This is a genomic window from Spirosoma humi (assembly GCF_054776575.1).
This window is the reverse complement of record NZ_BAAHBR010000008.1, coordinates 230,687-346,029: the sequence shown is the minus strand read 5'-3', so window position 1 is coordinate 346,029 and position 115,343 is coordinate 230,687. Positions and strand designations below refer to the sequence as shown.

108 protein-coding genes, 1 tRNA gene and 1 pseudogene (2 of these 110 running past the window's edge) are annotated in these 115,343 nt (G+C 48.8%); 55 read left to right on the top strand and 55 right to left on the bottom strand.

The window, feature by feature from the left end; translation table 11 throughout:
- From ACYU8Y_RS10025 to ACYU8Y_RS10015, 3 genes are all read right to left on the bottom strand, one after another.
- Window positions 1–761: the beginning of a S9 family peptidase gene (locus ACYU8Y_RS10025; protein ID WP_460936716.1), read on the bottom strand. 1,447 nt of this gene lie to the left of the window's left edge; the window shows 761 of its 2,208 coding nt (coding positions 1–761); its start codon is at window positions 759–761; its stop codon lies off the left edge, out of view.
- A 10-nt stretch (window positions 762–771) separates the two neighbouring features.
- A complete protein-coding gene (locus ACYU8Y_RS10020; RefSeq protein WP_460936714.1) occupies window positions 772–1,296 on the bottom strand; it encodes a DinB family protein in 525 nt (174 codons plus the stop codon).
- 95 nt (window positions 1,297–1,391) lie between these two features.
- Complete coding sequence (locus ACYU8Y_RS10015; RefSeq protein ID WP_460936712.1) at window positions 1,392–3,548, bottom strand: S46 family peptidase; 2,157 nt, start codon at window positions 3,546–3,548, stop codon at window positions 1,392–1,394.
- 181 nt (window positions 3,549–3,729) lie between these two features.
- Between ACYU8Y_RS10015 and ACYU8Y_RS10010 the strand changes: the two genes are divergently transcribed.
- Both ACYU8Y_RS10010 and ACYU8Y_RS10005 read left to right on the top strand, forming a co-directional pair.
- Entirely contained in the window at window positions 3,730–3,921 is a 192-nt protein-coding gene (locus tag ACYU8Y_RS10010) for a hypothetical protein (RefSeq protein WP_460936710.1), read from the top strand.
- Between the two features lie 144 nt (window positions 3,922–4,065).
- Window positions 4,066–4,899, top strand: coding sequence for a hypothetical protein (locus ACYU8Y_RS10005; protein ID WP_460936708.1), 834 nt, complete (start codon window positions 4,066–4,068; stop codon window positions 4,897–4,899).
- 35 nt (window positions 4,900–4,934) lie between these two features.
- Here the strand turns inward: ACYU8Y_RS10005 and ACYU8Y_RS10000 are convergent, their stop codons facing one another.
- A complete protein-coding gene (locus ACYU8Y_RS10000) occupies window positions 4,935–6,275 on the bottom strand; it encodes an NAD(P)/FAD-dependent oxidoreductase (protein ID WP_460936706.1) in 1,341 nt (446 codons plus the stop codon).
- 221 nt (window positions 6,276–6,496) lie between these two features.
- Here ACYU8Y_RS10000 and ACYU8Y_RS09995 point away from each other — a divergent pair, with 221 nt between their 5' ends.
- Together ACYU8Y_RS09995 and ACYU8Y_RS09990 are read left to right on the top strand one after the other, a co-directional pair.
- Window positions 6,497–8,914, top strand: coding sequence for a TonB-dependent receptor (locus ACYU8Y_RS09995; RefSeq protein WP_460936704.1), 2,418 nt, complete (start codon window positions 6,497–6,499; stop codon window positions 8,912–8,914).
- Window positions 8,914–9,870: a DUF4249 domain-containing protein gene (locus ACYU8Y_RS09990; protein ID WP_460936702.1), complete on the top strand. Its 957-nt coding sequence runs from the start codon at window positions 8,914–8,916 to the stop codon at window positions 9,868–9,870. Before ACYU8Y_RS09995 ends, ACYU8Y_RS09990 begins: the two co-directional genes overlap by 1 nt.
- A gap of 69 nt (window positions 9,871–9,939) precedes the next feature.
- Here ACYU8Y_RS09990 and ACYU8Y_RS09985 read toward each other — a convergent pair whose 3' ends face one another.
- Window positions 9,940–11,043, bottom strand: a complete 1,104-nt coding sequence (locus tag ACYU8Y_RS09985) for a chorismate mutase (RefSeq protein WP_460936700.1) — start codon at window positions 11,041–11,043, stop codon at window positions 9,940–9,942.
- A gap of 273 nt (window positions 11,044–11,316) precedes the next feature.
- Between ACYU8Y_RS09985 and ACYU8Y_RS09980 the strand changes: the two genes are divergently transcribed.
- Together ACYU8Y_RS09980 and ACYU8Y_RS09975 are read left to right on the top strand one after the other, a co-directional pair.
- Entirely contained in the window at window positions 11,317–12,534 is a 1,218-nt protein-coding gene (locus tag ACYU8Y_RS09980; protein WP_460939014.1) for a proline dehydrogenase family protein, read from the top strand.
- 62 nt (window positions 12,535–12,596) lie between these two features.
- Entirely contained in the window at window positions 12,597–13,370 is a 774-nt protein-coding gene (locus ACYU8Y_RS09975) for a lipoprotein signal peptidase (protein ID WP_460936698.1), read from the top strand.
- A gap of 149 nt (window positions 13,371–13,519) precedes the next feature.
- Here ACYU8Y_RS09975 and ACYU8Y_RS09970 read toward each other — a convergent pair whose 3' ends face one another.
- On the bottom strand, window positions 13,520–14,404 hold the full coding sequence (locus ACYU8Y_RS09970; protein ID WP_460936696.1) for an OmpA family protein: 885 nt from the start codon (window positions 14,402–14,404) through the stop codon (window positions 13,520–13,522).
- 255 nt (window positions 14,405–14,659) lie between these two features.
- Here ACYU8Y_RS09970 and ACYU8Y_RS09965 point away from each other — a divergent pair, with 255 nt between their 5' ends.
- From ACYU8Y_RS09965 to ACYU8Y_RS09955, 3 genes are all read left to right on the top strand, one after another.
- A complete protein-coding gene (locus ACYU8Y_RS09965) occupies window positions 14,660–15,781 on the top strand; it encodes a lactonase family protein (protein ID WP_460936694.1) in 1,122 nt (373 codons plus the stop codon).
- A gap of 74 nt (window positions 15,782–15,855) precedes the next feature.
- Window positions 15,856–16,452 (top strand): 3-keto-disaccharide hydrolase, encoded by a 597-nt coding sequence (locus ACYU8Y_RS09960; protein ID WP_460936692.1) that lies wholly within the window; start codon window positions 15,856–15,858, stop codon window positions 16,450–16,452.
- 132 nt (window positions 16,453–16,584) lie between these two features.
- On the top strand, window positions 16,585–19,875 hold the full coding sequence (locus ACYU8Y_RS09955) for a S41 family peptidase (RefSeq protein WP_460936690.1): 3,291 nt from the start codon (window positions 16,585–16,587) through the stop codon (window positions 19,873–19,875).
- 92 nt (window positions 19,876–19,967) lie between these two features.
- On the opposite strand, the gene ACYU8Y_RS09950 is transcribed toward ACYU8Y_RS09955, so the two are convergent.
- Window positions 19,968–20,471 (bottom strand): DUF6265 family protein, encoded by a 504-nt coding sequence (locus ACYU8Y_RS09950; protein ID WP_460936688.1) that lies wholly within the window; start codon window positions 20,469–20,471, stop codon window positions 19,968–19,970.
- 168 nt (window positions 20,472–20,639) lie between these two features.
- Here ACYU8Y_RS09950 and ACYU8Y_RS09945 point away from each other — a divergent pair, with 168 nt between their 5' ends.
- The 3 genes from ACYU8Y_RS09945 (at window position 20,640) to ACYU8Y_RS09935 (ending at window position 23,161) form a co-directional block, all read left to right on the top strand.
- Window positions 20,640–21,545, top strand: coding sequence for a DnaJ C-terminal domain-containing protein (locus ACYU8Y_RS09945; protein WP_460936686.1), 906 nt, complete (start codon window positions 20,640–20,642; stop codon window positions 21,543–21,545).
- Window positions 21,546–21,609: 64 nt separating this feature from the next.
- On the top strand, window positions 21,610–21,903 hold the full coding sequence (locus ACYU8Y_RS09940) for a chaperone modulator CbpM (protein ID WP_460936684.1): 294 nt from the start codon (window positions 21,610–21,612) through the stop codon (window positions 21,901–21,903).
- Window positions 21,904–22,039: 136 nt separating this feature from the next.
- Window positions 22,040–23,161, top strand: a complete 1,122-nt coding sequence (locus ACYU8Y_RS09935) for a DmpA family aminopeptidase (protein ID WP_460936682.1) — start codon at window positions 22,040–22,042, stop codon at window positions 23,159–23,161.
- A 10-nt stretch (window positions 23,162–23,171) separates the two neighbouring features.
- On the opposite strand, the gene ACYU8Y_RS09930 is transcribed toward ACYU8Y_RS09935, so the two are convergent.
- The 3 genes from ACYU8Y_RS09930 to ACYU8Y_RS09920 all read right to left on the bottom strand — a co-directional run bounded on the left by ACYU8Y_RS09930 (window position 23,172) and on the right by ACYU8Y_RS09920 (window position 26,656).
- Window positions 23,172–23,738: a hypothetical protein gene (locus ACYU8Y_RS09930; RefSeq protein ID WP_460936680.1), complete on the bottom strand. Its 567-nt coding sequence runs from the start codon at window positions 23,736–23,738 to the stop codon at window positions 23,172–23,174.
- A 100-nt stretch (window positions 23,739–23,838) separates the two neighbouring features.
- Window positions 23,839–25,905 (bottom strand): OPT family oligopeptide transporter, encoded by a 2,067-nt coding sequence (locus ACYU8Y_RS09925; RefSeq protein ID WP_460936678.1) that lies wholly within the window; start codon window positions 25,903–25,905, stop codon window positions 23,839–23,841.
- 82 nt (window positions 25,906–25,987) lie between these two features.
- Window positions 25,988–26,656, bottom strand: coding sequence for an AlbA family DNA-binding domain-containing protein (locus ACYU8Y_RS09920; protein WP_460939012.1), 669 nt, complete (start codon window positions 26,654–26,656; stop codon window positions 25,988–25,990).
- A gap of 218 nt (window positions 26,657–26,874) precedes the next feature.
- Between ACYU8Y_RS09920 and ACYU8Y_RS09915 the strand changes: the two genes are divergently transcribed.
- Complete coding sequence (locus ACYU8Y_RS09915) at window positions 26,875–27,363, top strand: sterol desaturase family protein (RefSeq protein ID WP_460936676.1); 489 nt, start codon at window positions 26,875–26,877, stop codon at window positions 27,361–27,363.
- A gap of 101 nt (window positions 27,364–27,464) precedes the next feature.
- Here ACYU8Y_RS09915 and ACYU8Y_RS09910 read toward each other — a convergent pair whose 3' ends face one another.
- Window positions 27,465–27,686 carry a DUF2795 domain-containing protein gene (locus ACYU8Y_RS09910; RefSeq protein ID WP_009284883.1) on the bottom strand — a complete coding sequence of 74 codons (222 nt, stop codon included), beginning with the start codon at window positions 27,684–27,686 and terminating at the stop codon, window positions 27,465–27,467.
- Between the two features lie 317 nt (window positions 27,687–28,003).
- On the opposite strand from ACYU8Y_RS09910, the gene ACYU8Y_RS09905 reads away from it, so the two are divergent.
- Window positions 28,004–28,732 (top strand): copper homeostasis protein CutC, encoded by a 729-nt coding sequence (locus ACYU8Y_RS09905; RefSeq protein WP_460936674.1) that lies wholly within the window; start codon window positions 28,004–28,006, stop codon window positions 28,730–28,732.
- Window positions 28,733–28,746: 14 nt separating this feature from the next.
- On the opposite strand, the gene purU is transcribed toward ACYU8Y_RS09905, so the two are convergent.
- Window positions 28,747–29,667: a formyltetrahydrofolate deformylase gene (gene purU, locus ACYU8Y_RS09900; protein ID WP_460936672.1), complete on the bottom strand. Its 921-nt coding sequence runs from the start codon at window positions 29,665–29,667 to the stop codon at window positions 28,747–28,749.
- Between the two features lie 80 nt (window positions 29,668–29,747).
- Here purU and ACYU8Y_RS09895 point away from each other — a divergent pair, with 80 nt between their 5' ends.
- From ACYU8Y_RS09895 to mog, 3 genes are all read left to right on the top strand, one after another.
- Window positions 29,748–30,761: an isoaspartyl peptidase/L-asparaginase family protein gene (locus tag ACYU8Y_RS09895; RefSeq protein ID WP_460936670.1), complete on the top strand. Its 1,014-nt coding sequence runs from the start codon at window positions 29,748–29,750 to the stop codon at window positions 30,759–30,761.
- 95 nt (window positions 30,762–30,856) lie between these two features.
- A complete protein-coding gene (locus tag ACYU8Y_RS09890; protein ID WP_460936668.1) occupies window positions 30,857–32,677 on the top strand; it encodes a glycosyltransferase in 1,821 nt (606 codons plus the stop codon).
- Between the two features lie 66 nt (window positions 32,678–32,743).
- A complete protein-coding gene (gene mog, locus ACYU8Y_RS09885; protein ID WP_460936666.1) occupies window positions 32,744–33,268 on the top strand; it encodes a molybdopterin adenylyltransferase in 525 nt (174 codons plus the stop codon).
- 13 nt (window positions 33,269–33,281) lie between these two features.
- Here the strand turns inward: mog and ACYU8Y_RS09880 are convergent, their stop codons facing one another.
- Window positions 33,282–34,493, bottom strand: coding sequence for an anhydro-N-acetylmuramic acid kinase (locus ACYU8Y_RS09880; protein ID WP_460936664.1), 1,212 nt, complete (start codon window positions 34,491–34,493; stop codon window positions 33,282–33,284).
- An 88-nt stretch (window positions 34,494–34,581) separates the two neighbouring features.
- On the opposite strand from ACYU8Y_RS09880, the gene ACYU8Y_RS09875 reads away from it, so the two are divergent.
- The 3 genes from ACYU8Y_RS09875 (at window position 34,582) to ACYU8Y_RS09865 (ending at window position 37,848) form a co-directional block, all read left to right on the top strand.
- On the top strand, window positions 34,582–35,478 hold the full coding sequence (locus ACYU8Y_RS09875; protein ID WP_460936662.1) for a fructosamine kinase family protein: 897 nt from the start codon (window positions 34,582–34,584) through the stop codon (window positions 35,476–35,478).
- A gap of 71 nt (window positions 35,479–35,549) precedes the next feature.
- Window positions 35,550–36,965 (top strand): DEAD/DEAH box helicase, encoded by a 1,416-nt coding sequence (locus tag ACYU8Y_RS09870; RefSeq protein ID WP_460936660.1) that lies wholly within the window; start codon window positions 35,550–35,552, stop codon window positions 36,963–36,965.
- A gap of 73 nt (window positions 36,966–37,038) precedes the next feature.
- Window positions 37,039–37,848 carry a tetratricopeptide repeat protein gene (locus ACYU8Y_RS09865; protein ID WP_460936658.1) on the top strand — a complete coding sequence of 270 codons (810 nt, stop codon included), beginning with the start codon at window positions 37,039–37,041 and terminating at the stop codon, window positions 37,846–37,848.
- 132 nt (window positions 37,849–37,980) lie between these two features.
- Here the strand turns inward: ACYU8Y_RS09865 and ACYU8Y_RS09860 are convergent, their stop codons facing one another.
- A complete protein-coding gene (locus ACYU8Y_RS09860) occupies window positions 37,981–38,994 on the bottom strand; it encodes a toxin-antitoxin system YwqK family antitoxin (protein ID WP_460936656.1) in 1,014 nt (337 codons plus the stop codon).
- A gap of 118 nt (window positions 38,995–39,112) precedes the next feature.
- Between ACYU8Y_RS09860 and fcl the strand changes: the two genes are divergently transcribed.
- Window positions 39,113–40,054, top strand: a complete 942-nt coding sequence (gene fcl / locus ACYU8Y_RS09855) for a GDP-L-fucose synthase (protein WP_460936654.1) — start codon at window positions 39,113–39,115, stop codon at window positions 40,052–40,054.
- 35 nt (window positions 40,055–40,089) lie between these two features.
- Here fcl and ACYU8Y_RS09850 read toward each other — a convergent pair whose 3' ends face one another.
- Window positions 40,090–40,722 (bottom strand): acetyltransferase, encoded by a 633-nt coding sequence (locus ACYU8Y_RS09850; protein WP_460936651.1) that lies wholly within the window; start codon window positions 40,720–40,722, stop codon window positions 40,090–40,092.
- 113 nt (window positions 40,723–40,835) lie between these two features.
- On the opposite strand from ACYU8Y_RS09850, the gene ACYU8Y_RS09845 reads away from it, so the two are divergent.
- A complete protein-coding gene (locus tag ACYU8Y_RS09845) occupies window positions 40,836–41,663 on the top strand; it encodes a UDP-2,3-diacylglucosamine diphosphatase (RefSeq protein WP_460936649.1) in 828 nt (275 codons plus the stop codon).
- 12 nt (window positions 41,664–41,675) lie between these two features.
- Window positions 41,676–42,842, top strand: coding sequence for a glycosyltransferase family protein (locus ACYU8Y_RS09840; protein WP_460936647.1), 1,167 nt, complete (start codon window positions 41,676–41,678; stop codon window positions 42,840–42,842).
- Here ACYU8Y_RS09840 and ACYU8Y_RS09835 read toward each other — a convergent pair.
- The 27 genes from ACYU8Y_RS09835 to ACYU8Y_RS09705 form a co-directional block, all read right to left on the bottom strand.
- Window positions 42,837–43,661, bottom strand: a complete 825-nt coding sequence (locus tag ACYU8Y_RS09835) for an NAD(P)H-binding protein (protein WP_460936645.1) — start codon at window positions 43,659–43,661, stop codon at window positions 42,837–42,839. The two genes, ACYU8Y_RS09840 and ACYU8Y_RS09835, sit on opposite strands and share 6 nt — an antisense overlap.
- A 3-nt stretch (window positions 43,662–43,664) precedes the next feature.
- On the bottom strand, window positions 43,665–44,684 hold the full coding sequence (locus ACYU8Y_RS09830; RefSeq protein WP_460936643.1) for an outer membrane beta-barrel protein: 1,020 nt from the start codon (window positions 44,682–44,684) through the stop codon (window positions 43,665–43,667).
- Window positions 44,681–45,613: a hypothetical protein gene (locus ACYU8Y_RS09825; protein WP_460936641.1), complete on the bottom strand. Its 933-nt coding sequence runs from the start codon at window positions 45,611–45,613 to the stop codon at window positions 44,681–44,683. Before ACYU8Y_RS09825 ends, ACYU8Y_RS09830 begins: the two co-directional genes overlap by 4 nt.
- Window positions 45,582–46,181 (bottom strand): RNA polymerase sigma factor, encoded by a 600-nt coding sequence (locus ACYU8Y_RS09820; protein WP_460936639.1) that lies wholly within the window; start codon window positions 46,179–46,181, stop codon window positions 45,582–45,584. Before ACYU8Y_RS09820 ends, ACYU8Y_RS09825 begins: the two co-directional genes overlap by 32 nt.
- 110 nt (window positions 46,182–46,291) lie before the next feature.
- A complete protein-coding gene (locus ACYU8Y_RS09815) occupies window positions 46,292–46,561 on the bottom strand; it encodes a DUF983 domain-containing protein (protein ID WP_460939010.1) in 270 nt (89 codons plus the stop codon).
- Window positions 46,562–46,908: 347 nt separating this feature from the next.
- Window positions 46,909–47,451 (bottom strand): DUF420 domain-containing protein, encoded by a 543-nt coding sequence (locus ACYU8Y_RS09810; protein ID WP_460936637.1) that lies wholly within the window; start codon window positions 47,449–47,451, stop codon window positions 46,909–46,911.
- A gap of 10 nt (window positions 47,452–47,461) precedes the next feature.
- On the bottom strand, window positions 47,462–48,172 hold the full coding sequence (locus tag ACYU8Y_RS09805; protein WP_460936635.1) for an SCO family protein: 711 nt from the start codon (window positions 48,170–48,172) through the stop codon (window positions 47,462–47,464).
- Between the two features lie 3 nt (window positions 48,173–48,175).
- Entirely contained in the window at window positions 48,176–48,499 is a 324-nt protein-coding gene (locus ACYU8Y_RS09800) for a cytochrome C oxidase subunit IV family protein (protein WP_460936633.1), read from the bottom strand.
- A 12-nt stretch (window positions 48,500–48,511) separates the two neighbouring features.
- A complete protein-coding gene (locus ACYU8Y_RS09795; RefSeq protein ID WP_460936631.1) occupies window positions 48,512–49,309 on the bottom strand; it encodes a cytochrome c oxidase subunit 3 in 798 nt (265 codons plus the stop codon).
- A 16-nt stretch (window positions 49,310–49,325) separates the two neighbouring features.
- Window positions 49,326–49,916: a cytochrome c oxidase subunit 3 gene (locus tag ACYU8Y_RS09790; RefSeq protein WP_460936629.1), complete on the bottom strand. Its 591-nt coding sequence runs from the start codon at window positions 49,914–49,916 to the stop codon at window positions 49,326–49,328.
- A gap of 9 nt (window positions 49,917–49,925) precedes the next feature.
- Complete coding sequence (gene cyoE / locus ACYU8Y_RS09785) at window positions 49,926–50,804, bottom strand: heme o synthase (protein ID WP_460936627.1); 879 nt, start codon at window positions 50,802–50,804, stop codon at window positions 49,926–49,928.
- 1 nt (window position 50,805) lies between these two features.
- Window positions 50,806–51,819: a COX15/CtaA family protein gene (locus tag ACYU8Y_RS09780; protein ID WP_460936625.1), complete on the bottom strand. Its 1,014-nt coding sequence runs from the start codon at window positions 51,817–51,819 to the stop codon at window positions 50,806–50,808.
- The gene (locus tag ACYU8Y_RS09775; RefSeq protein WP_460936623.1) at window positions 51,794–53,677 is read right to left on the bottom strand and encodes a cytochrome c oxidase subunit I; all 1,884 of its coding nucleotides are present in this window, start codon (window positions 53,675–53,677) and stop codon (window positions 51,794–51,796) included. The genes ACYU8Y_RS09780 and ACYU8Y_RS09775 overlap by 26 nt, the downstream gene beginning before the upstream one ends.
- Before the next feature lie 27 nt (window positions 53,678–53,704).
- Complete coding sequence (locus ACYU8Y_RS09770) at window positions 53,705–54,826, bottom strand: cytochrome c oxidase subunit II (RefSeq protein WP_460936621.1); 1,122 nt, start codon at window positions 54,824–54,826, stop codon at window positions 53,705–53,707.
- 18 nt (window positions 54,827–54,844) lie between these two features.
- Entirely contained in the window at window positions 54,845–56,155 is a 1,311-nt protein-coding gene (locus tag ACYU8Y_RS09765) for a quinol:cytochrome C oxidoreductase (RefSeq protein WP_460936619.1), read from the bottom strand.
- A 78-nt stretch (window positions 56,156–56,233) separates the two neighbouring features.
- Window positions 56,234–56,845, bottom strand: a complete 612-nt coding sequence (locus tag ACYU8Y_RS09760; RefSeq protein ID WP_460936617.1) for a c-type cytochrome — start codon at window positions 56,843–56,845, stop codon at window positions 56,234–56,236.
- Window positions 56,846–56,859: 14 nt separating this feature from the next.
- On the bottom strand, window positions 56,860–57,393 hold the full coding sequence (locus tag ACYU8Y_RS09755) for a DUF3341 domain-containing protein (RefSeq protein ID WP_460936615.1): 534 nt from the start codon (window positions 57,391–57,393) through the stop codon (window positions 56,860–56,862).
- A gap of 89 nt (window positions 57,394–57,482) precedes the next feature.
- Window positions 57,483–58,913: an NrfD/PsrC family molybdoenzyme membrane anchor subunit gene (nrfD, locus tag ACYU8Y_RS09750; protein WP_460936613.1), complete on the bottom strand. Its 1,431-nt coding sequence runs from the start codon at window positions 58,911–58,913 to the stop codon at window positions 57,483–57,485.
- A 104-nt stretch (window positions 58,914–59,017) separates the two neighbouring features.
- The gene (locus ACYU8Y_RS09745) at window positions 59,018–62,131 is read right to left on the bottom strand and encodes a TAT-variant-translocated molybdopterin oxidoreductase (RefSeq protein WP_460936611.1); all 3,114 of its coding nucleotides are present in this window, start codon (window positions 62,129–62,131) and stop codon (window positions 59,018–59,020) included.
- Between the two features lie 94 nt (window positions 62,132–62,225).
- Window positions 62,226–63,557: a c-type cytochrome gene (locus ACYU8Y_RS09740; protein WP_460936609.1), complete on the bottom strand. Its 1,332-nt coding sequence runs from the start codon at window positions 63,555–63,557 to the stop codon at window positions 62,226–62,228.
- Window positions 63,558–63,787: 230 nt separating this feature from the next.
- Window positions 63,788–63,858 (bottom strand) — tRNA-Cys (locus ACYU8Y_RS09735).
- Window positions 63,859–64,003: 145 nt separating this feature from the next.
- Window positions 64,004–65,791 (bottom strand): 30S ribosomal protein S1, encoded by a 1,788-nt coding sequence (gene rpsA, locus ACYU8Y_RS09730; RefSeq protein WP_460936607.1) that lies wholly within the window; start codon window positions 65,789–65,791, stop codon window positions 64,004–64,006.
- 257 nt (window positions 65,792–66,048) lie between these two features.
- A complete protein-coding gene (locus ACYU8Y_RS09725) occupies window positions 66,049–66,564 on the bottom strand; it encodes an HNH endonuclease (RefSeq protein WP_460936605.1) in 516 nt (171 codons plus the stop codon).
- Between the two features lie 176 nt (window positions 66,565–66,740).
- Window positions 66,741–67,202: an SsrA-binding protein SmpB gene (gene smpB / locus ACYU8Y_RS09720; protein ID WP_046577996.1), complete on the bottom strand. Its 462-nt coding sequence runs from the start codon at window positions 67,200–67,202 to the stop codon at window positions 66,741–66,743.
- 247 nt (window positions 67,203–67,449) lie between these two features.
- Window positions 67,450–68,046 (bottom strand): OmpH/Skp family outer membrane protein, encoded by a 597-nt coding sequence (locus ACYU8Y_RS09715; protein ID WP_460936603.1) that lies wholly within the window; start codon window positions 68,044–68,046, stop codon window positions 67,450–67,452.
- A gap of 57 nt (window positions 68,047–68,103) precedes the next feature.
- Window positions 68,104–68,481 (bottom strand): hypothetical protein, encoded by a 378-nt coding sequence (locus ACYU8Y_RS09710; protein ID WP_460936601.1) that lies wholly within the window; start codon window positions 68,479–68,481, stop codon window positions 68,104–68,106.
- A gap of 91 nt (window positions 68,482–68,572) precedes the next feature.
- Window positions 68,573–70,999, bottom strand: a complete 2,427-nt coding sequence (locus tag ACYU8Y_RS09705) for a penicillin acylase family protein (RefSeq protein ID WP_460936599.1) — start codon at window positions 70,997–70,999, stop codon at window positions 68,573–68,575.
- A gap of 166 nt (window positions 71,000–71,165) precedes the next feature.
- Between ACYU8Y_RS09705 and ACYU8Y_RS09700 the strand changes: the two genes are divergently transcribed.
- From ACYU8Y_RS09700 to ACYU8Y_RS09670, 7 genes are all read left to right on the top strand, one after another.
- Complete coding sequence (locus ACYU8Y_RS09700) at window positions 71,166–71,750, top strand: RNA polymerase sigma factor (RefSeq protein WP_460936597.1); 585 nt, start codon at window positions 71,166–71,168, stop codon at window positions 71,748–71,750.
- Window positions 71,751–71,829: 79 nt separating this feature from the next.
- Window positions 71,830–72,825, top strand: a complete 996-nt coding sequence (locus ACYU8Y_RS09695; RefSeq protein WP_460936595.1) for a FecR family protein — start codon at window positions 71,830–71,832, stop codon at window positions 72,823–72,825.
- A gap of 17 nt (window positions 72,826–72,842) precedes the next feature.
- The gene (locus ACYU8Y_RS09690) at window positions 72,843–76,316 is read left to right on the top strand and encodes a SusC/RagA family TonB-linked outer membrane protein (RefSeq protein WP_460936593.1); all 3,474 of its coding nucleotides are present in this window, start codon (window positions 72,843–72,845) and stop codon (window positions 76,314–76,316) included.
- A 25-nt stretch (window positions 76,317–76,341) separates the two neighbouring features.
- Entirely contained in the window at window positions 76,342–77,877 is a 1,536-nt protein-coding gene (locus ACYU8Y_RS09685; protein WP_460936591.1) for a RagB/SusD family nutrient uptake outer membrane protein, read from the top strand.
- Window positions 77,878–77,970: 93 nt separating this feature from the next.
- Window positions 77,971–81,567: a VCBS repeat-containing protein gene (locus tag ACYU8Y_RS09680; protein ID WP_460936589.1), complete on the top strand. Its 3,597-nt coding sequence runs from the start codon at window positions 77,971–77,973 to the stop codon at window positions 81,565–81,567.
- Between the two features lie 48 nt (window positions 81,568–81,615).
- Window positions 81,616–82,521, top strand: a complete 906-nt coding sequence (locus ACYU8Y_RS09675) for a glycerophosphodiester phosphodiesterase family protein (protein WP_460936587.1) — start codon at window positions 81,616–81,618, stop codon at window positions 82,519–82,521.
- Window positions 82,522–82,592: 71 nt separating this feature from the next.
- Complete coding sequence (locus tag ACYU8Y_RS09670) at window positions 82,593–84,119, top strand: GH3 auxin-responsive promoter family protein (RefSeq protein WP_460936585.1); 1,527 nt, start codon at window positions 82,593–82,595, stop codon at window positions 84,117–84,119.
- Window positions 84,120–84,145: 26 nt separating this feature from the next.
- Here ACYU8Y_RS09670 and ACYU8Y_RS09665 read toward each other — a convergent pair whose 3' ends face one another.
- Together ACYU8Y_RS09665 and ACYU8Y_RS09660 are read right to left on the bottom strand one after the other, a co-directional pair.
- Window positions 84,146–84,619 (bottom strand): flavin reductase family protein, encoded by a 474-nt coding sequence (locus ACYU8Y_RS09665; RefSeq protein WP_460936583.1) that lies wholly within the window; start codon window positions 84,617–84,619, stop codon window positions 84,146–84,148.
- A gap of 55 nt (window positions 84,620–84,674) precedes the next feature.
- On the bottom strand, window positions 84,675–85,856 hold the full coding sequence (locus ACYU8Y_RS09660) for a hypothetical protein (protein ID WP_460936581.1): 1,182 nt from the start codon (window positions 85,854–85,856) through the stop codon (window positions 84,675–84,677).
- 292 nt (window positions 85,857–86,148) lie between these two features.
- Between ACYU8Y_RS09660 and ACYU8Y_RS09655 the strand changes: the two genes are divergently transcribed.
- Window positions 86,149–87,441 (top strand): 4-hydroxy-3-methylbut-2-enyl diphosphate reductase, encoded by a 1,293-nt coding sequence (locus tag ACYU8Y_RS09655; RefSeq protein ID WP_460936579.1) that lies wholly within the window; start codon window positions 86,149–86,151, stop codon window positions 87,439–87,441.
- On the opposite strand, the gene ACYU8Y_RS09650 is transcribed toward ACYU8Y_RS09655, so the two are convergent.
- A complete protein-coding gene (locus tag ACYU8Y_RS09650; RefSeq protein ID WP_460936577.1) occupies window positions 87,428–89,125 on the bottom strand; it encodes a glycoside hydrolase family 10 protein in 1,698 nt (565 codons plus the stop codon). The genes ACYU8Y_RS09655 and ACYU8Y_RS09650 overlap by 14 nt on opposite strands.
- Before the next feature lie 52 nt (window positions 89,126–89,177).
- Window positions 89,178–89,339 (bottom strand): DUF2256 domain-containing protein, encoded by a 162-nt coding sequence (locus ACYU8Y_RS09645; RefSeq protein WP_460936575.1) that lies wholly within the window; start codon window positions 89,337–89,339, stop codon window positions 89,178–89,180.
- Window positions 89,340–89,605: 266 nt separating this feature from the next.
- Between ACYU8Y_RS09645 and ACYU8Y_RS09640 the strand changes: the two genes are divergently transcribed.
- Both ACYU8Y_RS09640 and ACYU8Y_RS09635 read left to right on the top strand, forming a co-directional pair.
- Window positions 89,606–89,899: a TIGR03643 family protein gene (locus tag ACYU8Y_RS09640; RefSeq protein ID WP_460936573.1), complete on the top strand. Its 294-nt coding sequence runs from the start codon at window positions 89,606–89,608 to the stop codon at window positions 89,897–89,899.
- A 174-nt stretch (window positions 89,900–90,073) separates the two neighbouring features.
- Window positions 90,074–90,544, top strand: a complete 471-nt coding sequence (locus ACYU8Y_RS09635) for an Lrp/AsnC family transcriptional regulator (protein ID WP_046578019.1) — start codon at window positions 90,074–90,076, stop codon at window positions 90,542–90,544.
- A gap of 62 nt (window positions 90,545–90,606) precedes the next feature.
- Here the strand turns inward: ACYU8Y_RS09635 and ACYU8Y_RS09630 are convergent, their stop codons facing one another.
- A complete protein-coding gene (locus tag ACYU8Y_RS09630) occupies window positions 90,607–91,824 on the bottom strand; it encodes a tetratricopeptide repeat protein (protein WP_460936571.1) in 1,218 nt (405 codons plus the stop codon).
- 129 nt (window positions 91,825–91,953) lie between these two features.
- Here ACYU8Y_RS09630 and hpt point away from each other — a divergent pair, with 129 nt between their 5' ends.
- Window positions 91,954–92,508: a hypoxanthine phosphoribosyltransferase gene (gene hpt, locus ACYU8Y_RS09625; RefSeq protein WP_460936569.1), complete on the top strand. Its 555-nt coding sequence runs from the start codon at window positions 91,954–91,956 to the stop codon at window positions 92,506–92,508.
- A gap of 68 nt (window positions 92,509–92,576) precedes the next feature.
- Here hpt and ACYU8Y_RS09620 read toward each other — a convergent pair whose 3' ends face one another.
- Window positions 92,577–93,797 (bottom strand): NADH-quinone oxidoreductase subunit D, encoded by a 1,221-nt coding sequence (locus ACYU8Y_RS09620; protein ID WP_460936567.1) that lies wholly within the window; start codon window positions 93,795–93,797, stop codon window positions 92,577–92,579.
- A 229-nt stretch (window positions 93,798–94,026) separates the two neighbouring features.
- On the opposite strand from ACYU8Y_RS09620, the gene rpmG reads away from it, so the two are divergent.
- From rpmG to ACYU8Y_RS09545, 15 genes and pseudogenes are all read left to right on the top strand, one after another.
- Window positions 94,027–94,212 (top strand): 50S ribosomal protein L33, encoded by a 186-nt coding sequence (gene rpmG / locus ACYU8Y_RS09615; protein ID WP_012929817.1) that lies wholly within the window; start codon window positions 94,027–94,029, stop codon window positions 94,210–94,212.
- Between the two features lie 96 nt (window positions 94,213–94,308).
- A complete protein-coding gene (locus ACYU8Y_RS09610; RefSeq protein WP_080238052.1) occupies window positions 94,309–94,464 on the top strand; it encodes a DUF4295 domain-containing protein in 156 nt (51 codons plus the stop codon).
- A gap of 176 nt (window positions 94,465–94,640) precedes the next feature.
- Complete coding sequence (gene ftsY, locus ACYU8Y_RS09605; RefSeq protein ID WP_460936565.1) at window positions 94,641–95,597, top strand: signal recognition particle-docking protein FtsY; 957 nt, start codon at window positions 94,641–94,643, stop codon at window positions 95,595–95,597.
- Between the two features lie 9 nt (window positions 95,598–95,606).
- Window positions 95,607–95,942, top strand: coding sequence for a nucleotidyltransferase domain-containing protein (locus ACYU8Y_RS09600; RefSeq protein WP_460936563.1), 336 nt, complete (start codon window positions 95,607–95,609; stop codon window positions 95,940–95,942).
- Window positions 95,943–96,056: 114 nt separating this feature from the next.
- Complete coding sequence (locus tag ACYU8Y_RS09595; protein WP_460939008.1) at window positions 96,057–96,296, top strand: HEPN domain-containing protein; 240 nt, start codon at window positions 96,057–96,059, stop codon at window positions 96,294–96,296.
- A complete protein-coding gene (locus ACYU8Y_RS09590; RefSeq protein WP_460936561.1) occupies window positions 96,289–96,771 on the top strand; it encodes a hypothetical protein in 483 nt (160 codons plus the stop codon). The genes ACYU8Y_RS09595 and ACYU8Y_RS09590 overlap by 8 nt, the downstream gene beginning before the upstream one ends.
- Window positions 96,772–96,836: 65 nt before the next feature.
- Window positions 96,837–98,144, top strand: a complete 1,308-nt coding sequence (gene rimO / locus ACYU8Y_RS09585) for a 30S ribosomal protein S12 methylthiotransferase RimO (RefSeq protein ID WP_460936559.1) — start codon at window positions 96,837–96,839, stop codon at window positions 98,142–98,144.
- Window positions 98,145–98,154: 10 nt separating this feature from the next.
- Window positions 98,155–98,451: a nucleotidyltransferase family protein gene (locus ACYU8Y_RS09580; protein WP_460936557.1), complete on the top strand. Its 297-nt coding sequence runs from the start codon at window positions 98,155–98,157 to the stop codon at window positions 98,449–98,451.
- 30 nt (window positions 98,452–98,481) lie between these two features.
- Window positions 98,482–98,774 (top strand): annotated as a pseudogene (locus ACYU8Y_RS09575) (HepT-like ribonuclease domain-containing protein).
- 172 nt (window positions 98,775–98,946) lie between these two features.
- Window positions 98,947–100,494 carry a bacillithiol biosynthesis cysteine-adding enzyme BshC gene (bshC, locus tag ACYU8Y_RS09570; RefSeq protein ID WP_460936555.1) on the top strand — a complete coding sequence of 516 codons (1,548 nt, stop codon included), beginning with the start codon at window positions 98,947–98,949 and terminating at the stop codon, window positions 100,492–100,494.
- A gap of 29 nt (window positions 100,495–100,523) precedes the next feature.
- On the top strand, window positions 100,524–101,117 hold the full coding sequence (locus ACYU8Y_RS09565; protein ID WP_460936553.1) for a 5-formyltetrahydrofolate cyclo-ligase: 594 nt from the start codon (window positions 100,524–100,526) through the stop codon (window positions 101,115–101,117).
- An 80-nt stretch (window positions 101,118–101,197) separates the two neighbouring features.
- Window positions 101,198–101,881 carry a hypothetical protein gene (locus ACYU8Y_RS09560; RefSeq protein ID WP_460936551.1) on the top strand — a complete coding sequence of 228 codons (684 nt, stop codon included), beginning with the start codon at window positions 101,198–101,200 and terminating at the stop codon, window positions 101,879–101,881.
- Between the two features lie 167 nt (window positions 101,882–102,048).
- Window positions 102,049–103,062, top strand: coding sequence for an aspartate-semialdehyde dehydrogenase (locus ACYU8Y_RS09555; protein ID WP_460936549.1), 1,014 nt, complete (start codon window positions 102,049–102,051; stop codon window positions 103,060–103,062).
- A 112-nt stretch (window positions 103,063–103,174) separates the two neighbouring features.
- Window positions 103,175–103,942 carry an ABC transporter ATP-binding protein gene (locus ACYU8Y_RS09550; RefSeq protein ID WP_460936547.1) on the top strand — a complete coding sequence of 256 codons (768 nt, stop codon included), beginning with the start codon at window positions 103,175–103,177 and terminating at the stop codon, window positions 103,940–103,942.
- Window positions 103,943–103,947: 5 nt separating this feature from the next.
- Window positions 103,948–105,618 (top strand): hypothetical protein, encoded by a 1,671-nt coding sequence (locus ACYU8Y_RS09545; protein WP_460936545.1) that lies wholly within the window; start codon window positions 103,948–103,950, stop codon window positions 105,616–105,618.
- Between the two features lie 17 nt (window positions 105,619–105,635).
- Here ACYU8Y_RS09545 and ACYU8Y_RS09540 read toward each other — a convergent pair whose 3' ends face one another.
- Complete coding sequence (locus ACYU8Y_RS09540) at window positions 105,636–106,067, bottom strand: RrF2 family transcriptional regulator (RefSeq protein ID WP_460936543.1); 432 nt, start codon at window positions 106,065–106,067, stop codon at window positions 105,636–105,638.
- Between the two features lie 386 nt (window positions 106,068–106,453).
- Between ACYU8Y_RS09540 and ACYU8Y_RS09535 the strand changes: the two genes are divergently transcribed.
- Together ACYU8Y_RS09535 and ACYU8Y_RS09530 are read left to right on the top strand one after the other, a co-directional pair.
- Complete coding sequence (locus ACYU8Y_RS09535; protein WP_460936541.1) at window positions 106,454–107,098, top strand: hypothetical protein; 645 nt, start codon at window positions 106,454–106,456, stop codon at window positions 107,096–107,098.
- A 113-nt stretch (window positions 107,099–107,211) separates the two neighbouring features.
- A complete protein-coding gene (locus ACYU8Y_RS09530) occupies window positions 107,212–107,751 on the top strand; it encodes a hypothetical protein (RefSeq protein ID WP_460936540.1) in 540 nt (179 codons plus the stop codon).
- Between the two features lie 47 nt (window positions 107,752–107,798).
- On the opposite strand, the gene ACYU8Y_RS09525 is transcribed toward ACYU8Y_RS09530, so the two are convergent.
- On the bottom strand, window positions 107,799–108,677 hold the full coding sequence (locus tag ACYU8Y_RS09525; protein ID WP_460936538.1) for an MBL fold metallo-hydrolase: 879 nt from the start codon (window positions 108,675–108,677) through the stop codon (window positions 107,799–107,801).
- Window positions 108,678–108,887: 210 nt separating this feature from the next.
- On the opposite strand from ACYU8Y_RS09525, the gene ACYU8Y_RS09520 reads away from it, so the two are divergent.
- The 3 genes from ACYU8Y_RS09520 (at window position 108,888) to ACYU8Y_RS09510 (ending at window position 111,405) form a co-directional block, all read left to right on the top strand.
- Window positions 108,888–109,475, top strand: coding sequence for a Crp/Fnr family transcriptional regulator (locus ACYU8Y_RS09520; RefSeq protein WP_460936536.1), 588 nt, complete (start codon window positions 108,888–108,890; stop codon window positions 109,473–109,475).
- A gap of 130 nt (window positions 109,476–109,605) precedes the next feature.
- On the top strand, window positions 109,606–110,577 hold the full coding sequence (locus tag ACYU8Y_RS09515; RefSeq protein ID WP_460936534.1) for an aldo/keto reductase: 972 nt from the start codon (window positions 109,606–109,608) through the stop codon (window positions 110,575–110,577).
- Window positions 110,578–111,405 carry a helix-turn-helix domain-containing protein gene (locus tag ACYU8Y_RS09510; protein WP_460936532.1) on the top strand — a complete coding sequence of 276 codons (828 nt, stop codon included), beginning with the start codon at window positions 110,578–110,580 and terminating at the stop codon, window positions 111,403–111,405.
- A 38-nt stretch (window positions 111,406–111,443) separates the two neighbouring features.
- On the opposite strand, the gene ACYU8Y_RS09505 is transcribed toward ACYU8Y_RS09510, so the two are convergent.
- The 5 genes from ACYU8Y_RS09505 to ACYU8Y_RS09485 form a co-directional block, all read right to left on the bottom strand.
- Window positions 111,444–111,797 carry a nuclear transport factor 2 family protein gene (locus tag ACYU8Y_RS09505; RefSeq protein ID WP_460936530.1) on the bottom strand — a complete coding sequence of 118 codons (354 nt, stop codon included), beginning with the start codon at window positions 111,795–111,797 and terminating at the stop codon, window positions 111,444–111,446.
- Between the two features lie 154 nt (window positions 111,798–111,951).
- Window positions 111,952–112,944 carry an alpha/beta hydrolase gene (locus tag ACYU8Y_RS09500; protein ID WP_460936528.1) on the bottom strand — a complete coding sequence of 331 codons (993 nt, stop codon included), beginning with the start codon at window positions 112,942–112,944 and terminating at the stop codon, window positions 111,952–111,954.
- 161 nt (window positions 112,945–113,105) lie between these two features.
- Entirely contained in the window at window positions 113,106–113,387 is a 282-nt protein-coding gene (locus ACYU8Y_RS09495) for a GNAT family N-acetyltransferase (RefSeq protein WP_460936527.1), read from the bottom strand.
- A gap of 63 nt (window positions 113,388–113,450) precedes the next feature.
- Window positions 113,451–114,062 (bottom strand): NADPH-dependent F420 reductase, encoded by a 612-nt coding sequence (locus ACYU8Y_RS09490; RefSeq protein ID WP_460936525.1) that lies wholly within the window; start codon window positions 114,060–114,062, stop codon window positions 113,451–113,453.
- 18 nt (window positions 114,063–114,080) lie between these two features.
- Window positions 114,081–114,944 carry a pirin family protein gene (locus ACYU8Y_RS09485; RefSeq protein WP_460936523.1) on the bottom strand — a complete coding sequence of 288 codons (864 nt, stop codon included), beginning with the start codon at window positions 114,942–114,944 and terminating at the stop codon, window positions 114,081–114,083.
- A 230-nt stretch (window positions 114,945–115,174) separates the two neighbouring features.
- On the opposite strand from ACYU8Y_RS09485, the gene ACYU8Y_RS09480 reads away from it, so the two are divergent.
- On the top strand, window positions 115,175–115,343 hold the 5' end (the start) of the coding sequence (locus ACYU8Y_RS09480; RefSeq protein WP_460936521.1) for a sensor histidine kinase. The gene runs 878 nt beyond the window's last position; 169 of the gene's 1,047 nt are visible here — the first part of the coding sequence; it begins with the start codon at window positions 115,175–115,177; the stop codon falls past the right edge of the window.

The window sequence follows — 115,343 nt, the reverse complement described above, 5'->3', positions numbered from 1 at the left end:
CGTGTGAGGGGTTTGGGTATTGCGCCTTCCTTAACATCCACCAGGTATAAATGAGTGAAATTGAGGTCGGGTTCCGTCGTCGATTCCCCTTGAAAATTCAGTCGATTGATGACTTTCGCTTTTTTGTCTTCGACATCTTTTTCCAGATAAGCCCGGATTTCGGCCAGGGACCCGTCGGGATTAGGCTTTATTTTTTTGTCGCTTTTGATAAAATTATTGGTTGAGAAACCCGGCTTTTCGAGCGACCAGAGGGGCGTACTTTTACCAGGATTCACCAGAGAGTCCGTTAGCATTTGAGCCATTGTCAGGCCCGCCGTAAACGCAATCCGTTTGCCATCAGGCGACCAAAGTGGCGAGGAAGCGCCATACGTACCATTCGTTAACTGCCAGGCTTCGCCCCCATCCAGCGACATAACGAAAATTTGGCCTTTTCCCTTTACCGACCGCACAAAAGCGATTCGCTGTCCATCAGGCGACCAAACGGCCTGCCGGGCTGACTCGGTGCCGCGGGTTAATGCTTTGCCGTCGCCGGGTTTCAGGCCGGTCAGATAAATATGCGTTTTGTACTCGTACTCCTCTTTCTGATCGGGATTAGGCTCTATGGTAGCGAGCGCATACACGGCTCGCTGCCCATCGGGCGCTAGTTCGATACCTCCTACCTGTTTGACACGAGTCAAATCGGTAGCCGTAACTTTGGTTTTTGTTTGGGCACAAACGGTCTGTGCCGTCAGGGCAATCAGTACTAGACATATTGCTTTCATAATGTGTTGATTAAGCTAGAAGCGGGAGATAGCGTTCGTTGATAACATTGACATGGTGAGTGGCATGGCCAACCAGCACAAAGCCAAGGGCCAGCACCGAAATTTTTTGATCCGAACAGGTACCGGTCCGTAGCATCATTTCCTCATCGAAGCTGGTGAACAGAGCAATATTTGACTTTCTGACGGCCGCATACTCATCGTACAGATCGGGAATGGTTCGCCGGGAACCCATCGCCAGTTCACCGAATTTTTCCTGGTCAAAACCAGGTAGTGGCGTTTGGTCATTACGGGACAGCCGCATCGCCCGGTAGCTCATAATGCGTTCGGTGTCAATGATGTGCTGCAAAATATCCTTCACCGTCCATTTGCCGGGAGCATACCGTAGATCACCAAGTTTTTCGAGCGTTTCGGCAGGAATAAGGCTCTCAAATGACGCTCCTTGCGTGAGGGCATCAAGCAACAGCCAGTCATTACCGGCCAGGTTGATATACCGGTCGAAGAATTTCGGCATCACCGGAATGTCAGATTTAGTCATAGTCAGGTTGTATATGGTCAGAAAACAAACTCCCCGAAAGTACTGAACTTTCGGGGAGTTTGCGCGGCTTGTAAAACTGAACCTTTCAGAATTGACTACTTTTTTGTCGTTTTAGGCTTAACGACTGGTGCACTACCAGTTGTGCCTGTGAGCTCACTAACCAGCCGATCCGCTTTGTAGATATAGCGCATGGCAGCAACGATGCCACCCGTATGGACCGAAATAGTCCGATTGGCATCGGGAACGAAGATGAACTCGCCCGGCAAGCTTTCCATGTTGCCATCGAAAGCAAGGCCAACGGCTTCCAGGTTTTTATTGATCATCGGGCTGCCCGAGTTGCCGCCAATGATGTCATTCGTGGAAATGAAGCACATCGGCTGTTTCAATAATTCCATCGGCGGGTTTTTCCAGCGGGTGGGTAAATTCCAGGGGGCCTTGTCGGCAAAAGAATAATTGCGGTCGTACAAACCGGCAAAGGTGGTCAGTATCGGCGCCTTTGTGCCATTGTAATTATACGATTGCACCACGCCATCGTTGATGCGCAGGGAGAAGGTGGCATCCGGCGGCACTGCCGTGCCATACACGTCATACAACATACGCCCCAACTGACCACGCAGCACTTCCTGCTTCTGCGTAATCTGGCGAGCCTGTCGGCCAGCGGCTACATACCGGGGGAAGCCAATTCGCGCCAGGGCCAGCATGGGGTCTTTTGAAACAGCCGCGGCTCCTGGCCGCGTGGCTAACTCACTCACAAAAGCGGGATCGGTCAGTTTGGTATGTTTTACCAGGTAAGCCGCCGTCTCTTTTGGTGTTCGCAGCTTGCCGTCAGCCCCGGTGAGTGCAGCCTTCACATACGGATCATCGTTACCCAGAGCCGTTTGTGCTTCGGCCAGATGAGCGGCCAGATAGGCTTCTTCCAACGCCCGGTTTTTAACAACTGGAGGTTCCATGAGGGAGCGCGCGCGTTCGGCATCCTGCGGACGAGTCGCCAGCAATTCACTGTATTGGCTCACCACGTTGGCAAACGTTAATAACTCGCCCATCGTTCGCTCGCTGGGGGCGAGGTAGTTGACATCTTTAAAAATAGAGCGCAGTTGAGCCGTATTGGTGGCAATATCATCCCAGGTTCTGAGTTGATCAGCCGGTAAGTTTTTGGCTTTGGCAGCCGCCTTGAACTGCTCCTCAAAAACTGCCTTACGAGCCATCAGGCCTGCATCGCGTAACCCATCGAGCTGCCCGCCATAGGCTTTCAGGCTATTTTCGTAACTAAAAATCTCATTCAGAACGCTGTCGCTTTTTGCCGTTTCATTGTACGCCTGCAAGGCCGCAGAGCGATTCCGAAGCAGTTGAATGGTAGCGGGTATTTGCAAATCCCGATCAAACTCAAGTTCGGCAACGGTCTTCAATCGTTCGGTATGGCCCGGGTTACCAATGACGAAAATGGGCTCTCCATCATGAACTCCGTTTGTGTTAAACTTAAAGAAGTGCGTCGTTTTAAGTGGCTTTCCGGCGTCATACACCCGAAAAAACGAACAGTCCAGCGCATAGCGTGGATAAGTAAAGTTATCATAATCGCCACCGAAAAAGCCAAGCTGTAGCTCAGGCATGAACACCAGCCGAACGTCGGTATACCGCTTAAACCCATAAAGCGCATAGCGACCTCCGTTGTAAAACGTGATGGTTTGTAATTCCAGGCCTTTCCAGCCCTCTTTGGCACCGTATTCCTGTTTTACAGCCGAAAAGGCCTGTTCGCGAGCCTGTAGTTGAGCCTGCTCGGAGGTAGCGCTGCTCATGGCATCCTGTATGCGCTTAGTGATGTCCTCGATCTTCACCAGCTGATCCACAAATAAGCCATCGACTTTCCGTTCTTCAGCCAGTGTTTTGGCAAAAAAACCGGTAGCGTTCAGGTCCTCACCTTGGCGGGTTACGCCCGTTCCCGACTCGCGGGCGCAGTGGTGATTGGTCATAACCAGACCATTGCCCGATACGAACGAAGCCGAACAGTAATCGGCAAACCGAAGCGAGGCTAGCCGGGCTTCATCAAACCATTTCTCATCGGCCGTGAACTTATAGGTTTTCTGAAAAAAGGCCGATGGTGGATTATCAAAGGTCCACATCTTGCCCAAGTCAAGTGGTCCGCCTTTACTGGAATCGACTCCGATCGTGGGCGTATTTTGGGCTAAAGCTGAGCCAGTCAATAAGGCAAATACCAGAATGGGTAGCTGAGCAAAACGAAATTTCATAAGCTGCATTGGTTGAATCAGTACTACGTGCTAGAACGTGAATTTACCCCAAACGTTTTGGTTATTCCGGCAATGATTTAGAGACATACGCTGATACTGAAACTTTAATGAACACTTAATCGACCAATTTTAAGCAATCAGGGGCCTGGTTTATCTAACGTATGAAGTTCAAAAAACGAATGCTAACCTTATGAAAACGATAAAATCGCTTGGCTTTTTAGCGGCTCTGTTGCTGATCATTTCGGTGACCAGTTGTGGCCCCACTTATTATACGAACCGGAATACACCCCATTACGGCCACCGTCACTACGGCCCGCCACCACGACCCTATTATGGGAACAGGGGCTATGGCTACGGTAATTATGGCCGTCCGGGCTGGTAAACTAGACCAAAAATCAGGAAAGCGCTTACTTAAACGTAGTAAGCGCTTTTTTTTTGATTACTTATTCCTGGAACTCGCAGGCTTATTTTACACTTCTCTCCCTTGAGGGTACATCCCTCAATGCCACCATTCAACACATACAGTATGAAACAGACACGTTTACTGGTGCCTTTACTCTTCTATGGCCTGCTAAAATCGGTCTCTACGTTTGCACAGCAACCAGCGCCCAACCAGATGGTAAAGCTGGGCAAACATCCGGGTAGCCTTTATTTCACCTGGGGATACAACCGCGACTGGTACACGAAGAGTACGATTCACTTCCGTAATACAACGACCGACAACTACGATTTCACGTTCATTAAGGCCAAAGCGCACGACCGTCCGGACTTACACGATTTCTATAAACTCAATAACCTGACGGTTCCCCAGTACAACATGAATATCGGTTATTTCTTCAACGATAAACATGATCTGGGTATCGAGCTAAGCTGGGATCACCTCAAGTACATCGTTACTGACGATCAGGTTATCCACGTGCAGGGCCAGATCAGAGGACATCAGATTGACAAGGATACCTTGGTGACGCCGGACTTTGTCCATCTGCAACATACCAATGGGAATAACTATTTGATGATCAACCTGGTGAAGCGACAAAAACTATGGCATTCAAAGTATATTGCCTTGAGCGGAATCGGTAAAGTAGGCGCAGGACCTCTTGTCTCGTACACAATCTCTACCGTACTGGGCAACAACGACGAAGGCTATTTCCACTATCACGGCGTGGTAACCGCGCTTAGTGCAGGTCTCCGGCTCGACTTATTCAAGTATTTCTTTTTGCAGACCAACCTTCAGGGGGCCTGGGTCGACTACACAAACACCAAGCTTGGCGCTGACCACCAGGGTCTGGCAACACATCACTTCTACTCGCTCCAGTACATATACGCCTTTGGCTTTAACTATCCGTTAAGCAAATTATAAAGTAGCGGATCGAATAGCTTTTGGCTGTTCGATCCTCAGCTCATCTCATTCTGCGCTACGATTTCCTGACCGACTTTGTCGTCTTTACGGACGAAGGGTCGTATAATGATCCGTGTACCCCGCTCGTATGTAAATAACCGGTATACCCAGTTACTGAAGACGACGAGTTTACTGCGGAAGCCGACCAGATACCAGATGTGAACAAACAGCCAGGCGATCCAGGCAATGAATCCACCCAGGTGAATATTGCCGGGTAAATCGGCGACGGCCCGGCTACGGCCTACAATGGCCAACGAACCTTTGTCGAAGTATTTGAACGGTTCGGTTGGTTCGTTTTTAAGTAAACGGCGCAGGTTTTTGGCTAAATGCTCACCCTGCTGAATGGCGGGTTGGGCAACACCAGGATGGCCTTTGGGGTAATCTTCCAGTTTCATGAAGGCAATATCACCAATGGCAAATACATTGCTTAGCCCCTGCACCCGGTTGATCGGATCGACCAGAATCCGGCCGCGTTCGGTCGATTCGGCCGGAATGCCGTCGATCATGGCACCCGTTACACCAGCCCCCCAAACGAGCGTCTGGGTTTTGATTTGTTCGCCCCCTTTAAAGGTAACGGTCTCTCCATCATAGGATTCGACCAATGTATTCAGTTTTATAATAACGCCCAGATCTTCGAGATACCGTTTTGCCTTCTGGCCGGCCTCATCCGACATGGGTGGCAGGACTTTACCCAGCCCTTCAACGATGTAAATACGCATCTGACTAAAATCCAGACCCGGATAATCGTTGGGCAACACGTGTTTTCGCATTTCGGCCAGAGAGCCCGCCATTTCTACCCCCGTCGGGCCAGCGCCGGCAATCACAAACGTGAGCAAGCTTTCCCGCTCGGCAGGATCGGTTGTGACACTGGCCTGCTCAAAACATTGCAGAAACTGGCTCCTGACGTTAAGTGCCTCCGGAATCGTTTTCAGCGGAAACGAATATTTCTTGATCTGCTCATTTCCGAAAAAGTTGGACTTTGTGCCGCTGGCGATAACCAGGTAGTCGTAGTGCAACTCACCGATCAGCGTCGTTACCGTTTTCGCGGTAGGGTCAATCTTATTAACCCGCACCATTCGGTAGTGGAAATCCTCGAACCCGTCGAACATTTTACGAAAGGGCTCAGCAATGGCATCGGGCTCCAGACCGGCTGTAGCAACCTGGTACAGTAATGGCCAGAAACCATTGTAATTCTGCTTATCGAACAGCACCACTTGCACACCGGTGTTGCGCAGACTTTTGGCTAGATTCATTCCGCCAAATCCACCACCAATAATGACAACGCGGGGCTTGGTCGTAGCAGGTATATTGAGCGAGAGCTTATCGAATTGAAGCATACGGGTAAGGCGTTTGACACACCATTTTTTTCCGACTATAGTACCTTACAATCAGTGGTTTTGTTTCGATTAGCACCTGGAAATTAAGCAATGGACGACCAACCCCATCGTTTCGTTATAGGATTTCTTTCTTAAGCGATGTTAATTGCTCAATTAACCCTGTTAAAGCGGGCTATTCTTATGGTTCGTTCGTCCTTTTGTCGTCACTGTCCCTCTCGTTTATGCTCAATTGTTTACCCAGTTTTTTACTGGTTCTCCTGTCGATCAGTCTGTTAAAAGCCCAAACACCCACCGCTCGCTTCACGATCAGCGGCTATGTGCACGAGACGAGTAGCCAGGAAGCACTTATCGGGGTGAATGTGTACCTGCCCGGCACCACGATTGGTACCACCACCAATACGTACGGATTTTACTCGCTGACCATCCCGGCGCAGGACAGTCTGCAACTGGCTTATTCCTTTGTGGGCTACGACATCGTGAGCCGAACCGTTAGCTTACGGACCAACCAGACGCTTAATATATCGCTGACGCCCGGCCGGGCTCTAACGGAAGTTGACGTGAAAGCCGGACGCCTGACCAATAAAGTCAGCGAGAGCGCCCAGATGAGTTCGATTGATGTACCTGTAAGTCAGATCAAAAAGATACCCGCTTTTCTGGGCGAGAAAGATGTGATGAAAGTATTGCAACTGATGCCGGGGGTACAGAAAGGATCGGAAGGGCAAACGGGTATTTATGTCCGGGGGGGCGGCCCCGACCAGAACTTAATCATTCTGGATGATGCCGTTGTCTACAATGCCAACCACCTGTTCGGTTTCTTTTCGGTTTTCAACGGCGATGCTATTAAGAGTGTCGAGTTGATAAAAGGCGGTTTCCCGGCGCGGTATGGGGGTCGTCTTTCGTCGGTTATCGACCTGAACATGAAAGAAGGGAACCGTGAGAAGCTGCATGGTGAAGGCGGAATTGGCCTGATTGCTTCCCGGCTACTGCTCGAAGGACCGCTGACCAAGAATAAAAAAGCGTCTTTTCTGGTGTCGGGCCGACGGACGTATCTGGATATTATAGCCGCTCCGTTAATCCGGCAACAGTCGGGCGGAACACTAACGGCGGGCTATTATTTTTACGACCTCAACGCCAAAGCAAACTATGACTTCGGGCCAAAAAACAAACTGTATTTAAGTACTTATTTTGGCCGCGACCGGTTTTACGCGAACGACAACTCCGAAAGCACCGACACCGGATTGAGCTGGGGGAACGCCACGGGTACGCTGCGCTGGAACCACCTGTTCAGTCAAAAGTTGTTTTCAAATTTATCGCTGATTTTCAGCGACTATAAATTTCAGATCTCATCGGTCGAAAAGAGTACGCAGGGCACAGATACCTATTCCCTTTTCTATAATTCGGGTATCCGGGATTTTTCGCTAAAATACGACGTCGATTATTACCCTACGCCCCAGCACTCAGTACGCATGGGCCTTCAGAGCACCTACCATCGCTTTACGCCCAGCGCTGTCGTCCTGCAAAATGCGGGGATTAACCAATCGATCAACAATGTCGATAACATCGACGTGCTGGAGTCGGGCATCTATATTGAGGATACCTGGCGTCCATCCAGCCAATTGCGCCTAAATGGAGGACTGCGGCTAAGTTATTTCCAGGTGCAAAAAGCACAATACGTTCGGCCGGAACCGCGCTTATCGGCCGCTTTTACCATCCGGCCAGACTTGTCCATTAAGGCTTCCTATGCGTTAATGAACCAGTACGTTCATCTGCTTTCCAATACGGGCATTGGCCTGCCCACCGATTTGTGGGTGCCCACGACCGATGTTGTCAAGCCACAACAGTCGCAGCAGGTAGCAGTCGGCATTGCCAAAGATTTTTCGACCGGGGGCGCGTTCGCCAAGGGTATTACGCTCACAGTAGAAGGCTATTACAAGGCAATGAACAACATCATCAATTATAAGGAAGGAGCCAGTTTTCTGCTGATCAATGACCCTACGTCGGCCAATAGCGTTCGCTGGGAAGACAATGTTACGGCGGGCCGGGGCTGGTCGTACGGCACCGAAATACTATTACAGAAAAAAGTTGGTCGATTCTCTGGCTGGGCTGGTTATACGCTCTCCTGGACGCAATGGCAATTTGCCGAACTCAACGACGGACGCCCTTATTACCCACGCTACGACCGTCGGCACGATATTTCACTAGTTGGTATTTATGAACTCAATAAGCATATCACCTTGTCGGCAACCTGGGTATATGGTACGGGCAATGCCTTGACTGTGCCGGTAGGCCGTTTTGGTACGTACCGGGCCAGCAACGCATTGGTGTATGGCGGTAATCCGGGCATTAACCAGACGTATTTTCAGAACGTGCGCACATCAGACGATTATGGTATGCAGAAGAATAGCTTCCGGGCTGAGCCTTACCATCGTTTCGACGTAGGTATTCAGTTTCACAAACAGAAAAAGCACCACGAACGAACCTGGGAGGTTAGTTTTTACAATCTCTATAACCGCCGAAATCCGTTTTTCTACCGACTCGAATCGGTGGCTGCCACATCGACAGTGCCCGCCCGAACGGCCCTGTTTCGTTATTCCGTTTTTCCGATTGTTCCGGCAATCAGTTATACTATCAAATTCTAATGCACTTAGTTAATCGAGTCTATTTTGCTATCATTTGCCTGGCCTGCTGCCTGATTATGGCGGGGCTATTGGGTGGTTGCAGCAGCCTGCGAAATGAAGTTGATCCCAGCCAGTTAGGCCTGGCATCGCCGAAACTAGTTGTCAGTGGCTTCTTATCCCCCCAGGATACAGTTCTGGCTATCAAACTGACCCGTTCAAGTACGGTGGTGGGCGATAGCCTCGATCTGTTACAAACAGGAAACGACATTACCGATGCCACGGTGACGCTGTCTGATGGCAACAAGTCCGTCCAGTTACAGTACACCCGTACGCACCCTACCGATTCGACAGCGCAGTCCTACTACCGCGCCAGTGCCCGCTTGTTGCCCATCGTTACTGGCCAGACATATACCCTTTCGGTGCTGACGGCCAATGGTCAGCGAGCCACGAGCCGTTGTACCATACCGGCCCCGGTTAAACCAACGGCAATCACGTTCGATTCACTAACGCAAACCCAGGGGCGTTCGCTTTCTCGCCGGTATTTTGTCAAGACGTTTTGGCCGGACCCCGCCGGTCAGGCTAATTACTACCAAGTAGCCGGTTATTTTCGCTACCAAAGTCAGCTAGATCAACTGGGCAACTTTCCCTTAACCATTGACGATGATAATCGAGGCTTTTTCTCCGACGAGGGTTTGGACGGCACGACCATAGTTTCGGGCCGTTCTTTTCTGACATCAACCACATTCATGCCGAACGAATCGACCAATTTTTACGGCCAGTATAAAAAAGCGTTGGTAACCGTCAACCTGATGAGTGTTGAGCAGACCTACTACCGATTCCAGACTGCCGTAATCCGGCAGCGACGTGTGCGCAATAATCCCTTTGCCGAACCCGTACTGATTCCGACTAACATCGAAGGGGGGCTGGGTTGCTTCGCCGGTTACAATAACTCGATTACCACGTTTAATCTGAAATAGAACAGCCCCGACTTCCAGAAGAAATCGGGGCTGTTCTGTCAAGGCCAACCTATAGTCAGCTACCGTTTTTTATACATCCTGCGTTGCGCTGTGAATAATTTCGGTCTGTTTCCGAATTGATTCCATGTGGATGATCTTGTAGATTTCTTCCACTAGTTCAGGATACAGGTTCAATTTTTTACCCAGCTCGGTACGCGTTTTCAGAATCTCTTTCCAGCGATCTGGCTGGAACAGCGTTACGTTATTGTCGCGCTTGTATTCAGCAAGACGCTCCACGAGCGCCATCCGTGCGCCCAGCATTTCAACAATCTGCCGATCGACGTTATCAATATTGCGACGCGACTGTTCAACAAAACTCTGGAACTCCAGATTTTGCGATTCTACCTGCCGAATCTGCAGATGATCGAGCATGTCACCGAAAGCGGCCGGTGTCAACTGCTGAGCCGCATCGCTCCAGGCTTTATCTGGATCGATGTGCGATTCAACAATCAGACCATCGTAATTGAGGTCCATGGCCATTTGAGCCAATTCGTTCAGGTAAGCCCGTTTCCCCGCCATGTGGCTAGGATCGCCAATGAGTGGCAATTGAGGGAAGATCGACTTCAGCTCAATGGCCATCTGCCACATTGGTACGTTGCGATACTTGCTGGCTTCGCCCGTGGCAAAGCCCCGGTGAATAGCCCCCAGTTTGCTGATCCCGGCTCCGGCAAGACGCTCGAATGCACCAACCCACAGGGCCAGATCGGGATTGACCGGATTTTTCACCAGTACAGGTACATCTACTCCACGCAGGGCATCGGCAATTTCCTGTACATTGAATGGGTTAACTGTCGTACGGGCCCCTACCCACAAAATATCAACACCATATTTCAGCGCGAGTTCGATATGCTCGGGTGTAGCGACTTCAACCGCAAACGGCAGACCCGTTTCGGCTTTAGCGCGTTGAATCCAGGGTAAAGCGGCTTCGCCCATACCCTCGAAACTACCCGGCCGGGTGCGGGGTTTCCATACGCCCGCACGGATGACGTGAACCGCGTTCAGTTCTTTCAACTGGCGAGCGGTCTCAACTAATTGATCTTCGGTCTCTGCGCTGCAGGGGCCTGCAATGATCAGAGGTTTGCCGTTGGTATCAATCCAGGATCCAAGCGGCTCTACGGCTAATTCTACTTTCATACTAAACGCTTAATCTAAGAGTAACAGGGCTACTCTATGGGGAACTTTCAATTTAATTTTGTGGTATATTTGTATGGGAATTGGCTGTTTTTCAAGCCGGTTCCTTCATTTGTCTATAACCGTTTTTAGTTTGTCGAACCAAGCCGTGTTGGCATTTTAACCGATTGACCGAAATTTCGTTATATATTTCGGTCGTGTTAAGCGACACGCACTTAAGCTATGCTAGTAGCACCGCCCAAACGGAGCACTGATATGTCAAACCGAAGTAATTTAATGCCGGAGACTGTCCAGGGCCTTACAGACTTAAAGCCGAACACACGCCCCTTATCATTTGAGGACACTTCGATTGCTTTTTCGTCCCAGTCGGATTTCAAACTCCGAAAGACCTACTGGTTATTTGCGTTGATGAATAAGGGATGGCTGGTAAATTTAGGGACTTTTTTTATAAAGATCGCCCTTCGTTTACGTCTCCCCATCAAATTCCTCATTAAAAACACTATTTTCGAACAATTTTGTGGGGGAGAGAGTATCCAGGATTCTGAAAAAACAATTCAGACCCTGCACAAGGTTCACGTGGGAACGATCCTTGACTATTCCGTTGAGGGTGAGGAAACTGAAAAAAGTTTCGACGAGACAACGCTCGAAATTCTTCGCACCATCGAGCGCGCCAGCGAATCCAACGACATTCCATTTTCTGTATTCAAAGTAACCGGTATTGCCTCTACCGAGCTGCTGGAAGCCATTCAAATTGGCGATTCACTGAAGAAAGACCAAAAAGCTGAATTTGACCGCGTTATGAAGCGCGTAGACACAATCTGTCAGCGAGCTCATGAACGCAATGTGCGTGTGTTTATCGACGCTGAGGAAAGCTGGATCCAGGACACGATTGACACGTTGGCCTACGAGATGATGGACCGCTATAACCACGAGCGCCCCATCGTATACAATACGTACCAGATGTACCGTTGGGAAACAATGGCACACCTTCGTCGGGATACGGCCGAGGCAAAGGCAAAGGGTTACTACCTGGGCGTCAAGCTGGTACGGGGTGCCTATCTGGAGAAAGAGCGTCTGCGGGCACATGAGGAGGAATATCAGGATCCTATTCAGGCCACTAAAGAGGATACCGATATTGCGTTCAATGAAGCCATTGACTTCTGCCTCCAGAACCGCGAAACCATTTCCATATGCCTGGGTACGCACAATGAAGAAAGCTGTCAGTACTGTGTCCAGCACATGAGCCAGATGGGTATCGAGCCTGCAGACAGGCATATTTATTTTGCGCAGTTGCTGGGCATGAGTGACAATATCTCGTATAATCTGGCCAATGCCGGTTATAACGTTGCCAAATACGTGCCTTACGGACCGGTTGAAGCGGTTATGCCTTATTTGTTCCGTCGGGCCGACGAGAATAAGTCAATTGCCGGCCAAAGCAGCCGGGAGTTTACGTTAGTAAGTAATGAATTGAAGCGCCGTAAGGGCTGTAAGTAACCGAGTATACATAGACAGCAAGGCCCCGATTAAGTGATCGGTACCTTGCTGTATTTTTTATTATGATTCAGAAAAGCCCCTATAAGTTTTTCCTGCTGACATTCCTGCTGATTGCACTCGATCAGGGCGTTAAGCTGGCAGTACATTATTACATGGCTCCCGGCTTTGCGGGTCAGATTAAAGTGGCGGGCGACTGGCTCAAGCTCCACTACGTCTTGAATCCAGGAATGGCATTTGGCATGCAACTGGGCCATGAATATGGCAAACTTCTGCTCAGTATTTTCCGCCTGTTTGCGATGGTCGGCATTGGCTATTACCTGGTCAATCTGGCCCATCGGGGAGCACCGAATGGCTTGTTATGGGCCATGGCCATGATTTTGGCCGGAGCTGTTGGCAACGTTATTGACAGCACGTTTTATGGCGTTTTTCTGAACAATGCTCCTTATGGATCGCCCACACCCTGGTTTCACGGTCAGGTGATCGACATGATCTTTGTGGATGTCTGGGAGGGTTTTATTCCCGAATGGGTGCCGGTCTGGGGTGGACAGTACTACTCGACGCCTATTTTCAACGTGGCTGACTCCTGTATTTTCGTGGGTGTCTGCATCATTTTGTTTTTCCAGCGACGTTTCTTTGGCGAGCCACCTTTTGAGGATAGCCTTTTACCGATTACAGGCCCCGACGCCACCGAAGCCTCTGTACTGCCTGCTTCCGAACTAGTCGACGAAGAACCAGCGCCAAAACCAGCCGATGCCAACAGCGAATCACTAACTGACGATAGCCAGCAGCCAACGCCGGAGTCGGTCTGGCCTGAAGAGCCGAAACGCTCCGAATAACGGAAAGCTCAACTCCAGCAGCAATGGCTAACTATAGTTCTCTGTCTTCTGAATAACGGTTGAACTCTCTATACTGAAAAAGCCCGTACCGGAATCCGGTACGGGCTTTTTCAGTATAGAGAGTTCCCGAATTGGCCGGAAAAACTTTATTATTTACTTCCGCCTGCCTGACCGCTCGACAATAGATTGAAGAACTGATCCAGTTTAGGTGTGATGATAATTTCCGTACGACGGTTCTGCTGACGTCCCATCGCTGTGCTGTTATCATCTTTAGGCGCGAACTCCGACCGGCCACCAGCTGTCAGGCGCTCAGGGGCCACAGCAAATTTAGATTGCAGCGTCCGAACAACGGACGTAGCCCGTAGAGCACTCAAATCCCAGTTATCTTTGATAGCAGCCGTTGAAATGGGAACAGCATCCGTATGCCCTTCAACCAGGATGTCCAGATCTTTGTGATCGTTGACTACCTTAGCTACTTTGCCTAACACGACTTCAGCTTTTGGCGTAATGTCGTAGCTACCCGATTTGAACAGCAATTTGTCAGATATCGAGACGTAAACGACACCTTTTTTCACTTCAACCTGAACGTCCTGATCGTTGATATCGTCCAGCGACCGTTTCAGACTCATTACCAGGGCCAGGTTCAGTGAATCTTTTCGCTGGATGGTCGAGTTCAGATTGTTGGTGTACTTCGTTTGCTCATTGAGGGTTTCGAGCGATTTTTTGATGCTCTCAGCTCCTGACTTACTCACGATAGACAAATCCGACATCCGATCCAGGAGGTTCGTGTTTGTCTTTTTGAGGTAATCGACTTGCGCTTGCAAATCGTTCACTTGTTTGTCTCTACCCTGCAGATCGGTGTCTTTAGCCGATAATTGTGTCCGCAGAGTAGCGGTACGTTGATCACAGTCGTTCAGAGACGCAACGGCTTTATCGCGGGCATCCTGCAACGCTTTAATTTCGGCCATGCGTTTCTTACTATTACAGGAAGCTAACATTGCTACGGCCGCAAAAAGAATCAATACTCGTTTCATAGTACTGGAGGAGTTAACGAAAAGTTAGGTTTGAATGATAAATGCTGAGAATGAACGGCACTAATCGTTATGCAAAAGTAACGCATTCCGGCCAATCGTCTTTACATCATTTTAATCTAAAACTATTCTGACTATATATTTTTCTTATCTACTACCCAATTTTTTAAAAACTGTTTATTGTCTGTTCATGTCGTACGCATCGAATCGGTAGTTTAGCGTTACTCTATCCTTATTATTCGAACTCACTTATGTAGCATGAACAAATTAGTAGTAGGCATTCTGGCTGGAATGAGTCTGGCAGCACAGGCCCAATCGGGTAAAGAAATTATGTATGTCGGGACCTATTCGCTTCGGGGCAGCGAAGGTATTTACGTATTTGAATTTGATCGCAAAACGGGTTCTATGCAACCTGTGCAATCCGTTTCAAATGCCAAGAGCCCTTCTTTTCTTGCTATTCACCCATCAGGCAAATATTTATACTCCGTAAACGAAGGAGCCGACAAACTGGGTGGAGTCAGTTCGTACGCGATCGATAAAGCAACCGGCAAGCTGACATTTGTCAACGGCCAGTCTTCGCTTGGTTCCGGGCCTTGTCATATCAGGGTCGATAAGACAGGTAAAACGGTTTTTGTTTCCAATTATGGTGGTGGTAGTCTGGCCGTACTGCCGGTCAATGCCGATGGGAGTCTGGCAGCACCTACCGACAGTGTTCAGGATGTGGGTACCGGCCCCAACGCACAACGCCAGGACAAGGCTCACGTTCACTCGGCAACGCTTGCGCCCGACAATCGCTTTTTGTACGTAGCGAATCTGACAACCGATAAGCTCAACATCTTCGATATAGATACCAAAGCCAGTACGGTAAAGCCAGCCGCGACACCATACGTAGCGGTAAAGCCCGGCTCCGGCCCGCGTCATTTCACCTTTCACCCGAACGGCAAGTATGCTTACCTGGTGGAGGAGCTGACCTCAACGGTAGCGGTCTTCTCCAGAAATGCAAAAACCGGTGCCTTGACCCTGATCGACGATAACGTGAAGACGCTTCCTGACGGCTTCAGTGGCCAGAACACAAGCGCAGACATTCACATTGATCCGTCGGGCAAATTTCTTTATTTCTCGAATCGGGGCGCAAATACACTCGCCATTTTTGCCATTGGTCCCGATGGGCGGCTGACGAAAGTGGGGGATCAATCAACGGAAGGAAAAACGCCCCGTAACTTCCTGATCGATCCAAAAGGTGATTTCGTTTTCGTGGCGAATCAGGACACAGACAATATAACGATCTTCAAACGAGACCAAAAAACGGGCAAACTGACATATACCGGCCAATCGGTGAAGGTTCCAGCTCCGGTATGTGTGCTCATGGCGGGCAACTAGGATTTTTGCCGTAACGAATAACGCACTAATTTGCCTGTTGTATCACTTACGATCAACTCAAAACCCAATACTCAATGAAATACTGCATTGCATTTTGCTTCATCGTGGCGGCCTTTGCCTTCACGGCACCAACCAAAACAATTAAGCTGTTCAACGGAAAAGACCTCACTGGCTGGAAAATCTACGGCACCGAAAAATGGTATGTCGACAATGGCGAACTCGTTTGCGAAAGCGGCCCGGACAAAAAATACGGCTATCTGGCCACGGAGAAGCATTACAAAAACTTCGATCTGACGCTGGAATTCAAACAGGAAGCCAACGGAAATAGTGGCGTATTTTTCCGTTCTACCATCGAAGGCACCAAAGTTAGTGGCTGGCAGGTAGAGGTTGCCCCTCCTAACCACGATACGGGCGGCATTTACGAATCCTACGGTCGGAACTGGCTTGTTCAGATTCCCGACGAGAAAGAAAACATCCTGAAACCCACCGAATGGAATAAGCTCCGCATTCGGGTGGAGGGCGATCATGTTCAAACTTTCCTGAATGGCACGCAGATGGTCGATTTCACAGATGAAAAAATCGGCAAAGGTGAAGGCTCCGTAGCACTACAGATTCACGACGGTGGCGGCATCAAAGTCCGCTGGAAAAATTTCAAACTACAGGAATTGTAGTACTTACGGAGCGTGTCCCTCCGGTGCAGACTGGAGGGACACGCTCTTTTTTAATGCGCCATCCCCTGGCGACAATAAGCTGACTTTTGTACGCCGTTATTCACACCCGCTTCATCAACAAGTAATCCATCAATGAACACATCTACAAAAGGAAAAATCATTCATTTTCTGCTACTGGCTGCCCTTGTTTCTCCAGCAGGAGGACAATCGCAGCCAGTATTGCCCACGCCTAGATTTGCCTTTGCGGAGCCAAGCCTTTCTCCCGACGGCGCAGAAGTTGCGTTTGTCTCGGGCGGTGATATCTGGACAGTGCCCACCGCTGGCGGAGAAGCCCGACTACTGGTTTCCCACCCCGATAACGAATCGCGGCCACTTTATTCGCCCGATGGCAAGTATCTGGCATTTGTCTCGTCTCGTACAGGCAACGGCGATATCTATCTGCTAACCCTGGAAACCGGAGCCATAAAACGGCTTACCTACGATGATGGAGCCGAGATGCTCAATGCCTGGTCGCGGGATGGGAAGATGGTTTATTTTCAATCAACCAGCCGGGATATTGCCGGCATGAACGACATCTACCGCGTCTCAGTAGCGGGTGGTACGCCAATGGCCATTACCGCCGACCGGTATGCCAACGAATTTTATGGCGCTCCCTCGCCAGATGGTAAAACACTGGCCTTTTCGGCCCGGGGAATTGCCTCCAACCAATGGTGGCGGAAAGGCCACAGCCACCTCGACGAAACCGAACTTTGGCTATACCATACCGATGCAAAAAAAGCCGGTTCGGCTTACGAACGCGTTACCGAAGGTGGCGCGAAAGAGCTTTGGCCGATGTGGAGTCAGGATGGCAAATCGCTCTTTTACGTTTCGGACCGTACGCAGGGGCAAAACCTTTGGGCACACCCGTTGGGAGGAAAACCCAGCATGCTCACGACATTTACGAATGGCCGGGTTCTGTGGCCATCCATCGGGTACGATGGCAAAACCATTGTGTTTGAGCGCAACTTTCAGCTCTGGAAATACGACATTGCCAGCCGCCAGGCCGCACCGATCGCCGTTCGGCTTCGGGGCGTAGCCGCCAGCCCGGCTGTTGAACGGCTGAAACTAACAAATCAATTCCGGGAGCTTAGCCTGTCGCCAGATGGCAAAAAAGTAGCTTTTATCGCTCATGGCGAAGTGTTTGCCGCTTCAACCAAAGAGGGGGGCGATGCAACCCGAATCAGTCATAGTGCAGCTAATGAATCACAACCCGTCTGGACACCCAACAGCCGCAGTCTGGTGTACACGTCAACGCGTGACGGTGCGTCACACCTCTACCGGTATGACTTTGCCACCCGCGACGAGACGCGCCTGACAGACGGTTCGCTGGACGACGGTTCGCCGGTATTCTCGCCCGATGGCAAGTCACTCGCCTACGTTCGGAATGGGCAGGAACTGCGTGTTTTGGACCTAGCAAACAAGAAAGATCGCTTGCTGAAGAGAGCCTATCTCGGCCGACCGCCTTTTGGTTCAAATGGCTCGGTTGTCTGGTCACCGGATGGAAAGTGGATTGCGTTTGCCGCGTACGGCGCAAAAACCTTCCGAAATATTTCTATCATTCCAGCGGCTGGTGGCGAAAGTAAACCCGTTAGTTTTCTGGCCAATACCTTTGGTGGTAATGTAAGCTGGAGCCCCGATGGAAAATACATCCTGTTCGGGACGACCCAGCGTACCGAAACCGCTCAGATTGCCCGTATTGACCTGGTACCTCGTTCGCCTAAATTCCGCGAAGATCAATTTCGGGATTTGTTCAACGAAGAAGTACCCAAAACGCTAAAGCCAGTGCCGACATCGCCCGCTATTGCAAAAACGGCTACTCGCGACACCAGTTCAGTCGCCCTTGGCGACACGGCCAAACTAGGCCGGGCTGGCGCGACAAAGATTGTCTTCGAGGATATTCGGCAACGGTTGAGCCTATTGCCGGTAGGCGTCGACGTTGATGCTCATTCGATCAGCAAGGATGGAAAAACATTGCTGCTAATTGCCACCGTGGCGGGTCAGCAAAATTTATATACGTACTCACTCGATGAGCTGGGCCGCGATCAAAGCGTAGCCCGGCAATTAACCGCTACGGCAGGCAGTAAAAACGGAGCGCAGTTCTCGCCCGACGGCAAAGAAATCGTTTACCTGGAGCAGGGCAGAATCCAATCCATTACGCTGGACAAGCGCGAGCCTAAACCGCTTGCCGTAACGGCTGAAATGGACGTCGATTTCGGTGAGGAAAAAGTACAGGTTTTTCGGCAAGCATGGGACATTCAGAACAAAGGGTTTTATGATTCCACCTTTCACGGGGTCGACTGGAAGGCGATCCGGGCGGAGTATGAACCGCTGGCGACTGGTTCCCGAACACCCGACGAATTACGTCGGCTGATTAGCCTGATGCTGGGGGAGCTGAATGCATCGCACTCGGGCATCTCTGGCCCAGCCGGTTCGGTTCAGACAACCACCGGCCGACTTGGGTTACGGTTTGACCGGGCCGAGTATGAAAACACCGGCAAGCTGAAAATTACCGAAGTCATCGCCCTGAGTCCGGCCGCCCTATCAGGAACGATCAAACCGGGCGACTACTTACTGGGCGTCGACGATACGAAAATTACCGCCACGACCAATCTCGATCAGTTGCTGGAAAACCAGATTAACCGTCGCCTTTCGCTCCTGATTGCCTCATCGCCCAGCGCCCCACCGCAGGAAGTAACGGTTCGCCCGGTTAATCTGACGACCGAAAAGGGATTGCTGTATAAACAATGGGTACAACAACAACGCCAGTACGTGGAGAAAGTCAGCGGTGGCCGGCTTGGTTACGTGCACATGTACGATATGTCGGCCGAATCACTGGCGCAGTTGAGCCTCGATCTGGATGCCGATAATCACGCCCGAGAGGGTGTCGTAGTCGATGTTCGTAACAACAATGGAGGATTCGTCAACGCCTATGCACTGGATGTGTTTACGCGCAAAGGTTACTTGACCATGACTTCGCGCGGCCTCCCGGCAGCTCCGGCACGGACTCAGTTGGGCCAGCGGGCGCTGGAAACGCCGACGATTTTGGTAACAAACCAACACTCGCTTTCCGATGCGGAAGACTTCACGGAGGGTTATCGAACGCTGAAACTAGGCAAGGTAGTGGGCGAACCGACGGCAGGCTGGATTATTTTTACCTCAGCCGCCCAACTCATCGATGGCTCAAACCTGCGGCTACCTTTCTCGAAGATTACGGATAATACAGGCAAAAACATGGAGTTGGCTCCCCGCCCGGTCGACATTGCCGTATCGCGTCCCATTGGCGAAAGTTTTACGGATAAAAATATACAGCTAGACACCGCCGTAGCCGAACTGATAAAGGAACTGAATGAGGATAAATCCTCAAAGTTGAGCACGGGAAAATAGGGATTTTACCCCCGCTAACGTAATGGGCCCGGCCTTTCTTTGATTCGAGAGGTTGGGCCCATTACGTTAGAACTCATTGCCCGGGCTATGCCTTATTTCACCCGATCAAACACAAATAAATCAGCAAATGCCCAATTTCCATCCTTCTGCTGACCGCGCTGAATGGCTAGTTGATCCTTCCCCCGTTTCTCATAGATGATCCGAATCGATCCATCCTCTTTCTCGAACAGCGCCTTTTCCTTACCGGCTTCGATAAACTTGTAGCGATCCGATTTATCTTTCTCCTCCTGCCCGATTAGCCCAGGTTTGAAATGTTTGACCAGCACGACGGGTCCTTGTTCGGTCTGCTCAAAAATCAGCATTTCGTACATGCTAACTTTGTTATCTTTCATCATCCGCATGAAACCCGTCAAATTATCACCGACGGGGGCTATCCAGGCCGCTTCGATGGGACCGCCATTGAAGGTTCCCCGCCAGCGGCCCTCCATAAAACTAACGTCGGCCAGGCTACCGGCTTTAGCTGTTGTTTGGGCCTGAACTGTTGGAACGGCTAAAAAGCAAAAGAGAAATAGAACGGGCAGGAAGTAGTTTTTCATTGACTTTATCTGGTTGGTTTTATTGGATAAAAACGATAACTCAACTTATATCTACCTACCCATCCCGGAATCATTTCCTGCTTAAAAAAACAACCTTCCCCTTCAGTTCTGTGTTTATAGGGGTAATTAGTAGCGATCATTCACCTGTAGATACCCGCCTTACAGAACATGGACTTTATCGATTATTATAGCGTTCTGGGCATACCGAAAACGGCCTCGGACGAAGATATAAAGAAAGCCTACCGCAAACTGGCTCGGAAACACCACCCCGATCTGAACCCGAATGATGCGGAGGCCAATAAAAAATTTCAGCAGATCAATGAAGCGAATGAGGTACTGAGCGATCCCGAAAAACGCAAAAAATACGATCAGTACGGTAAAGACTGGCAACATGCCGATCAGTTCGAGCAGCAACGGCAGCAACAGCGTTCACGTCCGCAATACGCTCAGGGCGATACGGGCGAGTACGACTTCTCCGACGGCTTCGGCGGGGCAGATTTCTCGGACTTTTTTGCCTCTATGTTTGGTCAGGATGCAGGACCGCGTGGTAGTCGCCAGCAGGCTAAATTTCGCGGACAGGATTATCAGGCAGAGCTACATCTGAACCTGAAAGATGCTTACACGACACACAAACAAACGCTAACGATCGATGGTAAGAACATTCGGATCACCGTACCGGCAGGCATTGAAAATGGTCAGAAGATAAAGCTGACAGGTTATGGCGCTCCGGGCGTGAACGGCGGCCCCGCTGGCGACTTATACATCACGTTCGTTATCGCCGACGATAGTCGCTACAAGCGCAAGGGCAACGATTTGTACGTCGATGAAGAGATTGACCTGTACACCGCGCTACTGGGTGGCGAAAAAATTATTGAAACGCTGGACGGCAAAGTGAAGCTGACCGTTCCGCCCGAAACCCAGAATGGCCGAAAAGTAAGGCTAAAAGGCAAAGGATTTCCCGTTTACAAACAGGAGGGTTCGTTTGGTGATCTGTATATGCAATGGCAGGTAAAACTTCCTACCGGTCTCACCGACGAGCAAAAAGATCTCTTCCGACAACTAGCCAGTATGTAAAAACCGTTTTTGGCGATACGGCTTTTGTCGAAATCGTGTCCTAAAAATCAAAATTTCTTTTCCTATGCAGCCCGATCACCTTATTCCCGTCCGTGAATTCTGCGTACACAATCAGGTCGAAATCACGTTTATTCAATTTTTGGCGCAGCAGGGCCTTGTTGAAACCGTAGCCATTGAACAGGCCGTCTACATTCAGTCCGAGCAGCTTCCGCGCCTGGAAAAATTCGTTCGGCTTCACCAGGAGCTGGCCATTCACCCCGATGATCTTGATATTGTGAATGATTTACTGGATCGGATGGCTGACCTTCAGCATGAGGTCGCACGACTACAGAACCGACTACTCTTTTACGAACAATAAGGCATACGTTCAGCCAGGTCAGAATGGATGGACGCAGAGCAGTAGCCTTCGAAAAGGCATTCTTCATACGGGAGCGATGGGCAAATAATGGATGGCCGTGTATATTAGCCTGATCAAGCGCTAAAATTCCCTTTCGATGCCGTTCCGTTACTGCTTATTCACCACTATTCTGCTCACTATTGCTCAGTCGGTAATGGCCCAGACACCCAAACGCCCCCGCGAGTATGGCATCCGGTTTGGAGTGCTACCGACAGGTCCACTGAATGCGATCACCGATGTGCCGGGAGTTCTCGTCGGGCAGGTAACGCTGAAGCAGGACCAAGCTATTCGCACGGGTGTTACAGCCATTCTTCCTCATAGCGGCAACCAGTTCCAGCAGAAAAACCCGGCCGCCATTTACATCGGAAATGGATTTGGTAAACTGATGGGCTACAGCCAGATTGACGAATTGGGTACGCTCGAAACGCCGATCATTTTGACCAATACACTCAGCGTGCCCACCGCTGCAGATGCATTAATTGACTACACACTAGCTCAGAAAGGTAATGAACAGGTTCGGTCGGTGAACGCGGTGGTGGGCGAGACCAACGATGGCTATTTAAACGACATCCGTGGGCGGCATGTGACGAAACAGCATGTACTCGATGCCCTGAAGCAGGCAAAAACAGGTGCTGTTGCCGAAGGAAACGTTGGCGCCGGAACGGGCACGGTTTGCTTCGGCTTTAAAGGTGGCATCGGCACGTCGTCGCGCAAATTACCGGCATCGCTGGGTGGCTATACGGTCGGAGCGCTGGTACAAACGAACTTTGGCGGGGTTTTACAGATTGCCGGTGTACCAATTGGCGTGGCCTTGGGCCGATATGACTTTAAAAAAAATCTGGATGGCTCGTGCATGATGGTTATCCTGACCGATGCTCCCCTAGACGCCCGTAATCTCAAGCGGCTGGCTAAACGGGCGTTTATGGGCCTCGCCCAAACGGGTGGTATTGCCTCGAACGGCAGCGGAGATTATGTCATTGCCGTATCGACTGCCTACCAAATTCAGCACGAATCAGCCAGTTCGTTCGATGAGCAGAAAGTTCTGCGGAATGATAGCGTTTCACCACTATTTATGGCTGCCATTGACGCAACCGAAGAGGCCATTATCAACTCCTTGTTTGCCGCCCAAACACTCACCGGCGATCAGGGCCACCAGGTCGAGCAGCTGCCAGTCGACAAGGTTGTGGAATTGATCAAGAAAGCAGGCCAACTGCATTAATCGATTTCTGCTAGCTACGCTTCAGGGTCGCCTGGCCATTTCGTATGGCTAGTTTTACTAACCCGTACACAACCAATCCCACGACAATTGTGGCTACTGTCCATTTCAGATTGGTCAGCAGCGAGCAAAATGCAGTAACAACCGGCGACGTCTTTGGGTAAATTTTGAGCAGATAGACGATGCAACTGTTCTCCAGCAGATCAAAAATTAACAGGCTAATGGGCAGTACATTGACCAGCCGGAAAGAGGTGTACGTCCGATGCCTGAATAGCAACGTCAATAAGACACAGAGTAAAAAAGTATAGACAAAGGCATAGGCAACGTCGATAGTCAATTCGCCCTGGGCATAAATTGCCCGGCCCTTGTCTCCATACGCGCCAATCATTTTGCTAATCCTGGCCGGGTTATATCCAACCAGCAAATCGACGGGGCCAATAGGCTGGCCCGCCTGTGCGTTGATGGTAGCATCTAAATTTTTCAAGAAATAGGCCGGGAAAGGGATGTAAAAAACAACAGCCAGCCACAATACTCTCCAGGACGAAATACGATAAAAGAAAGTAGATACAGCAGTCAGCATGGCGTTAAGGCTAGACGTGGGAGCACACGACCTATCAATAAACCACTAATTCTTTAATGCTTACTACCAACTCACCTTTAGTTTACTGAGCGGTGGTTGTCTATCCCTCCTGCCTGCCTTCTGCTACTCGCCATAGTATAAGGGCAAGGCCTGCAAAGGCCAGTGCACCCAGCAACATATAGCCACCCTCGCCCAAAGCTCCGCTCAGAAACGGCTCCAGTGTAAGCTGCTGTAGCCCGTTGTAAATTGATTCGTTAACCGACAACAACGCCACGGCAACGCCCGCCAGGGCTCCTCCCGCAACCAGCCCTGTTGCAAACAGATTTCCTTTTCCTAAATCAGCATCCTCTTCGACAGTCCCTTTTTGTTTGGCGTTCCAGTCAACGATGGCTTTCACCAGTCCACCCGCAAAAATGGGCAATGTGGTCGACAGGGGTAAGTACAGCCCTACCGCAAAGGCCAGCGCACTGACACCACACAGCTCGAAAACGAAGGCAATGAACACGCCGACCAGCACGAATTGCCAATCGAGGTTGAACGACAACAGTCCTTTAATAAGCGTAGCCATCAGCGTTCCCTGTGGTGCTGGAAACTTGTCGGAGCCAATGGCGTGGGTAATTCCCTGCGCCAGCAGATCAGGCGTGGGTGTGTCCAGAATTTTCACCGTTGCCCCAACAACCAGTGATGAGACAATGACGCCAATAAACAAAGCCATTTGCTGGTACTTGGGCGTAGCACCAACGATGTAACCCGTTTTAAGATCCTGTGAGGTAGCCCCGGCATTGGCAGCCGCCACACAAATCATGCTCCCTACCACCAGCACAGCCGGTTCGAAGGCTTTCCCTGTTAGCCCAAAACCGATAAAAATGAGGGCTGTACCCATAATGGTAGCAATGGTCATCCCCGACACCGGGGATGAACTCGAGCCAATCAGTCCAACTATGCGGCTGGCAACGGTTACGAAAAAGAACCCAAAAACAATGACGAGTACGGCAATCAGTAATTTAGTCAGCACCGAATCCCCCGGAATCTGGGGCAATACGACCATCAATATGGCTAGCACAATACTCCCGATAATGACAATGCGAACGTTCAAATCCTGCTCTGTGCGGGCAATGGCGCTCTTACCGCTCAAGGCTTCCTCGGTTTCCATGGCATTAATAGACGCCCGGCTGAAACTTTGCCGAAACGACGAGATAATGGTTGGAATCGTTTTGATAAGGGTCATAAATCCACCAGCCGTAACCGCTCCGGCACCAATTTGCCGGATATAGGCCCGATAAACGGCGGCAGCCGTATCCGTAAACGTGTGCGTTGCGGGATTCCAGCCGCCCGGTCCACCCGCCGTTTGAAGGTCGGCCAAATAACCGAGTTTCTGTAGCTGTAGCGCAATGGTGTCGCCCGGCACAACAGAGGCTAGCAACGGAATGAGGCCAAGCCACGCCAGAATACCGCCACCAACCAGCACGGCCGAGATACGGAAACCAATAATATAGCCCACACCCAAGTATTCCGGCGTTATCTCACCCGACACCTGCGCTGATGGAAAGTAACGATTAGCCTGCTTCGTTGCCCAAACCGGCACCTCGGCAATGATGTGCATCACCTTTTGCAAAAAAGCGTATAGTAAGGCTGTTCCTAAACCCAGGTAAGCTGTTTTCGCAAAGTCGCCCCCTTTCTCGCCCGCAATCAGGACCGATGCACAGGCCGTTCCTTCAGGATAGGGCAATGTTCCGTGTTCCTGCACAATCAGCGACCGCCGGAGCGGAATCATCATCAGCGTACCGATCAGCCCACCCAGAATGGCCAGCGTAAGAATTGTCCAGTAATTGAAGAAGTCAGCACCGGTACCATTTGTTAGAAACAGGAAGCCAGGCATGGTAAAAACAACCCCCGAGGCAATGCTCTCCCCTGCCGATCCGGTGGTTTGGATGATGTTGTTTTCGAGAATAGTCGTATTGAGGAACCGGCGGCCCAGCGAGATAGCGAGTACGGCTATTGGAATGGAGGCCGATACGGAAAGGCCCGCTTTTAAGGAAAGGTAGACGGTGGCAGCCCCGAACAAAACGCCAAATACAGAACCGGTTATAATCGCTTTAAGGGTAAACTCGGCGGGTGATTCCGTGACGGGCACAAACGGTTTATGGGCAGGCGTTGGTAAGGACATTATCTTAAGGTTTATTGAGCTTCATTCCTGAACCCAACAAAGTAAGACATTCTCCAAACATACCGAACGACACTCGCTAACTTTATTGAAGCACCCGCGTCGTGTATTTATCCATTACATCGCTAGGATGAATGTCAAGTACGTGAGCCAGCACCAGCAAAACCAGCGTTCGGGATGCGATGCGACGTGAGATACCAGCAATGGACGCAAACAGATCCACCGTTATGCTATTGTGTTCACCAAGGTGCTGCATCAGCTTGCGCTCTTTTTCGCCGTAATGGAAGCGAATGTCGCGCTCAGCCTGTTCGCCCTTCAGGATCTCGCGCACTTCGCGGCTGGCCTGAACAGACTTGTCGCCCACACGCACGTAGGCTTTCTTGTTGTCGGGTTCGGCCGGATCAGGAATGATGTAATGTGGACGGGTCGGACTGCGTGGCACACGAATGACCAGCACTTCACGCTCGTCGTAAAGCTGCACCCGTTCGATGGTGTAGGAAATGCGCGGAAAACAGAATTTGTTGATGGCCCGGACGAGCAGGTATTCGTCCTCATCGGCGTATTTCAATCCCGGAATTTTCTTGTCGTCTCCGACACCGATGAGCATGACCCCTCCGTTTGTATTAGCGAAGGCGACCACGCCCCGAATAATTTTTTCGGGATGATTTGTTTTCAGCTTGAACTCTAAATTGCTACCCTCTCCCCGTTTGACCAGGTTCTTGAGTGCTTGATAGTCCATAACCGATGGGTTCATCTGGTTGACAACTGACTCCCGATAAAGATACGGCTTTTCCACAAACTTGCAATTATTTGGCTCGTATCTCTACTTTGCCATGAAATCCGGGTTTACTGGTGTCAACTTTTTGATGCCACAAACCGTTAGCCAAGTAGATAATCTGACAAATAAGACAGAACTGGCGAACGCTAAAACCGCTGTCAATTTCTTATCTGTACTACTAAAGAAACACAAAAATGCTGGTAAATGTTGCTTTGGTTCTAGGGACTTTCCTGTTTATGGAAGGAGTGGCGTGGTTTACGCACAAGTACATTATGCACGGTTTTTTATGGAGCTGGCACCGCGATCACCACAATCATCATAACGGTTTTTTTGAGATAAACGATCTGTTCGCCGTCGTTTTTAGCCTGACCGCCATTGGTATGTTTTTGGCGGGAGTTGCCGTACCGGAATTAGGATTTTTGACGTGGATTGGTGCCGGTGTGACTCTATATGGGCTATTCTATTTTATTTTCCACGATATTATTGTTCACCGACGCGTGAAAGTAAAACTTGACACAAGCGGTCGCTACATGCAGCGCATTATGCGGGCGCATTACATTCACCACAAAGTGCACACGCGGGAAGGAGCCGAAGCATTTGGTTTCCTGTATGCACCCAAAAAATATGACCGACCCGTGAAAACAGTTAAGCCAGATACCCCGTCCAGATCAACACAGGCTTAATTGCATTGATCTGGGTATTTATAGCTATACTGGCGCAAACGCAACAAAGAAGGCGTATCCGTTTTAGGGAATACGCCTTTTTTATGATGATGCCCGAACGACTAATACTCGTCTTCGTTGAAGAAAAAATCATCCTTGGTTGGATAATCCGGCCAGATCTCTTCAATGCTCTCGTAAGGCTGGCCATCATCTTCGAGTTCCTGAAGGTTCTCAACAACTTCAAGTGGAGCTCCGGAGCGAATCGAGTAATCAATTAGTTCGTCTTTCGTGGCAGGCCAGGGGGCATCTTCCAGATAGGATGCCAGTTCGAGTGTCCAGTACATAGTGTGTTCGATATTTGAATGACTATTTTTCCAATGGGTGCAAAAGTAAAAAAACCGTTAATATCCAAGCCGTTTTTAGCCAAAATGTTCGCACTTGGTCTTTTAAATGGATTTAGGCCATTAACGTGAAAAATAGACTATTGTTTTTCTCCTATAAAAGAAAGGCACTAATTCGCATTTCGAATACGGCTAAAAATTGAAATCAATGTACTTTTCTCTGTATATCAATTTCGTTACCTGCTCATCCATAAGTTCCAATATACTCACTACGAGACTATTTCCCAAATTTTCCTTCCACCTTTAGTTTACGTTGTTTCATGCAGATTGAAGTATGTTCCTTTTCGCTTAATTCATGTCTTGTGGCCCAGCGAGCCGGGGCTAATCGAATCGAACTGTGCGGTGGCCTGGCAGAGGGTGGCACTACACCCAGCGCAGGCCTTATTCAATTGGTACGGCAACAGGTAACCATTCCTTTCTATGTAATGATTCGGCCACGGGGAGGAGATTTCCTCTATTCGGAAACCGAATTAGCCGTTATGAAGGCCGATATACAACTGGCGAAAGCGCTGGGCGCTGATGGACTGGTAATTGGGCTGCTGAACCCCGATGGGACGGTTGACGAAGAACGAACCAAACAACTTGTTGAGTTGGCGTCCCCCCTTCCGGTTACGTTTCACCGGGCATTTGATATGACCCGCGATCCGCTCGAAGCCCTCGAAGCCGTTATTCGGACAGGTGCCGTCCGGATCCTTACATCAGGTCAGCAGCAAACTGCCGAAAACGGCCTATCTACGCTTCAAAAACTCGCTCAGGCAGCTGCGGGCCGGATCGAGATCATGGCGGGGGCGGGCGTAAATGCCCGGAATGCTCAATTACTCATCGACGCCGGCGTCGACGCCCTGCATTTAAGTGGCAGCCAGCAAGAAGAGAGTGGCATGATTTTTCGACAGCCGTCGGTCTCCATGGCATCATCGATACCCGGCGAGTACGAAAACGTTGAAGCCAGCGAAGATAAAATCCGGGGCGTAATCCAGTTTTCCCACTGAAGCCCCGGTTCGCGTTACAGAACGATAGCCCGGTTGCCTGATATAAATACGCGGTCGTTGAATACTAATTTCAGGGCTTGCGACAACACGATTTTTTCGACGTCTTTCCCCTCTGTCGCCATATCGGCCGCGGTGTGGCGATGGTCCACTTCTTTTACGTTCTGAGCAATGATCGGTCCTTCATCCAAGTCATTATTGACAAAGTGAGCCGTTGCACCAATGATTTTAACACCCCTCTCGTAAGCCTGTCGATAAGGGTTAGCCCCTATAAAAGCCGGTAAAAACGAATGATGTATGTTGATAATCCGGTTGGGAAAACGATTGACAAAGCCAGCAGTCAGTACACGCATATACTTAGCCAGCACAACGTATTCGGGTTCGTAAATAGTCAGGGTCCGCAGAATTGCGTCCTCGTGTTCCTCCCGCGTTTTATCTTCGTGCGAAATGTAATGGAACGGGATTCCGAACTTACTAACCAGCGGTTGCAGGCTGTTGTAGTTGCTCACAACGGCCAGAATAGTAGCATCCAGTTCATCGAAGGCATACCGAATCAGTAGTTCGCCCAGGCAGTGATGTTCCTTGGTTACCATGACGACAATATTCTTTTTACGCTTGGGATTCAGGCGAAACGTAATACCCGACTGACCAGGATTTCCTTCCGCCTGATCGCCATGACCAGGCACCGTGGTCTGTAACTCATTTAGCAACGCTGCACTGTCAAACGTATTGGCAGCACCCTCTACCGGGCGCGACCCGGCCAATCCAGGCTGGGCCTCGAACTCTGTCCGCATGAAAAACCGTCCTGACGGGCTCACATATTCATCGTTGTGGATGATATTCAGACCATGCCGGAATAATACGCCCGTCACGTGATAAATCAGGCCCTTGCTATCGGGGCCATCCATGAGCAATATGTGTTTATCGGAAACTCCCATCCTTCGTTTTGAATAAATCGTTTAAAAGTAGTAAATGCCAGCCGTTTATTCCTTTAATTTGAGCCGTAAGCCCTATATCAATGGTAAATCGACGCCGTTTTCTGACTCTTAGTTCACTGGCCGGACTTGTTCCTTCGCTGTCATTCAGCCACTCAAAATTAATGCACATAGGCTCATTCAAAGGTCTTTCGGCAACTGATTCTCCTGATCCTGAAACCACTACAGCCGGGCCATCCCCGCTGGTTATCTCAACCTGGAAACAACCCAAAGCCAATGCAGCCGCCCAGGCCGTACTTGATCGGGGCGGGAGCGCTCTGGATGCTGTTGAAGCTGGTGTTCGTATACCCGAAGCCGACCCTGAGGATATGAGCGTCGGGTATGGGGGCCGTCCCGACCGCGATGGTCATGTTACGCTCGACGCCTGTATTATGGATGAAAAAGGAAATGCAGGCTCTGTGACTTTTCTGGAACATATCATGCATCCCATTTCGGTGGCACGTGCCGTCATGGAGAAAACGCCCCACGTGATGCTCTCGGGCGAAGGGGCGCTTAGCTTTGCACTTTCCCAGGGATTTAAGAAAGAGAACTTGCTCACGAAAAAAGCCGAGAAAGAATGGCGTGAATGGCTGAAAACAGCCAAATATAAGCCCATTGCCAACATTGAGCGGCACGATACGATCGGCATGTTGGCCATCGACAGCAAAGGCAATATTTCCGGAGCCTGCACCACCAGCGGACTGGCCTATAAAATGCGCGGCCGCGTGGGCGATTCGCCCATTATCGGCGCAGGTCTGTTCGTCGACAATGAAATTGGCGGGGCCTGTGCTACCGGACTTGGTGAATTAGTGATGCGTACCTGCGGCTCATTTTTAGTTGTGGAATTGATGCGACAGGGACGAACCCCGCAGCAGGCCTGCGAAGAAGCGGCTTTACGTATCGTTAACAAGCAAGAGTTTAAAGATATACAGGTTGGTTTTCTGGCTGTTAACAAGAAAGGTGAACACGGTGCCTTCAGCATTCAGCCAGGATTTAACTTCACTTTATCTCAGGATAAACAGACGCAGGTGACAGACGCCAAGTCGTATTTAAAATAAACAAATTTATCTCGCATTGTTTATATTGTTTACTTGCACGAAAAACAGCCAGGAAGTCGTCGTAATTAACCATTGCGCCAAAACAACTAATCAATTTGGAAGCGGTATTCTCAACATCGAAGCGGAAATTACTACTCGAGATCGCCTGGGAGGTGTGTAATCAGGTAGGCGGGATTTATACGGTTATCCGGTCGAAAGTGCCGGCAATGGTTGAAAAATGGGATGATAATTACGTCGCCTTAGGGCCTTATTTTCCGCAGCGGGCAGCCGCTGAATTTGAGCCCATCACGGATTCTGACGAAACCGAAATCGGCCAGACGGTTCGTAAGATGCGCCAGTTGGGGTACCGTGTCGAGTATGGATACTGGCTCGTTACCGGCCGTCCGCGGGTTGTGTTGTTCGATATCAGCAGCATTACACCTGATCAACTGAATCAGATAAAAACCAATCTCTGGCTTAATTACCAACTCTCCACGCTTAACGTTGAAGACCTCGTCAATCAGACGATTGCCTTTGGTGAGATGGTGCGCCTGTTTATTACGCTGCTGGCCGAAGATCACGCCCGGCGTGTCGATTTCGTGGCGCATTTCCACGAATGGATGGCGAGCACGGGTTTGCCCGATCTGCGTCGTGACAATGTAAAAGTGGCCACCGTTTTCACCACCCACGCCACCATGCTTGGGCGTTATCTGGCGCAGAACGAACCCGGCTTTTATGGTAAATTACCGTTCTTTGACTGGAAGCGGGAAGCCCAGCATTATGGTATTGATTGCCAGGCTACTATTGAGCGACTATCCGCATTACAAGCGCACGTTTTCACAACAGTGAGTGATGTTACGGCCCGTGAATGTGAGGTTTTTCTGGGCCGAAATCCTGATCTTGTTTTGCCCAACGGCCTCAACGTAACGCGTTTTGCGGCTGTTCACGAGTTTCAGAATCTGCACGTTCGCTACAAGCAGAAGATTCATGAATTTGTGATGGGCCATTTCTTCCAGAGTTATTCATTCGATCTGGAAAAAACGCTTTACTTCTTTACATCCGGTCGTTTCGAATTTACGAACAAGGGCTATGACCTTACGCTCGAGGCCCTGGCACGCCTGAACTATCGGATGCGCGAGGCAGGCATGGACATGACGGTCGTTATGTTCATGGTTACGAAACAGCCCTATACATCCATCAACCCCGAGGTGCTGCACTCACGGGCATTACTTGATGAAATCCAGGAGACCTGTGAGAGCATCGAGAAACAGGTAGGCGAACGCTTATTTCAGGCGGCCGCTTCTGATCCGCAGGGCACGGCGCTACCGGACCTGAATAATTTTGTCGATGAATATTGGCGACTCCGGCTTCGTCGTACGGTGCAAAGCTGGAAAACCAAGCACCTACCACCCTTCGTAACACATAATCTGGTGCAGGAGGATGACATGACGCGGTTTATTCAGAGAGCGAATCTGGTCAATAATGAATTCGACCGCGTAAAAATCGTTTATCACCCTGATTTCATTGCTTCGACGAACCCGCTCTTTGGTTTAGATTATAGCCAGTTTGTGCGCGGGTGCCATCTGGGCGTATTCCCAAGCTATTACGAGCCCTGGGGATATACACCTCTCGAGTGCGTGGTCCGGGGCATTCCAACCGTAACCAGCGATCAGTCAGGCTTCGGCGATTTTATCATGCAGATTATGCGTGACTACGAGAACCGGGGAATCTACGTAATCAATCGCCGGACACAATCGTTTGAAGAAGCGGCTGATCAATTGGCCGATGTCCTCTATCGCTTTGTCAGAATGGCCCAGCGTGACCGGATTCAGCAACGCAACCGCGTTGAGAGCATTGCCGATGTTTTCGACTGGAGCAGCCTCCGTTCTTACTACGATACCGCGCATGATTTAGCCCTAAAACGGCGGAAACCATAGCTCAACATACGACGACATCGTATACCTGAACGTCTGGCTGTGTGCTGCCTAATCGCTTACGCTTTTATGACAAGAATTGGTATTATAAACGTTTCGGACCGGGCTAGTGCGGGTATATATGAAGACATTCCAGGGAAAGCCGTAGTTGGCTTTCTGACTGATTGGCTTAGTTGCGAATGGGAACCGGTATACCGCATCATTCCCGATGAGCAGGACCAACTGGAGGCCACAATGATTGAACTGGCCGACACCGAAGGCTGCTGTCTGGTCGTCACAACGGGGGGTACCGGCCCCGCCCTACGTGACGTCACTCCAGAAGCGACCGAGGCCGTTTGCCAGAAAATGATGCCCGGTTTTGGCGAATTGATGCGACAGGAAAGTCTTAAATACGTACCCACAGCCATTTTATCACGGCAGACGGCGGGTGTCCGTAATCAGACGCTCATCCTTAATTTACCGGGCAAGCCGAAAGCGATTGGCCAGTGCTTATCGGTCGTCTTTCCGGCCATTCCATACTGCATTGATCTTATCGGTGGCCCATTTCTGACCACACACGAAGATAAAATGGTTGTTTTCAGACCTAAAGGTTAGCTTTTCGGTGGCTTTACGTCGGAAAGCTAACCTTTCCCATGGAAACAGTTGGAACACCCTGTCTGTCGCCAAAAGAAGTCTTTCCGCCAGCCAGACTCTCGTTAGCGAGGACTGCAAACAAGACCGCTTCTTTCGCATCGCCATTGATACCTAAGCTACTTGTCGTATCGAACTGGCAATCAGGAAGCGCTTCATAAAGCCTTTGCGTAAGTTGTGGGTTGTGCGCTCCTCCTCCGCTCATATAAATCCGAAAAAGGGCCTCCTTTTCTTCAATGGAATCGGGTAAAATGCGCTTTATGGCCTGCGTGATGGTATCGGCGCTAAACTGCACGAGCGTGGCCATCAGATTGGCAGCAGACAAATCAAGTGTCCGGCTGCGTAGTTGAGCCTCTTCAACGTAAGCTATGTTGAAAACTTCGGGTCCGGTGGTTTTTGGAAAAGGAGCGTCAAAAAAAGGGTTCTCTTTTAAGGCCAATAATAAATCAGCACTCACTTGTCCCTGAGCCGCTAATGCACCGTCCTCATCGTAGGGTTTGTTCAGAAATTTTCGGGCATAGGCATCCAGTAATGTATTGCCTGGTCCGGTATCCGTGGTAAAGACACGGCTGGCCTCTTCATCGGCAGGTAAATACGTAAAATTGGCAATCCCACCCATGTTGAGCAGAATTCGATTTTCGCCCCGTTTGGAAAACATAAAATAATCGCCGTACACAGCGAGCGGGGCCCCTTCTCCCCCGTGAGCGACGTGTTTTTGCCGAAAATCACTGAACGTCAGAATACCCGTTACCGCAGCAATATGATCGCCATCGCCAATCTGGAGGGTAGCGTTCGGGAACTTATCGCGCCGGTGCTGACTTTTGGGGGCGTGATAGACGGTTTGTCCATGACTGGCCACAAGGTCCACTTCAGCGGGGGCTATGCCCCAGTTATGCAGGCAATCGAGAATAAGCTGACCATGAAGCCGGCCAATGTATGGGTTCAACAAACAAAGCTGTTCAAAGTCAATGGTCCGTCGGGCAAAAATGGTACGAATTTCGGCTTTGAATTCCTCATCGAAGGGAATCGTCGCAAACCGTTCGAGGGTAACCGATGTGGCGGGTCCACTGCCCGAAATACGGCATAAGGCCACATCAAGACCATCGAGTGAGGTGCCCGACATGAGCCCAAGGATTCGGCGATCCGGCTTCTGAGCTATATCGTAGAGGTGCTGAATTTGTGGATTCATAGACAATCAGGAAAATAGAACGCGGCTGCGAGAGACGGCCACTTGGCCAGTAGCCTTTAAAACAGAACAGCCGACACGCAAATAACGCATGGATTTTTGGGGCGACGAGCAATTTTCTTTTTTCGAAAGCATTCTGTTTTCAGCCCTGGGCCAATCGGTCGAGGTGATTGAAATGCAGTTTATCTCCGGTGGCAACATTAACACATCGGCTCAGGTGTTTTCGTCGGAAGGTGTCTTCTTCGTAAAATGGAATCAACTAGAGCCAGCTACCGATGGGCAACCTGATTTGTTCGCGGCTGAAGCCCGGGGCCTGGATCTGCTTCGACAGACCGATGCATTGCATATACCGAACGTCATTGGTCATGGCCGACAATTGGAAAAGTCTTACTTGATTCTCGATTATATTGACCCCGGAACACCCGATAAAGCGTATTGGGAAACCCTGGGGCATTCGCTGGCCGTTTTACATTCACACACACAAACAACATTCGGATTAAATTTTGCCAATTACATTGGCACGCTCCCACAGATCAATACGCTAACGGCAAACGGCTACGATTTCTTTTTTGAACACCGGCTGCTTCCGCAGGCGGGTCTGGCGTTATATAAAGGGCTGCTAACCAAAACAACGTACGACGCTTTATTACGGCTCCGCGAACGTTTACCGGACTTGCTACCCAATGAGCGGCCCGCCCTGCTTCACGGCGACCTGTGGTCGGGCAATGTGCTCGTTACGGAAGATGGGCAACCAGCGCTCATCGACCCGGCAGTTTATTATGGTTTTCGCGAAGCAGAACTTGCCTTCACCAAATTATTTGCCGGTTTCGACGACCGTTTTTACGACGCGTATCACGAAACATTCCCCCTTCAGGATGGCTTCGGTGAGCGCATAGCCATCTATAACTTGTATCCACTGCTGGTTCATGTGAATCTGTTTGGCTCGGGCTACGTTAGTGGCGTAGAACGGGTACTAAAACAGTTCTAACAGTCAGGCTAATCGGGAGATTATCCACGCATTATTCAAACGGTCTACGCAGGAAACTAGGCCAGACATTTATGGAAATTACTTCGTTCGAACAGTTCGAGCTGAACCGGCAGTTGCTAAACGCCGTTGCTGAACTTGGTTATTCAGAACCGACCCCCATTCAACAGCAAACCATTCCGCTGAGTCTGGGAAACCACGACGTACTGGGCATTGCCCAAACCGGAACGGGCAAAACAGCGGCTTACCTGCTTCCGATTCTGATGAAGGTGAAATACGCACAGGGGCAGAACCCGCGTGCGCTGATCCTGGCTCCTACCCGCGAACTGGTCATGCAAATTAACCAGGCGATCAGCGAATTGGGCAAATACACGGACCTCCGCCATGTAGCTCTTTATGGCGGTCTTGGTCCGAAAACTCAGATAGAAGCCCTTCGCAAAGGAATCGATCTGATTGTAGCCACCCCCGGCCGGTTCATGGACTTATACCGCACCGGCGAAATTGTGACGAAGGAGATTCGCACAATGGTTCTCGATGAAGCCGATAAAATGATGGATATGGGCTTTATGCCCCAAATCCGGTCAATTCTGGAAGTCATTCCCCGGAAACGCCAGAACTTACTTTTCTCCGCTACGTTTGGCGGGCGGGTCGAACGGTTATCGGCCGAATTTCTGGAAGCGCCCATCAAAATTGAGGTTTCTCCGCAGGCATCAACTGCCGACATGGTGAATCAGGTGATTTACGAAGCACCCAACTTCCGCACCAAAATTAACATGCTGGATCACCTGATCACGAAGGAAGCTTTCCAGCGCGTGATCATCTTCGCCCGAACGAAAGGCACGGCGGAGAATATCTATAAATTTCTGTCACGCAAGGTATTAAACCCGGACAAAGTGCGCGTGATTCACGCCAACAAAGGGCAAAATACGCGCATCAATGCCATGGAAGCCTTCAAAGAGGGCAATATTCAAGTGCTGGTAGCAACCGATGTGGCTGCCCGCGGGATTGATGTAGCCGAAGTAAGCCATGTGATCAATTTCGATCTGCCTCTCATCTACGAGGATTACGTTCACCGGATCGGCCGGACGGGCCGAGCCAACCGCTCAGGTGAAGCCATCACGTTTCTGACCAAAGCGGAAGAGTATCATGTGCAGAAGATTGAACGGATCATTCGCATGACAATTCCCCGCGAACCGCTGCCAGCTGACGTAGCGGTAACGGAAACGCCATTCGACGAGGAACAGGCGATGCTGCGGGAGATCGACGAACAACGTCGGAAAGAAGATCCGACCTTCCTGGGTGCTTTCCACGAAAAAAAGACGGTAAACACACCTGCTGACAAGGCTCGTCTGAAAGCAAAAGCCAAACGGATGGGTGTTGCGCCGGCAGCCCTATCGGGCACGGGTTCGCGTTCGGGTGGATTCAAAGGTAAATCGGCTAACAAATCAGGTGGTGCGAAGAAGTCGGGGCCGCGCGGGGGACGCCGGTAATCGATTGAAAATGTACTAACTTGAATGCTCATTTCGTTCTATCGAGACAACACTCCCCGGTATAGTATTTTCTATGAATGTTCGGATGACTCTGATACAATGGGCTTTTGTTGCGCTACCTATTTTGACGGTAGCACAGCCAAAGCAGTTTGTTATATCAGCCCGTTCGGGCGATTCAGCACGGCAGACTCGACCTGCTCAACGCCCCGTTGAACCGATCACTCAGCAGCTCGCCGAGTCCGTGTCAACAGATGTAGCTGAATCGACTGGTAGTTCGTTAAATAGCCTGCCTCTCTTTGGTGAACGGCCAAAAACGGCGGACCAGATTGATGCTGAAATCCATTTCCTGAACGACTGCGACCGTAATTTTTCCAGCCGTCCCGAAGCCAGTGATTTTTTTGCGGCCCGTGGCTGGGATTATGTTGCCGATGGGCAACTGGATACGGCTGCTTACCGATTCAATTTATCGTGGTTGCTCAACGACCGAAACGCCGACGCATTTTGGGGGTTGGGTGTCGTTTACTACCAGAAAAATCAGTTGCCTACGGCGATCCGAATGCTGAAAAAAGGCATAACCATCGCCGATAGCAATGTAGCTTTGATGACCGATCTGGCTACCGTGGAGATAAAGCAATACCAGGCCAAGCCTGAATCGGAGCTACTCACGGAGGCAGAAGGCTATTTACAACGAGCGATCGCGCTAAGCCCCAATAGTGCTCCATCGTATCAGAAATTATCAGTTGTGTATTTTCTGAAGGCCGATTATGCAAAGGCGTGGGAATATTTTCACCAGACGCACAGCCTGGATATGTCCGTACTCGACCTGGGTTATTTGAACGAGTTATTGGCTAAACAGCCTGATCCCAAGAAGATATTTAAATAAAAAAGTCGTCGCAACTGTATGGCGACGACTTTTTTATTTAAAGTTGATTTGGCTTGTAACAGGGATTCTCCGACGCGTCATGCCGAACTTGTTAGGTCCTTCCTAGATGTCCGTCGAGGTAGCTCCATCCCCCTAGTTCTCCGTTTCTTCGTCCTGAACGACTTTTTCCTTCGCTCGTTCAAAGGTTAGTTTACCCTTTTCGTCCCATTCGCTGATGACATAAGGTTCAAACTCGGTGTCCCATTGGCTGCTGGCATACTGGGTGAGTTTCCGTCGCATACGCCGACCGTTTGGATTAACAGGATAATATTCTGTCCATCGACCCACTTTGATACCATTATCGTATTTCCCTTCTTCAGCCAATAACCCATTCTCGTAAAAGGCCATGTAGGTACCTTTCACTTTTCCGTATTCCACTGGAATAATTTCCTTGATTTTGTGATGGGTTGAGTCATAGAATACCAAGCGAGACTCGGCGGGTACGCCCTGGTGCCAGCGCACCTTGTCCGTAAGCATGAACTTGCTGTCGTATTTCTCCCAGCGACCATCTTTCATCCCCGCATAATAGTAGCCTTCTTCAACAAGATCGCCGTTCTGGTAGCGCTTATAAGGGCCATGCAGCAATAAACCTGTGCCTTCATCACGTACAATGGAACTGGTTACCCGAGCTGATTTTTGGTAATAGCGGTAAACATCTCGAATATGAGCGTGCGGCTTGGCAGCATCCTTGTCACGCAGCACATAAAATTCCTCCACAACAGTTCGGTCGCCACTGCCAAACTTAGTGTAGGCTTTGATCATCGACAGCCCTTCGTATTCCGTTTTGGATAATTTGTTCTTGCTTTTTCGATCCGCTTTTAGCTTCTTTAGCTGTTTTACTTTCAGGCCTAAATCCGGCATGATGCCAGCGAGGTAAGCATCTTTCTGATCTTTCAGAGACGACATCGTTGGCAAACCAAGGGTGGTGAGCGACGACGGCACCGAGGAAAAACCCGATAAAGGCGACGGAGCCGCCCCCGATGGAGCAATCACCGGCTTCGACGCCGTTGTGAGCGAAGCCGGTGCCGTTTGTGCCTGAGCGGCAACCGTTAGGAGACCACTCGATAATAAGATGGGGATCAGTCGTTTCAAGTTAGGTGCAAACATGGCATAGACAAACGATTGGTGCCTTAAGTTTGTTAGTTTTGCAACGCTGTAAAAAGCTTTATTATTTTATCCACGGTACAGACTACCTTCCAGTCAGTCTATTTACTACTCTAATCTTGTGGAAAAACACGCTCGCATTTACGTTGCCGGACATCGAGGTATGGTTGGCTCAGCCCTTGTCCGTAAACTCCAGGCCGAAGGCTTTTCTAATATTATCACCCGTACATCGTCGGAACTTGATTTACGCAATCAGGCTGCCGTTGCTGACTTTTTTGAGCAGGAACGTCCCGACTATGTATTTCTGGCTGCGGCCAAAGTTGGGGGTATTCTAGCGAACAACATCTATCGTGCCGAATTCCTGTACGATAACCTGCTGATTGAGGCCAACATCATTCATAGTGCTTATCAGACGGCGGTAAAGAAGCTACTGTTTCTGGGGTCGTCGTGTATCTATCCAAAGTTAGCTCCTCAGCCGCTCAAAGAAGAGTATTTGCTGAGCGGTTTTCTGGAAGAAACAAACGAACCATACGCCATCGCCAAGATTACCGGCATCAAACTTTGCGAAGCATACCGGAGTCAATATGGTTGCAATTTCATTTCGGCCATGCCAACGAATCTGTATGGTCCTAATGACAACTATGATTTACAGGGTTCGCACGTACTCCCGGCCCTGATTCGCAAATTCCACGAAGCTAAAATCAATGGCCAGCCTACGGTCGAAGTCTGGGGAACAGGCTCACCCAAACGCGAATTTCTTCATGCCGACGATCTGGCTGCGGCCTGTTTCTTCCTGATGGAGAATTACGACGATGCGCTGTTCGTCAACATTGGTACGGGTGAAGACGTTACGATCCGGGAAGTAGCCGAATTGATTAAAGAGACGGTTGGCTTTACGGGCGAATTACGGTGGAATACCGATAAGCCTGACGGCACTCCCCGAAAACTGATGGATGTGTCCAGGCTACATACTATGGGCTGGAAACATACCACCGAGCTGAAAGACGGCCTCCAACGCACGTATCAGGATTTCCTGGCAAACGAAGTAGTGTACGTTGAGTAATATATAACACACTGTAGAGACGAATACTTGCGTCTCTACAGTTTTTTTGCTGGGTTACCAAATACGGTTGCACCAGCCTCTACGTTCTCAACCACAACCGAACCGGCCCCTATCCGGGCGTTTTTCCCTACGGTAATGCCCGCTATAAGCGTGGCGCCAGTACCAATAAAGGCTCCTTCTTCGATAATTACACCACTGTTGATCGTGCAACCCGTGCCAACGTGGACAAAATCTCCGACTTTGGCTTTTGTTTCAATAACGGTACCTGCCTGAATAATGCAGTGCTGCCCCAGTTCGGCGAATGGGTTCACGACTACGTGGGCCGCGATCAGATTGCCATGGCCAATAACAGCCAGCGCTGATAGGGTTGCGGTATCATGGATTGCATTCACAGGCTGCACCTTACGCCGTTCGTTAAGCATTTTAACGAGCCGCTTGCGAACACGGCTGTCGGCAATCGCTACGAAAGCTTCACACTTTTGCCCAATAAGCTTCAAGTAGCCATCATCATCCGTCTCTCCCAGCACCGACACGTCACTGAACTCCTTCCCGTGCAAGTCTTTATTATCATCCAGCAGACCGTACACAACGACATTATTCCGTTGAAATAGGTCCAGAGCTGTCAGCCCAAGGCTACCTGCCCCTAAAATAAGCACCGGATTCTCCATCTATCTATAATTTGTTAAGTCAATGTTAATTACTTGTCTTATAGCCAATTAATCTTGGCAATTTGGTAACAATGTGGTAAATCCTATTTAACGTCTGGCGTTTAGTTTCGTTCATGAAATTAAGTACCCAGTTTCGCACGATTGTTTTATCAGATATTCATCTGGGCACAACCGGATCGAAGGCTAAAGAAGCTACTGAGTTTCTGCGAAATTACTCCTGCCAGAAACTTATCCTCAACGGCGACATCATTGACGGGTGGCAGTTGAAGCAGTATGGGACCTGGAAAAAGAAACACACTGCTTTTTTTAAAACGGTTTTAAAGCAAATCGTTCATTACGATACCAAAGTTATCTATCTGCGGGGTAATCACGACGATTTTCTGGATCAGATCATGCCTCTCAAAGTGGGCAAGAATTTTTCTATTCAGAAAGACTACATCCTGGCTTCGGGCACAAAAACGTTTTACGTCACTCACGGTGATGTGTTTGACTCCATTACTTCCCATATGAAATGGCTGGCCTACCTGGGCGATATAGGCTACACGTTTCTGCTTTGGGTTAATAAGTTTTACAACCAGTACCGTACCTGGCGTGGATTGCCTTATTACTCGCTCTCTCAGCTGGTCAAGTCCCGCATTAAGCAGGCCGTCAGTTACATCTCCGACTACGAGCAGAAACTAACCGAGTTAGCCCGCGCCCGTAATTGCGATGGCGTCATTTGTGGCCATATTCACCAGGCTGCTATCCACGAATACGATGGTATCATCTACATGAATTCCGGCGACTGGGTTGAGTCACTCAGTGCGCTGGTCGAGGACCATGACGGCGACTGGAGTCTACTCTATTATTCTTCCGACTCCGACGATGAAGAAGCGACAAAGGCTGTAAAAGACCTGACTAAACAAGCCGGGAGCGCCAGTTTACCGATTCAGACAACCTAATTCCTTCTTGTCATGCGTATTTTATTCTTAATTCAGGGAGAAGGGCGTGGTCATTTGACCCAAGCGCTATCACTCGCGCAGATGGTACAGATGGCGGGCTATGAAGTGATTGGCGCTATCGTTGGCGTGACGGCAGAGCGAACGGTCCCAACATTTTTCAGTAATCAGTTTAAGGCGCCAATTTTACCTGTTTTTAGTCCGGGTTTGGTTTATAACGCTGGCACGAATGCCCTGGAACCAGGCAAAACAACCATACAGGCCATTCGCAGCATGCGCCCCTTCTGGCGCAGTTTAAAGCAGGTACGTGACCACATTAACGGCCAAAAACCCGATGTAGTCGTCAACTTTTACGAGATGTTGGGTGGCATGACTTATGCCCTTATGCGGCCGTCTGTCCCAATGATTTGTATTGCTCATCAATACATGGCTTTCCATCCAGACTTTCAGCGCCCAAAAGGCCAGTGGTTCTATCGACAGGCCTTCAAGTTTAACACGCTGCTAACCTGCTTCGGGGCACAGGAATTACTTGCTCTATCGTTCGATAAACAAGCGAACGAACCCCGAAAACGACTTCGCGTTGTGCCTCCTTTACTACGCCGGGAGGTAACTGAACTAAAGCCCAAAGCAGCTGGCACGGATGCGAACGCGGATTTCCTATTGGCTTATGTCACGCAGCCCGGCCTAAAAATAGAATTGGAAAAAGCACACCTGCAACGGCCCGACGTTCAGATGCATGCCTTTCATTCAGACGCAACCGGCCCCGATCAACGCATCGACGATACATTGACCTACCACGCTATCGATGGAAAACGGTTTCTGGACTTTATGGCTCGCTGCAAGGCAATGGTGACCACAGCCGGATTTGAATCGGTTTGTGAAGCGTTGTACCTGGGAAAACCAGCCTTGATGATTCCCCAACCCAATCACTACGAACAGTCCTGCAACGCTATCGATAGCCAGCGGGCGGGCGCTGGCATTGCCTCAGACCGGTTTGACCTGAATCAGCTCCTGGCCTATATCCCTCAGCATGACCCACGGGTCAGCGAACGATTCCGGACTTGGCATGCCCAGGGTTACTTCTTATTCCTGGGCGCTTTGAACCGGGCTGTACGGTCGTCCGGCAAGCCGTCGTCGGGTGGTTTTCTATCAACGCGTGTCCGGCATTTGCTCCGGTCATAGCCGGTATAGAAACTGTAGTGGATCAGGATACTGAAATTGGTAGTTCGTTGCCTGCACCAATTTTTCCACAGAAATAGTCTTATACGAAACTGGCTTTTCGGGTGTAACAAAATTTGGCAATTGGTAACCGAAGTCAGCGCAGCTTTTGCGATAAATAGCCTCACGAGTTGGATGTTCAGGCGCAACCGCATTGTATATACCCGTCAGGCTCAAGTTAATTACTGCAGCCAGTAACTCTACGGCATCATCCCGATGGAGGTAATTAACGGGGACAGCGCCACTGTCAACGGTTCGTCCAGCTACGTATTTTCCTGGAATACGGTCGTATCCCATCAGGCCACCGCAGCGCAATATAGTTGTCCGGCAAGGGGATACAAGCTGCTGAATGTGTTGTTCGGCCTGTGCCAGTCCCGGCGCGGCAGCTTCTGTCGGCGTTTTAACATCCGCTTCCACCACAACCCGGCCAAGTTCAGGATAGACCGATGTTGAGCTTACGTAAATTACGTGCGACACGGATGAGTTACGCACGGCATCGGTCAGGTGATGAATTTGTTCCGGATGAAAGGCATCCCCCATTTTCCCGGCTTTGGGAGGAATATCAATGACCAGTATATCCGTTTCCAACAGCGCAGACAGATTGCCAACCGGTTCCGGGTTTAAACTTAATTGATAAGCATTGATTCCCTTCTGACGCAACAGGGTTAACTTCTCAGCCGAGGTTGTGCTACCCTTTACGGTATATCCGCTGGCAAGGAGTTTTTCGGCCAGCGGTGTACCCAGCCAGCCACAGCCAATGATCGAAATGGTTTTCTGAGACATATATTAGAATCCAATACCAAAGGTAAGGGTTCTAACGTCGGGACCTTTACCCGTTTCAAATAATGGATTTAGATCATACTTGGCGAAAAAGTCGAAACTACGAACGCCCAGGTGAGCAACCAGACCATACCGGAAGCTATTCAGGTAGTAGTCAGAGTGCCGACGATCTTTGCTGCCATCCGCTTCTTTAACTTTTCGGTAACTATCGAGCCGGTAGTTTACGTATCCCCCAAAACCAATATGGCAAACTTTCCGTCCATCGCTGTTGTAGAAGGTTACACGTGGCACGACCGGGATACCCAACGTACAAACGGTTAGTTTACTTTTTTGCAATTCCCTGCCTGCATCGGTAAAGGCAACCCCCGCTGGCCCTTTTTCAGCAATTTTATTGTCCTCAAACATGAAGTTGTTCCACGCTACTTCAACGCCATAATACAGCTTTAAGGACGCGTACTTACCCCGAATCAGCGTTGGCATTGCGCCCGCCGATAAAGCGAAGTAACGCGATCCTAATGGCTTCAACGCGTAGCTGTCTTCTGGATAGGCTGGGTTTGCACTTTGCTGAACCAGCGTATTCAGACCAATGCTAACAGTGTAATCGAAGTTGTTTCCGTCACCCCGTTTTCTCCGTCTTGCCCGATCGTAGTCCCGGTCCGTATTGTCTTTCTTCTGTGACCAAGTTTTCGTTGTATCTCCGTCACTATTAACGACGATCGAAACCCCATCCTTCTGTTTTGTAATGACCAGTACTGTGTCTTTTAGAAAGCGACCGCCATCCTGTGAAATAGCGGTCTGTCCACCCGGCACCGAATCCAGTTTCATGCCCATTTCCCGCACAATCTTATTCAGATCGTAGTTTGACAGGGCTTGGATTCCCGCTTTATCGGGTGCGTAAATGACCAGACGCGTACGGTTGGCAAATCGAATTACCAACGAATCGGTTGGATTTATAAATTTGGCCTGAGCCTGTATCGTTACAAATAAGCCACTCAGTATAGCGAATGTCTGTAGCAGTCGGTTCATTGTTTTGTCGTTTTATCTTTCTCCAAGCTATGTTTTAGGCCGTTGTAGGCCCGTCCCAGCAATCCGCTTTCATCGTTATCTGTATTATCCTGACGAGCAAATACCTCTCCCTCTTTAACGCGCTTTAGCTGTTGCCACAATCCACCGCCCTTCGTTTCTTTAGAAGACTTATCATGTTGAGCCAGGGCAGCTTTTTCCTCCACAGAAGCTTTAGCCATCTGTCGAGCAGCCACCAGCGCTGCTGGTTCGGCAATAGTGACCACCAGTACCCGTTCGGCTACCGGACTAGGTTTTGCAATCGGTTTAGCATCGGCTACTTGCTCGGCTGGAGTTGGTATGGCAGAGGCAACTGGAGCGGGTGGAGTTACATCGACTTTGGGCTTGTTCTCCATTGGCTTTTCCTGTGCCAGCAGGGGGGCTGTTGGTACCGCCTGATTTGATGGAACTCCGTTTTGCTTCTTGACGCCCCCATTGATTTTACTAGTGACAACACGGTCAACTTTGGCCAAATCAGTCGAATTAGCGGCCTGGTTGGTATTAATCTCCGGCATTGATTCTTCTTCGCCCGATACCATAGGGAGCTGTTTATCCGGGTTGTCTTGCGGCCTATTAAGGTTTTTCTGAACCGGCTTTTTCGTTACGGCCTCCACTGGTTGGTTCGTTGCCAGTTGATTTCCTCCCCGCTCTGTACTATCGGCAGATGGCCAATAGAGCCACCCGAACAAAGCAACCAGCAGCAGACAGGCTGCAGCCGCCATATACCGCTGTATGGCGGGATTGCGCCAGAACACCATTTGGGGCTCTGGCTTGTGCTGACCCATACGAGCCTGTAGTCGGGCAAAGCCATCCGAATCGGGCGTTAAGGATGCGTTGCCAAGTTTCCGAGCAAATAGCTCGTCAATTGGCAGCTTTTCTGTATGTTTTTTCATAGGATACATTTCTGAAGTCCTGTTCCATTTTTTTTAAGTTTGCCTGTAGCATCATGCGGGCCCTACTCAATTGCGATTTTGACGTCCCCTCGGAAATACCGAGCATTTCCGCAATTTCAGCATGCGCATAGCCTTCAATCGCATATAGGTTAAATACTGTTCGATACCCATCGGGCAGTTGATTAACCAAACGCATTAGATCGTTTTCATTCACAGCGGTGTCGGCCCATTCATAGTCTGGTTCAACGGTAACTTCGTCAATGGGGACTTCCTGCCGCCATTGTTTTGCTTTTCGTAGAAACATCAGCGATTCCGTAACCATAACGCGTCTGATCCAACCCTCAAAGCTACCCTCTTCCCGAAATTGCTCAATCTTCTCGAACACACGCATAAAACCATCGAGCATTACCTCTTCGGCATCATCTCTATTGGCACAATAACGCGTACAGACGGCCAGCATTTTACCCGCAAACCGCTCGTATACGATTTTGTGCGCACGACTTTCGCCCCGCTTCAGCGCAACAATCAGTTGTGCCTCTGTCGTAAAAAACGGTATAAGTCGCAGCATATTTGTTTAGGTTCGTCTATCAGATGCAATATAAAAGCGGCTGGTTGCATGGACGAAATAAAAATTTCCACTTATTTTTCTTTCACAGCAAGGCATAAAAAAAAGGGCCTTTACAGCCCTTTTACATACTTGATTCCGGCTACATAGTGTAGCCAAATAACGCGTGATATTCGAAAATTGACGGGCGCTATGATAATCATAACGGGAGCCACAACGCTGGCATACACCCAACCGTCAGGATCATGGCCCAGATAGAAGATCAGAAATCCCAGGACTAAGGCTACTCCACCCGAGATGGCATAACTAACATACATAGCCCCAATAAAATAACCCGGTTCAACTTCGTAACGCAATCCACAATGTGGACAGTGCTCATACATTTCGTCGAATCCACGGGGCGAATAAAAGGGTTTTTTAAAGATTTTGCCCTTCCGACATCTAGGACATAGCCCTTTTAACGCGGCCTGCAATTTCGAGACGTCTTCCATACTCACGTTTGCTGTTTCGATACCACAGATAAGCAATTGAGGCTACAATGAGATAAGGAATCATTAATAAATAAACAATACCAATATTCAAGTCGGACGCTATAACGCTACGCCCATTACTTACCGTGCTTTCCACCGTCCCCCGGCACATAGCACATTGCGCCATCACACTTGGCGCACTGCTCATCAGGGTAATAAAAACTAACCACACTTTCCAACTTCTCATGATCCCTCCTGCATTAATGAATATAATACGGCTTAATCAGCAAATACACGATGACGCCTGTAACACTTACGTACAACCAAATTGGAAACGCATACTTAACCGTTTGTTTGTGTCGGCTGATTTGCCCACTCAACGCAAAATAAACGGCTCTCAATACGAACCACACCACGACTACAGAAAGAACAATATGCGATACTAACAGAAAATAATAAACTGGTCGTATCCATCCCTGACCACCAAATGGTGTTGACTCATTTGTTAGATGATACAATACATAACTAACCAAAAACAAAGAGCCGAAAGTAAAAGCAGCTAACATTGTGCGCTTATGGGCCACAATATTCTTTTGACGGATAAAATAGAATCCTAACAGCAGTAAAATAGAGGTAATGGAGTTAATGATTCCATTTACGTGTGGCAAATAAGTTGTCCAACTACCCAGGTCCACTTTCTGCCGAATGCCTAACAATACAGCAACAGCAATAGGAATGGCTAATGAGAGAACCGTAATAACCCGATTCGCTTTCTGCTCTTTAACGGGCTGTAATGCTTCCATAAGCAGTAGATTATTCTTTGCTGTAAATGTCCAGTAACACGCGCATTTCGAGTACCAGCCGATCCACGTCTTCTTTGTCAGTTCCGTCATAAAACCCTCTGACAATGCCTTCCTTATCTACTAACACCAACTTTTCGCTATGAATAAAAGTTTCGTCTGGTTTTCCCTCTTTCACTCCGGCGTCAACCGCTGGCAGATAATACCCATGCATGGCCAGATCATAAATGTCAGCCTTACTCCCTGTTAGAAAATACCATTTGCCGGGGATGGCTTCGTACTTCTTGGCGTAGGCTTTTAGCTGGGCCGGGCGATCGTGTTCAGGATCAACCGAATGGGATAAAAAAACAATTGATGGATTGTTTCGAAAAATATCCTGCACTCGGCTAAGTTGTGAGGAAATACGGGGGCATACAGTCCCACAACGCGTGAAAAAGAAAGAGGCAACGTAGATTTTATTCTTTACAACCGACTCATCTACCGTTTTTCCATCCTGGTCAATGAGCTTGAAATGCGGAATTCGATTGTAAATAGTATCGGTCACTACACTACCATCAGCAAGGGTTACTTTCCCTATCAATGGCTCACCTTTCGTTGAGTCAATTTTAGGCAAGTAACGCGGCAGAACATAGTGGTTCTGCGTAGCAAAGCGCAGAAAAATATACAGTAAAGCCGGGACCAGCAGCGTAACGAGCAGGATCCCGGCTTTTCGATTGACCGTCATGAATTATCGTAATTGAAATATTGAACCGCCTTCGGTCAATAATGCAACCAGTAACCAAATGATGAAAACGATTGGTATAACGATGGCCCAGATCAGACTCTTTACTTCGTGCTTAAGGTGCATAAATTCACCAACAATGTAAAAAGCTTTCACCAGGGTCATGATGACGAAAATGGACGTTCTGAATCCACCCGCTTTCATAAAATACGCCAACGTAAATTCGAAGGCTGTAATAACCGAAAGAATGACAAAAGTACGCCAGATTAGACCTGTATTTGCTGGTGGTATTTCACCAACTTCGTGTGTTCCGTGTGTTTGATCAGACATGATAGTAGGTAATTAAACCAGGTAGAAGAATGTGAATACGAATACCCAAACGAGATCGACAAAGTGCCAGTATAGCCCTACTTTTTCAACCATCTCGTAATGACCACGCTTCTCGTAAAGACCAGTAGCAGCCCGGTAGAAAATCAGGATATTCAATACAACACCACTAAATACGTGCGTACCATGGAAACCTGTAATGAAGAAGAACAGGTCGGCGAATGCGGGTGGACCGTATTGATTCTCGACTAAATTGGCCCCAAAAATCGTGCGCTGAATCGTTTGTCCGTTTATTAGCTCACTAATCGTCGTACCGGTTTCTGTACCGTGGATGAAGTGACTCCATTCCCACGCCTGACTTCCCAAGAAAGTAAATCCGCCCAATATAGTCCATAACATGTACTTCTCGACATCTTTGCGATCCATCCGATGACCAGCTTCTACCGCTAGTACCATTGTTACGCTACTGAAGATGAGGATAAAGGTCATAATACCAACGAAAATCAGTGGAAGGTCGACACCATGTAAGAATGGTACCGAGTTGTACACGGCTTCCGGCGTTGGCCAATACAGATTTGAGAACTTGAAAACTTCACCATAAATGGCTGGATCCCAGGCGGGATAACTGTATCGGATTAAGCCATACGTCACCAGCAATGCTGAGAAGGTGAATGTATCCGAAATCAGGAAGAACCACATCATCAGCTTGCCGTAGCTCACTTTCATCGGTTCAACACCACCCATCCAGGTTTTCTTGTCGAACACTTGCTCCGAGTCGGTTGTCAGGGTATCGTGCGTTACAGTAGCCGCCATGCGTCTAAAAGGATTATCAATGAAAATAGACTAAAAAGAAAAACAAATACAACCACAAAATGTCTAAAAAATGCCAATAAGTTGCTGCTATCTCGAGCTGATTCAGACTCTTCCCGTGGATACGGAATCTAAAAGCAGCAACCAGCGCAAACACCAGTACAATTAAACCAGAGATCAGGTGAAAGCCGTGTAAGCCGGTAAAAATATACATAAACGAACCCGCCGGGTTACCAACAAAAAAGACATTTTCATTAACTAACTCGACCCAGCCCTGAAACTGCATGTACAAGAATGCGATTCCAAGTGCAAAAGTAACAGTTATCGCTATTTTAAGACTGCCAAAGTTGTCTTTTTTTGCAGCCAGATACGCCCAGTGCATAGTTAAACTACTAATGGCCAATACGACAGAGCTATACGTAAACACGGAAGGAATATCATATTCCAGCCAGTTTCCTTCGGCCCGACGAACAAGATAGGCGCTCGTCATAGCTGCGAAAAGCATGATGATACTGACGATGAACAACCACATGATGAATTTGCGGGGGTTCATCGAGAGCGTTTCCTGCGGCTCTTCGGCAATTGCAATATCATTGACTAATTCACTCATGATTTGTTGTTATACTTTATCTAGTAGGTAAACAATTTGTACGACAGGCAGATATAATAATGATCCAAACATCATTTGTAAAGCCGCTTTATCCGTACAAGTCCTCATTAAGTGAAACGTTTGCGCCAGAAACAAGATTCCGCCCACCATAGCAACCAGGGCCGAATTTATACCTGTCATACCGAGTAGGTAAGGCAACCAACCCACTGGAATTAGAAACAGGGTATAAATCATGATGCGAAACGCCGTTTCCGTTGTTTTCCCATTACCGGGCATCATCTGAATACCAGCCTTTTTGTATTCATCGAAAGCCAGCCAGCCAATTGCCCAGAAGTGCGGAAACTGCCAGAAAAATTGAATAGCGAACAATATGCCGGGCGCCCAGCCAAAATGATTAGTAGCTGCAACCCATCCGATCATTGGCGGAAATGCACCCGGAAGCGCCCCCACAAAGACGGCGATCTGTCCTTTCTGTTTTAAGGGTGTATAAACGAATCCATAAAGCAAAAGCGATAAGACCGCTAAAGCAGCTGCTCTGATGTTGAAAAAATCGACAAATAAGAAGCAGCCCAAGCCAAACAAGATAAAGGCAAATGCGGCAGCTTCATTTACTGATAAACGACCGGTTGGCAACGGTCGCACAGCCGTGCGCTTCATTACTTTATCCGATTCTTTCTCAATGATCTGATTGATGATGTTTGCGGCTCCTGTGATGCTGATCGATGCGATTGTTAGAATAATGATCTTCCACCAACTAACCTGATCAATGGCCAGGCAATAACCAAATACCCCAGAGAAAACGACAGCCAGAGTGAGCTTAAGTTTTATTAATTCAACGTATGCCTTCGCTTTTTCATTGATGATAGCCCAATCCAATACTTTTTCCATTTTAAGCTTTTACTAATCGAGTTGTTTGCTCTAGGCTGCCAGCATTTGTGAGCATAGGCGTTAAAAGCAAACCAATCGAAAATTGAAGACCAATTATTAATATGGCTAAAACCAGGTGGATAGGTTGAGCAAATGCTGGCACACCTAAGTAAGCCATAACTATACCAGTACCAATCTCAGCGACAACAAGGCCGATTAATATGTTCGTCAGCTTACCCAGTTGGCCTTTCTTAGTATGCTTACGGAGTTGGTAGACGACGCTTATGTGAAAGGCGAGTATTATGATCGAAAAAGAGCGATGGACGTAAAAGCGCCAGTCTAACTGACTAATCCAGTTGTTTCTCTCGTCATAACCAAGCCTCTTCACTACGCTATCAAGCACATCCCTCACCTGTGCACCCAACACAATTTGACCTAACGTCAATAATAGTGTGACAATCAGCAACAAACGCAATTTACTTGTTCTCCCGTTTTCTACATACCGACGATGTGGATTTGCTCTAACCCAAACGTATAGGAGCGTAAAAACGAGCAATATTGCTAATAACAAGTGTAGCGTAATTACGTACTGAGCTAATTCAGTAGCCACTACACGAGAACCAAGCCAACCGTTAAAACCGATTAAAATGAAAGCGATGAAACTTCCCCAAACGATGGTCTTATCCTTGCGGAAATAGGAAAGTGAGGTAATTAGGGTAGCAAAAACAAGAAAACCGGATAAAACACCCAGTAAACGATTGGTGTATTCTATCCAGGTCTTTACGGGGTTGAACAAAACTTCGCCTTGCAGTTTTGCCCCATAAATCTCTTGATAATTAGCTGGTAGCTGCGAGATTTCTGTGGGAGGAATCCATCGGCCAAAGCATTTTGGCCAATCTGGACAGCCCATTCCAGAACCCGTACCCCTGACAATACCACCTGCCAAGATAAGCAGGTAAATAACAACTATTGTCAACGATACTAGGCTCCGGAAACGCTGTTCTTTTTTATCAATGAGGCTGTTTGAACTGGTCATTCAGGTTTTGTGCCTCTATCTCTTTTTCCAAACCGATCAGTTCATTCTCATGAGGAAGATTTGATTCCAGTGTTTGAGAATAAGGCACGTTTTGAGGAATGAAATCATCTTTTGCCCCCGGCTTGCTGTAATCGTAGGGCCAGCGATAGACCGCAGGTATTTCACCTGGCCAGTTACCATGTCCCGGCACGATTGGTGTCGTCCATTCCAACGTGTTTGATTGCCATGGGTTTTGGGTAGCCTTACGTCCTTTTATCAGACTGTGAACAAAGTTGTATACAAATACCCACTGAGCCGTAAAGGTGAAGATTGCAGCCAAGCTAATGAATGCATTCATATCAGCGAAGATATTCTTCGTGAAATCGTAGCTCGTGAATGCATAATACCGACGAGGGAATCCTGCAATACCGACATAGTGCATTGGGAAGAAAACGAGATATATTCCGACAAACGTCAACCAGAAGTGAACATATCCAAGTTTTTCATTCATCATCCGCCCAAACATTTTTGGGAACCAATGATAGACACCAGCTAACAAACCAAAAGCTGACGCAGCACCCATTACTAAGTGGAAGTGAGCCACAACGAAATATGTATCGTGCAGTTGAATATCAAGTGCCGAGTTACCCAGAATCAACCCTGTGATACCTCCAGAGATAAAGAATGATACCAGCCCAATAGAGAATAACATGGCTGGAGTAAACCGAATGTTACCCCGCCATAATGTCGTAATGTAGTTGAACGCCTTTACAGCCGATGGAACCGCGATGATCAACGTTAAGAACATGAAGATAGAGCCCAAGAATGGGTTCATACCTGTTACGAACATATGGTGAGCCCAAACGATAAAGGCCAGAAACGCGATACCCATCATGGAGGCAATCATGGCCCGATAACCAAAAATAGGCTTACGAGCATTGGTTGCGATGATTTCTGACGTCATACCAAGTGCGGGTAACAACACGATGTACACCTCTGGGTGGCCAAGGAACCAGAATAAATGCTGGAACAGAATCGGGCTACCGCCTACGTTAGGAAGCGCTTCACCTTTGATATAAATCTCCGATAGATAGAAGCTAGTACCGAAACTACGGTCAAAGATTAACAGCAGAGCAGCAGAAAGAAGTACGGGGAAAGAGATCAGGCCCAAAATTGCTGTTAGCAGGAATGCCCAGATTGTCAACGGAAGCTTGCTGAACGACATACCACGTGTCCGTAAGTTAATTACGGTTGTGATGTAGTTGATACCACCCAACAATTGCGACACGATGAATAAGGCCATACTGGTCAACCAAAGGGTCATACCTAGCTCAGAACCTTTATGCGCCTGTGGCAATGCACTCAATGGTGGGTAAATTACCCAACCACCCGCAGCAGGTCCAGTTTGGATAAACATCGATGAGAACATGATTACACTGGCCAGAAAGAAGAACCAGTACGATAGCATGTTTAGGAAACCCGATGCCATATCACGGGCACCAATCTGCAATGGAATCAGGAAGTTTGAGAACGTACCGCTTAATCCGGCCGTTAACACGAAGAACACCATAATGGTACCATGCATGGTAACCAGTGCCAGATAAAAATCAGGATCCAATTTGCCCGTTTCATTAATCCAGCTACCTAAGATAGGACGCAGGAATTCAAGCTTCATGGTTGGGAAACCTAACTGAAGCCGAAACATAACGGACAAACTAATGCCGATAATTGACCAAACAATACCAGAAATCAGATACTGTTTAGCAATGGTTTTATGGTCTTCAGAGAAAATATACGTGCGCCAAAAACTTTGCGGTTCATGATGGTCATGCTCTGCTGCATGTGCCACAACCGCTGAATTAGCTGCTACAGTCGCCATAGTATTTGGTTTGTTGTAAGGTTAGAGTTAACGGAGTTTCGCAACGGCTGTTGTTACTCCACCTGTTTTGGGTAGTGACGCGGTTGAACTGTCCGCTGGAGCAGCTGTAGCATCAGCGGGTAAGTATTTTGCCGCTTTTGCCTTTAGGTTAGCCGGAATACGAACGGCTAGTTCTGGAGTCGATGTCAACAAAGGCTTTTGTTGTTTACACCAAGCAGCCCAAGAAGCTTCATCCTCGACAATTAGGCGGATACGCATGGAGAAGTGGCCTTGACCGCATACTTCAGTACAAGCAATCTCGTAACCGAAGTCTGGATTACCCGTGATGTTCCGCATTTCGTCCGTCGTTTTATCAGCGATGAACCAGAATCTTGTCGGCATACCAGGTACAGCATCCATTTTAACCCGTAGGTGAGGGATAAATACACTGTGCAATACATCACGAGCACGAATCTTCAACAAAACAGGCTTGTTAGCAGGGATATGTAATTCAGATGTAGAAGTGAAATCGTCGAACGACGCTTCGTCTGTATAGTCGATTCCAGTGTCGTTGTTGTTGTCGATCAACTTATAATTGTAGGAGCCAAGTTTGTTGTTGTCAACACCTGGGTACCGTACAATCCAGTTAAACTGCTTTCCTACTATCTCAAACACTTGTGCATTTGCTGGTGCTTCCGCCATAATATCACGCCAGGCGCGCCAGCCAGTGAACACCATGACAGCCATGATAACAGCTGGAACAATTGTCCAGATTAATTCAAGCTTGTGGTTTTCTGGATAGTAGGCAGCTTTACGCCCTTCTTTATGCTGGTATTTCCAGGCGAAGAAGAACAACAAAGCATTGGTGATCACAAATGCTACCGTAATCATAGCCATGGAAATCCAGAACAGATTATCCGTCCGCCGACCGTGGGGAGACGACGCTTCTGGCAGGAAAAACTGGCGGGCATACATGAATGACCAAACCGCACCGATCAAACCAACCACAAAGAAGATCATAAACATAGCCCCGTTGATCCGGTTGCTCATGCCTATTTTACCTTCAATGGAAGGCCCACTTGCATTTTTCACGACAGCACCCATCTTGGAGACGACCATGATGGCCAGACCCAAAAAGATTACCGATAATAAAGCGATTATATAAACCATTTCAATACGGATTATTAATTAAATATCATGGTGTATTGCTTCTTCGAGCATCGGGTGATTCTTAGGAATCAGATTGGCTTTCGTCAACTGCGAAGAAACTGTCCAGATAAAACCACACGCAAAAATCAGAATCATGCCGAATTCAACCGGTCCAAAACCACCGTGTTCACCTACTGTTCCTGGCATGATATTAACGTAGAAGTCAAAATAGTGACCAATGATAATACACCACGCTGCCAGCTTCAAAATAATGTATGTGCGCTTCGAGTCCCTTGTCATTAAAATGAGAAATGGACAAACAAAGTTCAGGAATAAGTTAACAAAGAAAGGGGCTTTATAAATACCGCCAAACCCGCTAAAACGCTCCCGGTAGTAAATAGTCTCTTCAGGTAAGTTTGCGTAATAAATCAGCATAAACTGAGCAAACCATACATAAGTCCAGAAGATACTAAAGGCAAACATAAATTTACCCAGGTCCTGTAAGTGGCTGTCATTAACAATTTTCAGATAACCCCGCTCCTTGAGTGTAACAACCGTTAATGTAATGATTGCCAAGCCCGTTACGTGCCAGCTGGCTAGGGTATACCAGCCAAACATGGTACTAAACCAGTGGGTGTCGATCGACATAACGAAATCCCAGGCCGAAGTTGACGAAGTAACGCCAAATACTAGCAGGAAGGCAGTACCTAATTTGATACTCTTATCATAATACTCTGTACCACCCTGTAAATCTTCCTGTAAAGAGTAGTTGCGTATCATACGCCACATAAAGTACCACAGCCCGAAGTAAGCAACGATACGACCTAGGTAGAAAGGCGTATTCAAAAATCCCTTTTTGCCATTGATGATTGGATCAAACTCGGGACTATTTACGTCATACAGGCCCGGGTTTGTCCAATGGAACAAATCATGTCCAGCCAGAAAGAACACAGCGATTATAGCAATCCCTGTGAAAGGTAAGAAAGCAGGTAATGCTTCAGGGATACGCTTGAAGGCCGATGACCAGCCTGCTTGCGCCAAATAGTTGTACGAGATAAAAAACATCCCGATAACTGATGCGCCTGTAAAATAAATGGCGTTTAACCAAACGTTAGCCCACAAACGGTTTGTCCACTTGTATGCATGATGACCAGCACCGTGTGATTCGTGCCCACCGGCGCTGTGCGCCACGGCATGAGTTTCATGCGAACCAGCACCAGACGCTAACAGGTAGGCGCCAATTGCTACTAACGCGACTCCGGCTCCAATGCCAATCATCAACCGGCGTTTGGAGTCCGCAGTAAATTCAAATTCTTCGTCTAAGGACGGTATTGCGTGAGCCGATGCCATTCTTATTGGTTTGTCAATTAATTAAAACACGATGAGCGCGGATAATAACGAATTAGTTTCACTACGCTCTACGTTGAATTATCCTTGCTGGAGTTTATGAACGTATTGTACAATCTTCCACCGATCTTCTGGTGTTATCTGCGATCCATGTGGCCACATACGACCTTTACCATGTGTAATGACGTGGAAGATGTGCCCGTCATTCATAGTCTTGTAAGCATCAGTCGAATAATTGGGCACGCCTTTGTATTGGGCAGCTACTGGTCCATCACCTTTACCCGTAGCACCATGGCAATGGCTGCAATAGCGTGTGTACAACACCTGGCCTTCCGCCTGTGCTTTTTCAGAATCTGCTATTGGATTTGTAAGAACCCGCTCTGCTATTCCAATGCTATCAGCTGGAATATTGTACATCATCAAGTCAGTTGTCTTATTGGCACCTTCCCCAAATGTTGTATGGTAATTGGGCCGTGCTACTGTACCCTGCGCTGGAAGACGCATGTTCAGACCATGCTCTCTGGCATTGATGGGGTTAGCCTTTATTTGTTTGTATGGCTCATAGCCAACGGGTTCGTACATCTGCGGTGCATACACAACCCCTGTGTCATCATGGCCATTTTTACAGGATGTTCCTGCAAATAGCAGCCCAATAACAGCCAGTGTTGTTACACTTGTATGTTTCGTAATCATGCCTATTCTGAACATTAGAACTGCTTAATATTTACTTCCGCAGCTCCTGATTTCTTCAGAATCTGCTCAATATCACTTTCGACAATATTATTTTTACTCAGGTCGATGGCCATTGCAAACTTATTGTCGGTCGTTCTTAAATCATACATCAGTGGTTTCACCGTTGGGCCTAGTCCATTCGATATTAGAAAGGTAGCTACCATGCCTAAAGCACAAAAGAGAACCGTTAATTCAAATATGATCGGTACATAGATAACTGGCGAATAAGAATCTTTACCACCAACGATCATTGGCCAGTCGAAACCTTCCGTATAGAAGGTTAACGCCAGCGCTGTAAGCGTACCACTCAAACCAAACAGGAAGGCAGCAATACCCAGACGAGTACGGGGATGGCCCAGGGCAATATCTAATCCGTGAATCGGGAATGGGGTGTAGACTTCGTGAATCCGAACACCTGCTTCCTTAACATCTTTAACGGCTTTCAATACGACATCATCATCATCGTAGATGCCGACTAAGAATTTACCGCTACCATTTACGTCTGACATACTTTTGTTATCTATTTCAGGGTTCAAGTTTCGTCTTTTATGCTGTTAGGAGCTGATAACTCAGTCCAAGCATAAAGCTTGAAACAGTCTTACTCTGCATTTTTATTAAACGTTGGGTTTGTGACACGTTCACCTTTAGCCACACCCGATACAGAAAGAGGTAATTTCTCGGATGATGACTTGATGACAGTTTTTACTTCAGCCATGTTCACGACGGGTAGGAACTTCGAAAACAACAGGAATAAGGTGAAGAAAAAACCAAACGAGAAAATGTAATCGCTGATGTCAAACAAGGTTGGGTGGAACATCGCCCAGCTCGATGGCAGGTAATCACGGTGAAGAGAGGTCACAATAATAACGAACCGTTCGAACCACATACCGATATTCACAATTACTGACAGCACAAATGTCCAGACAATGCTACGGCGAATAGCTCGCGACCAGAATAGCTGTGGTGTAATTACGTTACAGGTCATCATCGCCCAGTATGCCCACCAGTATGGGCCGGTTGCCCGGTTGATGAACGCATAGCTTTCAAATTCAACACCCGAATACCAAGCAATAAAGAATTCTGTTAGATAGGCTACCCCTACAATCGAACCAGTCAGAGTGATGACTTTATTCATCGACTCAATATGCTCGATAGTAATGTAATCTTCCAGTTTGAAAACTACCCGGATAATCAGAACCAGATTTTGCACCATGGCAAATCCAGAGAAAATAGCCCCCGCTACGAAGTAAGGAGGGAAGATGGTCGTGTGCCAGCCCGGAATAACCGAGGTAGCAAAGTCCATACTTACAATCGTGTGTACAGATAATACAAGAGGAGTAGACAGACCAGCTAGGATCAAGCTCATGTATTCATACCGAGCCCAGCTCTTCGCCGAACCATTCCAGCCTAACGAGAAAGCACCGTAGATGTACCGCGACACTTTGCTGCGAGCACGGTCACGAATCGTAGCTAAATCAGGCACCAGACCCATGTACCAGAATACCAGCGATACCGTAAAGTATGTACTGATGGCAAATACGTCCCATACCAGTGGAGATTTAAAGTTTACCCACAATGAGCCAAATGTGTTAGGCAAAGGTAATGCCCAGTAAGCTAGCCATGGACGGCCCATGTGCATCAGGATGAAGCTGGCAGCACACAATACGGCAAAGATGGTCATAGCCTCAGCAGCCCGGTTTACCGCCGTCCGCCATTTCTGACGGAAAAGCAGGAGAATGGCGGAAATCAGCGTACCAGCGTGACCGATACCCACCCACCATACGAAGTTGGTGATATCCCATGCCCAACCGACGGTTTTGTTCAGCCCCCAAACGCCTAATCCTTCCCACCAGGTCCAGAATACACAGGCCGCTCCATAAATTAGCACAACCACCGATATGGTGAAGGCAATTGTCCACTCACGGGTGGGAGCTCCCTCAACCTGCCTGCTGATATCCTCCGTCACATCGGCATAGGTCTTGCCACCGGTGACGAGGGGAGTTCTAACGGCTGATGTTACATGCGACATATATCTTACTAATTTACAATGTATGATTTATGATACACGAATTACGATTTGTGGTAATGGATTGTTCTAAATTCAACTACCAGCCCTTGCAATTCGTGGTTAATTTAAGCGTGTGACTCTTGAGTAGCGTTTTTATTCTGCTTAGGCTCTTCGTCTTTATTCCGGATTTTCGTCAGATACGAAATCTGCGGTCTCACGTTGATCTCTTCCAGTACATGGAAAGCGCGTCCTTCTCCCTCTACTTCAAGAACTTTGGAGATGGTGCTTTCTGGATTATTCATGTCACCAAAAATGATGGCGTTGGTTGGACAAGATTGAGCACAAGCCGTTTGCACTTCATCAGGGGCTAACCGACGACGTTCTTTTTTCGCCGTTAGTTTTGTTTCCTGGATCCGTTGTACGCAGAAAGAGCATTTTTCAATCACCCCACGTGAACGAACGGTTACGTCAGGGTTAATGACCATTTTACCAAGATCATTATTGAAATGATAATCGTAATTGTCATTATCGAAATACTTGAACCAGTTGAACCTGCGTACTTTGTAGGGACAGTTGTTGGCGCAATAACGAGTACCTACACAACGGTTGTAGGTCATTTGGTTCAAGCCTTCTGTGCTGTGTGTAGTGGCTAAAACCGGACAAACTGTTTCGCAGGGAGCATTGCTACAGTGTTGGCAGAGCATGGGCTGGAAGGTGACCTCAGGGTTTGCCGAAGCTACTTCCAGAGCTGAGTAATCTTCAGCCTCGGCATCGCTGCTGTAATAGCGGTCAATCCGCATCCAGTGCATTTCGCGCCGATTCAGGACTTCCTGACGACCAACGACCTGAATGTTATTTTCTGCGTTACAAGCGACGATACAAGTACTGCACCCAATGCACGAATTCAGGTCAATAACCATACCCCAGGAATGGTTTGGCTTGCCATATCCATTCCACAACGTGATGTCTGTTGGATCTGTGGGACCCACCGATGTTTGCACTTTCGGCTTATAACGACCAGCCTGCGAATCCTTTTGGTAAGCGGCTAATCTCGCTTCCTGCAATACAGCCTTACGGCCCATTACGGTATCGTGCGTCTGCGTTTGAGCAATTTCATGCCGACCACTCGCTTTTTCTACTTTAGCACTGGTTGAACCGTACGTAACATAGCCATTCGTCAAGGTTACGAAGGGGAATGCATTTTTACCAACGCCATTGGCTGCCCGGCCCGCTTTTTCACGACCATAACCAACGGCAATGGAAACCGTATTGTCCGCCTGTCCAGGCTGGATGAGAATAGGTAATTCTATTGATTTGCCATTTGCAGAGACTGTCACCAAGTCATTTTGAGCAACGCCCATATCCTTGGCTGTTTTCTGGGAAACAGCAGCGAAATTGTCCCAACAAGCTTTCGAAACGGGATCCGGTAACTCCTGCAGCCATGGGTTATTGGCCATTGAGCCTGTGCCTATGGCAAAGCTTTCGTACAGCGAAAGCTCCATACCCGTCGTTGGCTTATACCGTTGAGCAATACCGGCAGCGGCCTGGGCTACGTTGCCTGCAAACGAGGCACCACCTGCTACGACCTGACCTTTATTTGGCTCAAATACGCCATCATTTAACGACTGTACCCAGAAGGCATCAAATGAGCTGAAACCCGATGTTTTTGGATAATGCGTTGCGCGCCAATAATTCTTCAGGTAGACTTGATAATCGCTTGGTTTACCAGCCCATTTTAACAGACTCGTTTGGAATTGGCGCGTCTTATAAATGAGGGTGATTGCTGGCTGCATTAGGCTGTAGTAGCCCTGTTTTGGCTCAGCATCATTCCACGATTCCAGGTAGTGAGGAGCAGGCGTAATGTATTTAACTAACGAAGCCGTTTCATCAGCGCGGTCGGCAAACGATACAGACAGCGGAATTTTTGGCAGCGCTTCGGCTAATTCAGCACCTCTTGGATGATCGTACACTGGATTGGCACCGTAGAATAGTACAGCCCCGACCTGACCAGCTTTTGCTTCATTGATGAAGGCATTCATTTGCTGATCATTACCCTGACGGTAATTAACCGGTGTGTTGATGTCAATTGTGGTTCCGTAGCTGCCTAACAGGCTATTCAACGCATTGACTACGATCTGTACGTTTGGATCATTAGAACCTGACAAAACTACGGCCTTGCCGCGTGACTTGGCTAAATCGTTAGCGGCTTTATCTAGATTGTCAACCGTTATCGATGGTGTGCTGATGGCTGTGCCACCTAGTTTTGCCGCAACTTTATTGTAAAGGGCTGCTACAACCAGTCCTTCCTGCGAAGGCTTAATCGGCGTCCGATAATCAGCATTAGCACCCGACATCGATAAGCCTGTTTCAAACTGGTAGTGGCGTGACATAGCTTTGTTGCCTCCGCCTACTGCACCGATCTTACGAGTTTTGGCATAGTCTCCCATAAACTCAATGGGGGCTATCCATGCGCCCAGGAAGTCAGCACCGATGCTTACAATCGTTTCAGCTTTGCTTATGTCATAAGAAGGAATGACCGCTTTGCCAAACGATGCCTGGTTAGCCTGTACAATACCAAACACAGAGTTTGCATCGTAAGTAATGTGACGTACGGTCGGGTATTTGGCAGCAAAATCGGCAATAACTGCTTTTGTCGCTGGACTAAGGATCGTTGACGATACGATACGAATGGCGCCACCCTTAGCAGCAACTGAATTCAATTGGCTAACGATTTCACGGTCAGCTGTAGCCCAGTCAATATCTGCTTCGCCACGTTTCGCCCCTTTCAGCTTATCAATGTCATAGAGCGACAGAAGAGACGCCTGGGCACGAGCAGTTGTACCACCTTTCGTGATGCTTGACTGTGGGTTACCTTCTATCTTGATAGGCCTACCCTCACGCGTTTCTACCAAAACAGCTAGGTAGTCACCCCCTTCAACATAGGTAGACGCGTAATAATCAGAGATTGTCGGGAATGTAAACTCTGGCTTGTTAATGTATGGAACAGCCTTGTGTACCGGCGTTTCGCAGGCAGCCAATGAGACAGCGGCCATACCAAAGCCCATTACTTTTAAAAAGTCACGGCGTTGGGTGTTCGAACCCCCGAGCAGACCGTCCAGATCTTTCGATGATTCACTTAGATCGGGGTTAGCAAATTCGCTGTTGGCGTTCTTAACAAACGTCGCGTCATTGCGTAACTCTTCAACCCCTTTCCAATACCGTTTAGATGTATTTTCCATGCGTGTTGTATGCGGCAATGGTTAAAATGAGTAATGTATGCAGTGAGATACGCCCGAAATCAGTGTCTCTTTCCGGCGCTCATGATACATCAAATTAATAGTGACATTTAGAACATTCCAGACCACCGATGTTCGCTACTTTGAGCGGCTCTTTGCTCTCCTTGCGGTGCAAAGCAACCAGCTTATCATAGTAAGCGTTGTCTTTGGTATTAACTTCCGTACGACGGTGACAGTCGATACACCAGCCCATCGTTAAGGACGACCGTTGTTCAACTACTTCCATTTGTTCAATGGCACCGTGGCAAGTCTGACATTGTACGTTACCTACGTTTACGTGCTGGGCGTGGTTGAAGTAAGCCAGGTCAGGTAAGTTATGCACCCGAACCCATTCAATAGGTTGGTTATTTTCAATTGCCGCGTAGATTTTCTGAATTTCCGGCGACTCTTTCTTAATCACACCGTGGCAGTTCATACAGATGTTCGCCGATGGGATCGTAGCACTCTTACCTTTGTTAACGCCTGTGTGGCAGTAATTACAATCGATCTTGTACTGACCAGCGTGTAATTTGTGCGAGTAGGCGATTGGCTGCTTCGGTGCATAACCTTGCTGGATCCCTACGCCATAAGCGCCATCGATTGTTGCTTTCGTAACGACTAAGAGAAACAACCAGATGACAATCGAGCGAAGTGTTGGGTTATTGAACGCGTCTGAAAGACCTGTCTTGATCCGTTGCCCTAATGAACCGGCAGGTTGCGTACCATCGACCGTGGCAGGTGTTACGGCTTTCGACAGAATAGTCACGATGGCTAACAGTACACCAAGCACCAGTAACATAACGATTAGCAACGCAACCAGAACGAATGTGAACAGTTCTGATGGGCCGCCTGTGCTACCACCCGATGAATTTCCGGGACCATCTGTATTCTTTGCTGTCTTGTCACCTCCATCCACAGCTGCCTTTTGTGGATTGCTTGCTTGATCAATGTAAGCCAGAATACCATCAATGTCTGCATCCGATAAGTTCGGGAAGCTTGACATTTGTACTTTGCCATTGGCATTGAAAACCTGGTTTGCATAGGCGTCGCCTGATGCAATGACTGCTGATGAATTTCTGATCCACTTGTGTAACCAGTCTTTGCTAGGTGCCCGTCCTTCGATTCCTTTCAGACCAGGACCAACAACTTTCTCATCGGTTACCGCATGGCACTGGGCACAGTTGTTTGTGAACAGCGATTTTCCTTTTTCGGCATCACCACCGCCCCCGGCGGGGGCTGCCGCACCTGCAGCTGGAGCACCACCGGCTGCTGTATCTTGCGCTTTCACTTGACTATTGGAAACCAACAGTGTCAGCGATAGAACAATAGCCACGCAAAGCTTATAGAAGCGACTCATTTTATGAACTATATTTATTGAGTTGATTGACATAATCACCACCGCCATTTTATTAGCGCCCAAAAGTACGACACGATTGCTGTATAGTCAAAACTTGCTCTTTAGTTATTTGATTGCCCATTTTATTTATATTGTTTCTAATTAAGCAACATCATACCGCTCGATTTTAGGCTCTGGATTTAATCTTTTTGTAACAAAAAAAAGTGCCATTTGACCAGTTCTCAACCGAGAATGTTAGTCAAATGGCACTTCCATATAAGATGAGGTTCCGAGCGGATTCGAACCGCTGTACGAGGTTTTGCAGACCACTGCCTAGCCACTCGGCCACGGAACCCTGTGAGACCGAATTCAGAACAGGTCACGAATTCGGGAGTGCAAACATACGATTTTATCCGGTATAAGGAAACTCTTATCCAAAAAAATGCCCCTAACACAAAAGGTCAGGGGCATTACGTATGCTTAAAGTAATCAGAACCAGCTTAGTTCCGACCTTCCAGTTGCTCCTTCAGAGCAGCCAGGGCGTCCAGATCGCCAAGCGTAGCGCCACGTTCAGCCTGAGCTGGTGCCGAAGCTGCCTTTGGTGTAGCGGCTTTCGGTGCTTTTGCTTCTTTCACTGGTTCGTTTTTCTCCTGCCACGTCTTCGTGTGCGATAGCATGATCCGTTTCTCTTCTTTCGAGAACTCCGTCACTTTGAAGTCGAGTGTTTCACCAACCTCAGCGAAGGTACCATCTTCTTTGCCCAGATTCTTGAGCGACGAAAAGCCTTCGATACCGTAAGGTAGTTCGAGGGTAGCCATCTTGTCGTTCTTGTTCAGAATCGTGCAACGGTGAATGGTGCCAACAGCAAATACGGTCTCAAACGTATCCCATGGGTTTTCTTCGAGTTGCTTGTGACCCAGAGCCAGACGACGGTTGTCGACGTCCAGTTCCAGCACAACAACTTCGAGTTCGTCACCTACTTTGATGAAGTCTGAAGGATGTTTTACCTTCTTCGTCCAGGATAGGTCAGATACGTGTACCAGGCCATCGATGCCTTCTTCCAGTTCGAGGAACAGGCCGAAGTTCGTCAGGTTACGTACCATACCTTTGTGCTTCGTACCAACGGCGTATTTTGTACGCAATTCAGGACGAGTCCAGGGATCTTCTGTCAGTTGTTTGATGCCTAACGACATTTTACGGTCGTTACGATCCAGTGTCAGCACTTGGGCTTCCACTTCATCACCAACTTTCAGGAACTCCTGTGGGTTACGCAGGTGCTGCGACCACGACATTTCTGATACGTGGATTAGCCCTTCTACACCCGGCTGGATTTCGAGGAACGCGCCGTAATCGGCTACGTTCACAATTTTACCTTTCACTTTCGAGCCAACCTGAATGTCTTCGGCCAGAGCATCCCATGGGTGAGCCTGCAGTTGCTTCATGCCCAACGAGATACGTTTTTTATCTTCGTCGAAATCAAGAACAACAACGTTGACTTTTTGGTCGAGGTGCAGAACTTCTGATGGGTGGCTGATACGACCCCACGAGATATCCGTGATGTGCAGCAGACCGTCTACGCCACCAAGATCGATGAACACACCGAAGTTTGTCATGTTCTTGATAACGCCTTCCAGTACCTGACCTTTTTCGAGGTTGTTCAGGATTTGAGCGCGTTGTGCTTCGAGGTCTTTCTCGATCAGGACTTTATGCGAAACGACAACGTTGTCGTTGGCATAATTGATCTTGACAACTTTAACCTCCATTTTCTTACCAACAAACACATCGAAGTCGCGAATTGGCTTCACGTCGATCTGCGAGCCTGGTAAGAACGCTTCGATGCTGAAAATATCAACAATCAGTCCACCCTTCGTCCGGCGCTTAACGAAACCATCGATAACGAGGTCTTCGTCCAGAGCACGCTGAATTTTCTGCCAGGCCGTGATCACCTTCGCCTTCTTGCGCGAAAGCACCAGCTGACCATTTGGGTCTTCCTGATTTTCTACGTAAACTTCAATTTCATCACCCATCTTCAGGTCCGGCATATCCCGGAATTCAGAAGCTGGCACTAAGCCATCCGACTTGAAGCCGATGTTGAGCAGTACTTCCCGATCCGTTATCCCAACGACGGTTCCCATAACCACTTCTTTCTCTTTTACTTCCGACAGTGTGTTGTCGTAAAGTTCCAACATCCGGTTGTGTTCTTCAACCGAATAGCCGCTTCCAAACCCTTTGTTGTCTGCCCGGTCCCAATCAAATGCCGGCAGTTCGCGTTGCTGCGTTTTGCTCATAAAAAAATGTTTCCTGACCCCCTCAGTACATCAGCCCGTGGGTCAATGGCGGGCTGACTTTAGTTGTAAATTTTTTCCTTTCGAAAAAGGACTGCAAAGATAGCAATTGCTTTCCATAAAAAGTTTCGCTACAGGCAAAACTCTTTGAGGTTGAGGGCAGAAGATGGAAAATGCCGTGGGTACGGCCCATAAAGTCAGCGTAAATCGCCTGTTTTATGGACCGTACCCACGGCATTTTCTTCCTGTAACTGACGGACCTACTTAAAGGCCTTTTCTTTCTTGGCTAAAAATGGCATCCAGCTTTGTTCGAGAGAGCCCGAGAACTCACGGAGGAATACCAGAAATGTTGGCTTGAAGGGCCGCTGTCGTAATTTAAGATTCGCTTCTTCGGGCGTGTAATCACCTTTCCGTGAGTTGCACCGTTTACAGGCCGTAGTCAGGTTGTCCCAACTTGTTTTGCCACCCCTTGACTTTGGCAGCACATGATCGAGCGTTAGATCGTCCGTGGTACCGCAGTACTGGCAGTGGTGACCATCCCGTTTGAAGATATTTTGCCGAGTGAGCATAACCCCTTTATAGGGTAAACTTATGTACCGGTGCAGACGAATGACCGATGGCATCGGGTACTCTGCCGAAACAGTACGGAGCATGAATTGCTCCGATTCAGCGACGAGTTCGGCTTTATCCAGGTAAACCAGCAAGAATGCTTTGGGAACGGAGCAGATGCTGAAGGCACTGTAATCTTGATTTAAGACTAATACTTTCCTACCCATATTGCGTTTAGAGCCTCTGTACGGTAGCAAGTTACAGAGTTATCCACATATCGGCAATACTTATGAAAAATATATCAGGCAACACCAGATGAAAATAAACATGAGGTAACACAGGCAAAAAATTCGCGAATGCTATTTTACTCTACAAAGTCACTAGCTTTTCCCTTTTAGGTGGCCTAATACCGCTCCCGCTGCATCTCACGCTCCACGTCCCGTTCTTTTATGCTATCCCGCTTATCGAACAGTTTTTTACCTTTTGCCAGCGCAATATCGACTTTGGCAAAGCCGCGCTCATTCGTAAACATGCGGATCGGCACCATGGTCAGGCCCTGGTCTTTCAATTTTTCAGCAAGCCGCCTGATCTCCCGCTTTGTCAGCAGCAGTTTACGATCCCGGAGCGGTTCGTGATTGTAGTGAGTTCCTTCCGTGTACACCGCAATGCTCATCTGGCGAATAAAAAGCTCTTCGCCATGAATCAGGCAGTAAGCATCCTGCAAGTTCACTTTCCCTTGCCGAACGGATTTTATTTCGGTACCCGTCAGAACGATGCCAGCGGTATAGGTCTCTAGAAACGAATACTCGAATGAAGCCCGACGATTTCGAATATCAACTTGTTTAACGATAGATGCAGAAGCCATGTATTGCTATAGAATGGGTAATGTTGGCTATATGACGCCCTGGTTATTTTTCAGCAGCCTAAATAATAAATAAATCGGGCTAGGCTGAAACCCGGTAAGAACACGAACACCTGAAAAGTAAGAGAGGTTTACCCAAGTAGAAAAAATTGATGAGCCTACTCAATAGAATGCCATTAGAAACGAATCCGGCTACCAAACTTTCGCTTGATAGCCGGATGAATAAGCAGTCGTCTGGAACGATCAGGCTTTATTTCTTTGTCTGTTTTTCCTGGTATTCTTTGTTCAGACCGGCCAGAATTTTACTGGTTTGGTCGCCGGATTGATCGGCGAATAGAATGCCACCACCTTTGGTGTAACCCAGTACGAATTCGTACTTATTCTGCCCGTTTTCTTTCTTCAGGTAATCAAAAATCTGATCGTAAAGCTGTTTATTTTTTGCCTGCTCTTCAGCAGCCAGGTTTTGGGCAGCCCGCTCCCGATACGCCAGAATGTCCTGTTGCTCTTTCTGGAGCGACGCTTCGGTGGCCCGCCCCTGCTCCTGGGTCATGGTAGCGGCTCGCTGCTGAAAAAAGGCCACTTTGTTTTGCAAATTACGGCCTTTGGCAGCCAGGTCGTTTTCCAATTGAAAACGCTTGCTCTCAAGGACTTTCTGCGTGTCTTTGAAGTAATCGTATTTTGTTAACAGCGAATCAACATTTACATAAACGATCGCTTTACCTTTTGCTTCGGCAGGTGCCTTTACAGTAGAAACGGCTTCAGGCTGGTGATCTTTAAAATGTAGGTAGTACAGTACAGCTACGGCAATCGTCAGGATGACGTTTAGAATTAATGAGGCATTCTTCACAGGAAACGAATCAGTTAGTTAGCAGTTTATACGACAAAGGTACAGGGATTTATGGAATTATGCGCGGGAGCGGCTGGCGGTCTGGTTTTCAGATTGGTTTCCGAACGCCTGTCTAACGAAGTAGCCAGACAGTCCGGCAAGTCCGCCCACCAAACCGCCAACCAGCGCTGTTACCAGCAAGGGTAGAACGCTCGTGTTGGTTTTAAAGAGCAGCTCGCTCATGCGGCCCGTAAAAACGCCGTCGGTACGAGTATGAATAACAACGGCGTAGAGGAACCATACCAGTGCAATGCCTACAAAACCAGCCAGGAAAGCACGACCACTACCTGGGCTGCGGAAGTAACAGATAACAAACGCTACTACGGCAAGGCTCCACCACGGCAAAATAAGTTGAGCCAGTAGGCTTATGACGGCAATAAGAATGAGTTCGATCATACTATATGGGGCGGCAGGAAAACCACCTTTGTAAAAAACATACATTCATTGAATGAGGGAGAATACTTCCTCGGCAGGGCCAACGGCTACCTCATTTTAACACCATTCTCCGTTTGATGCGAGGGCTTTTGTCCTGCACAGACTGTAGATACAGCAGTTCGTTCAACTGACCTGTGCGCCAGGTTTCGAGCATATTCAGGTAATATGGACTTCCGGGATTGCCCGATTGCCCACCCGGATAGACGCCATACGCTTTAGGTGTAGGCCCTAAGGCCACGACCATACGCCATGACGGGCCGGTTCGTTCGGTAGTCGCGTTAACAATGTCGCGCCCCCCGCCAATTTGTACATTCAAGGCACTCAGGGCATCCAGCCGGGCCAAGTGACCGATCCGGGTTCCTTTATGATTTCCCCATTGCCAGGCGGTACCGATAGGCCCATGCTGGCGAGTAAGCGAATCAACGGCCATCCGAAAGCTTTGGGTCAGCACGCTACTGATTGTTTCGCGATTAGGCGTTGTGATATCATCAAACCAGCGCGCGTTGGGATCTTTCTCCGAAAGCTGAAGCGTCCGGTCGAAGCTTGGATAGCGCAGTGTGGTTGTGTCATTGCTCGGGAAATCATCTTTCCAGATCCCGTCCATATACTGGCGCATCCACTCCGTAAAGATGGTAGGTGCCGTTTCGGCAACGTCGTGGTTATACCGCCATGTTTTTATAATAGCCAGTGCTTTTGCCTGTTCTCCCGTCAACTCCTTTGCCTGCACGTAGGGCAGAAATACCGGCAACGCATGAGCCGCCCTGAGGTTCAGGTTGTCATTCTGCAACATCCGTAGGCTGTCAGGAGTAGCCTGTCGCATAGCGGCCAGGCGTTGGTTGATACGAGTACCTCGCTCGGCTGGAGCAAATTGCCAGTTAATATAGTAGGGGTAAGTCTGGTCGGTAGATGATTGGTTGGCCGAGCTGACAAACCCTCTGGGCGGATTTTTCACGTGCGGATTCTGACTGGCCGGAATCCAGCCTTGCCAGTCATGGGCAGGATTGGTACCATCCAGCAAAAATTTACCCTGATCTTTCCATTTGAGCGGAAAACGCCCATTCGGCGATATGGCAATATCCCTGGCTACGTCGGCGAAGACGAAATTTTGCGCCGGAGCACCATAATACGATAGCGCTTTTCGGTAATCATCGTGGTTCTTAGCGTGATCGAGCAAATAATAGGTCAGGAAATCATTGGAGGCTTCGTGGGCGATCCAACGAGCCGCATAACCGACGGGCACGTTTTTGGCAAATGGTTTCTGACCAGCTTCATACATAACCGGCCCATGGTGCGTATACAGCACCGTATCAACAACATCCGGTTTCCCTTTTACCTTGATTACCTCCAGCCGACGGCGAACCGGTTTCCAGCGGTTATCGTGCCAGTACTCGCGCCGGGATGCATCCTTAAACCGAATCTGGTAGAAGTCGAGCACATCGGCTCCTACATTTGTGACGCCCCAGGCCACCTGCTTATTAAAACCGATAATGACGCCCGGTGAACCAGGCATGGTAGCGCCATACACATTCATGGTTGGGGTCACCAACTGCATTTGATACCAGATCGACGGTAAGCTCAACGTCAAATGGGGGTCATTGGCCAGGATAGGATAGCCCGTTGCTGATTTCTGCGGACCAACGGCACAGTTGTTACTGCCAATGCCGGGGTCATGTTCCTGCCATGTCATGGCAACCGGCTTTGTATCGGGCAAAATACTGGCAGGCATAGGGGGCACTTTAAGGGGCGTAAAATCCCATTTTGTGCCTACCGGAACAATAGGATCTTCCCGATATGGATAATCCGGAAAAAGATCAGCCGTGACGACGGGCCCGACCTTCTTCAAGACGTTGCTCATATTCAGGTCGTCCGCACCAAGAGCCAGCACACCCGACATGTATTTCAGAAAGTACGCACATTTAATGGGCTGCCAGGACTCCGGCGCATAGCCGAGCAATTTGTATTCTAGTGGATACTGGGCTGGTTTTAGCTGACTAATCCAGGCGTTCACCCCTGCAGTGTAGGCCTCGACCGACTCTTTCGAACGCGGATCAGCCATCATTTCTTTTACCGCCCGTTCGGCCCCGAAACCCATGCCAAGGTGACGATTGTACCGATCCAGCTCCAGTGCTTTATCGCCCACCAGTTCAGAAACGCGCCCAGCAGCCGCGTGCGTTTGAAATTCCATTTGCCAAAGCCGGTCGCGGGCCGTGAGGTACCCCTGAGCGAAGTAGGCGTCATATTCGTTCTGAGCAAATACGTGTGGAATAGCCAGTTCATCGAAGACAACTGTAACGGGCGATTTGGTCCCGTTTAGAGTAATCTCCTCATCGGCATTATTAACTGACTCGGCATTCTGCCAAAACCCAACAAAAGGGCTTAGAAGGGGGCCAAAGGCTGGAACACTTCCCCAGGGGCGACTTAACGCCCAAACAACCAGTACGGTAAGTAGCGATACAGCAATCGCCTTCGTATAACGCATAATAAAGACAAGCAACGGAGAATAAATAGACATTTACTATTGCACACAGCAAATAAAAAGTATTCTTTTCCTAATCAGATAAATTCTTTTTTAAATTTGTCGGCAATGCTGAATTAGAAACTCCATTCGGACTCAGCCCCTCGACAGGTTCTTTAGAAAAAACCATATGGAACTGACAGATACGGAATTAACACTTCGTTTGACACAAGACGACGAGGTAGCGTTCGAAACATTGTTTCGGCGATATTACCATTATCTGTACAGTATTGCTATTCAATACGTCAAAGATTCTGATTTGGCCGAGGATGCACTCCAGGAGGTTTACCTTAAACTGTGGACACACCGCGCCCAGTTAGACGAATCTCAATGCCTTAGAAACTATCTGGCTACCGCCATGCGGCATCAGGTATTAAATGTTATTCGTAACGAGAAACGAACGATTCTTCGTCACTTAGACCACCAGGCAACCCAGGCTAAGATTGATACAACCACAGAAGAAACCCTCGTTCTCAACGAATACGGCTCTGTTTTTCTGGATGGCCTTCGTCAGCTTCCGGCCCAGCGGAAGCTGGTCTTTATGCTTCGCTCCGAGCAGGGGCTGTCGAATGAAGAAGTAGCCTCCCAACTCCATATTTCTATAAATACGGTTAAAGTACATTACTATCAGGCCTGCCAGTTTCTCCGAAATTACTTACGCCAACACGCGGGAATTGAAGCTATGATCTTTTTCATCGTCGCTTTTTGCAATTAACTCAGAAATATTTTTTCCTTTCCAATAATACTTTCTTTCGTAGCTGGTGTATAGGTAAGCAAGAAGGCTTCCTATACCTATGACCGAACCGCTACTCCAACGCTATTTCGCCAACCAGATTACATCCAGCGAAGCACAACAAGTGCTGGATTGGTTTGCTACCGACGAGGGCCAGGCGTATCTGACCCATCGGCTCGATACCCAATTTGGGAAAGCCGACTGGCACGCTCCGCCAACTGTTCCGGCTCCTGATGCGGACCAACTGCTGGCCGCGCTCCGCCAGCGAATGCTTCCGGTGCAGCCAGATGTCATGGAGACGCCTATTCGGCAACTCACCTGGTGGCATCAACCCATGCGCTGGGCTGCCGTACTCGTGGGCGCTTTATTAGTGGCAACGGCTGCTTTTTACGGCTACAAGGAACTATACCCCAAAGACCTGATTCACCAAACGGCTTTTGGAAAAATGGCAACGTTCGCCTTACCCGACGGCTCGGTTATCACCTTAAACGGCAACAGCCGCCTGCGTTATGCTCCTCGCTGGGCAAGCAATCAGACTCGCGAAGTGTGGCTCAATGGGGAAGGTTTTTTCCGGGTGACCCATCAGCGAAATCATGAACGGTTTGTAGTCCACTTACCGAACAAGCTGAACATCGAAGTTCTTGGCACCCAGTTCAATGTGATGGCGCGCGAAAACCGGGCAAAAGTTGTATTGAACAACGGTAAAATTCGACTCGATGTTGGCGAACGGGCTAAGGATAAGCTAGTAATGCAGCCCGGTGATTTGTTCTATGCGGATGTAAAGGCCAAAGTATACTACCGAAAGCGTGTCGATGCAGCAGCTCAGTCGGCCTGGCAAACAGGTAAACTAACGTTTGATGGCACTACGCTACAGGAAGTAGCGCAGATGCTGGAAGATACATACGGAGTAACAGTCGTTATCGCCGACCCCGACTTACGCCAGCAGACCTTATCCGGCACCATTCCAAATCAATCTATGCAAACCATTCTGAATGGGCTTTCCACGTTGTTCGATCTCCACATCACCCAACACTCCAATCGAATCATTATCCAATGAACCAACCTTCCAAGACTATGACTAAACAACTAATTGCGTTTGGTTTGCTGCTTCTGACTGGTCGTATACCTGTTCAGGCTCAGCTTCTGGCCTCCAACAATCGGTACGCTACCTATCAGAGTCATTCAGCCGATACCCGACTGATCTCGCTTAAAAGTGCATTGGGTGAACTTGAGAAGCACTACAGCGTATCTTTTATTTACCCAACCAATCTGGTCAATACGAAAGTCGTTATGGCAAATCGGCACAACCAGAACCTGGAGGCTGAATTAACTAGTTTACTGACGACGACAGGGCTGACGTTCCGAAAAGTCCAGCCAAACTTCTACGCCATTGTATCGACCAAGGAAAAGAACAACAGGCTTTTTCGTAAAATCGAGCATATCGAAACGGAAGCCAGCCCCGATCAGGCGAGCGAGACCGTGACGTTTCCAACGAAGACAATTGACAAACTCGAACGGATTGGCTGGTCTATGACCTCTACCCAGCCGCTGGCCGATATCAACGGAAAGGTGCTGGATAAAAACGGACAGGGTATTCCCGGCGTCAGCGTTATTATCAAAGGAACCAACCGCGGCACCACGACCAGCGCCACCGGTGACTATAGCCTGGCGGCACCCGACAACGCGACTCTGGTTTTTAGTTTTGTAGGCTACGTATCTCAGGAAGTGCCGGTTTCGAGTCGTAGTCGCATCAATATCACCTTACTGGACGACGTTAAAGCGCTCAGCGAAGTCGTCGTTGTTGGCTATGGTACACAGAAACGGGCGTCGATCACCGGCGCTATCTCATCGGTATCGGCGCAGGAAGTAACCCAATTGCCGGTTCCCAGCGTCGAGCAGGCGATTCAGGGACGGGTGCCCGGCGTAACTGTAGTAGGAAATGGTTCGCCCGGCGAAACTCCGATTGTACGCATCCGGGGTATCGGCTCGATTAACTATGCGGCCAATCCTCTGTATGTTATCGACGGATTCCCGACCAGTGATCTCAATAACTTCGATACCCGAGACATCGAGTCGGTCGATGTGTTGAAAGACGCTTCTTCGGCAGCTATTTATGGGTCTCGGGCGGCCAACGGCGTTATTATCGTTACCACGAAAAAAGGCACTGGCGATGGCAAATTGCATGTCAACTACGACGGGTATGTGGGTACGCAAAGTGCCTGGCGTCAGCTTGATCTGCTGAATCGGGATGAGTACATTCAGTTTGGGACGGCGCTGCGAACCAATGCCGGTCAGCCGGTACCTACCCGCTTTGCCAACCTGAATCAACCCATTTATGCCGGAGCTACGCAAACCTATGCCCAAACGGATACCGACTGGCAGAAGGCTGTTTTTCGGGATGCACCCATTACGCAGCATAGTGTCCAATTATCGGGAGGGAATGAGAAGTCCCGCTTTTATTCGTCTGTTGGTTACTTTAATCAGCAGGGTATTATGATTGGTACGGGCTACAAGCGCGGTAACTTCCGCATCAACTCCGACCATGCCATCAGTAAGCGTTTCTCGTTTGGTCAGACACTCACCATCTCGTACGACGACAAGCTCAATGAAGTCAGTGCCGGCGGCCGGACCCAGGTGCAAAATATGATTCGGATGACGCCCTATATGCCCGTCGAAGATCCTACGTTGCTTGGTGGTTATCGGGGTCCCGATGGGTCGGACGGCTCCGATCCGCAGAATCCAGTGCGGGCTGCGTTGCAGGACCAGAGTAATACACAACGTATGAAGATTCTGGGTAGTGCTTATGTCGATGTAAAGATCATCGACGGCCTGACGTACCGACTACGGGGCGGTATCGACTATGTATCGGCGCGCACATTCTCTTTCCTACCTATTTATAGCGAAAGCTTCAACGCGCGTGCCCTGGCCAATATTTCCGACGACCGATACACCTACGCGTCTCCTCTTATCTCGAATCAGTTAACGTACGAGAAGACATTTGGCAAGCATTCGCTGAATGTGGTAGCGGTGGCCGAACGACAGGCGGGTAATACCTTGCAGATAACGGGTACGGGTCAGGCGGCCTCGAATACCATCCGTGAGTTAAGTGCCGTTATCAGCACGAGTGCGGGTTTAACCGGCACCCGTTCGCAAAACGTGCTGCTTTCCTATTTGGGCCGTGTCAATTACGAATATGCCGGAAAGTATTTACTGGGTGCTTCGTTTCGTCGTGATGGCTCATCGCGGTTTGCCCCCGGTCGGAAATGGGGAAATTTCCCGTCGGTCTCAGCAGGCTGGCGCATCAGCGAAGAAGCTTTTCTGAAGAACGTACCGGCTATTTCCGAGTTGAAACTTCGGGCCAGCTATGGTACAATGGGCTTCAACGGCATCGGTGATTACTCGTGGCAAGTAGCGGTTTCTCAAAACACCAACGCCATTCTGGGCGACGCCCGGGCGCAGGGAACGTACTTCGACCGACTGGGCAACACCGATTTGAGCTGGGAGGTAACCAAGATGAGCAATTTCGGCCTGGATTTAGGTTTGTTCAGCAACAGCATTACGCTGTCGGCCGAAGTCTACCAGCGCAATACGGACGGTCTGATTCTGAATCAACCCATCGCGCCTTCCATTGGCTATTCGCAGTCGCCGATTGTAAACGTAGGCAGCATGCGCAACAACGGCGTTGAAATGCAACTGGGGTATAATAAAACAAAAGGTGCTTTCCGCTTCAATGCCTCGGGAAACATTAGTTTTATCAGCAACAAAGTATTGAGTCTGGGGCCAACCGTTTCTCCACTGCTCAACGGGGCTAACGCCGATTACGGCGGGGGCGATATTACGCGTACCGAAGCCGGACAGTCGATTCAGTATTTCTATGGCTATAAAGTGGCTGGTATCTTCCAGAACGCCGATGAGGTTAAAGCAGCTGCTACACAGGATAATGCCAAACCCGGCGATCTTCGCTTTGTGGATGTGAATGGCGATGGCAAAATCGACGCCAGTGACCGCGTAAATCTGGGTAGCTTCCTGCCCAAATTCACGTATGGCTTAAACCTGTCTGCCAATTACCGGGGTTTCGATATGGCCCTCTTTTTTCAGGGCGTTCAGGGTAACAAAATTTACAATGGCGTGAAGGTACTGGAGCAGGGAATGCTGCGACTGTTCAACGCAGGAACAGACGTACTACGGGCGTGGACACCAACCAACACGAATACGGATGTACCCCGGGCTGTTGACGGCGACCCGAACGGCAACACCCGTACATCAGACCGGTTTATCGAAGACGGCTCTTATCTGCGGCTTAAAAACCTCAGCATCGGCTATTCTGTACCAGCGGGCGTTCTTCAATCGTTCTCTCGCGGAACGCTGAGCCGCGCACGGGTCTATGTTGCGTCCACGAACCTGCTGACCTTCACTAAATACACAGGCTACGATCCGGAAGTCGGCTCACGCACCAGCAACACCAACCCTACCCTGACCAATGGCATTGACTACGGCCAGTTTCCACAGGCGCGCACGTTTATGGTAGGTTTACAACTTGGTTTTTAAGAAATTAGATATAACTAACGTCACAATGAAATCGACATACTGGACAACGGGTATAGTGGCCATGGGACTGTTCTTCGGATGCAGTACCAGCAGCCTCGACAAAGTGAATCCGAATCAGGTTATTACGGATAATTACTATAAAACATCCGACGAGCTGCTCAAAGGCGTTAACTCCGTCTATGCCGTTTGGCAAAGTGCGAACCTGACCGGCCGTGAGTGGTTCTTTCTCCATGACCTTCGGTCGGACGATGTAGCGACGGGTGGTGGCCAGTTGGAAGCCCCCCGCAGCCAAATCCTGATCGGCGCCCAAAATCCGACGAACGGCGTAGCCTTCTCCGTCTGGAACGGCCTGTACCGGACCATTCACCGGGCAAATGTGGTTATTGATAATGGCGCAAAGGTTACGGACAATGCAACGCTGGCCAAACGGGTAGTGGCCGAAGCCAAATTTCTCCGGGCATTGGCTTACTTCGATCTGGTTACCTTTTGGGGCGCGGTGCCCCTATATACAGATTACGTAACCGAGGTCAATGGCACCAAAGCCAAGGCCTCCATCGACGAGATTTATACCTTGCTGACCACTGATCTGCTGGCCACTCAGGCCGATTTGCCCGCCAGTTTCAGCGGGTCTGATCTTGGCCGGGCTACCAAGGGAGCCGCTCAGGCACTGCTGGCCCGGGTTTACATGCAGAAAGGCGATTATGCCAGCGCCAAAACCCAACTTCAGTCCATTATCAATTCAGGGCTTTATAAGCTGACGGATGAGTATACCGACAACTTCATCGAGGAAGCGGAATTCAATTCCGAGTCGATTTTTGAGATTGGATTCTCACTGATCGGTGGCTTTAACTGGGATGCCGACGGCAATGATAACGGGGCCAATGAAAACATGACCCGGAGTCAGGAGTACTCGGCTATTGGCTGGCGGAACCTGATTCCGTCGGAAAGCTTACTGGCCGAATACGAGCATACGGCCAAAGGCGACGCCAAAACCGATCCACGGTTGAAGTACAATTTTTATTTCATTGGCGATACCTATAACAATGGGCTTAACACCCTGATGGATTCGCAGGTACAGGGTAATACGTCGATCTTTAATGGTACAGCCCAGAAAATCAGCTGGCGCAAATACACGGCGATGTATAAAAACAACGAGACGTTTTATACGTCGGGTATCAACATGCGCCTGATCCGCTACGCCGAAGTTTTGCTGATGATGGCTGAAGCAGAGAATGAGACCGGCAACAGTGCCAACGCGATTACGCTTCTCAACCAGATTCGGGCGCGGAAAAGCGTAGCCATGCCCGCCTACCCAACGGCTAAATATCCGGTAAACAGCAAAGATGAAGTGCTACGGGCGGTTATGCACGAAAAGCGAGTCGAACAGGCCGGTGAGCAGATTCGCAACCGCGACATTCTGCGCTGGCGGGCACAAAACAAATTCAAAACTGAACCGATTCTCTATTTTGCGAAAGGCAAGCAGGAATTGCTACCCATTCCGCAGCAGGAGCTGGATAATAACAGTAAATTGACTCAAAAAGACCAGAATCCGGGCTACTAATACGGTATCAACGCCAGACCACATGTCTGGTCGATCAATTAAATCCCCGGCTGGCCTCGTTGCCAGACCGGGGATTTTGTCTCTATTTCAACTATGCACTACTTAGTCAGGCTATCTGGATTGTGGCTGCTTGCGCTGGTCAGTTGTACACAAACGCCTACACGCTTTGAACGGTTGACCGCCGACCATACCGGTATTGACTTCGCCAATACCATTACCGAAAGCGACTCACTGAATGTCCTGGATTTCGAATACCTCTACAACGGTGGTGGTGTTGGGGTGGGTGACTTTAACGGCGATGGACTGGCCGATGTGTTTTTTGCAGGCAATCAGGTGTCGAGCCGTATGTATCTCAATAAGGGCAACTTCACGTTCAACGACATAACCGATTCAGCAGGTGTGCGCACAACGTACTGGTGCACGGGCGTGGCCGTAGCCGACATCAATCAGGATGGCCGACAGGACATTTACGTATCTACGATTCATCCTGACCGTCGGAAGTCCGTCCCTAACCTTTTGTTTATCAACCAGGGAAACGATGCCAACGGTGTTCCGCATTTTCAGGAGTCGGCACAGGCGGCTGGTCTGGCCGATTCGAGCTACTCAACGCAAGCCACCTTTCTGGATTATGACCGCGATGGTGATTTAGATATTTTCTTACTGACCAATGCCCTGGAAACCTTCAACCGGAACAACGTCGTCGGCCCACGCAACGACGGTTCCGCCCGAAGCCGGGATAAGCTTTTTCGCAATGACGCCATCATGTCGGTAGCGTCCCGTGATTCCAATTCGCAAACGGCAAGTCAGGCCCCATCATTAGGGTGTGCTGCCTTACATTTTACGGATGTTTCCGAGCAAGCTGGGCTGGTGCACGAAGGCTGGGGGCTAGGGGTCATTGTAAACGATGTCAATCAGGATGGATGGCCGGATATTTACGTCGCCAACGACTTTCAGTCCAATGATGTCTGGCTGGTAAACAACCAAAACAAGACGTTCAGCAATCGCATCGCCGAGACCCTCAAGCACCAGAGCCACAACAGCATGGGCATGGACATGGCCGATATCAACAACGATGGCCTGAATGATCTTGCGGTGGTAGATATGCTACCGGATGATAATCTGCGGCAGAAAACGATGTTCGCGTCGATTCCCTACGACCGCTTTCAAATGGCCCGACGTCTGGGCTATCAGCCGCAATACATCCGAAACATGCTGCAGCTAAATCGAGGTTTCTGGCAGGGTACAAACCCATCTTCCTCTTCGCCGGCATTACCTCTGTTTTCGGATATTGGTTATCTGGCGGGAACGGCTGCAACCGACTGGAGCTGGAGCGCCCTGTTCTCGGATTTGGACAATGATGGTCATCAGGATTTACTGATTACAAACGGGTACCGAAAGGATATCACCGATCTGGATTTTACCAGCTACAACCGTGAGTCGGGCACGTTCGGTAGCGATGCTGACCGCCGTACGCAGCTCTTGAAACGGATTCGTGATTTAGAACCTGTTTACAAGCCAAATTTCCTCTTTCATAACGCGGGCAATCTTCATTTTACAGATGTGGCCCACGATTGGGGTCTTACGGAGGCCTCCTTCACGAATGGCACTGCCTACGCTGACTTCGATAACGACGGAGACATGGACCTGGTCATGAATAACATCAATGATCCTGCGTTCATTTACCAGAACAAAACCATCGATAATGCTGGCGATTCATCGGCAAATCATTTTTTGAAAATAAACCTATTGGGCATGCCCGGTAACCTGGAAGGCCTGGGCACGAAAGTAGCCGTCTGGGCTGGCGGAAAGGTATATTATAGTGAATACACACGACAGCGGGGGTATCAATCGACCATGGCATCGGGTATTCATTTGGGTCTGGGTGCTGCCAAACGAATCGACTCGCTTCACGTTTTATGGCCAGGCGGCACTGGTCAGGTCATTCGTAATCTGGCACCCAATCAGACGCTGGTTCTGGATGAGCGAAAGGCTGTTCGTCAATCCCCTTCGTTTATGCAGATACAAGGCTCTGCCAAGCCTCTACTGGCCGAGGTTCCCGCTTCAAATGGGCTTGATTTCCAGCATCAGGAAGACGACTTCGTTGATTACAAGGCCCAGCAAACACTCCTTTCTCACAAGCATTCGCAGATTGGGCCGGGCTTGGCCATCGGTGATGTGGATGGGAATGGCCTGGATGATATATACATAGCGGGCAGTGCCTACAAAGGCGGCACGTTTCTGCTACAGCAAACGAACACCGCTATTGGCAAAGCGACATTCCGCAGGAAAGACCGACCGGCCAAGAAGCCAGAAGAAACGGGTGTTCTGTTGTTCGACGCCGATGCCGACGGCGATCTCGATCTGTACGCGGTTCATGGTAGTACGGAATTTGGTCGGGATGAAGCCAGTTGCCAGGACAGCCTTTATCTGAACGATGGCAAAGGAAATTTTCGGGCGTCGCCCAAGGCCCTTCCCAACACCATGTCCAGCGGCTCGTGCGTCATTGCTACTGACTTTGACCACGATGGGGATTTGGACTTGTTTATCGGTGGCCGAGTCGTACCGCAGCGTTATCCAGAGGCCGCCCGCAGTTATCTATTGCGCAACGATAGCGTAAAAGGCGTAAGCGTTCGTTTTACCGACGTAACCGACCAACTGGCTCCCGGACTTGGCCGGGCTGGTCTGGTGTGCGCTGCCCTCTGGACAGACGTGGACCGCGATGGCTGGCAGGACCTTATGCTGGCGGGGGAGTTTATGCCGATTAGCGTCTTCATGAATCAGGCTGGCCGTAGATTTATACCAAAAGCATCGCCCGAGCTGGCCAAAGCCACGGGTTTCTGGAACAGTTTGACGGCTGGTGATTTCGACAACGACGGCGATATGGATTACATCGCCGGCAACTTCGGCCTTAACAGCCGATTGCAGGCGTCCAGTAGTCAGCCCGTTTCCGTATACGCGGCCGATTACGACAAAAATGGCACACTGGACCCTATCCTGGGTTTCTTCAACGGCGGCATCGAATACCCATTTCACCCCCGTGATGTGCTTACCGATCAGATTCCATCTTTCAAAAAGAAGATGACGTCTTATGCCGCTTATGGCAAAACGACCCTAACTAATTTACTGTCGGCAGATGACCAAAAGCAGGCCCTCATCAAGCGAGCGACCTACTTGAAATCCGCCTATATTGAAAATCGGGCGGGTCTGTTCATCCTCCACGAACTACCCATTGAGGCTCAGTTCTCACCTGTTTTTGGCACTTTGGCCACGGACATTGACCATGACGGTAATCTGGACGTTTTGCTGGTTGGTAACGATCACGCCACCGAAGTACTAACGGGCTTGCAGGATGCTGGTCTGGGCTTGGGTTTGCTGGGCGACGGGCGAGGAAACTTTAAGGCAATTACGCCCGCCCATTCCGGCTTCGTTGTCGATAAAGATGCTAAATCGCTGGCCTGTCTTATGCTGGGCAACGGACAACTGTATTACGTAACTACGCAGAACAACGGCCCATTGCGCGTGTTCCGGGAAGCGAACGATCAAATCACGTACAAACGCGTAGGATATGATGCTTTTTCGCTTTCTGAATCGGTGAGGCCTGGCCAGAAAAGAAAGGTAGAGTTTAGTTATGGAGGTGGCTATCTATCTCAGTCCTCGCGGGTTATTCCGTCAGGAAATGTAGAAAAATGACATGGCTAACCAAAGAAACTGTACTTTTGGCAGCCTTCCCATTTGCTTATGCGCTTACTCGTACTTCTGTTTTTCATGGCTTCGGTTACGCTTATTCCGTCAGATTCGCCCTCCTTCGATCTGGAAGGGCACCGCGGTTGCCGGGGATTGATGCCAGAAAACACCGTGCCTGCTTTTTTGAAAGCCCTTGACCTGGGGGTAACAACTCTGGAGATGGATGTCGTCATCAGCAAAGATCGGCAGGTCGTTGTGTCGCACGAACCTTATTTCAACTCGGCCTTCAGCATTGCCCCGAATGGCGTACCAGTTGATAAAAAAGAACAGAAAAATCTGGTTCTCTATCAGATGAATTACGCCGACATCAGGCGGTATGATGTTGGCTCCAACGGCAACCCCGCCTATCCGGAGCAGCAAAAAATTGAAGCCCATAAGCCCCTGTTGAGCGAGGTTATCGAACAGGCCGAAGCTTACCGAAAGGCCAGGGCGCTTCCCTCATTTTCGTACAACATCGAAATCAAAAGTGAGCGCTCCGAGTATAACAGGAGCCAGCCGGAACCCGCGGCCTTTTGCGAACTGGTGCAGGCTGTGTTGAGAAACCAACTTTTGGCAAAAGGGGCAAATCCCGAACGTATCGTCATTCAAAGCTTTGACTTTGCCATATTAAATCAATGGAAAAAAGGAATGCAGGCAGGCGACTATCCCAGCGTACGGCTGTCGGCGTTGGTTGAAAACTTACGAAGTCCCGAAAAAAACCTGAGTGATCTTGACTTCAAGCCCGACATCTACAGTCCGCATTTCCGCCTGATCAACCAGGATAAAATTGCTCGTTTGCACCAGCAGGGAGTCAAAGTAATCCCCTGGACAGTCAATCGGCGCGAAGACATGGAACGACTTAAAAGGTGGGGAGTCGATGGATTGATTACCGATTACCCGGACCGGGCAAACGGATTATAAACCCTATCGGTCGGATTTACGTTTTCATCACTAACTTCCTCAATCTGGTTAGTTTATGTTATTTTAGCCCCATGACTGTTCTAAATACCACACTCAAATGGCTCCTGCAACGGCGACTGCCGCGCATCGAAGCTATGATGAAACAACCTGGTGCGGTGCAACAGAAAGTCTTCGCGCAACTGATTCGGGCGGGCCGCCAAACAGAATGGGGTCAGAAGCACGCCTATAAATCCATTCAGACCATCCACGATTTCCAACAGCAGGTTCCTGTTTCGAGCTACGAAGATCTGTTTCCCTATATCGAACGGGTTATGAAGGGCGAGAACAAAGTCCTGTGGCCCTCCCCCGTACGCTGGTTTGCCAAGTCGTCGGGCACCACCAATGCCCGCAGTAAGTTTATTCCCGTTACCACTGAATCGCTGGATGAAAGCCATTTCAAAGGTGGTAAAGACATGATGGCGCTGTACGTGGCCAACAATCCCGACAGTCGGGCCTTTGAGGGAAAAGGTCTATCCATTGGTGGCAGCCTCCACCCAAATGCACTCGCCACGAACAGTGCCGTTGGCGATGTATCGGCAGTGGTTATGAAAAATCTACCCAGTTGGGCGCAATACATTCGTACGCCGTCTATTCAGATTGCTCTGATGGACGAGTGGGAATCCAAACTGGAGCGGATGGCCGAGATCACCTCGCAGGAGAACGTGACCAGTATGCTTGGTACGCCCACCTGGGGAATGGTCCTGATCGACAAAATTCTGGCCTTGACGGGCAAAACCAATATCCTGGAAGTATGGCCAAACTTTGAAGTGATGATGCATGGCGCAGTTAACTTCCAGCCTTACCGGGAATTGTTTCAGCACCATGTTTTTCCGTCGAAATCCGTTCGTTATCAGGAAGTTTATAATGCCTCGGAAGGTTTTTTCGCCATTCAGGACGACTTGACCCGCGTGGGTGAGATGCTGCTCATGCTCGATTACGGCATTTTTTACGAGTTTGTCCCGATCCATGAAGCTGATCAACCCTATCCGAAGGCGCTCACGATCGACGAAGTCGAATTAGACAAAAACTATGCGCTGATCGTGTCGACCAATGGAGGCTTGTGGCGTTACAAAGTCGGCGACACCGTCCGGTTCACATCGCTCTATCCGCACCGGCTGAAAGTGAGTGGTCGGACCAAGCATTTTATTAATGCCTTTGGCGAAGAGGTCATCGTTGAAAACGCCGAGACGGCCATTACACAGGCCTGCGAAGCGACAGGAGCCGTCATAGCCGATTACACCGCCGGACCAAACTACATGAGCAACGGTGCCAACGGCTGTCACGAATGGGTGATTGAATTTACGCAGGAACCCGACAATCAGCAACGGTTTAACCAGGTTCTGGACGAGACCCTCCGGCGAATCAACTCCGACTATGATGCCAAGCGATACAATGACATGGTACTCAAACGCCCTCGTGTTCATGTTGTACCGGCGGGTACATTCTATGCCTGGATGAAGCACCGTGGTAAAATAGGCGGTCAGCACAAAGTGCCCCGGCTGGCTAACTCACGGGAATATCTGGACGATATTCTCAGAGAAATGATGGATCATAAATGATCTCATTCGGTCAGGTTTGATTTAACTCACCCTCGTATCAACTTCTTAGCTTTTAAAAACGAATTGGTCATTACCGCCTTATCCGGATTTAGCACGACTTGCTTGATTACTTCGCAAATGAACAACTCATGATCGCCCGCGTCGGTGCTGTGCTTAACGCGGCACTGCACGTAGCCAACGGCTTCAGTCAGGTACGGACAGCCCCGTTCATCCAGGGCATAAGGCAAATTTTTAAACTTGTCTTTATCACGCCCTGACTGCTGGCCAAGTTTACGAACCAGCCCTGGCTGGTCGACTGCCAATACATTCACATTCAGGATACCACTCTCCCGGACCAATTCAATCGTATAATCAACCTTATACAGCGCCACGGCCAGGATTTTACCGCTCATATCCGTTTGTATAAGCCAGGTAACGATGTTAGCATTCCGTTTTCCATTCGCTACCGTTGTCACGCTGTGAACATCGTAATCCTTGTATTTTAATAGTCGTCGGGGCATACGTACGTAATATCAGTAATAGGCTATCATCTCCTTTACTAACCTGGGCTTGGCACTATCGGTTTGCTTCAGATAGCCAATGAAATTGCCGTTCTGCCAGTTGAAAATGACGATTCTGCCGCTTAAGTCCGATAACGACCGAATCAGTCCGAATTTTCCCCCGCAACAAAATCTGATTAGTGTCGGGCATCGTGTAGGTCATGGTGAACAGGGCCGTTGTGTCCGAAGCAAATTTTTTAAACGCGATCGTGTGTGCTGCAGAATCGAGCTTGTAGCTAAAATAAGCCCGATGATAACGCTGTCGAAACAATGTATCTGCCGTTAGAATACTTCCCGAATTAGTTGCCTCGAAAACGACATCTTTCCAGCGTAAACTATCGACGGGAGTACCCTGAAACTGATCAACGGTGAAGAATCCGGTGGCTAGTTTTTTAGGAGCAGGTTCCCGATCGGAAGAAGATGCGAATTGACTGAGTGGCATCACAAGAAACAGAAGAACGAACGCGATTTTCAACGCTAGCTGACTTCTTTTCATCCATTTTTTAGGCAATGTAAACCGGGTAGCCGCTGGCGCCGGTTTATTGAAGACGAAGAAGTTTAATAAGCGTCGGGCATCGCCAATCAGCAGAAAATTGCTCAATAGAAATAAGTGAATGGAGAATATCTTGACGGGTATATCGTAGCAAAGATTCATCATCATCACGTTCAGGAACACACTGGCCGCAACGAAAGCTCCTAGTGTGCTCGTGCGACGGAATAGGAGCAGCAGGCCAGCTATTACCTCAACCGCTCCCGAAAAAAACTGGTAAGGCGTCGAATACCCGATAAAATACCAGGCAAATCGCATGGGTAGATAATCGCCCAACGGAGTGGCCAACGCACTCAACGAGGGAAATACCATCTGGGAACCAAACAGTTTGATAATTCCGTACCGTAAGGCAACCATTGCAACGTAATAGCGAACTAAGACTAACAGCCAATAGTACGCCGTATCGTAGTTTGTTCGCCGATCAACAATTGTCCAGATAATAGTGCCCAAGAAGGCCGTCAACAGGAAGAAACACAGTTGAGCGTACCCGTAAGATGTATCGCCACTACCATTTAGCGGGACCAGCACATCCTTAACATGAAAAAGGTATGTATTACCTAAATTAACCAGCCAATCCTCCGCCCTGCTGTAATAGTCGCCGAGCAGATTCAGGCCAGGAACATCACCCAGCCAATTCAGGGGCGACATGTACAGGAGACTATAAATGCAGCTGAAGCGAAAGAGGATTTTACGCCATGCGGTCCAGGGGTCTGCCAATTGGGTAGACATATTTGTCATTGCTGCTTGCGATACGGTTGAAGGTGAGTGTACCGTGATTATCAAATATAATAAAAGCCGGTTATGACTCCGCTACAGGTCAATGCGGTTCGTGGTTACCTTTGCATCGAACGAAGGCTTTTGCTCCGTTGTTCTCTTTATAAATGATTCTTACTGGGTTGACAGGCACCGTTTGCTTCTCGCTCGTTCGCTCTTTGCGTCAATGAAATCGTTCGACATTCCAGATTATTACCGCAGCAGCATCATTACCCCTCTGAAAGAATTTCGGCGGAAACGGGATAAGCTGAAACGGGATTTTACGCCTACCCTACTCGATTTTGGTCCGATCAGACTGCTGATCGCCCGTCATTTCGGCTTTTGCTACGGCGTCGAAAACGCGGTCGAAATTGCGTACAAAGCCATTGCCGAAAATCCTGGCAAGCGTATTTTTCTGCTCAGCGAAATGATTCATAATCCCGATGTCAACGCAGATTTGCAGGACAGGGGGGTTCAATTCATCATGGACACAAGCGGGCGGCAACTTATTCCCTGGTCAGCGCTAGCTCCGGCGGATGTCGTGATTATTCCGGCTTTCGGTACAACGCTGGAAACGCAAAACCAGTTGTCGGCATTAGGGCTTAATGTCGAGAAATACGATACGACCTGCCCCTTTGTCGAGAAAGTATGGAACAAGGCAAGTCAAATTGGCCAGAAAAATTATACCGTTGTTGTCCACGGCAAGCCAAGTCACGAAGAAACCCGCGCTACGTTCTCACACAGCAAAGAAGCGGCCCCGACGGTTGTGGTCAAAGACATGGCCCAAACGCAACGGCTGGCGAAATACATCACGGGCGAGTTGCCAACCGAGCAGTTTTACTCCGAATTTGACGGCCAGTTCTCCGTTGGTTTCGACCCGGCCCGCGATCTACAGCGCATTGGCGTAGTGAACCAGACAACGATGCTAGCGTCTGATACACAGAGCATTGCCGACTACCTAAAACAGGTAATGACACAGAAATATTCGTTGACGATCGATACGGTAGACGCCCACTTTGCCAATACCCGCGATACGCTTTGTTACGCAACCAACGATAACCAGGATGCTACTTACGCCCTACTGAACTACCCAGCTGATTTTGCCATTGTGGCCGGTGGCTACAATTCCTCCAATACATCGCACATCGTCGAGCTCTGCGAAGAGAAACTGCCGACTTACTTCATCGAATCGGAGCAAAAAATCTTGTCGGATACACTGATCAGACATTTCAACGGGCACACCAAACAGGAGATCGTAACCGAAAACTTCATTCCCAGACTGGACGGTCCCCGACTGGATGGTCCCAGACTGGACGGTCCCCGACTGGATGGCTTATCTTCTAACCCGGTTACCGTGCTGCTGACTTGCGGAGCCTCCTGCCCCGATGCCGTGGTTGAAGGCATCCTGCTCAAACTCGTTAGCTTCTTCCCTACGGCACGACCCGTGGAGGCCGTGGTTGGTGAGTTTACTGCACTTTGATGGACACTTCCCGGCTTTCATTCTGGAGCCGGTCGAGGGCCGTGAGCACGTACGTGTATTTCTTTTTGGGATCGGCCGTTTTGTCCAGAAAGCGAGTGGACGATTCGCCCGTACATCGCGCCAGTATATAGCGGGGGTCGTTGGTGAGTAAGCGCGGCCGACGGCCTTCAAACCGGTAGATAAGGTATGCACTGGCCTCATCGCCATCGCTGGCCTCGGCCGATTGCTCCCAGTATAATTCAACACCTTCCCCTGTCATGGCTGCTTTCAAGTCACGGGGCGGCAAGGGAGGAATACTATCCAGCCATTTCATGGTGGGCACAAGCGCTGGATGCCGGTAGAAATTTGTTTGCAGCGAATCCCGAATAGCGAGTGGGTTGATCTGTAGGTTTTTAGCACTGAAGAATATACTTCCCTTCACAACCTGCTGTTGGCGGTTATGACGCATCTGATCAGGAAATTCCGTGGGTCGCCACCAGCCGGGATCCCGTTCAGAACCCCGCCCGACCCGATAGGCACCATGCCCGATATACAGATGGCAGTTGCCGGAGCAATTGTTCGACCACCAGTCAACTAGCGTTTTATAAGGCGCTCTGTTGAATTCAGAACTAAAATAAACCTGGGGGACAATATAATCGATCAGGCCTTCGCGCACCCATTTTCGGGTGTCGGCATAAATTTCATAATAGGACTGTCCACCGTTGGTGGCAGAACCATCCGGATCGCTGCTTTGGTTTTTCCAGATCCCAAACGGGCTAATGCCAAACTTAACCCAGGGTTTATTGGCCCGAATGGAATCCCGCAGTTCTTTAACCAGCTTCGTCACATTATCGCGTCGCCAGTCGGCTTTGGTCATACCGTTGAAATTTGCTTTGTATGTGCTGTCATCCCGCAAAACCTGTCCTGGTTCGGCATATGGGTAGAAGTAATCATCAAAGTGAATGCCGTCTACGTCGTATTCGCGGACAACGTTTGCCACAATACCTGCAATGTAGGAGCGAACGGCAGGTAAGCCGAGGTTAAAAAGTTTTTTGCCCCCGTAATTCAGCATCCACTCCGGTTTACGGTAGATGATGTTCGTTGGCGCAATGCTGGCCGTTTTACCGATTGTTGCCCGGTCGAGATTGAACCAGGCATGAAATTCCAGGCCGCGCTGGTGTGCCTCCTCAATCATGAATTCGAGCGGATCGTAGAAGGGTTCAGGGGCTAATCCCTGCTGTCCTGTGAGCCATTCCGACCAGGGTTCTGAGCTGCGGGCATAAAACGCATCGGCGGCCGAGCGAACCTGCACCACAACGGCGTTGAGGCCCATTTGCTGATGTTGATCGAACATCGACAAGATTTCGCGTTGCTGGTCGGCTACGGGCAATCCTTTCTTACTAGGCCAGTCGATGTTATTGACCGTAGCGATCCAAACCGCCCGAAACTCCCGCTTGGGGGGCGCAGGCGTCGGGTTAATTACGTCATCGAATGGAAGGGTATCTGCAGGCACAACAAGTACCTTGGGAACAGCAGGCTTGGGGGCTGGTGGTTTTACGGCAACGGGTTTATCGGGTGCCGGAACAACGACAACAGGACGCGCGGGCCGGGGGGCGGGCTTCTTTGCAACAACAGGCTTGGCATGCCGACAACCATTGATGAGCAGAAGGAAAATCAAGAGACTACTGTAAGCAATCAGACGCATTGGGCAGTATAGGTTAACTGCCAAAATTAACGATAGTCGGGCACACCTTAGCCTACTTTACGGGCAATTCTGCCTTTTTTCCATTCGTCCGGCACGCATCGCTGCAGTAAATAACATTCTCCCAGACACGCTCCCATTTCTTACGCCAGGTAAAAGGCCGATTGCATACAGGACATATTTTCGTTGGCAAATCCGACTTTTTACGCATTTTCATAAAACACTAACATTTATCTTCTGCAACAAGTTTTCTGGCTTTCGCACGTTCTGAATGCTAACACCCGTTCCGCAACCACACAAGATGTTACCAGCAGAATCCGCCTGTTACTTCGCCCGGCGTTTTTTTATCCCTGTGTATAGCTCATACAAGTAAGATCTATGAGTAACCAAATAGACTTTATTTAAACATGTACCTTAGCCAGTTTAACCCCCCGTTATTCAGCGAATTGCCAGGTACATCAATCTGTTTTTAGTTCTATTATCATGAAATCATCAACAACAAGTATATCTCTTACAGACGTCGATATTGACCGCGTTGTGGAAATGGCCTGGGAAGACCGTACGCCTTTTGAGGCTATTCAGGCACAGTTCGGTTTAGCCGAGCAGGAAGTTATTGACCTGATGCGCCGGGAATTAAAACAAGCATCCTGGCGCCGATGGCGGGCGCGTGTACAGGGGCGTTCAACCAAACACGCGACTTTGTCGGCCGTACCAGATGCCCGGTTTAAATCGGCTCAACAACGGGTCATTTCGCTGAACAAGGTTAGTAAACGGTAATTTTCCTGATTTGGCGTCTGGCTTAATATACTTACTTTTGTGCCGGTTTAAAACATTATTGGCACTATTTGTTCTGCAATTTGAATCAATCCAATAAGTTTTAAGAATTTTCTATTTCAAAAGGTGGTAGCTTTGCGCTATCCTGTAACATAGTATTAACAGACTGCATCATTTATGTCGAGCCAGAAATTAGATCAGATAGATCGGAACGTATTGGAAATTCTCCAGGCCAACGCTAAAATCACCAACGCTCAGCTTTCCAAAGAAATAGGCCTCTCGCCCGCACCAACTCTCGAACGCGTTAAAAAACTCGAAACATCGGGAATCATTCAGAGCTACCACGCCCAGTTAAACCGCGAAAAAATCGGCCTTGGCGTCACAACATTTGTTATGGTTACGCTTGTCGGTCATAAGAAAGAGACCACCATGTCGTTTGTCGAGAAAGTTAACGAAATCGCCGAAATCATAGAGTGTCACCACATTACAGGATCGGGAGACTTTTTGCTTAAAGTAATCGCGAAAGATATCTCGTCTTACCAGGGGCTGATGCTAGATGTTATCAACGAGATTGATGAGGTTGCCAGCACACAGACAATGGTGATCATGTCTACGTTTAAAGAAAGCAAAGTGTTGCCAATTCCTTAATACATACATAGTGTATGGTATATGGACAGATAAGTACACCATATACCATACACTATATACGCTCACTCTTTCCGTTTCCGCCGTTCCTCCCGTCTTGATTTTTTAGCATCGTCCAGCGCCTTTTTGGCCTCTTTATACTGGCTGGACTTTCGCTCGGCTTTATCCAGCACTTCCCTAAAATACGTCTGCGCCAGATCGTAATTTTTTTCTTCGTTTGCGATTTTTGCCAAGCCTACTACCGACGACAAATAGTAGCCCGCATTGGTGGAATTTGTTTGCTTAGCGTATTCAACCGCTTTTTGGTAATTTATTTTTGCCTCCGGTAAGTTCTTGTAGAACAAATGATTGACGTAGGCCAGGATATACGCAGCGGTGCGCCCACTTACCCCCTCATAACCCGCCTGCGTCCGGTCCACTTTTGCCAGAATATCTTTAGAGATTCGTTCAGCCTCTGCCAGGCGCCCCGTTACAAAGGCCGACCGGGCGAAGTACCGCTCGAAGAACGGGTTGTCAGGATATTGCTCATACATGTACTTCGACATTTCATAAGCTTTATCGTACTGATTCTCCATGCTGTAAATCTGGACCAGAAAATACCGGGCTTCTACACGCGTATAAAAGGCGGTGTTAGCCGTTTTTTCCAGCTCTTTGATTCCATTTACTTTGTTGCCTTTAGGAAAAAACATCAGAATAGGCTTCAGGAGTGGGTAATTCTCTGGAATCCACTGGGCATAATAGTCATACATGCCGTCGCCAAACAATAACTCGGGGCTAAAGTCGGCATTGCCCTTGCACTTCTCGAAATATTTGAGGGCACTTTTACCAGCAAACGTCGCCTTCGTCCACTTCTTACGTTCGGAGTACAGCCGTCCTTTGAAGGCGTAAGCCGCAGCCAGAAAGAACGAAGGCTCCAGTTTGTTTTCGCTATTGTCGTAGAGTTTCTCGGCCAGGGCAATAGTCGTATCCATATAGGCGATGCACTGGCTGTCGTAATCAGTTATGTCCGTATTCGGGACGATTTTCCACCACTCGGCCAGGCCCATCAGGAAGTAGGGCATCGGATGTTTGGGATAGCGCACCCGCAGCCACCGAAATTCTTTATCGGCTTCGTAAAATTTATAATTGTACATCAGATTGATGGCCTCCGCCGACTCAATCTGAACGCCGGGATGTTTTAATAGCCCATCGTACTTTTTATCAAACGCCGACGGGTCATAAAGCTGAGCATGCACCAAAGATGCCATACCAAGTAGCCATACCGTCAACAATAGCTTATTCATCCGTTAAATTTAGCGTTAATAGTATATGAACGTAATCTACTGTAAGTCCGTTTGCCTGCGCTTATTTTTCAGTAAATTTTTGCCCCCTTTCCTGGCATCGGTGTATCTTTGACATCCCAAGACGACGATATGATAACGATTAGAGACAAAACGTTTGTCCCCTTTATTCCCGCCGATGCCATTCAGGAACGCATTCAGGAAATAGCCAAGCAAATCAATCAGGAATACGCCGACAAACAACCGCTCATTGTGGTCGTACTAAACGGTGCTTTCCTTTTCGCAGCCGACCTGACCAAACACCTTACTATTCCCTGCGAAATTACCTTCATTCGAGTGGCTTCTTACCAGGCTACCGAATCCAGCGGTCAATTGAAGGAGATTTTGGGATTAAGTGAATCCATTGAAGGGCGCGATCTGATTGTTGTTGAAGACATTGTGGATACGGGTCTAACGCTGCGCCAGGTCTGTGCCCAACTTCGGGAGAAAGCCCCAGCCTCCGTCTCCATCGCCACGCTATTATTTAAGCCAACCGCCTTGAAAGAAACCCTCGACTTACGGTACGTCGGTTTTGAGATCGAAAATCGTTTTGTGCTGGGTTACGGCCTGGATTATGATGGACTGGGCCGGAATACGCAGGAAATCTTTGTTCTTTTTGAGGAGTTGGTGGGGAGCAGCGAGGAATAAGGAGTTACTGACGCGAGCGCGGTCAAGAGCTCTTGTTTACCCAAATAGCTTCTCACGACTAGTACTAATTACCGATCCACCTCCCCCATCACAACGTCGATGGAGCCGATGATAGCGACCAGATCGGCAAGCATGGCTCCTTTACTAATTTCACTGATGACAGACAGGTTGTGAAAACAGCATGACCGGGCTTTGCAGCGCACGGGTATATCCGACTTCCCATCGGTTCGGAAGAAGAAGCCTAATTCACCTTTCGAACTCTCAGCTCGGGCATAAAAATCCATCGCCTTCGGCCGGATTTTCTTAGGGACTACGGCCTGCGGATCATACGCTCGAGTGCGTTTATGATCACCCAGCAACTGATCGAGGCATTGCTCCACGATGCGAATAGACTCGTGACACTCCAGTACACGAACATTGTTCCGATCCCAGCAATCGCCAGGGGTTCCCATTTTTCCTTCACCAATGGGAATATCAAAGTCGAGTTCAGGATAAACAGAGTAACCATCTACCCGGCGGAGGTCGTAACGCAATCCGGAGCCTCGCAGCATGGGCCCCGTGCAGCCATAGTCGATCGCCACTGCCAGGGGTAATACGCCCACGTTGGCCGTACGTTTTACAAAAATTTCATTTTCGATAACCAGTTGCTGCAGCTCAGTTAGTTTCGGTTTGAGATAGGAAATAAATTCCCGGCACCGCTCCTCAAAGCCAACGGGCAGGTCATAGAACAGCCCACCTACCCAAATATAATTATAAAGCATTCGGGCACCACTGACCCATTCGAGTAGACGCTGAATATGCTCCCGGTCGCGCATGAGCCACAGAAAAGGGGTATACGCACCAATATCAAGCGCATAGGTGCCAATGCCGACAAAGTGAGCCGCAATACGATTCAACTCGGCTACCAATACCCGTGTGTATTCGGTTCGTTTTGGAATGTCGTTCTCGATACCCAGCATTTTTTCCACGCCCATCACGAAGGCGTGCTCGGAATTCATAGCAGCTAGATAGTCGAGTCGATCAACGAACGGGATTGTCTGGTTGAATGGGAGTGACTGAGCGTGTTTTTCAAAACATCGATGCAGATAACCCAGATGCGGCACCACATCAACAATGATTTCGCCATCGGTAACAACCTCGAAGCGCAGCACACCGTGCGTCGACGGGTGCTGTGGCCCCATATTCAGAATCATCTCGCCCTCGTTGAGCATTTCGGGCTTATACACGGTGGGTTCCGACGCTTTGAAATGCCCCGGCGCGTACTCGTATTGTATGGTTTGTGTATTCATGTTTGGTACCAAACAGCCGAGGCTGCTTATGTAACTTAAATCAAACAGCCCGCGGCTATTTGGTACAATAGTACGTCAAAGGTCGAAAGCGGGGGTCCGAAAGTCAACCGTATCCTGACTTTTCTGAGAGCGATCATCCAAAATCATAGCTTTTTTTCTAACAAGCTCTTTGTCAAGTGAAAGACATTGCGTACCTTTGCGCTCCTTATCGAGAAAACGAACTTTAGCAATGGCAAAGAAAGGCGCCAATAGAATCCAGGTTATTCTGGAATGCACCGAGCAGAAAGACAGCGGTGTTCCCGGCATGTCCCGGTACATTACTACGAAAAACCGGAAAAATACGCCGGCTCGTATCGAGCGAAAAAAATACAATCCGTTCCTCAAGAAAGTAACGCTGCACAAAGAAATTAAATAGGTTTTGGGTTTATAGTGTTCCGTTTACGGTAGGTAGAGTCAATCTGTTACCGCATCCGAAAACTGATAACCATAAACCATAAACTAAACAATCGACATGGCAAAAAAGGTAGTTGCAACCCTGAAAACGAAGGATAACGGCAAGGCATTCGCCAAAATTATCAAAGCCGTTAAATCGCCCAAAACTGGCGCTTACACCTTCAAAGAAGAAATGGTCCCGGTTGACGAAGTACAGTCTGCGCTGAAAAGCTAGGCATTGAAAAGTCAGCTTCCCGCACGAAGACATTCGTCCCACAGCCGTAATCGGTTCTGTGGGACTTTTTTTTATCAAAAAATAGTTAGGGCAGGTAGCGGCACAGCCACCTACACGTTACCGGAAATACGCTATTCTACCTGACTATCAATCGACCAACTCACTGACTCTACCTTATGGCCCTATTTGGTTTATTCTCAAAGGAAAAGAAAGAAACACTCGACAAAGGATTAGAGAAAACAAAAGACAGTTTTTTCTCTAAACTCGGCCGGGCCGTCGTTGGGAAATCTACTGTCGATGAAGAGGTTCTGGACGAAGTTGAAAACGTACTTATTTCATCGGATGTAGGTGTTGAAACAACGGTTAAAATAATTCGAAGGATCGAAGAACGCGTTGCTCGTGATAAATACGTAGGTACCGAAGAGCTTGACCGAATTCTGCGTGAAGAAATAGCGGGCCTACTGTCAGACAATAATACGGTCGACATAGCGGATGATTTTTCGCTGCCTGCTGGTATAAAGCCCTATGTCATTATGGTCGTGGGGGTTAATGGTGTCGGTAAGACCACCACCATTGGTAAGCTGGCAGCCCAATTTCATAAGCGTGGCAAGAAAGTCGTGCTGGGCGCGGGCGATACGTTCCGGGCTGCCGCCGTTGATCAGCTTAAACTCTGGGGCGACCGGGTGGGCGTTCCGGTCATTTCGCACGGCATGAACACTGACCCCTCAGCTGTCGCTTTTGATGCGGTAAAAAAAGCAACCGAAATAGGTGCCGATGTCGTAATCATCGACACTGCGGGACGATTGCACACGAAGATCAACCTGATGAACGAGTTGACTAAGATAAAGCGGGTAATGCAGAAATTCACGTCCGAAGCCCCTCACGAGGTACTTTTGGTGCTGGACGGATCTACCGGGCAAAACGCGTTTATTCAGGCAACCGAATTCACGAAAGCAACCGAGGTAACCGCCCTGGCGATCACTAAACTGGATGGTACAGCAAAAGGGGGCGTTGTGATTGGCATTTCGGACCAGTTTAAAATTCCGGTCAAGTACATTGGCGTTGGTGAGAAAATCGATGACCTTCAGACGTTTAACAAAATGGAATTTGTGGATTCGTTCTTCAAAAAATGAATATGCCCCATGGCAGTAGTAACAGACTTGGATAAAGTTAATCGGGAGGTAACCGATATTATGAAACGTCATTATGGCGACCGGCTGGACAGGGTCATCTTGTTTGGCTCCTATGCCCGTGGTGATTTTAATGAAGAGTCCGACGTAGACTATTTGGTCGTTTTAAGAGATGATAATGTTTCTTCATTTAAGGAAGTAGCTACTACAATAACCGACCAAAACGACTATTATCTTAGAACACTTATCCCGATTTCGGCTGTCGTTGTATCGAAAAACCAATTTCTAACGTCAAATCGTATTTTCTATAGAGAAGTTAGAAAGGACGGCAAATGCATTTATGAGTGAAGACCTAAGCGACTGTATTAAAAAAGCGGAAGGATATTTAGCTAATGCTAAAACGATCGTTACAACGGAGCCATTACATCATGCTATTATTGCTTTTTCTGACTCGTACGCGGTCTGCTCGTGGAGAAGAACATTGTGACAAAACGCCATTCTGCTGCCCGTGAGATGTTTTCGCTTCATTACATTAAATCAGGTGAGATACCTGAACAATTTAAAGATGATTTTGCAACGTTGTTCGAACGCCGACAAATAGCGGATTATGATGTAGATGGCGATTTTTCACTGGATGAGATAAATCAACTTATTCAATTAGCCGAAAACTTTCTTGGCTTTGTAAAAGAGCGTTATGCGTAAATACATCATCTATTTCGTCTTCTTACTTAGCATTTCGTTTGCAGGCTCGGCTCAGACATCTATCCGGCGAAAAGCCGCTAAATCGGTGAAGAAACAGGGAATTTGTGGCGTGGTTCGGGAAAAACGAGGCAATTACATGCCAAGCCCTGACTCACCCCGGCAAAACCCCGATGGAACGCCGGTTGAACGCGACGTGTTAATTTTTCCTCTGTTGAATAGAAGTCAGGTTGAGGCCGGCGAAAACGGATTTATCCATTCCGTCGGGGATGCGAAGCCAGTCAAAACCGTTAAATCCGGGAAAGATGGGAAATTTTGCGTGAGCTTGCCAGTCGGTCAATACACCGTAATGGTGAAAGAAGAAAAGGGATTATACGCGAATTTATCGGACAGCAAAAACAATATTTTTCCGGTCAACGTCCAGAAAAACAAATCAGTAACAGTAACGGTGGCTATTATTCATCAGGCTGTATTTTGAGTAACGCGGACATCCTGTCCGCCCTTATTTGCATAATACTGCGGACAGAATGTCCGCGTTACAAAATGAAAACCAAAGGAATACGTACCAATAAAATCAATATCGTCACGCTTGGTTGTTCGAAGAACCTGGTGGATTCGGAGGTGCTTTTTACCCAACTCAAGGGCAACGGTATGAACGTAACGCACGAATCGAAGAAAGACGACGCCAATATCGTTGTCATCAATACGTGTGGCTTTATCGACAATGCCAAAGAGGAATCCATCAATACTATTTTGCGCTACGTGGACGCCAAGGACGCGGGCATAGTTGACAAAGTTTATGTAACGGGCTGTCTTTCACACCGGTACAAAGATGAACTCGAAGTAGAAATGCCAACGGTAGATGCCTGGTTTGGCACCAACGAGTTACCCCGAATGCTGAAAACGCTCCGTGCCGACTACAAGCACGAACTCGTTGGCGAACGGTTGCTCACCACTCCGGCTCACTTTGCCTATCTCAAAATCGCTGAAGGCTGCGACCGTCCCTGTTCATTTTGTGCTATTCCGCTGATGCGGGGCGGCCATGTGTCCCGCCCGTTTGAGGAATTGCTGACCGAAGCGAAGTCTCTTGCCCGACGCGGCACCAAAGAACTGATTCTAATTGCGCAGGACCTGACTTACTATGGTCTCGATCTGTATAAAAAACGAAACCTTGCTGAGCTGGTCGACAAACTGGCGGATGTTGACGGCATTGACTGGATTCGGTTACAGTACGCTTACCCATCAGGCTTCCCGCTGGAAGTGCTGGATGTTATGCGCGAGCGGTCAAACGTTTGCAACTACCTGGACATGCCCCTGCAAACCGGCTCTACGGAGTTGCTGAAAATTATGCGCCGGGGCATTACCCGGGAGAAAACGGAAAGTTTAATTCATACGATCCGCGAACGTGTTCCCGGCATTACTCTTCGTACAACGCTGATTGCCGGTCACCCCGGCGAAACGGAGGCTATGTTTCAGGAGACGTACGACTTCGTTGAGCGGATGCGTTTTGATCGGCTGGGTGTATTTGCGTATTCGCACGAAGACGACACGCATTCCTTTTCCATGCCCGACGATATTCCGGCCGATATCAAGCAGGAACGGGTGGATGAACTGATGGAAATTCAGCAGGGTATTTCGCAGGAACTAAACCAGCAAAAAATCGGGCAGACGTACAAAGTGCTATTCGACCGGAAAGAAGGTGGCTATTTTATTGGTCGCACCGAAGCCGATTCCCCTGAAGTTGATAACGAAGTACTGGTACCCGCTACGCAGTATGTCCGGCTCGGGGACTTTGCCAACGTACGCATTGATCGCGCTGAAGAGTTTGATTTATACGGTGAAGTTGTTTAATTAGCCCGGCATGAAACTAACTGAGAACGAAGTACAGGTCATTCACCCTTACTTGCAAGATAAGCCAGTAGTGAGAGCCTATGTTTTCGGTTCATACGCACGGGACGAAGCCAATCCGCAGAGTGACCTTGACTTACTGGTAGAACTTGATTATAACCGTCCTATAGGTTTAGAATTTGTTGGCATGAAATTGGAAGAACAACTGCATAAGCCCGTTGATCTGGTTTCTTCAAGTGGCCTGTCGCCCCGAATTCGTCCTTTTATTGACAAGGATAAAAAACTGATTTATGAAAGGGCGGTTCGGTAATAAGCAACGGCTGGAGATGCCCTTGATTCGATTGCTGAGATTGAAAATTATGTAGCGAATCAGACCTTTTCTCAGTTCCTGGCAAATTCAATGATGCGATTTGCCTGCATCAAGCAGCTCGAAATAATTGGCGAAGCGTGCAACCATGTCGTTCATCAGTAAAAGAGATTTTTCCTGAGGTTGAGTGGCGCAAAGTCACTGGCTTACGACCTATTCTGGTGCATGAATATTTCGGGGTTGATTCGGCACTGATATGGCATATAATCACAAATGATTTGCCGAATCTGAAATTCCTGTTCATTCATATTGCCGAAACATTGTGATGAAATGGGCTAGTTCAGCCATTAACCCTGACAAGAAATCACGTCAACGATTCAAGCATATAGTCCAAATTTTCCCGACTCACGACTCAAGTCGTGGGCTGAACAACCCAGTGTCGAACCTTGCCGGATTTTTCGTTGTTAAAATCCGGTAAACGCAACTTCCGCCTACCGCATGGACTGTCAGTACCTGCCGCTTGCTTCAACCGGCCAGTTTTCTTCCCTATTCCTTGATTACATTTCGAATAAAGACAGTTTAAAACCTTTTTATGGCCGCTTTCCCGATGTAGCAGCCTTCAAGGAGCAGATTAACGAGAAAAACTTTGATGAAGCTAATCGGCGGGTTCTGGTTGATGCTCTCCAACGGCAATACCAGTCTCTCGACGCAAAACCGGACTTTTCGGTATTATTGGAGCCCAATACCTTCACGGTCACCACGGGGCACCAGCTCAACATTTTTACCGGGCCACTTTACATCATTTATAAACTCATCACGACCATAAACCTGGCCAGAAAGCTCAAAGCAGCTTATCCCAGCTATAATTTCGTGCCGGTTTACTGGATGGCTACCGAAGATCATGACTTTGCGGAGATCAACCATTTTTCGTTGATGGGCAAAAATTACGCCTGGCAAACAGAGCAGCGTGGGGCCGTTGGCCGCATGAACCCGAAAGAATTAAAAACCCTTTTCGCTCAAATTCCCGAAAAGTTATCACTGTTTGAAAAGGCTTACCTACACCACAATACCCTGGCCGATGCCGCCCGGTACTACATAAACGAACTATTTGGAGCGGAAGGGCTGGTTTGCTTAGATGCTGACGATGCCGCCCTAAAACGGGTTTTCGCCCCCGTTATGCGGGATGAGCTTACCCAGCAAAAATCAGGTGAGTTGGTACAGACAAGAACCAGGGAGCTTGAGAAATTAGGTTACAAAACAGTTATTACACCCCGTGATATAAATCTGTTCTACCTGGATGACCAGATTCGGGAACGTATCGAGCGCAAGGAAGATGGAACGTATCGGGTTCTTCATACAAAAATAAGCTTTTCGGAGAGCGAGGTCTTAGATTTGCTGGCCGAACATCCCGAAAAATTTAGCCCAAATGTGGTATTGCGTCCCCTGTACCAGGAAACTATTCTCCCCAATCTGGCTTACATCGGTGGACCATCGGAAGTGCCGTATTGGTTGCAGTTGAAAAGTGTGTTTGAGGAGTATAAAACAACGTTCCCGATTCTGATGCCACGGAATTTTGCGATGTACGTTTCGGCCGTAAGTTCGAAACGTATTGTCAAGCTTGGCCTTACCCCCGAACAATTATTTCAGGATACGCTCGCGCTCAAACGGGAGTTTATTGAAACGCACACCCGGCATATTCTTAAATTCGATAACGAGAATAAAACCATCAACAAAGCGCTTGACGCCATTTTGAATAAAGCCCAAATGGTTGACCCAACGCTCGAAAAGGCCGTTTTAGCGGAAACAAAACGATTCGCCGACGCAGTTGCCCGACTCGAGAAGAAGATGCGCCGAGCCGAAGAACGCAATCAGGAAACGGGTATCCGGCAGTTGCTGGCCGTCAAGAATGACCTTTTCCCCAACGCAGGATTACAGGAGCGCAGCGAAAACTTTCTGACGTTTTACCTGAATGATCGTCAGTTTCTGCAAAAAATGTTGTCGGTCTTCGACCCGTTCACGTATCAAATGCAGCTTTGCCTGGAATAATTAGTTCCTCAGGTAGCCCCCATGATTTTATGACCAAGGCTGAGTTACGTCGGGAGTTTCTAGCTAAACGCAAAATCCTTACGGCCGAAGAAGTTGCTCAAGACAGTCAGCGCATAGCCAGCAACTTCTTCACCTATCTTGAGCAGCATGACCTTGACAGCAGTCCGGCAATCGTGCACACATTTCTGCCCATTAAACGACGGAATGAAGTAGATACCTGGTTCATCATCAACCAGATCTGGACGCACCTTCCACACATTCAGATCAGTGTACCGGTTACCGATGAGTACACGAATCAATTGATCAACTACACGTTGTTTCCGTCTACGGCGCTGATAGAAAACAGACTGGGCATTCCTGAACCCGCCGTTGGCAGCCGATATGAAACCGATCTCGCCCAGATAAGCATCGTATTGGTACCTTTACTTATCTTCGATAAACAGGGACATCGTGTAGGCTATGGAGGTGGCTATTATGACCGTTTTCTGGCCAGTTGCCGCCCCGATTGCCTGACAATTGGCCTTTCGCTCTTTGAACCTATCAACATCATTGACGATATCGGACCGACAGATATTTCCTTAAACTGTTTTATAACACCAAGGCAACTGTATAGCTACAATTAAGACTATTTAATCATAGTTTATTTACTTTTCCATATAAACAACTGGTGGCTGGCGTTATCTTTATAAAAAGAACAACGGTCATGAAAACACTTTTGCTACTACTCTTGCTCTGTCCCCTGTCAGTATGGGCGCAACAAGACAAAATTCCACTTCCCGTTCAGGGAGAGAATCTTAAGCCAATCGAAAGCGATCTGATTCCTTCGTATAACGGACGATACGGACAGCAAGTAAAAACACAGTACGTGTATGATGGCCTCGATATTCGACGAGCCAAAGATCTGGGTCAGTACATATATGCATCCGGCGACCCAAACGCTATCCGTGAGTTCAATGCCTATATCAGCAGCCGCAAAGCAGGTGGCTGGCTCATTGCGGGCGGAATTACGTCAGCTATTGTGGGGGCAATCATCATGGGTTCGAATGGGCCGGGGTCCGACGGGAAATTTATAGCACAACAGCCGTATGTTTGTCCGACGGGCTATGCCTGTGGCGGGTCAGGTGGTGTTGTCTATGGTGGTCAGATTGCGGGCTATCAGGCAGTAACGGATACTCAGCGAAAAAACACCTACGCAGCAGGTGGCCTGACCCTGCTGGGTGGGGTGCTAATGGCCGGTATTGGCTGGGGGCTGAATATGCCTGGCTCACACCTGCGCCGTTCGGTGCAGTATTACAACCGGGCTCTGAAACAACGGGGTATATCCTGGCAACTTACGCCCTACTCGTCTATGGCTAACTCGGGCGTTGGTCTGGTAGGGCGCTTCTAACTTTTTTAAACGATAATTCCTGTCCGTCAAAGTTTTACCCTATTTTTGCAGGCCAATCATTATGCGGGCGTTGGCTAGTGCTGACAGACCCGTTTTTATTAACTAAATAAAGCGGATTTCACGGCAAGAGCCCACACGGGCGGCTCCGGAGCATCCGCATCAAAACAATGAAAATCGCAGTCGTTGGGGCTACTGGCTTGGTCGGTAGCGAAATCCTGAAGGTGCTCGCCGAGCGCAGCTTCCCCGTGTCAGAACTCATTCCCGTCGCTTCCGAGCGGTCGGTTGGTAAACAGGTTGAGTTCAAGGGTAAATCATACACGGTCGTTAGTTTCGAGGATGCCATTGCCGCCAAACCCGCTATTGCGATTTTTTCGGCGGGTGGCGGTACGTCACTGGCGCTGGCACCCAAGTTTGCCGAAGCAGGTATTACGGTTATCGACAACTCGTCGGCCTGGCGCATGGACCCAAGCAAGAAACTGGTCGTTCCTGAAATCAACGCTAACACGCTGACACCCGACGACAAGATCATTGCCAACCCAAACTGTTCGACCATTCAGATGGTTGTCGCCCTGAAACCACTTCACGATCGCTATACCGTTAAGCGAGTCGTGGTGTCCACGTATCAGTCAGTGACGGGAACGGGGAAAGCCGCGGTCGATCAGCTTTTTGCCGAGCGAACCAATCAGGAGGGCGTCGCGAAAGTGTACCCGCACCCCATCGACCTGAACGTGTTGCCACACATTGACGTCTTCCTCGACAATGGCTACACAAAAGAAGAGATGAAAATGGTCAACGAAACCAAGAAGATTATGGGCGATGACTCCATTCAGGTTACGGCTACCACGGTACGCATCCCGACCATTGGCGGGCATTCCGAAGCCGTTAACATTGAGTTCGAGAATGAGTTCGACTTGAGCGAAGTAGTTGACTTACTGACCAAGGCAGAAGGCATTGTTGTACAGGATGATCCGGCGAATAAAATTTACCCTATGCCGCTAACGGCTCACGGGAAAGACGACGTATTTGTGGGCCGTATCCGTCGTGACGAGAGCCAGCCCAAAACGCTGAATATGTGGATTGTAGCCGACAACCTCCGGAAAGGAGCAGCCACGAATGCCGTACAAATTGCCGAGTATCTTATGAAGCATAATCTGGTTGAACGCGAAGCCGTAGCGGTGTAACCTTTCTGCCTGTTTATTTACAGAAAGTCCCGTTTAGCTACTTGCTGAACGGGACTTTTTGCGTAGATTTAATTTAGATTGTCTCGCTGAAAATTTTATTCCTTTACCAAAAATGGCCGTTATCCAACTCCAGAATATCTATAAATCCTACGAGTCGACGCCTGTTTTGAAAGGCATTGACTTAACCGTGTCGGCGGGGCAGATTGTGGGTTACATTGGTCCCAACGGCGCGGGGAAGTCGACCACCATCAAAATTCTGATTGGGATGCTTCCCGATTTCACTGGAGAAGCGACCGTGCTGGGCATGGATGTGAAGACTCAGTCGCTCGACATTAAACGTCGAATTGGGTATGTCCCCGAAAACGCGGCTCTTTATGACAGCCTGACACCGCTGGAATACCTTCAGTTCATCGGTCAACTGTATGCCCTGGACCCAATCCATATCGAACGAAAAGCGCTGGAGTTACTTCGGCTGTTTCAGCTCAGCGACTATGCCAATGCCCGTATGACAACTTTCTCGAAAGGAATGCGCCAGAAAGTTCTGCTCATTTCTGGCCTTTTGCATAACCCGGATGTTATTTTTCTGGATGAACCACTCTCGGGTCTGGATGCCAACGCCGTTGTGCTGGTTAAGGAGATCATGAGGCAGTTGGTAAATGACGGCAAAACCATTTTTTACAGTTCGCACATTATGGATGTGGTCGAGAAGATTTCGGATCGGATCATTATCATCAATCAGGGTCAGATTATTGCCGATGGCACGTTTGCCGAACTACAACACCAGCGACCTGAATCGCTCGAACAATTGTTTGCCCAATTGACCGGTAGTGACGGGCAAACGGGTGTGGCTGAGGAGTTTGTTCACGCGCTCAAAAACTGATCCCTATGACAAGCCTAATTCTCTGGCTCCTCGACTGGGTGAAACCAGTGTTTCGGCTGCTGGGTGCTGATTACGGTCAGTTGAGAGCCATAGTGCAGGTCAAGCTGACAATGGATAACCGGCGGAGCTTCGTTAGCCTGGGCCGATATGGCAAAACCGCGACCGAAAGCAACAGCAATTTCACCCGAATGCTGCTCATTTATACCTTCATTGGTAGCTTGATTAGCTTCGGTATATTGGGTGTACCTGAGCGAGACAAATTGTTCTTTCCGCTTACGCTGCAATTTTCCTATGTTATGGCCCTGTGCGCCATGACGCTCATTACCGATTTCTCATCGGTCATTATGGACTCTTCCGACAACCAGATTATTTTACCCCGTCCTGTAGGCAACCGCACCCTATGGCTAGCTCGCATTATTCACATCACCAGCTATTTGTTCGCCATTGCCTTGTCTTTATCGGTAGGAGGTGTTTTGTTGCTGGCGTATCGGTTCGGCCCGATTGTGGGGCTCGCATTTCTGGTCATGAGTTTGCTGTCGGCCGTGCTGATGGTCTTCTTGACCAACGTATTTTACCTGCTTCTGATGCGGGTCATCAGCGAAGAAAAACTGCGCGAAGTGATCAACTATTTTCAGATTGTGATGGCTATCCTGTTCTACGGCGGCTACCAGTTGCTCCCCCGCCTGATCGACTCCCAGGATGTATTGACCCAAACCATCGCCCACCAATGGTGGCATTATCTGATTCCGCCCATGTGGATGGCGGGCACGGTCGATATGTTGATTCGGCCTGTATTCACTACGACTCACCTGATTTACGGATTGCTGGCGCTCCTTATGCCATTTGGGGGTTTGTGGTTCATGAACCGGTTTCTAACCGCCGGCTTTACCCAGAAGCTAAGTCATATAGACCATGAAAGCCGCCCCGAGACGTCAACTGTTGCGAACCAACGAACACCGTCGGGCAAAACGCCCTGGCTCGACCTACTAGCCAGTTGGTTCACGACAAATCCACTCGAACGAGCCGCCTTTGCTTTTACCTGGCGAATAACGGGCCGGGACCGTAAATTCAAGCTTAAAACCTACCCACAGCTGGGGTTTGGATTTGCCTATGTAGTGGCCATGTCCTTTCAGCGGAATAGTATGGGCTCGAAAGGATTTTTCTACCTCCTGGCACTCTATTTTGCGGGACTCTATGTTATGGTTGCGCAGTATCAACTAGGCATATCCGACAATTATCGGGCGTCCTGGGTTTACGGCAGTGCACCCATTAAAACGCCCGGTGATGTACTCTCCGGCTCGTTAAAAGCCTTAATCGTGAAACTGCTTATCCCGTTTTACGCACTGCTGTCCGCTTATATTCTATACCGCTACGGCCTCGATAAAATCAGCGATGTGCTGCTGGCCTTCAGTAACTCGCTGATTATGCTTCTGTGTACGGCGCTGTTAGCTACACGCTTCATGCCGTTTTCAGTTGAGCCCGATGCCCTCAAGCAGAATAATACCGCACGGGGGTTGTTCACCAGTCTTATTCTGGGCATTATCGGATTGTCGCACTATGGCCTAACCATTTTACCGTATGGGACCTGGATAGCCTTGCCCTTTTCGGTTGCCCTGTTTCTGATTCTACTTCAGCAATACAAGAAAACGGACTGGAGCCGAATTCAGATGGGATAAGAATACTACCCCACTCGTCATTGTATTAACTGCCCATTTGCCAAAGCAAACTGCTGCAAAGTAACCTGCTCGTAAACGGCCAGATTAGCATCCCGCACCTGTACCATAAGAGGCCGAATAACACAAGTTTCCTCGTCGGCACAATCGTCGCAACGCACGTAAAAATGCTTTGATACGCAGGGAGTGGGTGCAATTGGCCCATCGATAATACGTAGTACCTGTGCCAGATTTACTTGTTGTGGATCAAGCCGTAACATATAGCCGCCCCCTTTCCCTTTCTGACTTTGCAACAATCCATGATTGCGGAGGTCCAGAAGAATAGCTTCCAGAAATTTCTGAGGAATGTTTTCCTTCGCTGAGATATGGGCAATCAAGATCGGCCCTTTCCCATATTCCTCGGTAAGAACTTTTAGGGCCTTAAAGGCATATTTAGCTTTTTTCGAAATCATAGTGGTGCTTATTTTCTACACAAGGCAATCTTCGGAATGGTGTACTAAACAGATTAGCGGCTGTTTATCCCTGGTTTCCATCAATCATTTATCCGAACAGAACATAATTATAAATTCTATAGGACAAATAGGATATTAACTTCCTAAACAGCTGCCAGTACACAAAGTTGTTAACCGTACGGAGAAATACAAAAACCCTCAGGTATTTTTGTATTTCACTCGTCAAAAGAGCCAATCCGTTGAGTTATCATAGTCAGCGCATTGGCACGCTCAATCAAGCATTTATCACATGCTGGCACTTATTCAGTAGAAAGTTACTGAATCCTACTCTTAACGGAGAATGAACCTGGTACCAGCCCAACCTTGATTAAACTCAACGAATCCAGATGAACAAACTGCTTGGTAATTTGTCTTTCGCTCAATGTTCAGTCCTTAGCCTCGTGTTATTTATTCTGCTGAGTGGTTGTTCCAAACCCGAACAGGTTGATTCGCCTGCGCCGATACCAGCTCAGTATGAACTCAAAGCCATGCGGTATTTCTTCAACCAAGGCGACAAAGTTGACACCACAACGCTGCAATTAAAAGCGTTGAGTGTGCAGAATCCAGGTTCTGTCATCGCCACGCAGCAAGTTGAAGAGGGCTTTGGCGAACTAATGAAAACTTCCTGGTTTACTATTGATCCTACCAGCCAGGTCCCTAACGAAATTGACCTCAGCACGTTCGCCGTGGGTGTACCTGAGCATTGGTATGGGAGCGGCCTGTTCGATCGCTCGGTTGAAACGTATTCAATTACCCCTTTTCAACAACAAAAGCCCTATGGCTTTGGTACCAAAGGCCTGTTGACCGTTAAGATTCCACCCAACTCCCGAATCGACATCAGCCGTCAGGTCACGGTTTATCAACTCACATGCTCCTTTGAGGGCCTTGTGGAGAATATAACAACGGGCCAACAGCACAGCTTTAAAGGAAAGTGGAAGGGTGTATTACAATATGCCAACCCATCGACAACGTTGAAGGAGTCTGTCTTGTAGGGATTTCGTCGATCGTACTTCAGACATTGACACCGCTACTATACCGTTGTTTCGATGGAATGGGTCCCTTACCTTGACCCTTTTCCAGATCTGATGAGTACCCTACAACAAGGATGTGTTCGTTAACTACCCAAATCGCCCTGGTAGCAACTACCTGGATTATCTCGTTGGGCCTTTTTGCCCTTGGCCTCTGGCTACTCATCCTGGGCATTAAACAAATTCAAAAGGCGGTTGGCGCTCCGGTTTTGCTCAAATTGCCCTTGACCCAAATAAGCGGCCAGTTTGTATTGACCCATGCCGGCGAGTACGCCATCTGGCAATCCGGCAGAACCATACAGCGAGTACCCGTGAAGATGCCGACGCCAGTCATCTCGGCCCTGCAGACTGGCAAACCAGTCAGGGTACAGTCAAGTTTTTCCGGTATGTGGGTCAACGACGGCTGGGAGGGCCGTATTCAGCTTTTTACGTTCCGGGCTCAGGCGGGGACATACCAACTCGGCTGGCCAACTAACGCAGCCATGCCCCACACACAAACACCTATCTTTCTCGAAATACGGGAACGGAGGTCAGGCTCTGTACTGGTTTGGGGTATTCTTCTTGTGCTTATCGCGGCAGCCTGCCTGATAAGTGGGCTGGTTTTTTCTATCGTCTAGACGATCATTAAGGTTAGCTCGTTCAGCCAAGGCCACTTACAACTTTGTTAATTAATCGGTTGGCTTTGTAATATGTCCCACTGTATTTGTCCAGGTAATAAACGATAGACTGGAATCTGAATCTTGTACAACTGACAGTATTTCTTAATTGCCGAATCGATCTGTTCCGCTGAGTAACGGGAAGAAAAGTGGCCCAGGATTAACCGCTCAATCTTAATCTGAGCCACTTCCCGCAAAACCTCTTCCAGCGTACTATGCCGATTTCGAGTAGGGTCTATTTCTTTGATATCTTGGTGGCTCAGAAAAGTAGCTTCATGAATTAAGATACTCGTGTCATTCCATTGTCCGAGCTGGTCCGCGGGGGTATCGCCCGAATAACCTATCAAGTTAAGGCGGACCGGCTCGGTCATCGTTTCTCGCCCGGCCGTAAGGGCCAGTTGAGTCAGTTGCTCCTGAGGTAAACCTACCAGTTCGGCTTTAAGCTTCTGTTTGAGTTGGTAGAGTTGATAACTCACGCTTTTTACCTGCGACGGATGCGCACTGGCAACATGGTTGTTGCGCAGTGCCTGTACGAAGATGTCTTTCTGGATCATAGTCCATTGCTGATCGGCCATCCCCTGCCAGTTGGTTTGACCGACGCGTGCATCAAACTGCTTCGAAAAAATTTCCAGGGCTGAAAACGAATGCGCATCGGTTGGAAAGTACAGGTTTGGCAATCCATCTCGCGCAATGAGTTCATTGAGCCGCAACAACCCTGTCAGGTGGTCCCGATCGGCATGGGAGAGGAAGATATGGTCGATCTTACGCGATTTTTGCAGCAGCGAAGACGCAACGCCGTCTCCGGCATCAAACAGAAGTCGATACTCTTCAATAAAGTACCAGGTGGCAAATAGGGCTGTCGAATAGCCTGTAATGGTTAGGTTCATGGGCTGACGAAAGAGTCCGAGAGGTTTGAGGTCTATACACAAATTTTAATACCTGTTAACGTTTCTGTTACTAGTCGCGAACACGTAGACAGTCATCGTCTTATACAACTTTTCTTTTTCGGTAAACTCTGTTTTACCAGCCATTATCTTTACAAATTAGAACGATTAAAACGTCCGTTCCTTACGATACCTTTGTCCAGTCCGGCCTTAATGCTCACATCCCTTATACATTACATACAAGAACGGTCATCCAGTCCGCTCTCTGAAGCAGATATCAATTTGCTTCAGAGAGCGTTCGTCCCTAAAAAATTAAGAAAAAGACAATTTCTATTACAGGAGGGCGAAGTCTGCAAATACATCGCCTTTATTGTGAAAGGAGCTACGCGCCAATATACGGTCGATGAAAAAGGGTATGAGCACGTACTCAATTTGTGCATCGAAAACTGGTGGACGTCCGACCGTGAGAGCTTTCATAAAGAAACACCCTCTATTTACAACATCGATGCCTGGGAAGATACGGAGTTGTTGTTACTGCCCAAGGCCAACGGCTACTACGAACGGATCAATGCCATTCCGGCCTTTAACGAAATGCGGATAAAGCTTGATGATAATCAGCACATGGCTGCTCAAAAACGCTTGAACATGGCCCAGAACTACACTGCTGATTACCGCTATGAGGAGTTGATCAAACTATATCCCGAATTTCTGCAGCGTTTCCCTCAACACGTTATAGCCTCTTACCTGGGTATAACCAAAGAAACATTGAGCCGTATCCGACATCAGTCGACAAAAAAATGAAGCGGGCCGACTTCTGGGTTTACTACCCGAAATTATTTTTTGCACAACTCAACGTTAGATGAGCCGTACAGGAAAGTGATTTGAGCCATAGAAGAAACTTGTCCGTGCTTCGCTAGTTGATCTTTGTGTCATGAAAAACAGCACAAAAATTCAGTTGGGTCAACAGGGCCCGTTCGTGTCTAAACTTGGTTTAGGCTGTATGCGCATGTCTTCTATCTGGGGCGGTCCGACACCCGACGAAACAGAAAGCATCGCTACGATTCATGAAGCGCTGGATAGCGGTATTAATTTTTTGAACACCGGAGACTTTTACGGAGCTGGTCATAATGAACTGCTGATCGGCAAAGCCATTAAAGAACGACGCGACGATGCCTTCATCAGCGTAAAATTCGGCGCTATCTTTCACAACGGTCAATGGTTGGGTATGGATCTGCGCCCCATTGCGATCAAGAATTTTATTAACTACTCGCTGACCCGTTTAGGTATCGATACCATTGACCTTTACCAGCCCAGCCGAATGGATGACAGCGTACCGGTGGAAGACATCATCGGAACGGTCGCCGATCTGATCAAAGAAGGTAAGGTGCGTCATATTGGTGTATCGGAAATTACGGCTGACCAACTTCGTAAAGCCAATGCCATTCACCCCATAAGCGCGCTGGAGATTGGCTATTCACTGGCCGATCGTCAGATAGAAAGCGAACTGCTGCCGACAGCGAAGGAATTAGGCATTGCCGTAGTCGCTTTCGCCAATACGGCCGAAGGCTTGTTGACCGGTGACCTGAAAGCACCGCTCGGCGAAACCGATTACCGTACCCATTTCTCCCGCTTTCAAGGGGAAAACTTAATTCACAACCTGGAAAAAGTCGACGTCTTAAAACAAGTGGCCAGCAACAAAGGATGTACGCCAACCCAGGTTGCCATTGCCTGGGTGAAGGAGCAAGGCGATCAAATTATGCCGTTGGTCAGTATGAGTCGTCGGTCGCGCTTGCCGGAGAATATCGCAGCGATGGATATTACTTTTACGCCAGAGGAAATAAACATCCTGAACGCTACGTTTGCCCCAGGCGCTATACAAGGCGGCACTTACTTACAACGTTAAATGACCAGTCCAGCCGAAATTCTTCCGGGCGTGATTTTTTACTCTTACCTCTCCGCTGAGCGGAGGGAGAAAGTATGCTTCTGGAACCACCACACCTTGATATTGCAGGTTTCAGGACAGTTTACTCTGGAAACGTCTGGGCAAACCATTTCGATGGCCGGGGGACAGATGCTGTTGATCGGCAAAAATCAGTTGGGGACGCTCACCAAAACACCACTCCCCGGCGGCAACTATGAAACAATCGTAATATCCCTGCAGGAGGACTTACTGCGGAAGATTGCGTTAGAAGAAAAGCTCGAAGCAGACCGAAAATACACCGGTCAGCCAAACCTCCTGATTCCTTCCAACGAATTCCTGCAGGGCTATTTTCACTCTATTGTCCCCTACGCCCGCAGCTCAGGAGCAAGCATGACCGATGAAATGGGCATTCTGAAAGTGAAAGAAGGTGTTAAATTGCTATTACTTGCCCTACCGGAACTTCACCATTTTTTATTCGACTTTTCTGAACCTTACAAGATCGACCTGGAAAAGTTCATGCTCACTAACTTTCATTTCAACGTTCCTATCGAAAAATTCGCGCAGCTTACCGGCCGCAGCCTCGCAGCTTTCAAACGCGATTTCCTGAAAACATTCGGTGCTCCGCCCCGTCACTGGCTGCAGGACAAACGGCTAACCGAAGCCCGGCACCTCATTGAAACCAAACATCAGAGTCCCTCAGCCATTTACCTCGACCTGGGATTTGAAAGCCTGTCACACTTCTCGTACTCATTCAAGAAAAAGTTTGGCATGGTGCCCACTGCACTGAAGTATGGCCCTTCGCCAAAGTGATTCACTCGTCTAGACTGGCGCTGGCCTGTGACGCTCCTTTAGTGAGCATCCATAAAGACAAACAGGTGCGCCACCTTTTCATTTTCCAGGACAAAGAAATCCATACCGGTCAATCGATCCGGGCCAGTATGAATATCCCAGAATAGCCGGGCTCCATGTTGCGTACTTTCTATGGGCTTTGTTGGCGTGAAATTGAAATTATCGTCACCCGCAAATAGCTTGTCGATAAAGTCAGAAACGGCAACAAGGCCAACAAGAATAAAATCCTTGTCGTACATTTTCATATTGTCGGCATAGATGGTTTGCATCAGTGCATCACGCGTTGTACGGTCTTTTTCATTCCAGACAGCGGTATGTGTTTGCTGAAGCATATTCATTAACTGAGCATCCATAGGAAGACTGGCTAGTTTTTTTCTTAAAATGATACAACGATGCTGCCCAAAAGTAAGCGTCGCCTTCTTTCTATCGTGAATGGATTAGTTAATCTGTAACCGTTGTCTATTCTAAAATAAACCAACCGTGCACGGATCGTTTTTTCGGCAACGATCAGGCCTTCAAAGCCGACTTGATCACCGCAGCCGCCTGCAACAGGGCCGTTTGTACTGCCGGAACGGTAGCAATGGGGTTCAGCAGACCGTAGTCGTGAATCAGGCCGTTGTATCGGGTATGGCTTACTGGTACACCCGCTTCGTTCAGCTTACGGGCATAGGCTTCACCTTCATCCCGCAATACATCATTTTCGGCGGTCTGGACCAATGCCGGTGGCAAGCCTTGCAGCTCATCCAGGGTTGCCTGTAAGGGCGACGCATAAATATTGTTCCGCTTGCTGGCCTCAGGCAGGTAATTGTCCCAAAACCACTTCATCATGTTTTTGGTCAGGAACCGGCCATTGGCAAACAGGTTGTACGAGTCGGTATCAAAATCAGCATTCGTAACAGGCCACAACAGTACCTGTAATTTGATTTTGGGACCGTTGTTATGCTTAGCCATCAAGGCTACAACCGCCGACATGTTACCGCCAACACTATTTCCGGCAATCGCCAAATTACTGCCATCCACGCCTATTTCGCGGCCATTTTCAGCTACCCATTGTAGCGTTGCATAGATTTCGTTGATGGCCGTTGGGTACTGGGCTTCGGGCGAAGGCGTATAATCGGGAAAGACGGCTACGGCTCCACTGTACACCACCAGATCGCGCACGAGCCGCCGGTGTGTGGGGTAGTCGCCCAGCACCCAGCCTCCCCCGTGGATAAACAGGAACACGGGTGCTCCATCCGGCGCCTGCTCGGGCTTTACGATATGGATTTTTACCTGATAGCCGTTCTGCGAAATCGTCTTTTCGGTTTCGGTAATACCCGAGTAATCGATCCCGACCGATTGCTGGGCACCGGTCAATACCTGCCGGGCATCGGTAGGGCTTAAGGCTTCTACGGGCTTACCACCGCCTGAATTCAGTGCCTGCAAAAAAGTCCTGACCTCCGAAAATATCTGTGGGTCCTGCTCGCCCTTAAAAGGACGCTCCTGCGCCGTGCTGCTCATGGGATATAGCCGTTATGCTTTTAATGATGTAAAATGATAGATCCAGAAAAGTTTAATTTCTTTAAGGATGCGACAAAACTAGCGGTCGCGAAAGCGGTAGGCATTAAGGTATGATAAAAAACGCCGTTGATGTACATCAACTAAATTGGCAAAGTTCAATGCTAAAAGAGTACATCCTCATAATCAGGCGTTTTCTCGAATACCGATTTGGCGAATGGACAAAGTGGTAGTATTTTAAGTTGTTTTTCACGGGCAAAAGCGACGGCTGCCTGCACCAGTTGTTTGCCAATGCCCTGCCCTTTCAGCGCTTCGCTTACGCCGGTGTGGTCAATGATAATTCGTTGATTACCCGACCATATGTAGGTCATTTCAGCTTCTGTTTTACCGTCTACCTCTACGTAAAATATTCCTTTTTGCCCGTTGTCTTTATGCTGAATGTCCATGTATGATTCGTATTCGTCTATACGTACCAGAGTCGTTATGCCGTTTCCAGCGTAACCTGCTGCTTATCGTTTTACCTGAATAAATTCAATTCCCGACAAAGCCCCGCCCACATCCTGAAGGTGTCCGCCCTGCCTGAATGTGCCCAGATCGACCGGCTCGAATCCCATGGCTTTCGTAATATCGGCTACCTCTTTTTTCGCGTCGGCATCATCACCGCTGATGACAATGACCGTCTGGCCCAGGCTGGTTGGCGATGGCTGGGCAAGCGTAGCTGCCGCGAGGGTATTAAACGCTTTTACGACCCGTTGCCTGGGAAACAACTCCGCTACGTACTCACCCGTTGATTTACCCGCCGTATCGGCCAATCGGAAAGGGCTGACCGATACGATATTGTTGGTGGCATCGACAAGAATCTTCCCGTTATAACCCTGTAATTCATTGGCCAGATCCGGTAGCTGTGTCCAGGGAACGGCAATAAATAAAACGTCGGCCTGGGCAATGGTTTGGCTGAAGTCAGCGGCTGTTAACGATCCGCCAATGGAAGCCACCAGGTCCGCCAGCGATGCCGCCCCGCGGCTGTTGGTGATCAACACGGGGTAGTTTGTTCTGGCCAAATGCGCAGCCAGTCCGTGGCCAATATGGCCTGAACCGATGATGCCGATTGTGTAACTCATGCTCGTTCTGTTTAAAAATCAATAAGTCAGTTTCTGGGCTTCCGGGGCGGCAGCGATGTGTGTCATTGTCCCGCTCCTGTATTGTTTGTATAAGTCGGCAATCTCAGCCTGGGTATCGGCAATAAAGGGGCCATAGGAAACGATGGTTTCGTGGGTAGGCTCGGCCGCGTACAGTACGAAACGAACCCCGCTCTCCCCTGCCAGCATCGTCAGGTTACTGTCTTCTTCGGTCTCGAATAAATCCAGCCAGGCTACCTGATCATGGTTTATTTCTTCACCCGCGATCTGCACCGAACCACTGATGACATACAGAAACGCATTAAAACGGGCCGGAAACTGAACGCTGGTCTCAACGCCTGCTTGCATGATAAATTCGGCGGCAATGAGGGGGGTATAATTCTTAACCAGTGAGTGAATACCGGCTAGCGTCCCACTGTATAACCGCATGCTGACGCCCCCTTTGTCCAGTACCGGCACCCGTTCGGCTGGCAACATCTGAATACGGGGCGTAACCCAGCGGTCTTTCCGGGGAAGGTTCAGCCACATTTGAAACAAACGCCCTTGGGTAGGACCCTCTATGGTTTCGGTATGAACCGTGCCACTACCGGCCGTCATGATCTGGAAATCTCCTTTTTTCATGGACTCCAGCATCTCCTTTATCTCCCCATCGATCAGAAGCGAGACCGTTTCAAACCCGGCATGAGGATGTGGTCCACCGGCGGGTTCGTCATCTTTTTTGTCCAGCATATCGTCCATCAGGAAAATAAACGGATCTGTTTTGGCAAAGCCACCTGTTAAAACCGTACGGGCCACATGACCTGCGCCCAGAAAGCCCTGTTCGTTGTGCGGTGTATATAGTCGGGAAATGGTTCTTTGTAGCATAACGTCTACTCTCTTTATCTGGAAGCAAACTTACTAGCACCAGCTCCGGCAAACCGATGAGGTATGATAATTAAACCTGTTGATGTAGATCAATACTTGACTGAGCAAATCGGCCTTTTATCGGGAAAATCTGCTCTCGGGCTGCTTATTCAAGTACTTACACGAAAAAAATGGGAGGGGAATTGAAGAGGATGTAAATTAGATTTTCGTTATAAGATAAATCATCAACAATGGCTCGTTTTAGTACGCTTAAACCCTATCGGGAAATTTGGGTTCAGGGTATTTTCTGGTTGGGCTACTTTCTGTTCGAATGGCTTAACACGGGGGCATACATGGAAAATTACCAGAAAAGCCTCTACTTCATCACCCTGAATTTACCGATAATTGTCATGGCTGGTT

Excerpts from the sequence above, each read along its gene's own strand:
- ACYU8Y_RS10020 (WP_460936714.1), bottom strand. The coding sequence starts at position 1,296 with ATGACTAAATCTGACATTCCGGTGATGCCGAAATTCTTCGACCGGTAT.
- ACYU8Y_RS10015 (WP_460936712.1), bottom strand. The coding sequence starts at position 3,548 with ATGCAGCTTATGAAATTTCGTTTTGCTCAGCTACCCATTCTGGTATTT.
- ACYU8Y_RS10010 (WP_460936710.1), top strand. The coding sequence starts at position 3,730 with ATGAAAACGATAAAATCGCTTGGCTTTTTAGCGGCTCTGTTGCTGATC.
- ACYU8Y_RS10005 (WP_460936708.1), top strand. The coding sequence starts at position 4,066 with ATGAAACAGACACGTTTACTGGTGCCTTTACTCTTCTATGGCCTGCTA.
- ACYU8Y_RS10000 (WP_460936706.1), bottom strand. The coding sequence starts at position 6,275 with ATGCTTCAATTCGATAAGCTCTCGCTCAATATACCTGCTACGACCAAG.
- ACYU8Y_RS09995 (WP_460936704.1), top strand. The coding sequence starts at position 6,497 with ATGCTCAATTGTTTACCCAGTTTTTTACTGGTTCTCCTGTCGATCAGT.
- ACYU8Y_RS09990 (WP_460936702.1), top strand. The coding sequence starts at position 8,914 with ATGCACTTAGTTAATCGAGTCTATTTTGCTATCATTTGCCTGGCCTGC.
- ACYU8Y_RS09985 (WP_460936700.1), bottom strand. The coding sequence starts at position 11,043 with ATGAAAGTAGAATTAGCCGTAGAGCCGCTTGGATCCTGGATTGATACC.
- ACYU8Y_RS09980 (WP_460939014.1), top strand. The coding sequence starts at position 11,317 with ATGCCGGAGACTGTCCAGGGCCTTACAGACTTAAAGCCGAACACACGC.
- ACYU8Y_RS09975 (WP_460936698.1), top strand. The coding sequence starts at position 12,597 with ATGATTCAGAAAAGCCCCTATAAGTTTTTCCTGCTGACATTCCTGCTG.
- ACYU8Y_RS09970 (WP_460936696.1), bottom strand. The coding sequence starts at position 14,404 with ATGAAACGAGTATTGATTCTTTTTGCGGCCGTAGCAATGTTAGCTTCC.
- ACYU8Y_RS09965 (WP_460936694.1), top strand. The coding sequence starts at position 14,660 with ATGAACAAATTAGTAGTAGGCATTCTGGCTGGAATGAGTCTGGCAGCA.
- ACYU8Y_RS09960 (WP_460936692.1), top strand. The coding sequence starts at position 15,856 with ATGAAATACTGCATTGCATTTTGCTTCATCGTGGCGGCCTTTGCCTTC.
- ACYU8Y_RS09955 (WP_460936690.1), top strand. The coding sequence starts at position 16,585 with ATGAACACATCTACAAAAGGAAAAATCATTCATTTTCTGCTACTGGCT.
- ACYU8Y_RS09950 (WP_460936688.1), bottom strand. The coding sequence starts at position 20,471 with ATGAAAAACTACTTCCTGCCCGTTCTATTTCTCTTTTGCTTTTTAGCC.
- ACYU8Y_RS09945 (WP_460936686.1), top strand. The coding sequence starts at position 20,640 with ATGGACTTTATCGATTATTATAGCGTTCTGGGCATACCGAAAACGGCC.
- ACYU8Y_RS09940 (WP_460936684.1), top strand. The coding sequence starts at position 21,610 with ATGCAGCCCGATCACCTTATTCCCGTCCGTGAATTCTGCGTACACAAT.
- ACYU8Y_RS09935 (WP_460936682.1), top strand. The coding sequence starts at position 22,040 with ATGCCGTTCCGTTACTGCTTATTCACCACTATTCTGCTCACTATTGCT.
- ACYU8Y_RS09930 (WP_460936680.1), bottom strand. The coding sequence starts at position 23,738 with ATGCTGACTGCTGTATCTACTTTCTTTTATCGTATTTCGTCCTGGAGA.
- ACYU8Y_RS09925 (WP_460936678.1), bottom strand. The coding sequence starts at position 25,905 with ATGTCCTTACCAACGCCTGCCCATAAACCGTTTGTGCCCGTCACGGAA.
- ACYU8Y_RS09920 (WP_460939012.1), bottom strand. The coding sequence starts at position 26,656 with ATGAACCCATCGGTTATGGACTATCAAGCACTCAAGAACCTGGTCAAA.
- ACYU8Y_RS09915 (WP_460936676.1), top strand. The coding sequence starts at position 26,875 with ATGCTGGTAAATGTTGCTTTGGTTCTAGGGACTTTCCTGTTTATGGAA.
- ACYU8Y_RS09910 (WP_009284883.1), bottom strand. The coding sequence starts at position 27,686 with ATGTACTGGACACTCGAACTGGCATCCTATCTGGAAGATGCCCCCTGG.
- ACYU8Y_RS09905 (WP_460936674.1), top strand. The coding sequence starts at position 28,004 with ATGCAGATTGAAGTATGTTCCTTTTCGCTTAATTCATGTCTTGTGGCC.
- purU (WP_460936672.1), bottom strand. The coding sequence starts at position 29,667 with ATGGGAGTTTCCGATAAACACATATTGCTCATGGATGGCCCCGATAGC.
- ACYU8Y_RS09895 (WP_460936670.1), top strand. The coding sequence starts at position 29,748 with ATGGTAAATCGACGCCGTTTTCTGACTCTTAGTTCACTGGCCGGACTT.
- mog (WP_460936666.1), top strand. The coding sequence starts at position 32,744 with ATGACAAGAATTGGTATTATAAACGTTTCGGACCGGGCTAGTGCGGGT.
- ACYU8Y_RS09880 (WP_460936664.1), bottom strand. The coding sequence starts at position 34,493 with ATGAATCCACAAATTCAGCACCTCTACGATATAGCTCAGAAGCCGGAT.
- ACYU8Y_RS09875 (WP_460936662.1), top strand. The coding sequence starts at position 34,582 with ATGGATTTTTGGGGCGACGAGCAATTTTCTTTTTTCGAAAGCATTCTG.
- ACYU8Y_RS09870 (WP_460936660.1), top strand. The coding sequence starts at position 35,550 with ATGGAAATTACTTCGTTCGAACAGTTCGAGCTGAACCGGCAGTTGCTA.
- ACYU8Y_RS09865 (WP_460936658.1), top strand. The coding sequence starts at position 37,039 with ATGAATGTTCGGATGACTCTGATACAATGGGCTTTTGTTGCGCTACCT.
- ACYU8Y_RS09860 (WP_460936656.1), bottom strand. The coding sequence starts at position 38,994 with ATGTTTGCACCTAACTTGAAACGACTGATCCCCATCTTATTATCGAGT.
- ACYU8Y_RS09850 (WP_460936651.1), bottom strand. The coding sequence starts at position 40,722 with ATGGAGAATCCGGTGCTTATTTTAGGGGCAGGTAGCCTTGGGCTGACA.
- ACYU8Y_RS09845 (WP_460936649.1), top strand. The coding sequence starts at position 40,836 with ATGAAATTAAGTACCCAGTTTCGCACGATTGTTTTATCAGATATTCAT.
- ACYU8Y_RS09840 (WP_460936647.1), top strand. The coding sequence starts at position 41,676 with ATGCGTATTTTATTCTTAATTCAGGGAGAAGGGCGTGGTCATTTGACC.
- ACYU8Y_RS09835 (WP_460936645.1), bottom strand. The coding sequence starts at position 43,661 with ATGTCTCAGAAAACCATTTCGATCATTGGCTGTGGCTGGCTGGGTACA.
- ACYU8Y_RS09830 (WP_460936643.1), bottom strand. The coding sequence starts at position 44,684 with ATGAACCGACTGCTACAGACATTCGCTATACTGAGTGGCTTATTTGTA.
- ACYU8Y_RS09825 (WP_460936641.1), bottom strand. The coding sequence starts at position 45,613 with ATGAAAAAACATACAGAAAAGCTGCCAATTGACGAGCTATTTGCTCGG.
- ACYU8Y_RS09820 (WP_460936639.1), bottom strand. The coding sequence starts at position 46,181 with ATGCTGCGACTTATACCGTTTTTTACGACAGAGGCACAACTGATTGTT.
- ACYU8Y_RS09815 (WP_460939010.1), bottom strand. The coding sequence starts at position 46,561 with ATGTATGAGCACTGTCCACATTGTGGATTGCGTTACGAAGTTGAACCG.
- ACYU8Y_RS09810 (WP_460936637.1), bottom strand. The coding sequence starts at position 47,451 with ATGGAAGCATTACAGCCCGTTAAAGAGCAGAAAGCGAATCGGGTTATT.
- ACYU8Y_RS09805 (WP_460936635.1), bottom strand. The coding sequence starts at position 48,172 with ATGACGGTCAATCGAAAAGCCGGGATCCTGCTCGTTACGCTGCTGGTC.
- ACYU8Y_RS09800 (WP_460936633.1), bottom strand. The coding sequence starts at position 48,499 with ATGTCTGATCAAACACACGGAACACACGAAGTTGGTGAAATACCACCA.
- ACYU8Y_RS09795 (WP_460936631.1), bottom strand. The coding sequence starts at position 49,309 with ATGGCGGCTACTGTAACGCACGATACCCTGACAACCGACTCGGAGCAA.
- ACYU8Y_RS09790 (WP_460936629.1), bottom strand. The coding sequence starts at position 49,916 with ATGAGTGAATTAGTCAATGATATTGCAATTGCCGAAGAGCCGCAGGAA.
- cyoE (WP_460936627.1), bottom strand. The coding sequence starts at position 50,804 with ATGGAAAAAGTATTGGATTGGGCTATCATCAATGAAAAAGCGAAGGCA.
- ACYU8Y_RS09780 (WP_460936625.1), bottom strand. The coding sequence starts at position 51,819 with ATGACCAGTTCAAACAGCCTCATTGATAAAAAAGAACAGCGTTTCCGG.
- ACYU8Y_RS09775 (WP_460936623.1), bottom strand. The coding sequence starts at position 53,677 with ATGGCGACTGTAGCAGCTAATTCAGCGGTTGTGGCACATGCAGCAGAG.
- ACYU8Y_RS09770 (WP_460936621.1), bottom strand. The coding sequence starts at position 54,826 with ATGGTTTATATAATCGCTTTATTATCGGTAATCTTTTTGGGTCTGGCC.
- ACYU8Y_RS09765 (WP_460936619.1), bottom strand. The coding sequence starts at position 56,155 with ATGGCATCGGCTCACGCAATACCGTCCTTAGACGAAGAATTTGAATTT.
- ACYU8Y_RS09760 (WP_460936617.1), bottom strand. The coding sequence starts at position 56,845 with ATGATTACGAAACATACAAGTGTAACAACACTGGCTGTTATTGGGCTG.
- ACYU8Y_RS09755 (WP_460936615.1), bottom strand. The coding sequence starts at position 57,393 with ATGTCAGACGTAAATGGTAGCGGTAAATTCTTAGTCGGCATCTACGAT.
- nrfD (WP_460936613.1), bottom strand. The coding sequence starts at position 58,913 with ATGTCGCATGTAACATCAGCCGTTAGAACTCCCCTCGTCACCGGTGGC.
- ACYU8Y_RS09745 (WP_460936611.1), bottom strand. The coding sequence starts at position 62,131 with ATGGAAAATACATCTAAACGGTATTGGAAAGGGGTTGAAGAGTTACGC.
- ACYU8Y_RS09740 (WP_460936609.1), bottom strand. The coding sequence starts at position 63,557 with ATGTCAATCAACTCAATAAATATAGTTCATAAAATGAGTCGCTTCTAT.
- rpsA (WP_460936607.1), bottom strand. The coding sequence starts at position 65,791 with ATGAGCAAAACGCAGCAACGCGAACTGCCGGCATTTGATTGGGACCGG.
- ACYU8Y_RS09725 (WP_460936605.1), bottom strand. The coding sequence starts at position 66,564 with ATGGGTAGGAAAGTATTAGTCTTAAATCAAGATTACAGTGCCTTCAGC.
- smpB (WP_046577996.1), bottom strand. The coding sequence starts at position 67,202 with ATGGCTTCTGCATCTATCGTTAAACAAGTTGATATTCGAAATCGTCGG.
- ACYU8Y_RS09710 (WP_460936601.1), bottom strand. The coding sequence starts at position 68,481 with ATGATCGAACTCATTCTTATTGCCGTCATAAGCCTACTGGCTCAACTT.
- ACYU8Y_RS09705 (WP_460936599.1), bottom strand. The coding sequence starts at position 70,999 with ATGCGTTATACGAAGGCGATTGCTGTATCGCTACTTACCGTACTGGTT.
- ACYU8Y_RS09700 (WP_460936597.1), top strand. The coding sequence starts at position 71,166 with ATGGAACTGACAGATACGGAATTAACACTTCGTTTGACACAAGACGAC.
- ACYU8Y_RS09695 (WP_460936595.1), top strand. The coding sequence starts at position 71,830 with ATGACCGAACCGCTACTCCAACGCTATTTCGCCAACCAGATTACATCC.
- ACYU8Y_RS09690 (WP_460936593.1), top strand. The coding sequence starts at position 72,843 with ATGACTAAACAACTAATTGCGTTTGGTTTGCTGCTTCTGACTGGTCGT.
- ACYU8Y_RS09685 (WP_460936591.1), top strand. The coding sequence starts at position 76,342 with ATGAAATCGACATACTGGACAACGGGTATAGTGGCCATGGGACTGTTC.
- ACYU8Y_RS09680 (WP_460936589.1), top strand. The coding sequence starts at position 77,971 with ATGCACTACTTAGTCAGGCTATCTGGATTGTGGCTGCTTGCGCTGGTC.
- ACYU8Y_RS09675 (WP_460936587.1), top strand. The coding sequence starts at position 81,616 with ATGCGCTTACTCGTACTTCTGTTTTTCATGGCTTCGGTTACGCTTATT.
- ACYU8Y_RS09670 (WP_460936585.1), top strand. The coding sequence starts at position 82,593 with ATGACTGTTCTAAATACCACACTCAAATGGCTCCTGCAACGGCGACTG.
- ACYU8Y_RS09665 (WP_460936583.1), bottom strand. The coding sequence starts at position 84,619 with ATGCCCCGACGACTATTAAAATACAAGGATTACGATGTTCACAGCGTG.
- ACYU8Y_RS09660 (WP_460936581.1), bottom strand. The coding sequence starts at position 85,856 with ATGTCGCCCCTGAATTGGCTGGGTGATGTTCCTGGCCTGAATCTGCTC.
- ACYU8Y_RS09655 (WP_460936579.1), top strand. The coding sequence starts at position 86,149 with ATGAAATCGTTCGACATTCCAGATTATTACCGCAGCAGCATCATTACC.
- ACYU8Y_RS09650 (WP_460936577.1), bottom strand. The coding sequence starts at position 89,125 with ATGCGTCTGATTGCTTACAGTAGTCTCTTGATTTTCCTTCTGCTCATC.
- ACYU8Y_RS09645 (WP_460936575.1), bottom strand. The coding sequence starts at position 89,339 with ATGAAAATGCGTAAAAAGTCGGATTTGCCAACGAAAATATGTCCTGTA.
- ACYU8Y_RS09640 (WP_460936573.1), top strand. The coding sequence starts at position 89,606 with ATGAAATCATCAACAACAAGTATATCTCTTACAGACGTCGATATTGAC.
- ACYU8Y_RS09635 (WP_046578019.1), top strand. The coding sequence starts at position 90,074 with ATGTCGAGCCAGAAATTAGATCAGATAGATCGGAACGTATTGGAAATT.
- ACYU8Y_RS09630 (WP_460936571.1), bottom strand. The coding sequence starts at position 91,824 with ATGAATAAGCTATTGTTGACGGTATGGCTACTTGGTATGGCATCTTTG.
- hpt (WP_460936569.1), top strand. The coding sequence starts at position 91,954 with ATGATAACGATTAGAGACAAAACGTTTGTCCCCTTTATTCCCGCCGAT.
- ACYU8Y_RS09620 (WP_460936567.1), bottom strand. The coding sequence starts at position 93,797 with ATGAATACACAAACCATACAATACGAGTACGCGCCGGGGCATTTCAAA.
- rpmG (WP_012929817.1), top strand. The coding sequence starts at position 94,027 with ATGGCAAAGAAAGGCGCCAATAGAATCCAGGTTATTCTGGAATGCACC.
- ACYU8Y_RS09610 (WP_080238052.1), top strand. The coding sequence starts at position 94,309 with ATGGCAAAAAAGGTAGTTGCAACCCTGAAAACGAAGGATAACGGCAAG.
- ftsY (WP_460936565.1), top strand. The coding sequence starts at position 94,641 with ATGGCCCTATTTGGTTTATTCTCAAAGGAAAAGAAAGAAACACTCGAC.
- ACYU8Y_RS09600 (WP_460936563.1), top strand. The coding sequence starts at position 95,607 with ATGGCAGTAGTAACAGACTTGGATAAAGTTAATCGGGAGGTAACCGAT.
- ACYU8Y_RS09590 (WP_460936561.1), top strand. The coding sequence starts at position 96,289 with ATGCGTAAATACATCATCTATTTCGTCTTCTTACTTAGCATTTCGTTT.
- rimO (WP_460936559.1), top strand. The coding sequence starts at position 96,837 with ATGAAAACCAAAGGAATACGTACCAATAAAATCAATATCGTCACGCTT.
- ACYU8Y_RS09580 (WP_460936557.1), top strand. The coding sequence starts at position 98,155 with ATGAAACTAACTGAGAACGAAGTACAGGTCATTCACCCTTACTTGCAA.
- bshC (WP_460936555.1), top strand. The coding sequence starts at position 98,947 with ATGGACTGTCAGTACCTGCCGCTTGCTTCAACCGGCCAGTTTTCTTCC.
- ACYU8Y_RS09565 (WP_460936553.1), top strand. The coding sequence starts at position 100,524 with ATGACCAAGGCTGAGTTACGTCGGGAGTTTCTAGCTAAACGCAAAATC.
- ACYU8Y_RS09560 (WP_460936551.1), top strand. The coding sequence starts at position 101,198 with ATGAAAACACTTTTGCTACTACTCTTGCTCTGTCCCCTGTCAGTATGG.
- ACYU8Y_RS09555 (WP_460936549.1), top strand. The coding sequence starts at position 102,049 with ATGAAAATCGCAGTCGTTGGGGCTACTGGCTTGGTCGGTAGCGAAATC.
- ACYU8Y_RS09550 (WP_460936547.1), top strand. The coding sequence starts at position 103,175 with ATGGCCGTTATCCAACTCCAGAATATCTATAAATCCTACGAGTCGACG.
- ACYU8Y_RS09545 (WP_460936545.1), top strand. The coding sequence starts at position 103,948 with ATGACAAGCCTAATTCTCTGGCTCCTCGACTGGGTGAAACCAGTGTTT.
- ACYU8Y_RS09540 (WP_460936543.1), bottom strand. The coding sequence starts at position 106,067 with ATGATTTCGAAAAAAGCTAAATATGCCTTTAAGGCCCTAAAAGTTCTT.
- ACYU8Y_RS09535 (WP_460936541.1), top strand. The coding sequence starts at position 106,454 with ATGAACAAACTGCTTGGTAATTTGTCTTTCGCTCAATGTTCAGTCCTT.
- ACYU8Y_RS09530 (WP_460936540.1), top strand. The coding sequence starts at position 107,212 with ATGTGTTCGTTAACTACCCAAATCGCCCTGGTAGCAACTACCTGGATT.
- ACYU8Y_RS09525 (WP_460936538.1), bottom strand. The coding sequence starts at position 108,677 with ATGAACCTAACCATTACAGGCTATTCGACAGCCCTATTTGCCACCTGG.
- ACYU8Y_RS09520 (WP_460936536.1), top strand. The coding sequence starts at position 108,888 with ATGCTCACATCCCTTATACATTACATACAAGAACGGTCATCCAGTCCG.
- ACYU8Y_RS09515 (WP_460936534.1), top strand. The coding sequence starts at position 109,606 with ATGAAAAACAGCACAAAAATTCAGTTGGGTCAACAGGGCCCGTTCGTG.
- ACYU8Y_RS09510 (WP_460936532.1), top strand. The coding sequence starts at position 110,578 with ATGACCAGTCCAGCCGAAATTCTTCCGGGCGTGATTTTTTACTCTTAC.
- ACYU8Y_RS09505 (WP_460936530.1), bottom strand. The coding sequence starts at position 111,797 with ATGGATGCTCAGTTAATGAATATGCTTCAGCAAACACATACCGCTGTC.
- ACYU8Y_RS09500 (WP_460936528.1), bottom strand. The coding sequence starts at position 112,944 with ATGAGCAGCACGGCGCAGGAGCGTCCTTTTAAGGGCGAGCAGGACCCA.
- ACYU8Y_RS09495 (WP_460936527.1), bottom strand. The coding sequence starts at position 113,387 with ATGGACATTCAGCATAAAGACAACGGGCAAAAAGGAATATTTTACGTA.
- ACYU8Y_RS09490 (WP_460936525.1), bottom strand. The coding sequence starts at position 114,062 with ATGAGTTACACAATCGGCATCATCGGTTCAGGCCATATTGGCCACGGA.
- ACYU8Y_RS09485 (WP_460936523.1), bottom strand. The coding sequence starts at position 114,944 with ATGCTACAAAGAACCATTTCCCGACTATATACACCGCACAACGAACAG.